Source organism: Streptomyces sp. NPDC037203, assembly GCF_055605065.1.
The window spans coordinates 1-115343 of sequence record NZ_JBVJUC010000007.1; the positions used below are offsets into that span (position 1 = coordinate 1).

Genomic DNA, 115343 nt, shown 5'->3' on the forward strand with positions numbered 1-115343 from the left:
GGTGGCCTTCCCCCGTGTGCTACCCCTGGTCCGGCGGGTGGCGTTCTCCTCCCCCCCCCCCCCCCCCCCCCCCCCCCCCCCCCCCCCGCCCCCTGTGCCGGACGGCTCAGTCGAGCCCCGCGGACTTCAGCCACGCCTTCGCGACGTCCAGCGGGTCCTTGTGCTGGAGCTGCACCTGGGCGTCCAGGCCCAGCAGGGTCGCGGTGTCGAGCTTGGCGGAGACCGCGTTCAGGGCGGCGACGCCCTTCTTGGGCACGGCGGTCTTCGAGACGAGGGGCTGGACGTTCTGGAAGCCGAAGAGGTTCTCGGGGTCCCGGAGGACGACGAACTTCTCCTTGGTGATGGTGGGATCGGTGCTGAAGAGATCGGCGACCTGCACGTCGTTCTTCTTCAGCGCCGTCTGGGTGAGCGTGCCGCCCGCGTCCAGGGCCTTGAAGGACTTGAAGTCGAGCCCGTAGACGGACTTCAGGCCCGCCAGACCCTGCTGCCGGGTCTGGAACTCCGGCGAGCCCCCGATCACCAGGTCCTTGGCGACCGCCTTCAGGTCGGCGGCGCTGGAGCGGGTGGTGAGGTGGTACTTCCGCGCGGTCGCGGCGTTGACCACCAGGGTGTCCTTGTCCTGCGCCGCCGAGGCGTCCAGCAGGGTCAGCTTGGAGTCGAGCTTGGCCTTGATGGCCGCCGTGGTCGCCTCGGCGGTCTTCGGCGTCGCCTTGGGGTCGAGGTAGGCGAGCAGCGCGCCGTTGTACTCGGGCAGCACGGCGACGGAGCCGTTCTTCAGCAGACCGTACGTGGTCTCCCGGCTGCCGATGTTCGGCTTGTACGTGACATCGACCCCCTTGGCCTTGAGCGCCTCGCCGTAGATGTCGGCGAGCAGGTTGCTCTCGGGGAAGTTGTTGGAGCCGACGACGACGCCGCCGGACTTGGCGGAGCAGCCCGCGAGCAGGGCCGTGGCCGTCGCGAGCACGACCACCGCCGCCGCGCCCCGGTTCCTCCGTATGGACCTGCTGATCTGGGTTGTTGAAGTCACCACCTGATCCAATCCACGGGCTTGACACGGAGTCAACCGCGCGTCCCGCTCTTGTAACGCATTCTTGATGAAGTCGGCGGTCGATCGCTCAGACGCTTCTGCGTACGCCCCGTGACACCGTGATCCGGGCCACCGCCCAGAACAGCGCGAGGGTCAGCAGGGCGAGCCCGGCCACGAGCGCGGCGCCGCCGACGACCTTCTCGTAGTCGCGCTGGGCGAGGCCGCCGATGATGTACGGGCCGAGGCCGCCGAGGCCGACATACGCGGCGATGGTGGCCGTGGAGATGATCTGCACGGCCGCCGTGCGCAGCCCGGACAGGATCAGCGGCAGCGCGACCGGCACCTCGACCCGGAACAGCACGCGGGCCTCGGACATCCCCATGCCGCGGGCGGCGTCCACCGGGGCCGGATCGACGGCCCGCACCGCCTCGTAGGTGGTGACCAGGATCGGCGGTACGGCGAGCACCACCAGCGGGATCATCACCGGCACCAGGCCCAGCCCGAGCCACAGGACCATGAGCACCAGCAGCCCGAAGCTGGGCAGCGCCCGCCCCGCGGTGGCGATCAGCGCCAGCGCGTTGCCGCCCCGGCCGTAGTGCCCGGTGAGCAGGCCGACGGGCAGCCCGATCACGGCGGCGGCCAGCAGCGCCTCCAGCGAGTAGGTGACGTGTTCGGCGAGCCGGGCCGGTATGCCGTCGTAGCCGTGCCAGTGGGCGCCGTCGCCGAAGAAGGCGTGGACCAGGTTCAGTACGTTCACCGGGTGGCGCCCTTCCTCGGCGTCCAGGGGGTCAGCAGCCGGCGCACGAGCACCAGCAGGGCATCGGCGCAGATCGCCAGCACCGCCGTGGTCAGGACCGAGTTGGCGGCCAGGGCGGGCCGGTGGTAGGCGTTGGCGTCGTAGAGCATGTTGCCCAGGGCGCCCTGGTTGCCGATGAGCATGCCGACGCTGACCAGGGACAGGCTGGAGACGACCGCCACCCTGAGGCCGGCGATGATCGCCGGTGCGGCGATGGGGAGTTGGACCTGGAGATAGCGGCGCAGCGGGCCGAAGCCCATCGCCTCGGCGGCGGCCAGCGTCTCCTGCGGCACCGAGCGGACGCCGTCCACGATGCCGGGGACCAGCACCACCAGGCTGTAGACCGCGAGCGGGATCATCACCGTGGTCTCGCTCTGCCCGAAGTAGTCGATGAGGACGACGAAGAAGGCGAGCGAGGGGATGGAGTAGAGCACGGTGGTCAGGCCGAGCACGGGCGGGTAGACCCAGCGGAACCTGGCGCACAGCTGGGCGATGGGCAGTGCGACGAGCAGCCCGGCCAGCACCGGGATCAGCGCCTCGCGCAGATGCAGTCCGACCAGTCCGAGGTAGCTGTACTGGAGGTCGCTCGGCAGATCGAAGAAGCCGTTCATGAGGCGGCGGCCTTCGCCTCGGCGCCCGCCCGGCCGTGGGCGGCGCGGATCGCCTCCCCGATGGCCGTCTGCGATACGACGCCCACCGCGCGCCCCTCGCCGTCCACCGCGACCGCCCACCCGGTGGGCGACAGCACGGCCCCGTCGAGGGCGGTGCGCAGCGAGTCGGTGCCGGGCCGGAACGGCCGCCCGTGGTCCAGGAGCCGATCCCGGTCGAGGGGGCCGCCGGGCGCGGCCCAGCCGAGCGGGCGCCCGTCGGCGTCGGTGACCAGGAGGTAGGGGGCGCCGCCCGCTGCGGCGAGCCGTTCGGCGTCCGCGTCCAGCGGGACCAGCGGCGCGGCCGTCAACTCCAGGCCGCCGGCGGGGAAGAAGGACAGCCGCCGGATGCCCCGGTCGGCGCCGAGGAAGTCCTCCACGAAGGCGTCGGCCGGTGCGCTGAGCAGTTCGGCCGGCGGCGCGAACTGCGCCAGCCGGCCGCCCTCGCGCAGCACCGCGACCATGGTGCCCAGTTTGATCGCCTCGTCGATGTCGTGCGTGACGAAGACGATCGTCTTGCCCAACTCCGCCTGGATCCTCAGCAGTTCGTCCTGAAGCCCCTTGCGGACCACGGGGTCGACGGCGGAGAACGGCTCGTCCATCAGCAGCACCGGCGGATCGGCGGCGAGCGCGCGGGCCACCCCGACGCGCTGCTGCTGGCCGCCGGAGAGCTGGTACGGATAGCGCCGGGCGAGCGAGGCGTCGAGCCCGACCCGCTCCATCAGCTCCGCCGCCCGCCCGCGCGCCTTCTGCCTGCTCCAGCCGAGCAGCCGGGGCACGGTGGCGATGTTGTCGAGGATGGTGCGGTGCTGGAAGAGACCGGCGTTCTGGATGACGTAACCCATCGAGCGGCGCAGGGAGTTGACCGGCTGCTGCCGGATGTCCGCGCCGTCCAGGAGGATGCTGCCCTCGGTGGGCTCCACCATCCGGTTGATCATCCGCAGGGTCGTCGTCTTGCCGCAGCCGGAGGGCCCGACGAGGACGGTGATCGCGCGGTCCGGTATCTCCAGCGACAGCCGGTCGACCGCGACCGTGCCGTCGTCGTACCGCTTCGTGACTGCATCTATCCGTATCAAATCGCCGAACACCCTTCGGGTCTGACAGCTCTCCGCCCGCCCGCGGCCACGGCACGGCCTACGACGCGCGGGCCGCTGCCGCGAGAGTCTAGACGGCAACGGCCCTGTTCATTCGGTGCGTCCGAGGTGTGTCAGCTCTCCTCGGGCGCCAGGCGCAGCGAGATCGAGTTGATGCAGTACCGCTGGTCGGTGGGGGTCGCATACCCCTCCCCCGCGAAGACATGCCCGAGGTGCGAGCCGCAGCGGGCGCAGCGCACCTCGGTGCGGACCATTCCGTGGGAGCGGTCCTCGACCAGCTCCACGGCGTCGCTGTCCTTCGGGTCGAAGAAGGACGGCCAGCCGCAGTGCGAGGCGAACTTGGTCTCGGAGGTGAACAGCTCGGCCCCGCAGGCACGGCAGGAATAGACGCCCTTGGTGGTGGTGTCCGTGTACTCACCGGTGAACGCGGGCTCGGTCGCGGCCTGGCGCAGCACCGCGTACTCGCTCGGGCTCAGCTCCGCGCGCCACTGCTCGTCCGGCTTCTCGATGTCGTACGACATGGGTCTCAGCCCCTTACTGCTGCGACAGGCGGTCCAGGATCAGCGGGCCCAGGTCGGTCACGTCGCCCGCGCCCATGGTGAGAACGAGATCGCCGGGGCCGGCCATTCCCGCGATCACGGCCGGGATCTCCGCCTTGTCGTGCACCGCGGTGACCCGGGCGTCCGCGACCCGCGCGGACTCGATGACCAGCTCGCTGGTGACCCCCGCGATCGGGTCCTCGCGGGCCGGGTAGATGTCCAGGACCACGGAGGCGTCGGCGAGCGCGAGGGCCTGGCCCATCTCCTTGCCCAGCTCCTGGGTGCGGGAGAACAGATGCGGCTGGAAGACGACGAGGATCCGGGCGTCGCCGGCGGCGGCCCGCATCGCCTCCAGGTCCGCGGTCATCTCGGTGGGGTGGTGGGCGTAGGAGTCGATCACCTGCACCCCGGCGGCCTCGCCCTTGAGCTGGAGGCGCCGCTTGACCCCGGTGTAGGCGGCGATGGCGGGCGCCAGCTCCGCGGCCGGGATGCCGAGCGCGGCACCCGCGGTGAGCGCGGCGACGGCGTTGAGGGCGTAGTGCCGGCCGGGCACGGAGACCGCGAAGGTCAGTTCCTCGCCGTCGAGCACCGCGGTGACCAGGCTTTTCAGGCCCTGCGGGACGATGGCGGTGACCCGCACATCGGCGTCCGCGGCCTCGCCGTACGTCACCGTGCGCACCGATCCGGCCAGCCGCCGGGTCAGCTCGCGGGCGCCCTCGTGGTCGGCGGAGATCACCAGGGTGCCGCCGGGCACGATCTTCCCGGCGAAGGTCTCGAAGGACTCGTAGATCTCGTCCATCGAGGCGTAGTTGGCGTGGTGGTCCAGCTCCACGTTGAGGACGATGGCGACCTCGGGCGCGTACTTGTGGAAGCTGCGGTCCGATTCGTCCGCCTCGGCGACGAAGATGTCGCCCTCGCCGTGCAGCGCGTTGGAGCCGGGCGCGTCCAGGTCGCCGCCGATGGCGTACGACGGCTTGCGGCCCAGTTCGCCGAGCGAGACGGCCAGCATCGAGGTGGTGGTCGTCTTGCCGTGCGTCCCGGCCACGGCGATCGGACGCAGCCCCTCCATCAGCGCGGCCAGCGCGTCCGAGCGGTGCACCACCGGGATGCCCAGCTCGGCGGCGCGGGCCAGCTCCGGGTTGTCCGCGCGGATGGCGGACGAGACGACGACACAGCTGGCGTCGTCGGCGAGGTGCCCGGCGGCGTGCCCGAGGTGCACGGTGACCCCGAGCTCGCGCAGCGCCCGCGCGGTCGCCGAGTCCTTGGCGTCGCTGCCGGCGACCTCGGCCCCGCGCTGGGCGAGGATCTTGGCGATCCCCGACATCCCGGCGCCGCCGATGCCGATGAAGTGCGGTCGGTCCATGGCGGCAGGAAGGCCGGGTGCCATGCGTTTCTCCCCAGAGACGGTACGAGCTTGAGCGGGGCCTAGCCTATGCGCTCGGCCCCTGACTTCGGCGAAGCCCCTACGCCTTGCTGTGGGAGAACAGCTTCAGCACCGGCACCCCCACCTTGTGCCGGGCCCGCGAGGCCCAGTCCCGGTGGAAGAACTCCTCCACGTAGTGCGGATCGGTGAGGACGATCACCTCGTCCGCGCCCACCTCCGCCACCATCGCCTTCAGCGCGTCCAGCGGATGGTCCTCGACCAGCCGGCCGTCCGCCGCGCTGCCGGAGGCCCGCAGGGCTGCGACGGAGACGTCCAGGGCCTGCCGGCCGACGCTGCGCGCGTCCTCCCCCTCCGGGGTCTCGTGCTCGCGCACCGCCTCGTCCAGCTCGCCGAGCGCGATGTCGTCGATGGCGCGCAGCAGGCGGTCCGCCTGGTCGCCGCGCGGCTGGAGGAGCACATGGAAAGCGACCGGCTCGTCGCCGTGCAAGGTGGTGACGAACTCGACGTCCGCGGACGTCAGCGCCTTCTCGATCATCAGTACGCTTGTGAACACCAAACGCCTCTTCTCCTCCGTGGGCCACGGCAGCCCCCTGCGGAAACCATTTTTCCCCGCGCCTGCACGGGTACTGCGGGACTAAGTGTGCCCGCCGAAGGTCAAACGGAACGACAGATTCCGCTGATTTCAGGGCCTGCGGTAGCAACCGAACAGAAATCCGTCCTCTTCCAGCAGGGACGCCAGTTCGAACCGGCGCGGCACGGCGACCGACGGTCCCCCGGCGATGCGCTGCGCGTCCCCCGCGGTGAGCGTCGGCGAGAGGGTCAGGCACAGCTCGTCGAGCACCTCGGCGGCGATCAGCTGGCCGAGCAGCCGGGGCCCGCCCTCGGTGAGCAGCCGCCGGTGGCCGAGCCCGGCGAGGGCCCGTACCGCGCGCTCGGGGTCGACGCCCATGCCCTCGCCGGCGACGACCACCCGCGCACCGGCCTTCTCGGCGGCGGCGGCCTTCTCGGGCGCGGCCGCGGCGCCGGTCAGGATGAGCGTGGGCACCACGGGCGAGGTGAACAGCGGGAGCGAGAAGTCCAGCTCCAGGCTCGCCGTGACGACCGCGATCGCCGGTGCGGGGCCCTGCCCGGCCGCCTCGCGCGCCGCGGCGAACTCCGCCCGTGCGCGGGCCGGCCGGTACCCCTCCTGCCGTACCGTTTCCGCGCCGACGACCACGACATCCGCCAGCGCCCGCAGCGTGCCGAAGACCCGCATGTCGGTGGCGCTGGAGATGGGCTGGGAGTGACCGTCGTGCTGGGCGGCGCCGTCGAGCGAGGACACCATGTTGGCGCGCAGCCAGGGCCGCTGCGCCGGGTAGGCGTAGGCCGCGGCCAGCTCGGCGAGGCTCCACTCGCGGTCGGCGCCCGCGGCGCCCCTTTCACCCCCGCCGGTTTCGCCCCCGCCGGAAGCCCGGGCTGGTGTTTCGTCGGTCACAGGGAACAGGCGTCGCATGTCGTGCAGTGTGACACGGCGCTTAGCATGGGTAATCGTGTCGTCCTCCACCACCGCCCCCGGATCCAGCGCGCCGGCCGAAGCGGGCCCCCTCTCCCTGTGCGAGCGCGAGCCGCACGTCCCCGCGGACCGGCTGGTCGCCGAGATGGTGCCGCCGCCGCGCTTCGACGCGGTCCGCTTCTCGACGTACATACCGGACCCGAACCAGCCCAGCCAGACCGAGGCCGTCGGGGTCCTGGAGGGCTTCGCGGCCGGGCTCGGCGGGGCGCACGCCTCCGGCGCGGGGCGGCGCGGCTTCCTCGGCTTCGGCCGGGCCAAGGCGCCGAAGACCCCGGCGGGTCCCCGCGGCGTCTACCTCGACGGCGGCTACGGCGTCGGCAAGACCCATCTGCTCGCCTCCCTGTGGCACGCCACCCCCGCCGAGCCCTCCCGCAAGGCGTTCGGCACCTTCGTGGAGCTGACGAACCTGGTCGGCGCCCTCGGCTTCCAGCAGACCGTGCAGACCCTGTCCGGGCACCGGCTGCTGTGCATCGACGAGTTCGAGCTGGACGATCCGGGCGACACGGTGCTCGTCTCGACACTGCTCGGCAAGCTGGTCGAGGCCGGTGTCGCGCTCGCCGCCACCTCGAACACGCTGCCCGGCAAGCTGGGCGAGGGCCGGTTCGCCGCCGCGGACTTCCTGCGCGAGATCCAGGGCCTGTCCGCCCACTTCCGCGCCCTGCGCATCGACGGCGAGGACTACCGCCACCGGGGCCTGCCCGAGGCACCGGCGCCGTTCAGCGACGAGCAGGTGACCAAGGCGGCGTACGCCACCGAGGGCGCCTCCCTGGACGACTTCCCGCATCTGCTGGACCACCTGGCCAGGGTGCACCCGAGCCGGTACGGCGCGCTGACCGACGGCCTGACGGCGGTCTGCCTCACCGGTGTGCGCCCGGTGCCGGACCAGTCGACGGCGCTGCGCCTGGTGGTGCTCGCGGACCGGCTCTACGACCGCGAGGTCCCGGTCCTGGCGTCCGGGCTGCCGTTCGACAAGCTGTTCAGCGAGGAGATGCTGAACGGCGGGTACCGCAAGAAGTACTTCCGGGCGATATCCCGCCTCACGGCGCTCGCCCGCGATGCCAAGGGGCTCGTCCCGATCGGGTGAAATGCCGCCCACGGGCGGCTTTGCCACGCTAATGTCTTTCTTGACCTGCCGTTGACCAATGGTTGGCTCGCACGAGAGGCGTGGACCCTATGCAGCCCCTCATCGAGAATGCCCGTCACTTCGGACACCGCCCTGAGGAGTTCGCCCGGCTCGCCGAGGGCCAGTCTCCACAGGTCCTGTTCATCACCTGCTCCGACTCCCGCGTCGTCCCGGCCCTGATCACCGGCGCCCGCCCCGGCCAGCTGTTCGAGCTGCGTACGGCGGGCAACATCGTCCCGCCGTACGCCTCCGCCCACCCCACCAGCGAGGCGGCCACCATCGAGTACGCGGTGGAGGTGCTCGGCGTCCGCGACATCGTGGTCTGCGGCCACTCGCACTGCGGCGCGGTGGGCGCGCTGGTGCGGGGCGACGACCTCACCGCCGTACCGGCCGTGCGCGACTGGCTGGCGCATGCCGCGCCGCGCCCGTCGGGCAGACCCGAGGACCCGGAGGTCGCCGAGGCCGTGCAGTGCCATGTGCTGACACAGCTGCTGCGGCTGCGCTCGTACCCGTGCGTGGAGCGGGGACTCACCGAGGGCCGGCTGGGACTGCACGGCTGGTACTACGAGGTGCATACCGGCGCGGTGCGGGCCCACCGGGCGGAGACCGACACCTTCGAAGCTCTCTGATCCCCCGGCGATCCCCCTGGCGATCCCTCTGGTTCAAAAAAGGCATATCGTTACATCGACAGCCGAATCTGACCTCTGCGTGAGGAGGTCGTCATGGTCCAGGAGCTGGTGGGGGCGATCGTCGCGCTGCTCTGCGTCGCCCTGGTGTACACGGGCATGTCGGCCCGTGTGATCAAGCAGTACGAGCGCGGGGTGCTGTTCCGGCTCGGCCGGGTGGCCGGGGAGGCGCGACCGCCGGGGTTCACGCTGATCATCCCCTTCGTGGACCGGCTGGCGAAGGTCAACATGCAGATCGTCACGCTGCCGATCCCCGCCCAGGAGGGCATCACCCGCGACAACGTGACCGTGCGGGTGGACGCGGTCGTCTACTTCCGGGTGGTCGACGCGACCAGCGCGCTCATCAAGGTCGAGGACTACAAGTTCGCCGTCTCGCAGATGGCGCAGACCTCGCTGCGGTCCATCATCGGCAAGAGCGACCTGGACGATCTGCTCTCCAACCGCGAGCAGCTCAACCAGGGACTGGAGCTGATGATCGACAGTCCGGCCGTGGGCTGGGGCATCCAGGTGGACCGGGTCGAGATCAAGGACGTCTCGCTGCCCGACACGATGAAGCGGTCCATGGCCCGCCAGGCCGAAGCGGACCGGGAGCGCCGGGCCCGGATCATCAACGCCGACGCCGAGTTGCAGGCGTCCAAGAAGCTCGCCGAGGCCGCCCAGCAGATGTCCGGCACCCCGGCGGCGCTCCAACTGCGGCTGCTCCAGACGGTGATGGCGGTGTCGGCCGAGAAGAACTCCACCCTGGTCCTGCCGATCCCGGTGGAGCTGCTGCACTTCCTGGAGCGCGGCAACCGGGGGGACGCGCCGGCCGCCGAGGGGGCGTCGCGCCCGGACCCGGAGCGGGGCCCCGCGGAGATCACCCCGCAAGGCACCGCCGCCCCCGAGATCACTCCTCCGGAAGGCGCCGCCCCTCGGGAGACCGCCTCGAACGGCGACCGGGCACAGGCACCGGACCTCGACGGCGCACCGGGCCCCGATCCCGAGATCGACCGCCGCCGTCTCGCACCGCACCCCGGCGGAGGGCTTCGCGCAGACTAGGGTCTTCCGTCCGGATCAGGCCGGCTGATCCAGAGGAGAGGTCCTGGCCTGCCGGTATGTGCGCGAGCCTGGCACGGTCTCGGCCGCCGACCGCCGCCGCCCCTCTCCCCCGCGGCCTCTCCCGGCGACCCTCCGGCGCGCCCTGTTCCGGGCATACCCTCGCCACCGGTACCCCGACCGGCCGCTACGGCTGCTGAGCGGGCCGCGGGCTGGCGTGCCGGGCGTCGGGCGACGCACCATCGAAGGGCGCCGAGCCGAAGACGCAGGGAGGGACGCCCGTGGCGAAACGAGATCTGCGGCACCTGCTGCGCCTGCCGCCGGGCGAGCGCGTCGACCTGGCCGCCCGCGACCCGGCGGCCACCCCCGGCGCCCCCGGCGGCAAACGCGCCTCGCTCGCCGACGCCGAGCGCATGGGCAAGGAGCTGGCGGAACTCCAGGAGCGGCTGTGGGCGGCGGGCACCGCGGGCGACCGGCGCCGGGTGCTGCTGGTGCTCCAGGGGATGGACACCAGCGGCAAGGGCGGTACGGTCAAGCATGTGATCGGCCACCTCAACCCCTCGGGCTGCCGGATCCACGCTTTCAAGGCGCCCACCGCCGAGGAACTGCGGCACGACTTCCTGTGGCGGGTGCGCAAGGAGCTCCCGCGGCCCGGCGAGATCGGCATCTTCGACCGCTCGCACTACGAGGACGTCCTGGTCCCCCGCGTGCGGCACCTCGTCCCGCCCGCCGTGACCGGCAGCCGCTACGGCCAGATCAACGACTTCGAACGCACCCTCGCCGAGGACGGCGTGACCTTGGTCAAGTGCTACCTCCACCTGTCCTACGAGGAGCAGCGCCGCCGGCTGCTGCGCCGCCTCGACCGGCCGGACAAGCGCTGGAAGTTCGCCCCCTCCGACATCGCTGATCGCGCCCTGTGGCCCGCCTACCAGGAGGCGTACGAGCTGGCCCTCGCCCACTGCGCCGCCCCGCCCTGGTACGTGATCCCCGCCGACCGCAAGTGGTACCGGAACTGGGCCGTCGGACGTCTGCTCCTGGAGCACCTGCGGGAGCTGGACCCCAAGTACCCGCAGCCCCGCCTCGATCCTGCCGAGTGGCGTAGGCGGCTGCTGACGGAGACGTGAGCCGATCCCGGCCGGGGGTACCCGGCGGGCATGCGCACCGTCACCGAGTCGTACTGGCTGGGCACCGCCCCCGGCCCCGCCCACCCCGCCCTCGCCGGGGACACCGAGGCCGACGCGGCCGTGATCGGCGCCGGCATGGCCGGCCTGAGCACCGCGTACGAGCTGGCGAGGGCCGGGCTGCGGGTCGTCGTCCTGGAGGCCGGGCGGGTGGCGGGCGGGGTCACCGGCTACACCACGGCCAAGCTGACCGCCCAGCACACCCTGATCTACGACCGGCTGCGGCACACCCGCGGGCCCGAGGGGGCCCGGCTGTACGCCCGTTCGCAGTCGGAGGCGATCGAGCACGCGGCCGGCCTGGTGGCCGAGTTGGGCATCGCATGCGAGTGGGAGACACGGGACGCGTACACCTTCGTCCGGGACCCGGAGCGGGTGGACGAGGTGCGGGCGGAGGCGCGGGCCGCGCGGGAGGCCGGCCTGGACGCGTCGTTCACCACGGAGACCGGGCTGCCGTTCCCGGTGGCGGGCGCGGTTCGGGTGACCGGGCAGGCGCAGTACCACCCGGTGAAATACCTGCGGGCGCTCACCGAGGACCTGATCGCGCGCGGCGGCCGGGTGTACGAGGGGACACGGGTCGTCGGCCTGGACGAGGGCGGCTCCTCCGGCCCCTGCAAGCTGACGACCGAGACGGGCCATACCGTCACCGCGCGGGACGTCGTCGTCGCCACGCACTACCCGATCTTCGACCGCGCGCTGCTGTTCGCCCGGCTGCACCCGCGCCGCGAACTGGTCGTCGCGGGGCCGCTGGGCGACGGCCCCGACCCGGAGGGCATGTACATCACGCCCGAGGAGAACACCCGTTCCGTGCGGACCGCGCCGTACGACGGCGGGCGGCTGCTCGTGGTCACCGGGGAGCACTTCACACCCGGCACCGGCGATCCGGGCGCCGGTTTCGAGGCGCTCGCCGGGTGGGCGGAGCGGCACTTCCCCGGCGTGCGCCTCGACCACGCCTGGGCCACCCAGGACAACGACGCCACCGACACCGTGCCGCTGGTCGGCCCGCTGCACCCGGCCGCCCGGCACACGTACGTGGCCACCGGCTTCGGCGGCTGGGGTCTGAGCGGCGGCATCATGGCCGGGCTGCTGCTGAGCGCGCTGATCACCGGCCGGGACTGCCCCTGGCGGGAGCTGTACGACCCCCGGCGCCTGAAGTCGGTGGTGCGCGAGGCGCCCGCGCTGCTGAAGACGCAGGCGGAGGTCGCCCGGCACTTCGTCGGCGACCGGCTGAAGCCCGCGGTCGATCTCGACGACCTGGAACCGGGCGACGGCGCGCTGGTGCGGGCCGGTGAGCAGCGGCTCGCCGTGCACCGCGACGACGCGGGCGCGCTGCACGCCGTCTCGGCCCGCTGCACCCACCTGGGCTGCCTGGTCGCCTTCAACCGCGCCGAACGCGCCTGGGAGTGCCCCTGCCACGGCTCCCGCTTCGACGTCGACGGGCGGGTGCTCCAGGGGCCGGCGGTACGGCCGCTGGAGCAGCGGGACATCGAGGACGCCCCGAGCGGGACACCGGAGGACGCCGAGCGCGACGTCGAGTGAGCGACGGGTCCGAGCCGGCCGCCGCAGCCGCGACCGCCGGGGTTCCCCCGATGCGGTCGCCGCGGCGCCCCCCTGGGCCGACCGCCGCGCGGGTGACCGTACCGCCGTGCCGCGGAACATATCGCCATACAAACGGCCAATCAGTCCTACGTTCGTATGGTGATCCCACTAGCACGCCGTCTTTCCGCCGCCACCGCCGTCTGCGCCCTGGGCGCCGCCCTCGCCGCCTGCGGTACCGCGGGCCCCGCGGCCGGCACCCGCCCGGCCGCGGTGAAGTCCCCCGTCTCCGCCTCCCCGTCCGCCACCCGCCCGCCCGTGCTCACTCCGGGCCCCGGCGGCCTCACCCCGGTGTTCGAACACGGCCCGCGCGACAAGGGCAAGATCGTGGCGTTCACCTTCGACGCCGACATGACCGCCGACGAGGGACCGCGGGCCGCCGCCGGCGAGCGCTTCGACAACCCCGGTCTGATCGGCGCCCTGCACACGCTGAAGGTGCCCGCGACCATCTTCATGACCGGCCGGTGGGCCGAGCAGTACCCGGACGAGGCCCGCAGCCTCGGGAGCGACCCGCAGTTCGAGGTCGCCAACCACACCTACAGCCACTACGCGTTCACCCCCAGCTGCTACGGCCTGCCGACCATCGACGCGGACCACGCGCGCGCGGACGTCGAGCGGGCGTACACCGCCTTCCGCAAGGCGGGCCTGCGCAACGCGCTGCCGTACTTCCGTTTCCCCGGCGGCTGTTACGACCAGCCGTCGCTGCGCGCCCTCAGCGGGCTCGGGGTGACCGCGATCCAGTGGGACGTGGTGAGCGGGGACGCGTTCGCGACGGATGCCGACGCGGTGGCCAAGCAGGTGCTGGACGGGGTGCGGCCCGGCTCGGTGGTCATCATGCACTGCACCCGCAGCGCCGCCCCGACCACCGAGCGGGTCGTCCGCGCCGTCGTACCGGAGTTGCGCAAGCGCGGCTACACCTTCGTGAAGGTCTCCCAGATGATCGCCGCGAGCCAGGGCCACCGCTGACGCTCAGGGCGTCCTGCGGGCGGTGCAGGCACAGGCCACGGCGAAGGCCGCGCCCGCCAGCAGGGCCGCCCCGGCCAGCGGGAGCAGCGGCACCGGCACCCGCCCGGACTGCGACCCGGTGACCAGGCCGCTGACCGCGGCCTGCGCCGGGGAGCCGGCGAGCACCGTCGCCAGCAGCGCGCCCAGCAGCATCGCGGGCACCGCGCGTCCGGCGGAGCGCAGCAGCGGCCAGTGGGTGAGCGCGCCGACGGCCGCGCCGAGCAGGGCGCAGGCGTACCCGGCCGCCAGCCCGGCGGCACCGGCGCTCAGCCGGTCCACCCTGATCTGGGCGCCGTTGCTCGCCGGGTTGCTGATCAGGGTGACGACGAGCGCCGCCGCCGTACCGAGGACGGCAGCCGCGAGCAGCGCCGTCAGCAGACAGGCGAGGTGGGCCCGCGCGGGTCCGTGCGGCGCCGCCACGACGGCGCGGGCGGCGGGCGGTTCGCCGGTGACGCAGATCCGCACGAGCCAGGCGGCCACCGGCAGCAGCCCGGCGGCCGTGTACCCGAGCGAGTCCAGCACCGGCTGGCCGCCTCGCACACCGACCCCGAGGAACGCGGCGTACAGGATCGCCGGAGGCAGCCACCGCTGCGAGCGCAGCAGCAGTTCGACGTGGTACCGCAGGAGGGCGCTCATGCCCGGCTCCCGGAATCGAGGGGTGGCGTGACGCTGACGACGTGCCAGGGCGGGCGGGCCGCGAGCAGGGTGCGCAGCAGGACGTCGGAGCGGGAGGCGGGGACGGTCAGCCGATGCCGGCCGGGGCCGGTCTCCTCCGCGGTGGCGACGAGCCGTGCCGCGTCGGACGGCAGTTCGCCCCCGCCCTGTACGACGATGACGGCGAGCGCCCCGACGGCCGGTCCGCCGCCGCCCGTCCGGGCCTGGACCCCGCCGCCGGCCACGGTGTACGTCGCGTCCGGCGCCCCCGCCAGCCGTCGCGGGTCGTGGTCCACGAAGACGACGGCGCCGCCCGCGGCGGTCCGTTCGGCCACCGCCCGCTCCAGCTCGTCGCGCGCGGCCGCGTCGAGCCCGGTCCACGCCTCGTCCAGGACCAGCAGTTCGGGGTCGGCGAGCAGCGCCTGCGCGACGGCGACCTTCTGGCTGCTCCCCTTGGACAGCCGCGCCATCGGCGTGCCGGCGTACCCGGCCGCGCCGAACCGCTCCAGCCAGGTCGCGGCGGCGCGGGCGGCGGACGCGCGGGACAGGCCCTGGACGGTGCCGAGCCGGGTCAGGTATCCGGCGGCCGTGAAGGGCAGCGCGGACGGGAACCGCTCCGGCACATAGGCCGTGCGGGGGCGGCCGGTGATCCGGCCCTCGGTGGGCGCGTCGAGCCGGGCGAGCAGGCGCAGCAGGGTCGACTTCCCGGTGCCGTTCGCCCCCTCTATCCGGGTCAGGGTGCCGGGAGCGATCGTGAGGTCGACGCCTCGTAACACCCAGGGGCCGCGGACGCCGTAGCGGCGGCCCACGGCGGTCAGTCGCAGGTCACGGTGCATGGGCTCATTCTTCTTCAGCCGCCGGGCCGCCGGGCCGGTCCCCCGCCGCCCTGGGACGCCCGATCCGGGACGCGCGTTGATCGGGGCCCGCCCGGCTTCGTAGGGTGGCCCCTCGTGAACGATGTCCCGGTCCCCGAAAGCCCCCGTGACGAGGCCCCGCAGTACGTGCTGCCCCTCGTCGTCCGCATCGAACGCGACGCGCCGCCCGCCCGTACCGACGCCCTGGAGACGTCCGCGCGGGCGGTCCTGACGCTGCTCGGCGACGAACGGGCCCGCGGCGACGGCGAGTGGGCGCAGGCCGTACGGAACTGGGAGGACGCCCGGATCCGCAAGGTGGTCCGGCGGGCCCGCGGCGCCGAGTGGCGGCGCGCCGGGACGCTGCCCGGCATCACGGTGACCGGCGGGTCCGCGGAGGTACGGGTCTTCCCGCCGATCCCGCTGGACGGCTGGCCCAAGGACCTGGCCAAGCTCCAGGTGTCCGGCACCGAACTGGACGACCCCGAGCCGCCCGCGGAAGCCGATCGCACCGCCCCCGTCCTCTGGCTCAACCCCCACCTCGCGATGTCCGCCGGCAAGACCATGGCGCAGACCGGGCACGGCGCCCAACTCGCCTGGTGGGCCCTGCCCGACAGCGCCCGCACCGCCTGGCGGGCCGCCGGCTACCCGCTCTCCGTCCGCACGGCCACCCCCGCCGACTGGACCCGCCTCACGCACAGCGACCTGCCGCTGGTCCGGGACGCCGGATTCACGGAGATCGCCCCGGATTCGTGCACGGTGGTGGCGGACCACCCGGCGCTGCGCTGACGTGGGGACCGTGTACGAGCCGCCGGAGCCGGTCGGTACGCCCCTGCGGATCCCCGCCTTCCGGCGGTTCGTGGCGGCGAACCTCATCTCGGCGAGCGGGTCCGCGATGGCGCCGCTCGCGCTGGCCTACTCGGTCATCGAGGGCGGCGGAGGGGCCGGGTCGCTCGGGCTCGTGCTCGCCGTGAACACCGTGCCCACCATCCTGTTCCTGCTCATGGGCGGCCTGTTCGCGGACCGTCTGTCGCGCAGCCGGATCCTGTTCTCGGGCAATCTCGTGGCGGCGGCCGCGCAGGGTGCGCTGGCCCTCGCCGTGGCCACGGGACAGGCGACCACGGTGACCATCGCGGTGTGCGGCTTCGTGTCGGGGACGGCGGCGTCGTTCATCGTTCCGGCGACGCAGGGTGCCGTGGCACAGATCGTGCCCGAGGAGCACGTGCAGCAGGCCAACGTGCTGCTCAGGCTTCCCGGCAACACGGTCAAGGTGCTCGCTCCGGTCGCCGGCGGCTTCGTCGTCGCCTTCAGCGGCGCGGCATGGGCCCTGGCCTGGGACTCGCTGACCTTCGCCGCCGCGGCCGTGCTGCTGCTCGGCCTGCGCCTGGCGGCCCCGCCCGCCACCGCGGGCAGCGTGCTGGCCGACCTGCGGGCGGGGTGGGCCGGCTTCTGGTCCCGTACCTGGCTGTGGACGTACACGGCCGCCGGCACACTCCTCGTCGCCGCGTGGCTGGCGGGCTTCGAACTGCTCGGCCCCCTGGTCGCCGCCCGCCGGTACGCCGGGGCACGCGACTGGGGTCTGGTCCAGGCGGCCCTGTCCTGCGGACTGCTGGCCGGGACCCTGGTGTGCCTGCGGTGGAAGCCGTACCGGCTGCTCGCGGTCGCGGTCGCCGGGGGAGGCGGGCTCGCGCTGCCGCCGGCGGCCATGGCCTGGAGCATGCCGCTGCCGCTCGTCGTGCTGGCCGCCTTCCTGGCGGGCGTCGCGCTCGATGTCGCGGTCGTCGCCTGGAACACCGCGTTCCAGCAGCACGTGCCGACGGCGGAACAGGGCCGGATGAGCGCGTTCAACGGCGTCGGGGAACGGCTCGCCATCCCGCTCGGCTACCTCGTCACCGCGCTCGCCACCCGTGTGTGGAGCAGCCAGGGTGTCCTCCTGGCCTGCGCCGCGCTGATCGCCGCCGCGACCCTGCTCAACCTCTGCGTCCCGGATCTGTACCGCGTCAACCGGATCGTCCGGGACCTGCGGTCGGCCTGAACCTCAAATGTTGCTCTGAAGGCGGCCCGCGGAGGGTTCGGGGCCGGGCGGCCGGGTCATGTACGACGCGTGCGCCGGGGGGCGGAGAGGGGGGACGGTCGTGGGGAGACTGGGGACGGGGATCGGCTGGCGACCGGAGATCGCGGAGGCCGTGGAGCGGATGGCCGGGATCGACTGGGTGGAGGTCGTCGCGGAGAACGTCTGTCCGGGCCATCTCCCCGAGTCGCTGGTGCGGTTGCGGCAGCGCGGGGTGACCGTGGTGCCGCACGGGGTCTCCCTCGGGCTCGGCGGCGCGCAGCGGCCCGACGCCGGCCGGCTCGCGGCGCTCGCCGAGCGTGTGACGGCGCTCGGGTCGCCGCTGGTCACCGAGCACATCGCGTTCGTCCGGGCGGGCGGCGCGCTCACCGCCTCGCCCGACCTGGAGGCCGGCCATCTGCTGCCCGTGCCGCGGACCCGCGACGCGCTCGACGTGCTCTGCGAGAACGTGCGCATCGCCCAGGACGCGCTGCCGGTGCCGCTCGCCGTGGAGAACATCGCCGCGCTGTTCTCCTGGCCGGGCGAGGAGCTGACCGAGGGGCAGTTCCTGTACGAGCTGGCGGAGCGCACCGGCGTACGGCTGCTCGTCGACGTGGCCAACCTGCACACCAACCGCGTCAACCGCGGCGAGGACCCGGCCGAGGCGCTGGCCGCTCTGCCGCTGGAGGCGATCGCGTACGTCCATGTCGCGGGCGGCGTCGAGCGCGACGGCGTATGGCACGACAGCCACGCGCACCCGGTGCCGGACGCGGTGCTCGGCATCCTGGCCGACCTCGCCTCCCGTGCCGCCCCGCCCGGCGTGCTGCTGGAGCGCGACGAGAACTTCCCCGAACCGGCCGAGCTGGAGCGGGAGTTGGCGGCGATCCGGAAGGTGGTGGAGGGCGGCCGGCAGCGTGCCGAGGGGGTCGAGCGGTCCGCTCCGGCCGCGCGGACGGACGCCGGAGACGACATGGACGCCTCGGGCTCCGCGGACGCCGGGGACGCCCGGCAGCGGCTCGGGGTCGCCCAGGCCGCCGTGCTGTCCTCGCTGGTGGCCGGGACGCCCGTGCCCGAGGGGTTCGACCGGGTACGCCTCGGCGTGCAGGCGCGGGCGCTCGCGGCGAAGCGGGCGGACGTGGTGGCGAAGGTGGCGCCCGAACTGCCGGTACTGCTGGGGGCGTCGTACCGCGAGGCGTTCCTGGAGTACGCGCGGGAGCGGCCGATGCGCGGGGGGTACCGGTGGGACGCGCTGGACTTCGCCGCGTCCCTGCTGGCCGGGCAGCGGCCGGGGCTCCCGCGGCGGGAGCTGCGCCGGTGGTGGCTGGACCGGTCGGGCCCGGCACCGAGGGGGCGGGTGGCACGCGCGGCGCGGAGGCTGTCGCGGGGGCGGTCCTGAGACGACTGGAAGCGGGCTGGGCGGGACCGACGCGCGGGCGCGATCAGCCGCGACGCTTCCGTGCCCGGCGGCGGACAGCCAACCGGCACGCCCCCTTCCGTATGTGAAAATCACCTCGCGCACGCCCCCGTCCCTCGCATACAAAGCACCTCATGCTCTGGCTCCTCCTCCTGCTCCCCGCCTGGGCGCTCGCCGCTGCGGCCTGTGCCCGCCTCTGCCTGGCGGCGGTGCGCGCCGCGGACTCGGACCCCGGAGCGGTGGGCACGGACCACGAACTGACTCTCTACGAGGCGGCGTTCCTGTCCGGCGGACCCCAGCGGGTCGCCGACGTCACCCTCCTGTCCATGGCCCGCCAGCGCCGCCTGCACCTCGCCCACACCGGCTGGGCCACCGTCGTCGACCCGCACGGCCGGGACGACCTCGAACGGTCCGTCATAGGGGCGATCGGCCCCGACGGCCAGTCGCGCATCGCGCCGGTGCGCACCCGCACCGCCCGCGCCGACGCCGTACGACGCCTCGCCGACCGCCTCGTGCGCAGCGGTCTCGCCGTGCCCGACACCGGGGGCCTCACCATCGGCGCGGCGGTGCGCCAGGTGCGGGCCGCCGCGCTCGCCGTCGCGGTCCTCGGCGGCGCCGCGCTGCTGCTGCCCCTCCAGGCCGGCACCTCCCGCCTGCTGGTCGGCCTGTGGTTCCTGCCGCCCCTCATGCTGTCGCTGAGCTGCCTGGTCCTGGCCCGCTTCGAGGTGCACCCGTACTCGCCCTGGGCCTCCCCCGCCGGGCAGCGGCTGCTCGGCGCACTGCTGCGGCGGCGCGGCGGCACCGAGCGGCCGTTCCTCGTCCGGGTCGCGCTGCGCGGCATCCGCGCGATCGGCGAACCGGAGCTGCGCGCGGCCTTCGCCCACCGCGACGCGCCACACCGGGAGACACACCGGGAGTAGGGGGCGCACAGGCGCGTTGGCGGCCGACACCGCCCGTGCGGTGCTTGCCTTCCCCCGCGCTGGAACGAAACATCCGTGGTGTCCGCCGCCACGCCGCGTCCGAAGGGATGCCGGATGAAAGCCTTCGCCCGCTGCTCGGCCGCCGCGTCCTTGCTGCTCACCACCCTGACCGCCGCCCCGGCGAGTGCCGTGCCGGGCCCGGTGGGCGCCGCCGAGCTGCGCGGCACCATCGTCGCCGCCCTGCGCGCCCGCGCCGCCGGAATCCACTACGGCGACTGCGACCCCGCCGAGGTGCCGGCCGTCCCGCATCCCCCGGCCGGCCTGCGCTGCGGCAGCGTCTCCGTCCCCCTGGACTACGCCCACCCGGACGGCAAGCGGATCGAGCTGACCGTCAGCCGCACCCCGGCCACCGGCAAGGACGGCGGGCGCCAGGTCCCCCGGCAGGGCGCCCTCGTCTACGACCCCGGCGGCCCCGGCGCCTCCGGTATGTACTTCGCGCTGGCCGGCACGCTCCCCGTGTGGAAACGGATCGCGGCCGCGTACGACCTCGTCGGCTACGCCCCGCGCGGAGTGGGCCGCTCCGCGCCGCTGTCCTGCGAGGACCCGAGCCGGTACGGCAAGGCGCCCACCCTGGCGCCGACGCGGCCCGCTCCGTCGTACAAGCGCCGGCGCGTCGCGGAGGCGAAGGCATACGCCCGCGGCTGCGCCCAGCGCTCGGGCTCCGGGCTGCGCTTCTTCAACTCGCTGAACAACGCGCGGGACCTGGACGTGCTGCGGGCCGCGCTGGGCGAGGACCGGCTGACGTTCATGGGCGCCTCGTACGGCACCTACTACGGCTCCCTGTACGCGGCGATGTTCCCCTCCCATGTGCGCCGGATGGTGCTGGACGCCCCGGTGGACCCGGATCCGGCGAAGATCTGGTACCGGGGCAACCTCGACCAGTCGGCCGCGTTCGAGCGGCGCTGGGCGGATGTGCGGGGCTGGATCGCCCGGCACCACGGCGTCTACCGGCTCGGCGACACGCCGCGGAAGGTGCAGGCGAGCTACGACACCGCCGCCGCACGGCTCGCCCGGAGACCGGCGGGCGGGAAGGTCGGGCCGGGCCAGTTGCAGAACGCGTTCCTGACGGCCGCGTACTACGACAGCTACTGGCCGGGCCGGGCCGCCGCCCTCTCCGCCTATCTGCACGGCGACCCGAAGCCGCTGGTCACGCTGGCCGCACCGGATCCCGGGGCAGCCGCGGCGGCGGAGAACGGCGGCGCCGTGTACACGGCCGTGGAGTGCAACGACGCGCCCTGGCCCACGAGTTGGGCGGTGTGGGACCGGGACAACACCCGGCTGGCGCGCCGCGCGCCCTTCGAGACCTGGGACAACGCGTGGATGAATCTGCCCTGCGCGTACTGGCCCGAGCCCCGGCAGCGGCCCCTGGACGTGCGCACCTGGCCCGGCGCGCTGCCCCCGGTGCTGCTCCTGGCGGCCGAACGGGACGCGGCCGCGCCGTACGCGGGGGCGCTGGACATGAACCGGCGGCTGGCCGGCTCCCGGCTGGTGACCGAGCGGGGCGCGGGCACCCACGGCATCGGCGGCGGCCCCAACACGTGCGTCGACGGCTATCTGGACGACTACCTGCTGACGGGCCGCCTCCCGGCGCGGAACGCGTCCTGCGCGCCCCGCGCCGAACCCGTCCCCGGCCGAAAGCGGGCGGCGGGCTGAGCGGGTCGGGCCTTACGCCAGCCCGGCCACCAGCTCCGCCACGTCCTTGCGGCGGCCCGTGAAGAACGGGATCTCCTCGCGGACGTGCATCCGCGCCTCGGAGGCACGCAGGTGGCGCATGAGGTCGACGATGCGGAACAGCTCGTTCGCCTCGAAGGCGAGGATCCACTCGTAGTCGCCCAGCGAGAACGAGGCGACCGTGTTGGCGCGCACGTCGGGGAAGCCGCGGGCCATCTTGCCGTGGTCGGCGAGCATGCGGCGGCGGTCCTCGTCGGGCAGCAGGTACCAGTCGTACGAGCGCACGAAGGGGTAGACGCTCACATAGTCGCGGGGCGTCTCGTCGGCGAGGAACGCCGGGATGTGCGAGCGGTTGAACTCGGCCGGGCGGTGCAGCGCCATGTTGGACCACACCGGCTCCAGCGCCCGCCCCAGCCTGGTGCGGCGGAAGAGGCTGTACGCCTCCTGGAGCTGGTCGCTGGTCTCCGCGTGCCACCAGATCATCAGGTCGGCGTCGGCCCGCATACCGGACAGGTCGTACGTGCCGCGGATCGTCACGTCCTTGGCGGCGAGCTGGTCGAACAGCTCCTGGACCTCGTCGGCGTAGCCCGCGCGGTCGGCCGGGAGCACGTCCTTCAGCTTGAAGACCGACCACAGGGTGTAGCGGATGACATCGTTCAGGTCCTTGGCCAGCTTGCCCTTGTTGGGGATCCTGCCGGACTCGGTGGTGGGGGCGTCGTCACTCATGGCTCCTATTCTCCCGCTCCGCCGTGCAGGCTCTGCACCGGGTTGGCGGTCAGCTCCTCGACGCCGCGCAGATCACCGGACAACTGGTCGACGGCCGCGTCGGCACTCGCGATGCACGCGGGGATGCCCACGCCGTCGTACTGCGCGCCGCAGACCGCGAGGCCCGGAAGCCTGGCGATGTGCTCGCGGATCCGGGCCACCCGCGCGTGGTGCCCTACCGGGTACTGGGGCAGCCCGTCGATCCAGCGGGTGACCCGGCTCTCGACCGGCGCGGCCCCGATGCCGGCGGCCTCGCGGAGGTCGTGCCGGGACACCTCGACCAGGTCGGTGTCGTCCCGGTCGAGGACCGCCGTCTCGCCGTACCGCCCGACCGAGGTGCGCAGCACGACCGTGTCCGGGTCCTCCTCGGCGATCCAGCCCCACTTCTGGGAGGCGAACGTGGCGGCCTTGATGGTGCGTCCGTCGACGGGCGGCACCAGGAAGCCGCTGCCTTCGGGCAGGGACAGGTCGGCACGCCGGTAGGCGAGGGTGATCAGGGCCATGGAGGCGTACTCGACGGCGGCCAGCTCGGCGGCGGCGGCCGGGGACTCGGGGCGCAGCAGCCGGGCGGCGGCCGGGGCGGGTACGGCGAGCACCACGGCGTCGGCGCGCAGCCGCTCCCCGGCCGCGGTGATCCGCCAGCCGCCCGCGGGGTCCCGGCGCAGTTCGGTGACGGGCGTCCCGGTGCGGATCTCGCCGCCGCGCGCCCGGACGGACTCGGCGACCGCGAGCGGCAGGGTGCCCACGCCGCCCTCGATGCCCATGAACACGGGACCGCTCTGCCCGGCCGCGGCGACCCTGGCCTGGATCTCGCGGACGCCCTCGGTCAGGGAGGCGTGCGCGCGGGCGGCCTGAAAGAGCTGGGGGACGGCGGAGCGCATGGAGATGCGGTACGCGTCGCCCGCGTACACCCCGCCGAGCAGGGGTTCGACCAGGCGGTCCACCACCTCGCGGCCGAGCCGGGCCGCCACGTACTCCCCCACCGCCACGTCGTCGCCGACTTCGGTGCGGGGCAGGACGGTGTCCTGTTCGATGCGGGCCAGACCGGCCTCGGACAGGACACCGGCGAGCGCGGCGGCGGTGCCGGGCACGCCCATCACATGGCCCTTGGGCATGGGACGCAGGGTGCCGCGGGTCCACAGGGCGGCGCTCGCCACGGCCGGGGGCCGGAGCCGGTCCGCGAGGCCGGTCTCGCGGGCGAGGGCGACGGCCTCGGGGCGGCGGGCGAGCATCGACTCGGCCCCGAGGTCGACCCGCACGCCCGCGATCTCGCCGGGCAGCAGCTTGCCGCCGACCCGCTCGGACGCCTCCAGGACCGTCACCCGCGCGCCGCGCGCCAGCAGCCGGTGGGCGGCGGCCAGACCGGCGACACCGGCTCCGATGACGACGGTGTGCCCCGAACTCGTACCCGTTGCGCTCATGGTCCCCACTCTCTCAGACCCCCCTTGGGGGTCCGGACGGGACCATGGGTCCGCTGTCCGGTGGCGTCCCGGACCCTCTAGCGTGTCCCCATGAGCACGCATCAGGGGCGGGAGCGGCTGGTCGTCGTCGGCGGGGACGCCGCGGGCATGTCCGCGGCGTCGCAGGCGCGGCGCCTGAAGGGGCCGGAGGACCTGGAGATCGTGGCGTTCGAGCGGGGGCACTTCACCTCCTTCTCGGCGTGCGGGATCCCCTACTGGGTGGGCGGCACCGTCTCCGGGCGGGACGAGCTGATCGCCCGCACCCCCGAGCAGCACCGCGCACGGGACATCGACCTGCGGCTGCGCACCGAGGTCACGGAGATCGACGTGGCGGGGCAGCGGGTGCGCGCGCGGGACGTGGATTCCGGCGCCGAGACCTGGACGTCGTACGACAAGCTGGTGATCGCCACCGGGGCCCGCCCGGTCCGCCCGGAGCTGCCGGGCGCGGACGCCACCGGGGTGCACGGCGTGCAGACCCTGGACGACGGGCAGGCGCTGATCGACACGCTGGCCGGCGCCGAGGGGCGGCGCGCGGTGGTCGTGGGCGCCGGGTACATCGGCGTGGAGATGGCCGAGGCGCTGATCGACCGGGGCTTCGAGGTGACGGTCGTCAACCGCGGCGCGGAGCCGATGTCCACCCTCGATCCGGACATGGGCCGCCTGGTGCACCGCGCCATGGAGGGGCTCGGCATCACCATGGTGAACGGCGCCGAGGTCACCAAGATCCTCACCGGCGAGGACGGCCGGGTCCGCGCGGTGGCCACCCAGCACGCCGAGTACCCGGCCGACGTGGTGGTCCTCGGCATCGGCGTACGCCCCGAGACCGGCCTCGCGCGCGCCGCCGGGCTGCCGCTCGGCGCGCACGGCGGGCTGCTCACCGACCTGGCCATGCGGGTGCGCGGCCAGGAGAACATCTGGGCGGGCGGCGACTGCGTGGAGGTGCTGAACCTGGTCTCCGGTCAGGAGCAGTACGTCCCGCTGGGCACTCACGCCAACAAGCACGGCCAGGTCATCGGCACCAACGCGGGCGGCGGCTACGCGACCTTCCCCGGCGTGGTCGGCACGGCGGTCAGCAAGGTCTGCGACCTGGAGATCGCCCGCACCGGCCTGCGCGAGAAGGACGCGCACCGGGTGGGCCTGGAGTTCGAGGCGGTCACCATCGAGTCGACCAGCCGGGCCGGCTACTACCCCGGAGCTTCTCCGATGACGGTCAAGATGCTCGCCGAGCGCCGCACCGGGCGGCTGCTCGGAGTGCAGATCGTGGGGCGCGAGGGCGCGGCCAAGCGGGTGGACATCGCGGCGGTGGCGCTGACCGCGCGGCTGACGGTGGAGCAGATGACCGCCCTGGACCTCGGCTACGCGCCGCCGTTCTCGCCGGTGTGGGATCCGGTCCTGGTGGCCGCGCGCAAGGCGGCGCAGCGGGTCCGCGGGGGCTGAGCGGCGCGGGGGCCTGCGGTCGCGGGCGTTCGGCGCGATCATTCGATTGGCCGCGGGCTCGCGGGGCACTACTCCTTCGTGGTCATCCCCGTCCATGACATCAACCCGGTGCGCCGCACCCCCTGGGTGACGTACGCCCTGATCCTCGCGAACGTCCTCGTGTTCCTGTCGACGCCCGGCATGCCCGGCTCGCTGACCGGTGCGGAGAATCTGGCGCAGCTGTGCCACCTGGAGGCCTTCATGGACCGCTTCGCGGCGGTCCCGAGGGAGCTGATCCACGGCCAGGTTCCCCAGCTCGTGCCGACGGGGCAGGTGGGCGTGGGCCCGCACGGCCCCGGCTGCGTGGTGGCCCCCCGCGGCTTCCACAAGTCGCCGCCGCTGTCGGTGTTCACGGCGATGTTCGTGCACGGCAGCTGGCTGCACCTGCTGGGCAACATGCTGTTCCTGCTGATCTTCGGCAACAACGTCGAGGACCGGATGGGCCACATCCGCTTCTTCGTCTTCTACGTCGTCTGCGGCTACGCGGCCGGATACGGCTTCGCGCTGCTCAACGCCGGTTCGGGCACCCCGCTGATCGGTGCGTCGGGCGCGATCGCCGGGGTGCTCGGCGCCTACCTCGTGCTGTGGCCCGGAGCGCGGGTATGGGTGCTGGTGCCGTTCCTGGTGTTCCTGCCGCTGCGGCTGCCCGCCTGGCTGGTGCTGGGCTTCTGGTTCGTGCTCCAGGCCGTGTACTCGTCCGGGCAGGGGGTGTCCGGCGCGGGCACGGTGGCGTACGTGGCGCACGTGATCGGCTTCCTGGTGGGCCTGCTCATCGCCCTGCCGCTCAGGCCGGGCACCCCGCCCCCGCCGGAGCCGCCCGGCCTGCTGTTCGGCAGGCGCGCGCGGCCCTCCTACCCGACCTGGTGAATCAGCGGGCGCTCGCGGAGTGCACGTACTCCACGAGCCGGGTCAGCGCGTCGGGGTCGGTGCTGGGCTGCACGCCGTGGCCGAGGTTGAAGACATGGCCCTCCAGGCCCGCGGCGGCGTCCAGCACCTCCTGCGCCTTGGCCTCGACGACGTCCTTGCCCGCGAACAGCACGGTCGGGTCCAGGTTGCCCTGGAGCGCCTTGCCGGGGCCGACCCGGCGGGCGGCCTCGTCCAGCGGGACGCGCCAGTCGACGCCGACGACGTCCGCGCCGGCCTCGCCCATCAGGCCCAGCAGCTCGCCGGTGCCCACGCCGAAGTGGAGGCGCGGGACGCCGTACCCGGCGACCGCGTCGAACACCTTCGCCGAGGCGGGCAGCACCGAGCGGCGGTAGTCGGCGGGGGCGAGCGCCCCGGCCCAGGAGTCGAACAGCTGCACGGCGGAGGCGCCGGCCTCGATCTGGACCTTGAGGAAGGCGGCCGTGATGTCGGCGAGCCGGTCGAGCAGGTCGGCCCAGAGTCCGGGGTCGCCGTACATCATCGCCTTGGCGTTCTCGTACGTGCGCGACGGGCCGCCCTCGACCAGGTAGCTGGCCAGCGTGAAGGGGGCGCCGGCGAAGCCGATCAGCGGGGTGGCGCCCAGCTCGCCGGTGAGCATCCCGACGGCCTCGGTGACGTACGAGACGTCCTCGGGGGTGAGGTCGCGCAGCCGGGCCAGGTCGGCACGGGTGCGGATGGGCTGCTCGACGACCGGGCCGACGCCGGGCTTGATGTCCAGGTCGAGGCCGATGGCCTTGAGGGGGACCACGATGTCGCTGTAGTAGATCGCCGCGTCCACGCCGTGCCGGCGCACCGGCTGGAGGGTGATCTCGGTGACCAGCTCGGGCCGCCTGCACGACTCCAGCATCGGAATGCCCTCGCGCACCTTGAGGTACTCGGGCAGGGAGCGGCCGGCCTGGCGCATGAACCACACGGGGGTGTGCGGGACGGGTTCGCGCCTGCACGCCTTGAGGAAGGCGCTGTCGTACGTCGCGGTCGGCTGCTTGCCCCGGAGGGCCTCGTTGGCGGTCACGGGGAAAGTCTCGCATGCCGGTGTGGAGGGGCCGTGCACAGGCGGCGAGCACGCGCACGTCGCGGGGTGTCTTGCCTGCGCAGGGGCACGGTTCCCCTTACTCTTCCCCGCATGGCTGCGGCTCACGGACACAGGTCGGAAGGCGCTGACGGATTGGGCGACGTGAAGGACACCGAGGAGGCGGACCGGCACTCGGGTGCCGCGGGTCCGCCGGCGTTCCGGGCCGCGGTCGAAGCCCTGCGCGGCTGCCGGCTGCGCCCGCAGATCGAGGTGGAGCCGACCCCCGCACCGCAGCGGCTCGCGCCGTACGCGTACGCGCTGGAGGCGGTGGTGGTCGACGGCGAGCAGGAGCTGGCCGACGGGCGCCTGGTGCTGCTGCACGACCCGGCCGGGCACGACGCCTGGCGGGGCACGTTCCGGCTGGTGACGCTGGTGCGGGCGGAGCTGGAGCCGGAGATGGCGGCCGATCCGCTGCTGCCGGAGGTGTGCTGGTCCTGGCTGACCGGCGCGCTGGGGGCGCGCGGCCTCGGCTACGGCGAGCCGAGCGGCACCGTCACGCGCGCCAGTTCGCACTACTTCGGCGGTCTCGCCGACCGGCCGGCCGCCTCGCAGATCGAGATCCGGGCGTCCTGGACGCCGCGCGAGGGCCTGGGCGGGGTGCCGGACACGGCCGCCCACCTGGCCTCCTGGTGCGATCTGCTGGCCCAGGTCGGCGGGTTGCCGCCGACCGGTCCGGGCGACGCCTCGGTGGTGACGCTGCCGCAGCGCAGGGGCCCGCAGTCCCGGTGACGTGACGGCGGGTGACGACCGCCGTCCCCCTCCAGGGGGCCTTATTGACCATCTCTTTGTCGATACGGCCACATTGCGAACTCGAATCGCATCCACTCGAACCGATTCGATCTTCGGGTGATCGACCACGTGTCCGAATTGCACGGATTGTTACTCACTAGATCGTGATCACTCTCTAAAGGCGGACACGTTTGCTGCCGAAGACGACTGTGACCTTGAAAGCACGGTTCGTCCCGGCTTCTTCCCCACAAGCCGGCCCCGTCCCCCCACCCAGGAGGCCTGGTGTCCGTTCTCCTTGAGCAACCCGCAAGCCTGGTCGCCTACCGCCCGAACAAGCCGACCGCCATGGTGGTCGTGGCCGACCCGCGTGTGCGTTCCACCGTCACCCGTCATCTGTGGGCGCTCGGTGTGCGCGATGTGATCGAGGCCTCGTCCATCGCGGAGGCTCGTCCCCGCATCGGCAACCCCCGCGACATCTGCGTCGCCGACGTCCACCTGCCCGACGGCTCCGGCCTGACCCTGCTCTCCGAGACCCGCGCCGCGGGCTGGCCCAACGGGCTCGCCCTCTCCGCCGCCGACGACATCGGCGCGGTCCGCAACGCCCTGGCGGGCGGGGTCAAGGGCTACGTCGTCACCGGCACCCGCACCAACATCGGGCTCCCCACCCGCCCCGGCGCCGCCCCCCTCGGCACCGCCGCCCGCATGCACCGCCGCCCTCCGGGTGCCCCGAGCCATCCGGGCGGCTACCGCGAACTGTCCGGACGCGAGGTCGAGGTGCTGCGGCTGGTCGCGGAGGGCCAGTCGAACAAGGCCATCGGCGTCTCCATGGGCCTGTCCGCCCTCACCGTGAAAAGCCACCTCGCACGCATCGCCCGCAAGCTGGGCACCGGCGACCGGGCCGGCATGGTCGCCGTGGCCCTGCGCACCGGGATCATCCACTGACCCCTCCCCCGCTCCCCACCCTTTGAGCCCTTTGACCTCCTGCCCCACACTCCTCCCCTCCCCACCGACCACCTCCGGAAAACGGCCGTTTCACTCCCATGAACCGGCGAATTCACCGGGCTGACTGGTTTACGACCCCCCGGCGCCCGTCGACGGAACGTTCCGGCGACGGGTGCTGTCCACGCATGGATACCCTTGACAGGTGACCGACGCCCAAGACACCGCAGCAGACAGCACCCGGCGCAGCAAGGGGCACACCCCTCCCGACGACGCCGGATCTTCTGTGACGGAGGCGCCGACACCCCTTCTCGAGCCCCGCGAGGGCGTTCCGCCCGTCGTCGCCGACGAGGCCGCGCTCGCCGAAGTGGTCGCCGCGTTCGCCGCCGGCTCCGGGCCGGTCGCCGTGGACGCCGAGCGCGCCTCCGGGTACCGCTACGGCCAGCGCGCGTACCTGGTGCAGCTGCGCCGCGAGGGCGCCGGCACCGCACTGATCGACCCCGTCGCCTGCCCCGACCTGTCCGCGCTCGGCGAAGCGCTGTCCGGCGTCGAATGGGTGCTCCACGCGGCCACCCAGGACCTGCCGTGCCTGCGCGAGATAGGCATGCTCCCCACCCGGCTGTTCGACACCGAGCTGGCCGGGCGGCTCGCCGGGTTCCCGCGCGTCGGCCTCGGCGCCATGGTGGAGAACGTCCTCGGCTTCGTCCTGGAGAAGGGCCACTCCGCCGTCGACTGGTCCACGCGCCCGCTGCCCGAGCCGTGGCTGCGCTATGCCGCGCTGGACGTCGAACTCCTCGTGGACCTGCGCGACGCCCTGGAGAAGGAGCTGGACCGCCAGGGCAAGCTGGAGTGGGCCCTCCAGGAGTTCGACGCGATCGCGAGCGCCCCGCCGGCCGAGCCCCGCAAGGAACCGTGGCGCCGTACGTCCGGGATGCACAAGGTACGGCGGCGCCGGCAGCTGGCGGTCGTGCGGGAGCTGTGGGAGACGCGGGACCGCATGGCCCAGCGGCGTGACGTCTCGCCGGGCAAGGTACTGCCGGACGCGGCGATCGTGGAGGCGGCGCTGGCCCTGCCGGGCCATGTGCACGCGCTGGCCGCGCTGAACGGGTTCGGGCACCGCACCGGGCGCCGGCAGCTGGAGCAGTGGCAGGCGGCGGTGGACCGGGCGAAGGCGCTGCCCGAGTCGGAGCTGCCGCAGCCGGGACAGCCGGTGACGGGTCCGCCCCCGCCGCGGGCGTGGGCCGACAAGGACCCCTCGGCGGCGGCGCGGCTGTCCGCGGCGCGGGCCGCGGTGACGGCGCTCGCCGAGCGGCTGTCCATGCCCCAGGAGAACCTGATCTCCCCGGACACGGTCCGCCGGCTGTGCTGGCAGCCGCCCGCCGTGATCGACGCCGGGTCCGTCTCGGCGGCGCTCGCCGGGTACGGCGCTCGGCCGTGGCAGGTGGAGCTGGTGACGCCGGTACTGGTGGCCGCGCTGCCGGGAAAGGGTGCCTGAGCGCGGACGGGGGCGCGGACGGGGCGTCGTATTCGCGCCAAGATGGCGGCCACCGGTGTGACCTTCACCGCTACCCGCCGGTGGACTGGGCAGCTACATTACTCACAAGTAGCATGGGCTTAAGCAAGCGCTCAGCGTCCCGCACCATGGAGGAGAGCCATCGTGCCTCGTACCGTCAGGGACGTCGTCTTCGTCGACGGCGTCCGCACCCCGTTCGGCAAAGCGGGCCCGAAGGGCATCTACCACGAGACTCGTGCCGACGACCTCGTCGTCAAGGCGATCCGGGAGCTGCTGCGCCGCAACCCCGGACTGGACCCGAAGCAGATCGACGAGGTCGCCATCGCCGCGACCACGCAGATCGGCGACCAGGGCCTGACCCTCGGCCGCACCGCTGGCATCCTCGCGGGGCTGCCGCAGTCCGTGCCCGGTTACTCCATCGACCGCATGTGCGCCGGCGCGCTGACCGCCGTGACGAGCACCGCCGGCTCGATCGCCTTCGGTGCCTATGACGCCGTCATCGCCGGCGGTGTCGAGCACATGGGCCGCCACCCGATGGGCGAGGGCGTGGACCCGAACCCGCGGTTCGTCAGCGAGAAGCTGGTGGACGAGTCGGCCCTGTTCATGGGCATGACCGCGGAGAACCTGCACGACCGCTACCCGAGCATCACCAAGCAGCGCGCCGACGAGTACGCGGTGCGCTCGCAGGAGAAGGCCGCCAAGGCGTACGCCGACGGCAAGATCCAGCAGGACCTGGTGCCGATCTCGGTGCGCCGCACCACCCCCGAGACCGGCGAGACCGGCTGGGGCCTGGTGACCGCCGACGAGCCGATGCGTCCGGGCACCACCCTGGAGAACCTCGCGGGCCTCAAGACGCCGTTCCGCGTGCACGGCCGGGTCACCGCGGGCAACGCGGCCGGTCTGAACGACGGTGCCACCGCGTCGATCATCGCGTCCGAGGACTTCGCCCGCGAGCACGGCCTCCCGGTCAAGATGCGTCTGGTCTCCTACGCGTTCGCCGGTGTGGAGCCCGAGGTCATGGGCTACGGCCCGATCCCGGCCACCGAGAAGGCGCTCGCCAAGGCGGGCCTGTCCATCTCCGACATCGGCCTGTTCGAGATCAACGAGGCCTTCGCCGTCCAGGTCCTGGCCTTCCTCGAGCACTACGGCATCGCCGACGACGACGCGCGCGTCAACCAGTACGGCGGCGCCATCGCCTTCGGTCACCCGCTCGCCTCCTCCGGCGTCCGCCTGATGACGCAGCTGGCCCGCCAGTTCGAGGAGCAGCCGCACGTCCGCTACGGCCTGACCACCATGTGCGTCGGCTTCGGCATGGGCGCGACGGTCATCTGGGAGAACCCGCACTTCGAGGGGGACAAGTGAGCACCACCGAGCTTCTTGAGCAGGCCGCGAGCCTGTTCCCCGACGAGGTCGTCACCAGTGCGCACGTCCGCCACTTCGACCTCCCCTGCGGCGCCGGCCGCTTCGCGCTGATCACGCTGGACAACGGCCTGGACCACACCAAGCCGACCACCTTCGGGCCCGCCTCGCTCGCCAACCTGAACGCGGCGATCGACCAGGTGGAGAAGGAGGCGGCCGAGGGCGCGATCGCCGGTATCGGCATCACCGGCAAGCCGTTCATCTTCGCGGTCGGCGCCGACCTCAAGGGCGTGGAGCTGCTGAAGGAGCACGAGCACGCGCTCGCCATCGGCAAGGGCGGCCACGAGGTCTTCAAGCGCCTCTCGGGCCTCGCCGTGCCGACCTTCGCCTACTACAACGGCGCGGCCATGGGCGGCGGCGTCGAGGTCGGTCTGCACTGCACCTACCGGACCGTCTCGCAGGCGATCCCGGCGTTCTCGCTGCCCGAGGTCTTCCTCGGCCTGGTCCCCGGCTGGGGCGGCTGCACCCTGCTGCCGAACCTGATCGGCGCCGACAAGGCCGTCTCGGTCATCATCGAGAACTCGCTGAACCAGAACAAGCAGCTCAAGGGCAAGCAGGTCTTCGAACTCGGCATCGCCGACGCCCTGTTCGAAGGTGCCGACTTCCTGGAGCAGTCGCTGCTGTGGACGGCGAAGGTCCTCAAGGGCGACATCACGGTCGAGCGCCCGGAGATCGACCGCGGCGAGGCCTGGGACCAGGCCGTCGCCAAGGGCCGCTTCATCGCCGACTCCAAGGTGCACGGCGCCGCCCCGGCCGCCTACCGCGCCCTGGACATCATCGAGGCCGCCAGGAACGGTGACCTCCAGCAGGGTTACGACGCCGAGGACCAGGCGCTCGCCGACCTGATCATGGGCGGCGAACTGCGCGCCGGCATCTACTCGTTCAACCTGGTGCAGAAGCGCGGCAAGCGTCCCGCGGGCGCCCCGGACAAGAGCCTGGCCCGCCCGGTCACCAAGGTCGGCGTGGTCGGCGCCGGTCTGATGGCCAGCCAGCTCGCGCTGCTGTTCCTGCGCCGCCTGGAGGTGCCGGTCGTCCTGACCGACATCGACCAGGAGCGCGTCGACAAGGGTGTGGGCTACGTCCACGCCGAGATCGACAAGCTGCTCGGCAAGGGCCGTATCAACCAGGACAAGGCCAACCGCCTCAAGGCGCTGGTCACCGGTGTCCTGGACAAGGCCGAGGGCTTCGCGGACGCGGACTTCGTCATCGAGGCCGTGTTCGAGGAGATGAGCGTCAAGCAGAAGGTGTTCGCGGAGGTCGAGGCGGTCGCCCCGGCGCACGCGATCCTCGCGACCAACACCTCCTCGCTGTCGGTGTCGGAGATGGCCGCCAAGCTCCAGCACCCCGAGCGGGTCGTGGGCTTCCACTTCTTCAACCCGGTCGCGATCCTGCCGCTGCTGGAGATCGTCCGCGGCGAACAGACCGACGACGCCTCCCTGGCCACCGCCTTCGCGGTCGCCAAGAAGCTGAAGAAGACCGCGGTGCTGGTCAAGGACGCCCCGGCGTTCGTCGTCAACCGCATCCTGACCCGCTTCATGGGCGAGATCCAGAACGTCATCGACGAGGGCACCCCGGTCGAGGTCGCCGAGAAGGCGGTCGAGCCGCTGGGCCTGCCGATGTCCCCGCTGGTCCTGCTCGAACTGGTCGGCCCGGCGATCGGCCTGCACGTCTCGGAGACCCTGAACCGGGCCTTCCCGGACCGTTTCACGGTGTCCCCGAACCTCAAGGCCGTGGTCGAGGCCGGCAAGCGCGGCTTCTACGTCTACGACAGCGGCAAGCCCGAGCTGGACCCCGAGGTCGCCGCGCTCCTCAAGCAGGGCGATGTCGCCCTGACCGAGGAGCAGGTGCGCGACCGTGTCCTGGACGCGGTGGCGCAGGAGATCGGGCTCATGCTGGACGAGGGTGTCGTGGCCGAGGCCCAGGACATCGACCTGTGCCTGATCACGGGCGCCGGCTGGCCCTTCCACCTGGGCGGCATCACGCCGTACCTGGACCGCGAGGGCGTCTCGCAGCGGGTGAACGGCAAGCCGTTCCTGGCTCCGGGCGTGGCGAGCGTCCCGGCGTAACACCGGCGGCACCGACGTGAAGGGCCCCCGCCCCGGCGGGGGCCCTTCCGTGCGTGCGTCCGGCGAGGTGCGACCCGGTCGCCGCGGCCGGGTCGGCACCCGTGGCGGCCGGGGCGCGCCGGTCCGGGCGCGGGCTCACACGGTCCGCCAGGCCTCCAGCGCGAGCCCCGGCTCGTCCTTGCGGCGGGTCAGCAGCAGCCGGCCGGTCGACGGGGAGAGCGTCGCGGCGACCACCCGGCCGTCCTCGTCCGTCGCGAGGGACACCCGCGCGTCCACGGTGAGCGGCGGGCCCGACTCGGTCCACCAGGCGCCCGCGGACTCCAGTTCCGTCGGGTAGGCGGCGAAGGCCACACGGCCGGTGGCCGAGCGCTGGGCCAGCAGGGTGCAGTCGTGGCCGTCGAGGTCGCAGCGGACGGCGCTGACCGGGCCGTGGCCCGCGGCGGGCAGCAGGGCGGCCGGCTTGCCGCCGGACCGCCAGGCGCACAGTCCGCCGTCGGTGCCGGTGTAGTAGAGCGTCGTGCTGTCGGCGGACGTGGCGAGGGCGTACAGGCTCCCCGGACGCACCGGCGCCTTCAGGGACTCCTGGAGGACCGGCTCGGCGCCGGGGGCCTCCTGACGCCAGTACAGGACGCCCTCGGGGCCCGCCGCGTACAACTCGACCCGCCCGGACTCCCCCGTCACGGCGGCGAGTCCGTCCTGGACGCCCTGGCCGCCGAGGTTCCGCCAGGGCTCCCAGCCGCCCTTCTCCTTCTGCGCGAGCATGCTGACGCCGCCGCCCTTGTTGCGCACGAAGACATGGGCGCGGCCCTCGGCGTCCACGGCGACGGCGGGCTGTCCGGTGCGGTCGCCCTTCTTGTCGGGGTGGCCGACCGGGCTCCAGTCCAGGGCGGCGAGGTGGACGCGGAAGTGGGTGGAGTGCACGAGGCCCGACTCGCCGTTGCCGGTGGGCCGCCAGGACACCAGGTGGGCATAGCCGTCCGCGCCCTGGCCGAGGGCCTGGACGGGATGCAGTTTCTGTTCGCCGCCGACCTTGCGCGGACCGGTCCAGGGGCCGCCGGGAGCGCTTTCCGCCCGGCACAGGAGGGCGTCGCCCGACGACTGGTAGACACTGAGCCGGCCGTCTCGGCCGCGAAGGAGCCAGTCTCCGTTCACCCGGTCACTTTAAGCCGGGGCCCTGAGTGCCCGGCGGACGGGGCACCATGGCGGGTATGACGAACACCCCGGACACCACCGCCGGACCGGACGCGGACCTGCCCCTGCTCGTCGTGGACGGCGCCAACGTCGTCGGCTCCGTGCCCGACGGCTGGTGGCGGGACCGGCGCGGCGCCGCCGAACGGCTGCGCGACCGCCTGGTGGCGTACGCCGGCTCGGGTACGGCGGAGCTGCCCGGCCCGCTCGAGTTGGTGCTGGTAGTCGAGGGCGCCGCGCGCGGGGTGGCGTCGGTGCCGGGGGTGCGGGTGGTGGAGGCGTCCGGGAGCGGGGACGACCGGATCGTGGAACTGGTGGGCGAGGCGGCGGGCCGGGTCTGTCTGGTGGTCACCGCGGACCGTGGACTGCGGCGGCGGGTGGCGGAGCTGGGCGCGCGGGTGACCGGGCCGCGCGCGGTGCTCGGCTGACGCCCGGCGGGGTACGACGACGGCGGCGCGGGTCACGACATCGGCGGCGCGGGCTCCGGTTCGGGCTGCTCGGGGTGGGCGAGGCGGCTGTGCGAGCGGCCGTAGAGGAAGTAGACGACGAAGCCGATCAGCATCCAGATGGCGAACCGCAGCCAGGTCTCGGCGGGCAGGTTGAGCATCAGCCAGAGCGTGGCGCACACGGACAGGACCGGGATGAACGGAACCCAGGGGGTGCGGAAGGCGCGGGGCAGGTCCGGTCGCGTCCTGCGCAGGATGATCACACTGATCGCGACGACCACGAAGGCGAACAAGGTGCCGATGTTGACCAGTTCGGCAAGCTCGCTGAGGCTGGTGAAACCGGCGACGATCGCGATGATCACACCGAGCAGGATGGTCGGCCGGTGCGGGGTCCGGAACCTGGGGTGGACCCGCGAGAAGAACCTCGGCAGCAGCCCGTCCCGGCTCATCGCGAAGAACACCCGCGTCTGGCCGAGCAGCAGGATCAGGCAGACGGTGGTCAGTCCGACCGCGGCGCCGAAGCTGATCACACCCGCGTACCAGGGGTGCCCGATGGCCTTGAAGGCGTCGGCGAGCGGGGCGTCCACGGACAGCCGGGTGTAGTTCTGCATGCCGGTGACGACGACCGAGACGGCCACGTAGAGCACGGTGCAGATGATCAGCGAGCCGAGGATGCCGCGCGGCACGTCCCGCTGCGGGTTGCGGGTCTCCTCGGCGGCGGTGGCCACGATGTCGAAGCCGATGAAGGCGAAGAACACCACCGAGGCGGCGGTGAAGATGCCCATCACGCCGAAGTTGGCGGGCGCCCAGCCGAACATCAGCTGCACCAGCGGCGCCTTGAGGCTCCCGCCGGCCGGGACCGGCTGGGCCGGCGGGATGAAGGGGTGGTAGTTGCCGGTGCGGACGAAGAAGGCACCGGCGATGATCACGATGAGCACGACGGCCACCTTGATCGCGACGACCAGCGAGGTGATCCGGGCCGACAGTTTCATGCCGAGGACGAGGATCGCGGTCAGCACGAGCACGAGGAGCGCGGCGAGGATGTCGAAGCCGAAGCCGTGGGCGCCGTCGCGGCCCGAGAGGTAGCCGGGGAGGCGCCAGCCCGCGTTGTCCAGCAGTGAGCGGACGTAGCCGGACCAGCCGACCGCGACCACCGCGGTGCCGAGCGCGAACTCCAGCACCAGGTCCCAGCCGATGATCCAGGCGGGCAGCTCGCCCAGGGAGGCGTAGCTGAAGGTGTAGGCCGAGCCGGCCACCGGGACCGTGGAGGCGAACTCGGCGTAGCACAGGGCGGCAAGGGCGCAGACCACACCGGCGGCGACGAAGGCCAGGGCGACCGCGGGACCGGCGTTGTTCTTGGCGACCTGTCCGGTCAGCACGAAGATACCGGTACCGATGATCACACCAACGCCGAAAACGGTCAGATCGAGCGCGGAGAGCGACTTCTTGAGCGCATGCTCCGGTTCCTCGGTGTCCCGGATCGACTGCTCGACGTTCTTCGTCCGGAAGAGCGAGCTGCTCACGTTGCTGCCTCCCACGCTTGTCGTCCTCGACCTGGCCGACTTGATCGAGAGGACCGGGACGAGTACCCCGTGACAGGCAGGCTTGCGCAAGCGGGCCGGTTCCGCCACCGCAAGGAGGGGCGGAACCGGCCCGGTTGGGAGCGCTGGTCCTAGTCGCGCGCGGATTCCACGGAGTCCACCGGGTCCGCCGTACGGTCGAACCGGCCGTCCAGCTTGGCGACCAGCCCGGTGACCTGGCGGGCGATGTCGGGTGCGGTGAGCCCGATCTCGGCCAGCACCTCGGCGCGCGAGGCGTGGTCGAGGAAGCGCGGCGGGATGCCGAAGTCGCGCAGCGGCACGTCGACGCCCGCGTCGCGCAGCGCCTGCGCGACGGCAGAGCCGACACCGCCGACCCGGCTGTTGTCCTCGACGGTGACGACGACCCGGTGCCGCTCGGCCAGCGGGGCCATCGCCTCGTCCACGGGCTTGACCCAGCGCGGGTCGACCACGGTGGTGGAGATGCCCTGCTTGTCGAGCAGGCCGGCGATCTCCAGGCACATCGGGGCGAGCGCGCCGACGGAGACGAGGAGCACGTCGGGGCGCTCGGTGCCCGCCTCGCGCAGTACGTCCATACCGCCGACCCGGCCGACGGCGGGGACCGCGGGGCCGACGGCGCCCTTCGAGAAGCGCACCACGGTCGGCGCGTCCTCGACGGCGACGGCCTCGCGCAGCTGGGCGCGCACCTGGTCGGCGTCGCGCGGCGCGGCCATCCTGAGGCCGGGGACGACCTGGAGGATCGACATGTCCCACATGCCGTTGTGGGAGGCGCCGTCGGTGCCGGTGACGCCGGCCCGGTCGAGCACGAAGGTGACGCCGCACCGGTGCAGGGCCACGTCCATCAGGACCTGGTCGAAGGCGCGGTTGAGGAAGGTGGCGTAGACGGCGAAGACCGGGTGGACGCCGGCGTGGGCGAGGCCCGCGGCGGAGACGGCGCCGTGCTGCTCCGCGATCCCGACGTCGTACACCCGTTCGGGAAAACGTTTGGCGAACTTGTCGAGGCCCACCGGCTGGAGCATGGCCGCGGTGATGGCGACGAGGTCCTCGCGCTCCTCGCCGAGCTTGACCATCTCCTCGCCGAACACGGAGGTCCAGTCGGCGCCGGACGCGGCGATCGGCAGGCCGGTGTCCGGGTGGATCTTGCCGACGGCGTGGAAGCGGTCGGCCTCGTCCTGGAGGGCCGGCTGGTAGCCGCGGCCCTTCTCGGTGAGGCAGTGCACGATGACCGGGCCGCCGAACCGCTTGGCGCGCGACAGCGCCGACTCCAGCGCCTCGATGTCGTGGCCGTCGATCGGGCCGACGTACTTCAGACCCAGGTCCTCGAACATGCCCTGCGGGGCGATGAAGTCCTTCAGGCCCTTCTTGGCGCCGTGCAGGGTCTCGTAGAGCTGCCGGCCGACGACCGGGGTCTTCTCCAGCACCTCGCGGGTGCGGGCGAGGAAGCGCTCGTAGCCGTCGGTGGTGCGCAGGGTGGCCAGGTGGTTGGCGAGGCCGCCGATGGTGGGGGCGTACGACCGCTCGTTGTCGTTGACGACGATGACGAGGGGGCGGTCCTTGGCGGCGGCGATGTTGTTGAGCGCCTCCCAGGCCATGCCGCCGGTCAGCGCGCCGTCGCCGATGACGGCGGCGACATGGCTGTCCCGCTTCATGAGCTGGTTGGCCTTGGCGATGCCGTCGGCCCAGCCGAGCACCGTGGAGGCGTGGCTGTTCTCGATGACGTCGTGCTCGGACTCGGCCCGCGCGGGGTAGCCGGAGAGGCCGCCCTTCATCTTCAGCCGGGAGAAGTCCTGCCGGCCGGTGAGGAGCTTGTGCACATAGGACTGGTGGCCGGTGTCGAACAGCACCTTGTCCTTGGGGGACTCGAACACCCGGTGCAGGGCGATCGTGAGCTCCACCACGCCGAGGTTGGGGCCGAGGTGTCCGCCGGTCTTGGAGACGGCCTCCACCAGGAAGGTCCGGATCTCCCCAGCCAGCTGGTCCAGCTCCTCCGGGCTGAGCCGGTCCAGATCGCGCGGTCCCGTGATGCGGGTCAGCAGCGGCACCCGTGCCTCCTTGCAGTAGAGCTGATCGAGCTTGCCGGGCTCGCCAGAGTCTAACTTTCCGGCGACGCCCGGCATGAACGTGCCCGGCACCTTTGCGGCGCCGGGCACGTGGAGTTCACCGAAGCGGGGTGTGTTATGCCCGTCCGGCCGTCTTCTGCGTCTTGCGGGTGACCGCGTCGATCACCACGGTCGCGAGCAGCACGCCACCGGTGATCATGTACTGCACGGGCGACGCGATGCCCTTGAGCGCGAGACCGTACTGGATCGAGACGATCACCAGCACACCGAGCAGCGCGTTCCAGGTGCGGCCGCGGCCGCCGAACAGCGAGGTGCCGCCGATGACCGCCGCCGCGATCGCGTTCATCAGCAGGTCACCGCCGCCCGCGCCCTGGTTGGCCGCGGCGATCTTGGAGGCCATCATCAGGCCGCCCATCGCGGCGAAGGTGCCGGAGATCGCGAAGACCGAGATGCGGACCAGGGCGACGTTGATGCCGGCGCGGCGGGCCGCCTCGACACTGCCGCCGAGCGCGAACACCTTGCGGCCGTACGCCGTGCGGCGCAGCACGAAGTCCGTGACGACGAGCATCACCAGGAAGATCACGACGGCCAGCGGCAGGCCCTTGTACTGGTTGTAGACGGCCGCGGCGGCGAACGAGACGACCGCGAGCAGCGCCGTACGGAGAATGGTCTCGCTCAGCGGCCGGGACGGCACTCCGGCGGCCTCGCGGCGCCGGTTGCCGAGGAAGGACGTGAGGAAGAACAGCACGGTGGCGGCGAGCGCGAGCCCGTAGGCGGCGGCCACGTCGGAGAAGTAGTAGCTGGTCAGCTTGGCGACCAGGCCCTGGTCGTCCAGGTTGATGGTGCCGCTGTCGCCGAGGATCTGGAGCATGAAGCCGTTCCAGAACAGCAGGCCGGCCAGGGTGACGGCGAACGCCGGGACGCCGATCTTCGCGAAGAAGAAGCCGTGCAGCGCGCCCGCGACGGTGCCCACCAGGATGGACAGCACCAGGGCGAGCCAGGCGGACATGCCGTGGGTGACGGTCAGCACCGCGTAGGAGGCGCCCGCGACGCCGGAGACCGAGCCGACCGACAGATCGATCTCGCCGAGCAGCAGCACGAAGACGATGCCGACGGCGATCAGGCCCGTGCCGACCATGGCGACGGAGATGTCGGAGAGGTTGCCCGCGGTGAGGAAGTTGGAGTTCAGGCTCTGGAAGATGATCCAGATGACGGCGAGACCGATGATGACCGGAACCGAGCCCAGGTCACCGGCCTTCATCTTCCGCTTGAACTCGGTGACGTAGCCCGCGAAGCCCTGCTCGCGCACGAGCAGGCGGGGGTCCACGGCGGTGACGGTGCCGGCCGCCGCCTCGGGGTTCTCCACGACGGCGTCCTGGGGAGTGTGGTCCTCGGGAGGCGTGGAGGTCTTGTCCAGACTCACTTCTGGACCTCCTTGGTGCTACGCGCCGCACGCCGGGTGACGGCGTTGTCGGTGGCGCCGGTGATGGCGGAGATGATCTCTTCCTGAGAGGTCGAGGCGACGTCGAACACGCCGTTGTTGCGGCCGAGCCGCAGCACCGCCACCTTGTCGGCGACAGCCTTGACGTCGGCCATGTTGTGGCTGATGAGGATGACGGCGTGGCCGCGCTCGCGCAGCCGCTCCACCAGGTCGAGCACCTGTGCGGTCTGCTCGACGCCGAGGGCCGCGGTGGGCTCGTCCAGGATGACCAGCTTGGGCTCGCCGAGCATGGAGCGGGCGATGGCCACCACCTGGCGCTGACCGCCGGAGAGGGAGGCGATCGGGATGCGGACGCTGGGGATGCGGATCGACAGCTGGTCGAGCAGGTCACGGGAGCGGCGCTCCATCTCGACCTCGTCCAGGATGCCGCGCTTGAGCAGCTCCCGGCCCAGGTAGAGGTTGCCGACCACGTCGATGTTGTCGCACAGCGCGAGGTCCTGGTAGACCGTCGCGATGCCCAGGGCCTGGGCGTCGTTGGGGCGGTTGACCTGGACGGGGCGGCCTTCCCATTCGATGGCGCCCTCGTCGATGGGATGCACGCCGGCGATCGTCTTGACCAGCGTGGACTTTCCGGCGCCGTTGTCGCCCACCAGGGCGACCACCTCACCGGCGTGGACCTCAAGCTCTACGTCGGTGAGCGCCTGGACGGCACCGAACCGCTTGGAGACCCCGCGCAACGCCAGCACGGGCGTAGCGGACACGTGAACCATCTCCTTCGCCGCCTGACCCGGCGGGAGGTTGTGCAGAAAGTTTGGGGGGTTCCGTCCGGCGCCCCGCGCCGAGCTTGCGGGGCTGTATGTGTCGCGGGACGCCGGAGGAGCAGGGGACGCCTTCACCCACGGAGGGGTCGCTCGGGGAGTCACGGGGGTGAACTCCCCGAGGATCGAGGCGTGTTGCGGAGACCTACTTCAGGCCGAGCTTGGCGCAGGCGGCCTTGTACTGCGCGGTGCAGATGTCGGCGACCGTGTAGACGCCGTCCTTGACGACGGTGTCCTTGATGTTGTCCTTGGTCAGCGCGGTGACCGGGAGGATGACGGTGGGGATCTGCTTGGTGGTCGGGCTGTCGACCTTGTCCTTGGCGATGGAGTCGAGCGACTTGCCCTGGGCGAGCGCGACGGCCATCTCGGCGGCCGCGTCGGCCTCCGGGGCGTACGGCTTGTAGACGCTCATGTACTGGTCGCCGGAGACGATGCGCTGCACACCCGCGAGCTCGGCGTCCTGGCCGGTGACCGGGACGGAGATGCCGGCCGCCTTGAGGGCGGTGACGATGCCGCCGGCCATGCCGTCGTTGGCGGAGTACACGCCGACGATGTTCTTCTTGCCCAGCGCCGAGATCGCGGCCTCCATGTTGGAGTTGGCGTTCTCCGGCTTCCAGTCCTTGGTGTCGTACTCCTTGCCGACGTTCACCTTGCCGTCGAGCACCTCGTGGGCGCCCTTCTTGAACTGCGCGGCGTTCGGGTCGGTGATGGAGCCGTTCATCATCACGATCTTGCCGGACTTGGCCTTGGAGCCCAGGGCCTTCAGCAGGGCCTCGCCCTGGGTCTTGCCGACGGTCTCGTTGTCGAACGAGGTGTAGGCGCTGATCGGGCCCTCGGCCAGCCGGTCGTACGCCACGACGGGGATGCCCTGGTCCTTGGCTTTCTGCACCGAGCCCTTGATCGCCGCGGTGTCCACGGCGTCCACGATGAGGACGTCCACCTTGTTGGTGATCATCGCGTCGACCTGCTGGTTCTGGGTGCTGGCGTCCTGCTTGGCATTGGCGTAGACGATCTGGCCCTTGCCGTTCGTCAGCTCCTTGACCTTCTTCTCGATCAAGGGGCGGTCGAACTTCTCGTAACGGGCCGTCTGGTTCTCCGGCAGGAGCAGACCGACCTTGATGGCATCGCCCTTCTTGGCGCTGCCGGAGGGCTTGCCTCCGTTGCCGGACTCCTTGGCACTGCCACAGGCGGCGAGCGAGACGGCCATGGCACCAGCGGCAACGGCGAAGGCCGCACGACGCATACGCGTGTTCACTTCTCAAACCTCCCTGACGAGGCCGCGTCGTTGCGGCCGAGGTGGCTGGAAGTCAACTCGGCCACACGTGCGACGTCAAGAAGTAAATCCTTAACGAGATGGCAACGGTGCCATTCCTTCTCTAAGTGAAGGCAGGGGCGGACACGGCCGGAGCGCTGGTGGCGGATCCGTCCAGAAGGGCCGAATCGCCCATCTCGCTCAGGGCGAGGGCGAGCGCGCCGAGCACCTCGGCACGGCCGCCAAGTGCCCCTGGGAGCACGGTGAGTTGGCGGGCGGCGCTGGGGATCGCGTAGCGGCTGACGGACTCCCTGATGGGTCCGAGGACCAGCTCGCCGGCCTCCGCGAGATCGCCGCCGAGGACCACCCGGCTGGGGTTGAGGAGGTTGCACAGGTTGGCCACGCCGCTGCCGATGTGGCGGCCGACGTCGGCGACCACCCGGCGGCATCCGGGGTCACCTTCCCTGGCGAGCCGTACGACGCCCTCCATGGTGAGGTCGGGGCCGTGGCTGGGCTGGAGCAGCGGCAGGACGTAGCGGGCGGCCGCGAAGGTCTCCAGGCAGCCCCGGTTGCCGCAGCGGCAGACCGGGCCCGACTCGTCCAGGGTGATGTGGCCGATCTCGCCCGCCGTACCGCCCGGACCGCGGTAGATGGTGCCGTCGATGACGAGGCCGGCGCCGACACCGCTGGCGACTTTGATGTAGGCGAGGTCGCGTACGCCCTTGCCGCTGCCCCAGACCAGTTCGCCGAGGGCGCCGAGGTTGGCGTCGTTGTCCACGTGCACCGGCACGCCGAGGCGTTCGCGCAGTTCCTCGGCGGGCTTGGTGCCGCCCCAGCCGGGCAGGATGGCGCTGTGTCCGAGGGTGCCGGACTCCAGGTCGATGGGGCCGGGCACGCCGAGACCGACGCCCGCGACCTTGGACCGGTCGACGCCGGTGGCCACGATCAGCCTGCTGACCAGTTCCTCGGCCCGGTCGAAGCCCTGGGCGGCGGAGGCGTCCACGTCCAGCGGTTCGGCCTCCTCGGCCAGCACCTGGTGGGCGAGGTTGCCGACCGCGACGCGCAGGTGCTGGTGCCCGAAGTCGACGCCGATCACGATGCCCGCGTCCCCGCTGAGGCTGACGCTGCGGGCCCGGCGCCCGCCCGCCGAGGTGGGCGTGACCTCGACCGTCCCGCCGTCCTTCAGTTCGCGCACGATGTTGGAGACCGTGGCGGCGGACAGGCCGGTCGTCCGCGCGATCTCCGCCTGCGTCAGCGAACCGGCCAGCCGGACGGCCCGTACCACCCGCTCCAGGTTGGCTCGGTGCAGTGACGACTGCGACCCTGGAGTCTCCACGACGACCTCCTGAGCGCGGGGCCGCTTCGGCGAGGCCCCGTGTATGTCCAACTAGTGAACTCTAAGCTGAGCCGTTCGGGGTGACTCACGTCAAGAGGTTGAGCCGGATAAGGGGCACGACACGGCGGTGCACGCCGCCCGGAGGCCCGGAACGGCGTGCACGCGGATGATCACGGAACGTATCCCCCAGCGGGGTGGGCGGTCTACTTGAGCGCCCCCGCGGTGAGCCCCTGCACCACCTGCCGCTGGAAGACGATGTACGCCCCGAGCACCGGCAGCATGGCCATCACCAGGCCGGCGAAGAGGCCCGACCAGTCGCCCTTGTAGCCCTGGCTGACCGCGAGCTGGACCAGGCCCTGGGTGAGCACCTTCTTGTCGGGGTCGGTGTTGAGGACCGTGGGCAGCATGTACTGGTTCCACTGGCCGAGGAAGTTGAAGATGCCCACGCTGATCAGGCCGGGCTTGGCCATGGGCAGCATGATCTGGAAGAACGTACGCGTGTGCGAAGCACCGTCCACGAACGCCGCCTCCGCCACCGAGGTCGGCAGGGTGCGGAAGAAGGCGGTGAGGAAGAAGACGGTGAACGGCAGCGAGTACGCGATGTAGACCAGGATCAGCCCGTGGATGGTGTTCAGCAGCCCCATGTTGTTCACGACGTAGAACAGCGGGACCAGCGCCAGCATGATCGGGAAGCTCATGCCGCCGATGAACAGGTAGTAGATGAAGCGGTTGCCCGGAAAGTCGAACCGGGCGAGCACGTAGGCGGCCATCGAGCCGAGCACCAGGGTCCCGATGAGCGAACCGCCCACCACCAGAACGGTGTTGAGGAAGTAGTCGCTCATGTTGGCGTCGGTCCAGGCCCGCGCCCAGTTCTCGAAGTGCAGCCGGTCGGGCAGCGCCCAGGGCGAGCCGAAGATGGAGCTGTCGTTCTTGAAGGACGTCATCACCGCCCACAGCAGCGGCATGACCACCATGATCGCCCAGATGATCAGCACGCCGTGCGAGAAGACGTTGAGGACGCCGCCCTCCCGCGCGCGGCGGCCCGGCTTCGGCACCGGCGCGTCCACCTTGGAGACGCTCGCACCGGGCTCGGCCGGCAGCGGGGCGGGGGTCTCGGTCGTCTTCATCGGTTCAGAACTCCAGCCGCTCGCGACGGCCCAGCCGCATCACGATCGCCGCGAACGCGAGCGTGACGACCAGCAGGGCGACGCCGATGGTGGTGGCGTAGGCGGCCTGACCGTCCCGGAACGCCTTCTGGTACACGTACAGGACCAGCACGGTGGTCGAGTAGTCGGGGCCGCCCGGACCGGTCGTCATGATCTGCACGACCGCGAACGACTCGGCGCCGAGCGCGAGGATGCCCATGTAGACCCAGCCGGACTGCACGGTGTCCCACAGCAGGGGCAGGGTGATGCGGAAGAAGGTGGTGGCGCGGCTCGCGCCGTCGATCAGCGCGGCCTCGTAGAGCTCGGCCGGGATCGAGGCCATGCCCGCGGAGAACAGGACCACGAAGAAGCCGGTCGTGGACCATACGAGGACGGCCATCACGCACCACAGGGCGAGGCCCGGATCGCCCAGCCACAGCGGCTGCACATGATCGAGCCCGATCCCGCGCAGGAGTGAGTTGATCGCTCCGCTGTCCGGGTTGTAGGCGAACTGGAAGAGGAGCGCGACGATCGCGATGGACAAGACCTGCGGAAAGAAATAAACGATCTTGTAGAAGGAGGAGCCCCGCACGCCCGTGATCGCGGGGCCGCCCCTTCTGCGCCGTCCACCCACATTGATCATGAAGGCGAAGAACAGCGCCAGACTGATCGTGACGACCGGCAGCACCAGAGCGAAGATCAGGCTGTGCTGCAACGACTTCCAGAACACGTCGTCGTGCAACATCCGCTTGTAATTGTCGAAGCCGACCATTTTGAATTCGGGGCTCAGGCCGGTCCAGTCCGTGAACGAGTAGTAGATGGACTGGATGAACGGCCACACCACGAACAGCGCGTACAGTCCCAGGGGTAGTACCAGGAACCCCACGATGAACCGGTACTTGCCGTGCTGCATCGTTACTCCGGTGCGCTCGGGGGTGCTGGTTACTGGTGCTTGTAGTGCTTGATGGTGGTGTCCTTGGCCGTCTCGTCGGCGAAGCCCTGGATCTTCTTTATGGCCTCGGCGGGGGTGAGCCGGCCCGCCATCATCTCGCCGAGGGCGCCGACGCCGATCTGCTCCTTCTGCAACTGGACGTACCAGTCCTGCAGACGCGGGTTCACCACGTTCGAGCCGGCCAGCTTCAGCGCCGCCACGCCCGACTTCAGGCCCGGCGTCAGCTCGATGCCCTCGGTGCCGCCGTTGTACGCGGTCAGCGACTTGACCTTGGCGGTGAAGTTCTTCGAGGAACCCTCGGAGAGCATGATGCGCAACTGCTCCATGCCGCCCTCGGGGTTCGCCGCTTTGGAGGGCACGATGAACGGCTCGCCGCCGGAGGCCCAGATGGTGCCGAAGGGCATCTTGTCGTGGCTGTCGATGCCGGAGGGCGCCGAGACCGCGAGGTCGAAGTCCTTGGGGATGACGTTCGCCGACTCGTTCTCCACCCAGGAGCCGTTCGGGATGAACAGGGCCTCGCCCTTGGCCCACGCGGTCTGCGACTGGATGTGGTCCAGGCCGGGCGTGCCCTTGAGGATGTAGCCCTTCTGGAACAGCTCGTAGTACGCCTCGAAACATGCCTTGACGGCCGGATGCTTCCAGGCGTTCGGCTCCAGGTTGTCGATGGCGTTCAGGACCTCGACACCGCCGACCTTGCCGATCATCGGGTAGAGCGAGAAGGGGATGTAGTACGGGTACTTGCCCGCGTACGTCCAGCCCGCCATGCCCTTCTTCTTGGCCTTCGCGCACACCTGGAGCATCTCGTCCCAGGTCTTCGGGTACTCGGCGTCCAGCGAGTCGAGGGCCTTCTGCGAGTACCAGACGCCGTAGACCGTGTAGGCGTAGTACATGATCCACACCGGGTCGCCGTCGAACTGGCCCATCTCCACGATGCCGGGGCGCAGCGTGTCGCGGACCTTCTTGCTCGGGTCGTCGTACGACGGCGCGTCGAGCAGCGGGGTGAGGTCGGCCAGCTGGTTCTTGCCGACCAGGACGCCCATGTCCATCTGCTCGGCGCCGGAGTTGTCGATCAGGTCCGGCGGGTCGCCCTGGTTGAAGCGGGGCTGGAGCGTGGACTGGATCTTCTGGGTGGCGGAGAACTTCACCTGGGCCTTGGGGAAGTCCTTCTGGTAGATCTTGACCGCGTCCTGCGCGTACTCCTTGCCGAAGCCGCCGTCGAAGATGACGAATTCCATCTTGGCGGTGTCGTTGACGCCGAGCGGGTTCTTGGCGGTCTTCTTGCCGGCTTTCGCCTTGCTCTGTCCGCCGCCGCCGCTGCTCGCGCAGGCGGACAGCAGGCCCATCCCCGGAACGGCGACCAGGCCGAGTGCGGCGGACCGCCTGATCAGCTCGCGGCGGCCGACACCCTCACGGTCGTGGTGCGCAGTGGATCCCATGCTCAAGTCCTCGCCTTCTCCAGGACTCAGGCGGTGAACCGGATCCTGCCCGGCACCGCGGTCGGGTCAAGCTGGTTGGTGCAGGAAGTTCTTCGTGCGTGCAGTGCGCGTACTGCCGGGATTGCTCTTGTACCGGGCGCCGACAGGTATAGTCCACTTCCCGCCAGCGGAGCAAGATCGAATACAGGGTTCGCGATGGGTCTTTTCCGAGTTGAGACCTCCCGGACATGGGAGTCCGCTGTGCGCAGCCCCCGGGAAATCGGCACGACATCGACGCCGGCTCCGGCCCTGGCGTGAACCCCCGAATGACACGCTCAACACCCTTGACATCGCCTGCCACTTCACCACCTACTTGGTTCCTGTGTTCCGCTTCTGACAACGTTGTCCACACGGCGCGGGAGGGAATTCCGTACATGCAGCGGAGAACTCGGCACAGATGGGGTCCGGCGGCCGTCCTGACGGCCGCCTTCGTCATGGCCGCGGGCGCGCAGGGCGCCGCGGTCGCACTGCCCGCCAAGGCCCCGGCGGCCGACCGGGAGTTCGCATCCTCGTTCGAGGCGGGGGATCCCGCCCCGGACTGGCTGAACACGGTCGACACCGGACCGGACGGCTCCCCGCGCGCCTCGGGCGTGGACGGCGGCTACAGCACCGGCATACCGGGCAATGTGAACGACCATGTCACCGAGGTCCGGGCGAGCGGAGAGAACGCCGGCGCGGGCGAGGTGAAGGAGAACCTGGCCGACGGCGAGTCCGGCACCAAGTGGCTGACCTTCCAGCCCACCGGCTGGGCGGAGTTCGACCTGGACAAGCCGGTCACGGTGAAGACGTACGCGCTGACCTCGGCCAACGACTACGCCGAACGCGATCCGCGGGACTGGACGCTGCTCGGCTCCACCGACGGCAAGGACTGGAAGTCCCTCGACACCCGCGCGGGCGAGACCTTCTCCGAGCGGTTCCAGACGAAGTCGTACGACCTTGGGCAGCCGGCCGAGTACCAGCACTTCCGACTGGAGGTGACCCGGAACAACGGCGCCCCGGACATACTCCAGCTCGCCGACGTGCAGTTCTCCACGGGCGGCAGCGGCGGCCCGGTGCCGCAGGACATGCTGACGCTGGTCGACAAGGGCCCGACCGCCTCTCCGACGGCGAAGGCGCGGGCCGGGTTCACCGGGACGCGGGCGCTGCGGTACGCCGGGCGGCACACGGCGAACGGGCGCGCGTACTCGTACAACAAGGTGTTCGACGTGAACGTGAAGGTCGGCGGCGACACGCAGTTGTCGTACCGGATCTTCCCCTCGATGGCCGACGGCGACCGGGACTACGACGCCACGAACGTCTCCCTGGACCTCGCCTTCACCGACGGCACCTACCTCAGCGACCTCGGCGCGCTGGACCAGCACGGGTTCCCGCTGTCCCCGCGCGGGCAGGGCGCCGCGAAGTCGCTGTACGTCAACCAGTGGAACAACGTCGTGGCGCGGATCGGCTCGGTGGCGGCGGGGAAGACGGTCGACCGGATCCTGGTCGGGTACGACTCCCCCGGCGGCCCGGCGAAGTTCCGCGGCTGGATCGACGACGTGTCGCTGAAGCCGGTCGCGCCCGAGAAGCCGAAGGCGCATCTGTCGGACTACGCGCTGACCACGCGCGGCACCAACTCCAGCGGCAGCTTCTCGCGCGGCAACGACTTCCCGGCGACGGCACTGCCGCACGGTTTCAACTTCTGGACGCCGGTGACCAACGCGTCCTCGCTGAGCTGGCTCTACGAGTACGCACACGCGAACAACGACGCCAATCTGCCGACGATCCAGGCGTTCAGCGCGAGCCATGAGCCGAGCCCGTGGATGGGCGACCGGCAGACCTTCCAGGTGATGCCGTCGGCCGCTTCCGGTACTCCGGACACCGGGCGGGAGGCGCGGGCGCTGGCGTTCCGGCACGAGAACGAGACGGCGCGGCCCTATTACTACGGCGTACGGTTCGAGAACGGGCTGAAGGCGGAGATGGCGCCGACCGACCACGCGGCGGTGATGCGCTTCACCTATCCCGGCTCCGACGCGAGCGTGGTCTTCGACAACGTCACCGAGCAGGCGGGGCTGACCCTGGACGCGGAGCACGGGACCGTCACCGGCTACTCGGACGTCAAGTCGGGCCTGTCCACGGGGGCGACGCGGCTGTTCGTGTACGGCGTGTTCGACAAGCCGGTGACGGACGGCTCCGCGAGCGGGGTGAAGGGCTATCTGCGGTTCGCGGCGGGCGCCGGCCACACGGTCACCCTGCGCCTGGCGACCTCGCTCATCAGCGTCGATCAGGCGAAGGACAACCTGCGGCAGGAGATCCCGGACGGCACCTCCTTCGACACGGTGAAGGCGCGGGCGCAGCGCACGTGGGACAGGCTGCTCGGCAAGGTGGAGGTGCAGGGCGCGACCCCGGACCAGCTGACCACGCTGTACTCCAGCATGTACCGGCTGTACCTGTACCCGAATTCGGGCTTCGAGCGGGTGGGCGGCAAGGACGAGTACGCCTCTCCGTTCTCGCCGATGCAGAGCCAGGACACGCCGACGCACACCGGCGCGAAGATCGTGGCGGGCAAGGTGTACGTCAACAACGGTTTCTGGGACACGTATCGGACGACATGGCCGGCGTACTCGTTCCTGACGCCCACTCAGGCGGGCGAGATGATCGACGGGTTCGTGCAGCAGTACAAGGACGGCGGCTGGACCTCGCGCTGGTCCTCGCCCGGTTACGCGGACCTGATGACCGGCACCTCCTCGGACGTGGCGTTCGCCGACGCCTATGTGAAGGGCGTGAAGTTCGACGCCGAGGCGGCGTACGAGGCGGCGCTGAAGAACGCGACGGTCGTGCCGCCGTCGTCCGGGGTGGGCCGCAAGGGCATGAGCACCTCGCCGTTCCTCGGCTACACCACTACCGACACCGCCGAGGGGCTGTCCTGGGCGATGGAGGGGTACGTCAACGACTACGGCATCGCGCGGATGGGCGCGGCGCTGTACAAGAAGACGGGCGAGAAGCACTACGCGGAGGAGTCGGAGTACTTCCTCAACCGTGCCCGCGACTACGTGCACCTCTTCGACCCGCGGGTCGGGTTCTTCCAGGGCAAGGACGCCAAGGGCGACTGGCGGATGAGCGCGTCGAGTTACGACCCGCGGGTGTGGGGTTACGACTACACGGAGACCAACGGGTGGGGTTACGCCTTCACCGTGCCGCAGGACACGCGGGGCCTTGCCGACCTGTACGGCGGGAGGCGCCAACTCGCGGACAAACTCGACCAGTTCTTCTCGACCCCGGAGACGGCTTCCCCCGAGTTCGTCGGCTCCTACGGCGGGGTCATCCACGAGATGACCGAGGCGCGGGACGTGCGGATGGGCATGCTCGGGCAGTCCAACCAGGTCGCGCACCATGTGTCGTACATGTACGACGCGGCAGGGCAGCCGTGGAAGACGCAGGCGGCGGTGCGGGAGATCCTGTCCCGGCTGTACCTCGGCAGTGAGATCGGGCAGGGCTATCACGGCGACGAGGACAACGGCGAGCAGTCGGGGTGGTTCCTGTTCTCCGCGCTCGGCTTCTACCCGCTGGTCATGGGCAGCGGCGACTACTCCATCGGTTCCCCGCTGTTCAAGAAGGTCACGGTGCACCTGGAGAACGGCCGCGATCTGGTGGTGAACGCGCCGGGGAACAGCGCGAAGAACGTGTACGTGCAGAGCGTCACCTTCAACGGCCGCCCCTGGACGTCCACTTCACTGCCGCAGTCGCTGCTCGCCAAGGGCGGGGAGCTGACGTTCTCGATGGGTCCCCGGCCCTCGGCGTGGGGCTCCGGGAAGGACGCCGGGCCGGTGTCGATCACTCAGGACGACAAGGTGCCCGCGCCCCGGACGGACATGCTGCGCGGTGACGGCGCCCTGTTCGACGACACCTCGGCGACGGAGGCGACGGTCGGCTCCGTCGAACTGCCGGTGAGCCGGTCGGCGAAGCCGGTGCAGTACACGCTCACCTCCCCGGCGGACCACACCAAGGCGCCGACGGGCTGGACCCTTCAGGGCTCCAGCGACGGCACGACCTGGCGGACGCTGGACCACCGCTCCGGGCAGACCTTCCCGTGGAACCGCCAGACCCGTGCCTTCACGATCGCGGCGCCGGGCGATTACGCCAAGTACCGCCTGGTACTGGACGGTTCGGCGACGCTGGCGGAGGTGGAGCTGCTGGGCTGAGGTGAGCGGCCGACAGGGCCACCCCACCTTGACCAGGTGATGTACACGCAGCTGTCAACCCAAGAACTGGTCAAGATTGAGTCATGTGTGCTTCTATTGCGCCGCTCAATCGATCATGTGCGGCTCACCGCGTCCGGGGCGTATGCCTCACCGGTACGCGGTGAGCCGCTGCTTTGGGAGTACACACGTGAAATCCACCTGGCATGCCGGCGGCATAGCCATGCTGACCGCGGGAGCGGTCCTGCTGTCCACGCCGAACGCCGCCGTGGCCGCGGACCGGCAGAGTTCCGCGGACGCCGACGCGGAACGGACCGTCTCCGGGCTGCTGGAGGCGGTGGACCAGCTCAAGGCGCATCCGATCGAGGAGGCCGAGACCGTCGAGGCGGCGCAGACGGCGGCGCGGATGCAGGACCGCCGGGTCGAGGTCCTCCAGATGCGCACGGAGACCGATACCGTCTTCGCCAACCCGGACGGCACCCTCACCCGCGAGAGCGCCGCGGCTCCCGTCAGGATGGTCAAGGACGGGCGCTGGGTGGACGTCGACGTCGACTTCGAGCACGCGGCCGACGGCGGTGTGGTCGCCAAGGCGCACCCGGAAGGGCTGCGGCTCGCCGGAGGGGGCGGCACGCCCGCCCGCGCGCTGAAGCGCGCGGCGGCCACGCCGCGGGACGAGGCACGCGATCTGATCACGCTGGGCAGCGGCGACGAGAAGATCGCCCTGCAGTGGAAGGGCGGCCTGCCCGCTCCCCGCCTCTCCTCGAACACCGCCACGTACGAGGACGCGGTTCCGGGCGGTGACCTGGTGGTCGAGGCCACCCGCACCGGCTTCGAGCAGTACCTCACGCTGCGCCGGGCCCCGCAGGACGGCGCTCCGCTGGTGCTCCCGATCGTGCTTCCCGAGGGCATGACCGCGAAGGCCGCTTCCGGTGGCGGTGTCGATTTCGTCGACGGCTCCGGCGAGACGGTGGCGGTGATGCCCGCCCCGATGATGTGGGACGACCAGGTCGACCAGCGGTCCAGGGAGCACGTCAACCGCAAGAAGGTCGCCATGGAGGTGACCCAGTCCGGCAACACCGCACAGCTCACCCTGCGCCCGGACGCCGAGTGGCTCGCCGATCCCCGGACCCGGTACCCGGTGACCGTCGACCCGGCCACGGACGCCCTCGACATCCTCTTCGACACCTTCGTCCAGGGCGGCGACACCACCGACCAGTCCGCGAACACCGATCTGAAGATCGGCTGGCCCGGAGACCAGGAGGGGAACACCAGGCGCGTCGCGCGTTCCTTCCTGACCTTCCGCACCGCGAACTTCGCCGACGCGCTGGTCTCCAAGGCCACCCTGAAGCTGTGGAACTACCACTCCTGGTCCTGCGAGAAGCGCGGGTGGGAGGTGTGGGCCGCGGGCGCCGCCGACAAGAACACCCGCTGGACCAAGCAGCCGCCGATGACGGAGAAGGCCGCGAGTTCCACCGAGACCAGGTCCGCCGGCTGCGGCAACGAGGGGTGGGTGACGGCCGACATCACGAAACTGGCGCAGACCTGGTCCTCCGCCAAGGCGGAGACCGGCTCCGTGGCGCTCAAGGCCGCCGACGAGTCGGACACCTACGGCTGGAAGCGCTTCCACTCCGCGAACGCCGCCGACGACAAGAAGATCCCCACCCTGGAGGTGACGTACAACTACCGTCCCTACAACGGGCTGAACCTCCAGGCCGGTGCGCCGTTCATCTCCTCGGGCGGCATCTTCAAGGTGAACACCACGACGCCGGTCCTGCGGTTCTCCACCGTGGACACCAACGGCGAGGACGAGGTCACCGGCACCTACGAGATCACCGACACCGCCACCGGCCAGGTCGTCACCACCGTCAACGCGGCGCCGGTCCCGGCCAACAGCACGTCGCAGGTGAAGGTGCCCGCGGGGAAACTCCTTCCGGGCAGGACCTACAGCTTCCGCACCACCGCCTTCGACGGCACCCATTACGCCAACGGCTGGTCCGACCCGGTCCGCTTCACCGTCGACACGGCCTGGAAGCCGACGGCGGCCGAGAACGCCCTCGGGCTGGCGAACACCTACTCCGACGCCGCCGACATCACCGCCGCCACGTCCTCGGACTCCTCCTACGCCTCGATCGCGGTCACCGAGGAGAACGTCGTCTCCGTCCCGTGGGACGGCAGGAACAACGCCATCGACGTGCGCAACGCGCTCATGCCCAACCGGCTCACGATCCCCGAGGCCGGCACCAAGGGCATCCAGGTCGGAGGAAACGTCGTCTACACGTCGTCCGGCCCGGTCGACACCGTCGTACAGCCCACCGTGGACGGCGGCTCGCGCACGCTGAACATCATCAAGGACGGCTCCGCGCCGCACGACTACACGACCGGCTTCGTCATCCCCGCCGGGATGAAGGCCGTGACCCACGACGACGGCTCGGTCTCGCTGTACGCGGAGGGCGACGAGAACGCGGAGAAGGCGCCCTCGTCGGACGCCGCCGCCTTCTTCGACGCCCCGTGGGCGAAGGACGCCCACGGCGACGACGTGCCCACCAGCTACAAGGTCGTGGGCAACACGCTCGTCCAGCACGTCGAATTCGGCGCGGACGGCAAGTTCCCCATCGTCATCGATCCTTCCTGGTGGTCCACCACCAAGAAGATCGTCATGTGCGCCGCGACGGTCGCGGGCTTCATCTTCACCTTCACCCCGGCGGGCAGCTCCGCGCGCGTCGCGACCGCCGTGAAGCTGGTCAAGCGGATCGGGGTCAAGAAGACCGCGAAGCTCATCCAGACCTACGCCAAGCGACGCAAGCTGACGTCGGCGCACCGCAAGGCGGTCACGGCGCTGCTGGGCATCGCCGCCATCAAGAAGTCCTGCACGTTCTGATCCGGAGCACCAGTTGATCGCCATAGCAGCAGCACTCGCAGAGATCGCGCTGATCCTCGTACAGCGTTGGCGCGCACCGTCCGGCGGCCCCGTGGCCACACCCTGGTCCCACGTGGCCGCAGCGCTGGGCGCGGGCGTGGTGGGGTGGCTGGTCATCGGCCGGCCCGATCCCGCATGGGACGAGGTGTCCCTGGCAGTGATCACCGGAGTGGTCCTCGGCTCCGAGGCCGCGCGGTCGGCGCGGGTCCTTGCCGGAAAGGAGTGGGCGGGCTGGGCGACGGCCTGCGGCAGCGGAGCGGCCTCGGCCACCTGGCTGCTGGCCACCCCGCTGCCCTTCATGTGACGGGCCGCCGCAGGCGTAGCACCGGCGGTCCCAGCTCCTAGAACATCTGTCCATTCCGTGGACGGAGCATGGCCACACAGCGGACTCCGGTGCTACAAATGCGGCATGTCGGACACCGTCGCTCGACTCAGACGCCTGCTGTGGCGTTCTGTGGTCGGCCGGAGGCAGTGGAGCGTCGCCAAGCAGGTCTTCCTGCTTCAGGTGGCCCTCGTCGTGCTGCTGGTGCTCAGCGGCGTCATCGCCCTCTACGTCCAGTCCGAGCGGGACACCCAGTCCGAGGCCAGGCGTCGTTCCATCGCCGTGGCGGAGACCTTCGCCCACTCCCCCGGCGTCCTCCAGGCGCTGGCCGCGCCCCAGCCCTCCAAGGTGCTCCAGCCGCTCACCGAGGCGGGGCGCAAGGCGGCGGGCGTCGACTTCATCGTCGTCATGGACACCCATGGCATCCGGTACACGCACCCGATACCGAGCAAGATCGGCAAGCGGTTCGTGGGCACCATAGGGCCCTCGCTCGCCGGGCGGACGTACACGGAGAGCGTGCACGGCCCGCTGGGGCGCGAGATGCAGGCCACCGTGCCCATCGAGGACTCGCACGGCAAGGTGACCGCGCTCGTCTCCGCGGGGCTCAAGGTCAAGAACGTCACCAACGAGGTGGACCGGCAGATCCCGATCATCCTGACCGCCGGGGCGGGCGCGCTGGTCGTGTCCACCGGTGGCACCGCGCTGGTCGGACGGCGGCTGCGGCGGCAGACCCACAGCCTCGCCCCCGACGAGATGACCCGGATGTACGAGCACCACGACACGGTGCTGCACTCGGTGCGCGAGGGCGTCCTCATCATCGGCACGGACGGCCGGCTGCTGCTCGCCAACGACGAGGGCCGGCGCCTGCTGCGGCTGCCGGCCGACGCCGAGGGCCGCCACCTGTCCGAGCTGCCCGGTCTCGACCCGGAGACGCTGGAACTGCTGGCCTCCGGGCGGGAGGCCACCGACGAGGTGCTGTTCGCCGGAGAGCGGCTGCTCGCGGTCAACCAGCGGCCCACGGACCACGGCGGAGGCCCCGGCAGCACCGTGGTGACCCTGCGGGACACCACCGAGCTCCAGGCGCTGTCCGGGCGCGCCGAGGTCGCCAGGGAGCGGCTGAAGCTCCTCTACGACGCGGGGCTCTGCGTCGGCACCAGCCTGGACGTGCGGCGCACGGCGCAGGAGCTGGCGCGGATCGCCGTACCGCGCTTCGCCGACTACGTGACCGTGGACCTGGACGACGGCATCCTGCACGGCGAGGAGCCCGCCCCCACCGCGGCCACCCTGCGCCGTCTCGCCGTGCACGGCATCCGGGGCGACCACCCGCTGTACGAGCGGGACCGGCTGATCGACTTCAAGCCGTTCACACCGCAGGCCCGCGGCTACGGCTCCGGCCACGCCGAGCTGGTGCCCGATCTGGTCGAAGCGGCGGACTGGCGGGCGCAGGACCCGCAGCGCACCGAGAACATCCTGGAGTACGGCATCCAGTCGCTGATCTCGGCCCCGATCCGGGCCCGCGGGGTGGTGCTGGGCATCGCCAACTTCTACCGGGCCAAGCGGGAGCCCTTCGACGAGGAGGACCTCTCGCTGGCGGAGGAGCTGGTGGCGCGGGCCGCGGTCAGCGTCGACAACGCCCGCCGCTACGCCCGCGAGCACACCCTTGCCGTCACCCTCCAGCGCAGCCTGCTGCCGCGCGCGCTGCCCGAGCAGAGCGCCCTCGATGTGGCGTACCGCTACCTGCCCGCCCAGTCGGGGGTGAGCGGGGACTGGTTCGACGTGATCCCGCTGCCGGGCAGCCGGGTGGCGCTGGTCGTCGGCGACGTCGTCGGGCACGGGCTGCACGCCGCGGCCACGATGGGCCGGCTGCGGACCGCCGTACACAACTTCTCGACCCTGGATCTGCCGCCGGACGAGCTGCTGAGCCATCTGGACGACCTGGTCGGGCGCATCGACCAGGACGAGGGGGGCACGGAGGACGCGGGCGAGATCGTCGGCGCGACATGTCTGTACGCGATCTACGATCCGGTGACGCGGCGGTGCGCCATGGCGCGTGCCGGGCATCTGGCGCCCGCGCTGGTGCATCCGGACGGCAGCGTCGACTATCCGGAGCTGCCCGCCGGGCCGCCGCTCGGCCTCGGGGGCATGCCGTTCCAGACGGCGGAGCTGGAGCTGGCCGAGGGGACGCAGCTGGTGCTGTACACCGACGGGCTGATCGAGGACCGTACGCGCGATCTGGACGAGGGCATGGAGCTGCTGCGGCAGGCGCTGGCCGGGCATCCGGACCGGTCCCCGGACGCGAGCTGCGGGGCGGTGCTGGAGGAGTTGCTGCCCGAGGGGCCGAAGGACGATGTCGCGCTGCTGGTGGCGCGCACGCGGGCGCTCACGTCCGAGCAGGTGGCGCAGTGGGACGTGCCCGCGGATCCGGCGGCCGTCGGGGAGCTGCGGCGGGCGGTGACGGAGCGGCTGGAGGAGTGGGGGCTGCAGGAGCAGGCGTTCGGCATGGAGCTGGTGCTCAGCGAGCTGGTGACGAACGCGATCCGGTACGGCTCCGAGCCCATCCGGCTGCGGCTGATCCGGGACCGGGCGCTGGTCTGCGAGGTGGCCGACGGGAGCAACACGTCGCCGCATCTGCGGTACGCGGCGACGACGGACGAGGGCGGCCGGGGATTGTTCCTGGTCCAGCAGATGACGGAGCGGTGGGGGACGCGGTATTCGCCGCAGGGGAAGGTGATCTGGGCGGAGATGGCGTTGCGGGGGGCGCCGCCGGGGCTGCCGGAGTTGTCGCTGGACGCGTTCGACGCGTTGTGAGGCGGGGGACGGCGCGCCGATCGGTGCGGACCGGGCGGGGGCGCGGTGCCGGTCACTGCGGGGCGCGGTGGCCGGCGGGGTGGGGCAAGGCAGAGGGCCGCACCCCCGTTGCCGGGGATGCGGCCCTGAACTACGCCGCTGTGCCGCTTACTTGCGGATCAGGCTGCGCAGGACGTACTGCATGATGCCGCCGTTGCGGTAGTAGTCGGCCTCGCCGGGGGTGTCGATGCGGACGACCGCGTCGAACTCGACGCCCGTGTCGGTGGTGACCTTGACCGTGCGCGGGGTGGTGCCGTTGTTCAGCTCGGTGACGCCGGTGAAGGAGAAGGTCTCCTCGCCGGTCAGGCCGAGGGACTCGGCCGAGGCGCCCTCGGGGAACTGGAGCGGCAGGACGCCCATGCCGATGAGGTTCGAGCGGTGGATGCGCTCGTACGACTCGGCGATGACGGCCTTGACGCCGAGGAGCGCGGTGCCCTTGGCCGCCCAGTCACGGGACGAACCGGAGCCGTACTCCTTGCCCGCCAGGACGACCAGCGGGGTACCGGCGGCCTGGTAGTTCTGCGAGGCGTCGTAGATGAAGGCGACCGGGCCGCCGTCCTGGGTGAAGTCGCGGGTGTAGCCGCCCTCGGTGCCCGGCGCGATCTGGTTGCGCAGGCGGATGTTGGCGAACGTACCGCGGATCATGACCTCGTGGTTGCCGCGGCGCGAGCCGTAGCTGTTGAAGTCGCGGCGCTCCACACCGTGCTCGGTGAGGTACTTGCCGGCCGGGGTGTCGGCCTTGATCGCACCGGCCGGGGAGATGTGGTCGGTGGTGACCGAGTCGCCCAGCTTGGCCAGCACACGGGCGCCGGTGATGTCCTCGACCGGGGCCGGCTCCATGCCCATGCCCTCGAAGTACGGGGGCTTGCGCACGTAGGTGGACTCGGCGTCCCACTCGAAGGTGTCGCCGGTCGGGACCGGGAGCGACTGCCACTGGGCGTCGCCCGCGAACACGTCCTGGTAGGACTTGTTGAACATGTCCTCGCCGATGGCGCTGGCGACGACCTCGTTCACCTCGGCCTCGGAGGGCCAGATGTCCTTCAGGTAGACCGGGTTGCCGTCCTGGTCGGTGCCCAGGGCGTCACGGGTGATGTCCACCTTCATGGAGCCCGCGATGGAGTACGCGACGACCAGCGGCGGGGACGCCAGGTAGTTCATCTTGACGTCGGGGTTGATCCGGCCCTCGAAGTTGCGGTTGCCGGACAGGACCGAGACGACGGCGAGGTCGTGCTCGTTGACCGCCTTGGAGACCTCCTCCGGCAGCGGGCCGGAGTTGCCGATGCAGGTGGTGCAGCCGTAACCGACCAGGTTGAAGCCCAGCTTGTCCAGGTACGGCGTGAGGCCGGCCTTCTCGAAGTAGTCGGTGACGACCTTCGAGCCCGGAGCGAGGGTGGACTTGACCCACGGCTTGCGGGACAGGCCCTTCTCGACCGCCTTCTTGGCGACCAGGGCGGCGCCGATCATGACGTACGGGTTGGACGTGTTGGTGCAGGAGGTGATCGCGGCGACGGTGACCGCGCCGTGGTCGATCGTGTAGGTCGTGCCGTCGGGGGCGGTGACCTGGACCGGGTTGGACGGGCCGCCGTTCGGGCGGACGGCCGGGGAGTCGGAGGCCGGGAAGGACTCCTGGCCCGCCTCGTCCACGACATCCACGTAGTTGAGGACGTCCTGCTTGAACTGCTCGGCGGCGTTGGCGAGGACGATGCGGTCCTGCGGGCGCTTCGGGCCGGCGATGGAGGGCACGACCGTGGAGAGGTCGAGCTCCAGCTTCTCGGAGAAGTCCGGCTCGGCCTTCGGGTCCAGCCACAGGCCCTGGGTCTTGGCGTACGCCTCGACCAGCGCGACCTGCTGCTCCGAACGGCCGGTCAGACGCAGGTAGTTGAGGGTCTCGTCGTCGATCGGGAAGATCGCGGCGGTGGAGCCGAACTCCGGCGACATGTTGCCGATGGTGGCGCGGTTGGCCAGGGAGGTCGCGGCCACGCCCTCGCCGTAGAACTCCACGAACTTGCCGACGACGCCGTGCTTGCGCAGCATCTCGGTGATCGTGAGCACGAGGTCGGTGGCGGTGGTGCCGGGCTGGAGCTCGCCGGTGAGCTTGAAGCCCACGACGCGCGGGATCAGCATGGAGACCGGCTGGCCGAGCATGGCGGCCTCGGCCTCGATGCCGCCGACGCCCCAGCCGAGGACGCCGAGGCCGTTGACCATGGTGGTGTGCGAGTCGGTGCCGACCAGGGTGTCCGGGTAGGCCTTGCCGTCGCGGACCATGACGACACGGGCCAGGTGCTCGATGTTCACCTGGTGCACGATGCCGGTGCCCGGCGGGACGACCTTGAACTCGTCGAACGCGGTCTGGCCCCAGCGCAGGAACTGGTAGCGCTCCTTGTTGCGGCCGTACTCCAGCTCCACGTTCTGCTTGAACGCGTCGTTGGTGCCGAACTTGTCGGCGATGACGGAGTGGTCGATGACCAGCTCGGCCGGCGCCAGCGGGTTGATCTTCGCCGGGTCGCCGCCCAGCTCCTTGACGGCCTCACGCATGGTGGCGAGGTCCACGACGCAGGGAACGCCGGTGAAGTCCTGCATGATCACGCGGGCCGGCGTGAACTGGATCTCCTGGCTGGGCTGGGCCTGCGAGTCCCAGCCGCCGAGGGCACGGATGTGGTCGGCGGTGATGTTCGCGCCGTCCTCCGTGCGGAGCAGGTTCTCCAGCAGGACCTTGAGGCTGTACGGCAGGCGGGCCGAGCCCTCCACCTTGTCCAGCCGGAAGATCTCGTACGACTCGTCGCCCACCTGCAGCTCGCTGCGGGCGTCGAAGCTGTTCGCCGACACGACAGTCTCCTTCATTGATGTGCGCGTACCACCGTCAATCCTGCCGCCACGCCGGTTCGACCGGTCCGGTAAGGTCAGGCTAAGTTAGGCTCGCCTTACCTGGTAAGCGGCTGCGGTGCGCCTCGGCAGATATCTCGATGTCGAGATAACTCTAGTACATGGGTGCCGGATGGTCATGCCGGGTCGGGCTTCGTTCTGCCCCGGCGCGGGTCACGGAGGCCCTCGGGGCCGGACGCGGGGGTCCTCGGGAGCGGATGCGGGGGTTCGCCGGGGGGCGGATGCGGAGGTTCGCCGGCGGAAGGGCTCCCGGCGGGGTGTCAGCAGCCGCAGGCGGCCGCGAGCGGGGCGGTGAGGGGGTCGGCGGTGCGGCGGGCGGGTCCCCGCGGGGTCTGGTGGGTGAAGCCCTCGCGCACCCAGTATTCGAATCCGCCGAGCATCTCCCGGACCCGGTAGCCGAGTTCGGCGAGGGCGAGGGCGGCGCGGGTGGCGCCGTTGCAGCCGGGACCCCAGCAGTAGGTGACGACGGGGGTGGACTTGTCGAGCAGGGCGGCGGCCCGTTCGGGGATGAGGGCGGTGGGGAGGTGGACGGCGCCGGGGATGTGGCCCTGGTGCCAGGACTCGGTGGAGCGGGTGTCGAGGAGGACGAAGCCGGGGCCGTCCGGAGTGGCGAGCGCGGCGGCCACGTCGGCGACGTCGGTGTGGAAGCGGAGGGAGGCGCGGAAGTGGGCGGCGGCCTCGGCGGGGGTGGCGGGGGCGGTCGTACGCATGGGGCGGGGCCTTCCTGATGCGGGGGCGGGCGGGGCGAGGCGGCCCGGCTGCTACCGTCCGGGCTTCGGGTTCCGGGATGGGAATCTACGGGCCGGAACCAGCGCCCTGAAGGGGCGATCCACGGCGACCTCACCCGTTCGGCCGGGGAATCCGTGCTATTTCTCGACGATGACCGCGATATCCCTGGACGCCATCGACTGGCGCATTCTCGACGTCCTCCAGCGGGACGGCCGGACCAGCTTCACCGACCTCGCACGGGCCGTCTCCATGTCGGCCAGCGCGGCCACCGAGCGCGTGCGCAGGCTGGAGGAGGCGGGGGTCATCAGCGGCTACGCGGCGGTCGTCGCCCCGGAGCGGGTCGGACTGGCGGTCATGGCGTTCATACGGCTGCGGTATCCGAACGGCAACTACAAGCCGTTCCACGACCTGGTCGAGGCGATGCCGGAGATCCTGGAGGCGCACCATGTGACGGGCGACGACTGCTTCGTCATCAAGGTGGCGGCACGCTCCATGCGCCACCTGGAGGAGATTTCGGGCCGGATCGGCGGTTTGGGGTCCGTGACGACCAGCGTCGTCTACTCGTCCCCGCTCCCCCGTCGCGCCGTGCGCGAGAGCCCGGCAAGCACCTGACAAACGGCTGGTCGACGCCCTGCGGGCGGCTCACAGGCGGCCCGCAGATGGCCGGTAAACGAGTAAATCCACAAGGGGCGGGCATACGGAATGAATCACCCGCCGATCGGACATCCCCTGGGAACCCGCAGGTCACTGACGCGCCATCACCCGAATGGACCCCCTGGCGAGCGCCATCTCATATCTGAGATAACCTCAACCTCATGGCAGACGACTACCTCGTACGCATCGGCAAGCTCATCCGTGACGCCCGGCAACACCGGGGCTGGACGCAGACGCAGCTCGCGGAGGCGCTCGGCACCAGCCAGAGCGCGGTCAACCGCATCGAGCGCGGCAACCAGAACATCAGCCTTGAGATGATCGCCCGAATCGGTGAGGCGCTGGACAGCGAGATCGTGTCGCTGGGCTACGCGGGCCCGATGCATCTGCGGGTCGTCGGCGGCCGCCGGCTGTCCGGCGCCATCGACGTCAAGACGAGCAAGAACGCCTGCGTCGCCCTCCTGTGCGCGTCCCTGCTGAACAAGGGCCGTACGGTGCTGCGCCGAGTCGCGCGCATCGAGGAGGTGTACCGCCTGCTGGAGGTGCTCAACTCCATCGGCGTACGCACCCGCTGGATCAACGACGGGGTCGACCTGGAGCTGGTCCCGCCGGCCGAGCTGGAGATGACGGCGATCGACGCCGAGGCGGCCGTACGCACCCGGTCCATCATCATGTTCCTCGGCCCGCTGCTGCACCGCATGGACCAGTTCAAGCTGCCGTACGCCGGCGGCTGCGACCTCGGCACCCGGACCATCGAGCCGCACATGATCGCGCTGCGCCGGTTCGGGCTCCAGATCGCGGCGACCGAGAACCAGTACCACGCGCAGGTGGACCGCACGGTCAGCCCCGACCGCCCGATCGTGCTGACCGAGCGGGGCGACACGGTGACCGAGAACGCGCTGCTGGCGGCGGCGCGGCACGACGGGGTGACCGTCATCCGCAACGCGTCCTCCAACTACATGGTCCAGGACCTGTGCTTCTTCCTGGAGGCGCTGGGCGTGAAGGTGGAGGGCATCGGCACCACCACCCTGACCGTGCACGGTGTGCCCAACATCGACGTCGACGTGGACTACTCGCCCTCCGAGGACCCGGTCGAGGCGATGAGCCTGGTGGCCGCCGCGGTGGTCACCGAGTCCGAACTCACCGTGCGCCGGGTGCCGATCGAGTTCCTGGAGATCGAGCTGGCGGTCCTGGAGGAGATGGGCCTGGACCACGACCGTTCGCCGGAGTACTTCGCGGACAACGGCCGTACCCGGCTGGTCGACCTCACGGTCCGGCCTTCCAAGCTGGAGGCGCCGATCGACAAGATCCACCCCATGCCGTTCCCTGGCCTGAACATCGACAACGTGCCCTTCTTCGCCGCGATCGCGGCGGTCGCCTCGGGGCAGACCCTGATCCACGACTGGGTCTACGACAACCGCGCGATCTACCTCACCGACCTCAACCGCCTCGGTGGCCGGCTCCAGCTCCTCGACCCGCACCGCGTCCTCGTCGAGGGCCCCACCCGCTGGCGCGCCGCCGAGATGATGTGCCCCCCTGCCCTGCGCCCCGCGGTCGTCGTCCTGCTGGCGATGATGGCGGCGGAGGGGACGTCGGTGCTGCGCAACGTGTACGTCATCAACCGGGGTTACGAGGACCTCGCGGAACGGCTGAACTCGATCGGCGCGCAGATCGAGATCTTCCGGGACATTTGATGGACGGATGCCGCCGTACCCCACCATGCCCTGCCGTTCAGCGGGTCAGGGAGTGGTACGGCGGCATCTCCGGGAGTTCTCCGGGACTTTGGGCCTGCGGCGGGCTACGAGCCGCGTTCCACAGGCTCTGACGAGGACCGCGGCTACGCGAAGATCGCGTCGATGGCGGCGCTGCCTCGTGCGCCGGCGAGGGCGCGCCGCTCACGGGCGGTATCGGTCGTGGGCCGAGCCGCGCGCATGGGCACGAGGGACGAATCCGCCTTCTGGCAGCGTGCCGTCAGAAGGCACGCATACGATGGGAACGGTGTGCGGCTGAGCGCGTTTCCCGGCGAGGCGGCGCGCGGCGTCATGAGGGGGGCTGTCCCGGCTACCACCCCGCAGGAGGTCCACCATGGCGACGCTGTTGTCCGTCAACGTAGGACTGCCCGAAGACGTGCCCTGGCAGGGAAGGACCGTGCACACCGGAGCCTGGAAGGCCCCTGTCCAGGGCTCCCGCATGGTCCGGCGGCTGAACGTCGACGGAGACGGTCAAGGAGACCTGGCCGGGCACGGCGGCGAGATGCGAGCCGTCCTCGTCTACCAGCTGCAGTCCTACCAGTACTGGCAGAAACAGCTCGGGCGCGACGACCTGACCTTCGGGATCTTCGGGGAGAACTTCACGGTCGACGGGCTGCCCGACGACGAAGTATGCATCGGTGACCGGTACCGCATCGGCGAAGCGGAATTCGAAGTCTCCCAGCCCCGCGTCACCTGCTACCGGGTCGGCATGCGCCTGGGCGAACCCACCATGGCCTCCCTGCTCGTCGCCCACCACCGGCCGGGCTTCTACCTCCGAGTGATCACCGAAGGCCGCGTCCAGGCCGGTGACGCCGTCACGCTCACCCGCAAGGGGCCGGAACAACTCAGCGTCGCCGACGCCGACGCACTGCTCTACCTCCCGGACCGCGACCCCGTAAAGCTGCGCAAAGCACTGAACATCCCCGCCCTGAGTCCCGGATGGCAGCAGTCCTTCCGCGAGCTCGCCGCGCCCGAGCAGCCCGCGCAGGAGCCGGGGCAGCCGGGCGAGAAGTCTGGCGAAGAACCCGGGTGGCCGGGCTTCAGGCCCCTGCGCGTCACCCGCATCGTCCCCGAGACCCCCACCATCTCGTCCCTCTACCTCGCCACCACCGACGGCACATCCCTGCCCGAGGCCCGCCCCGGCCAGTACCTCTCCATCCGCCTGGTCACCGACCATGCCGCCCCCGAAGTACGCAGCTACTCCCTGTCCTGCGCGTCCACAGCCGACACCTACCGCATCAGCGTCAAGCGCGAACCCCATGGGAAAGTCAGCGACTACATCCATGCGAGGCTCCGCCCCGGCGACCTCGTGGACATCGCCAGCCCCCGCGGAACGTTCGTACTGCAAGAACGCCCTGGCCCGACCGTACTGGTCTCCGCGGGGATCGGTGCCACACCCGTGCTCGCCATGCTCCACCGACTCGCCGCCACGCGAGACCCGCGCCCCCTCTGGTGGATCCACACCGCCCACGACCGCGCCCACCACGCCTTCGCGGACGAGACTCGTACCCTTCTGGCCCGACTTCCGGGCGCCGGCGAGTACATCTACTACACCGGCGAAGCCCCACGCCCCGACGAGCCCCACATCACTCACGGCCGTCCGACCGCTGCATCCCTCAGGGCCATGGGCATCCCCGCCGAGGCCGACGCCTACCTGTGCGGCCCAACCGCCTTCATGGACGACCTCGCCCGCTTCCTGCACGATCTGGGTCTGCGCCCACAGCAGATCCATACGGAACGGTTCACCGCTCTGCCCGCCATCACTCCGGGCGTGACCGCCACCGCCGCGATCCGGCCGCACCAGCCACCCGGTCCCACCGCGACCGGGCCCCTCGTCGCCTTCGCCCGCAGCGGCATCTCCACCCCGTGGTCACCCGCTCACGCGACCCTCCTCGATCTTGCCGAAGCCTGCGACATCCCCACCCGCTGGTCCTGCCGCACCGGCGTGTGCCACACCTGCGTCACCCACCTCGTCGCAGGCGACATCACCTACACCACGCCGCCCCTCGAACTCCCCGAGCCCGGAACCGTCCTGGTCTGCTGCAGCAAGCCGACCACCGAGGTCGTCCTCGATCTGTGAGCGAAGCAGTCCCACCATCACGACGGGCGTCGCCGATGTCGTTCCACGGGTCCTGATGCCCAGGCCGTGGTGTCCGCAGTGTGGCAGAACTCGGCCGCGGTGACGCCGGTGGGAACGCCGAGTTCCGCGGCGACCGCGGTGATCGCCTTGTCGCAGTCGGCGAGGTCGGCCTGGCCGCCGGTGGTGAAGTACGGGGCGATGAACGTCTCGTAGTGGGCTCGGACCTCTTCCGCGGTCTGTCCGCCGAGGAACGTCTGCATGTGTCGCACCGTGGTGTCGGGGTCGTCGTGGATCACCTGAAGGGCACGCCGGTGGGCTCGTACGACGGCCTGGACCGCGGGGTCGTCGGGCGCGACGTAGGTAGGGTCGACCGCCACGCCAACGGTGGGAATCCGGAAGTGGTCGCCGACCCAGGCCAGCACGTTCCAGCCGTGCTCGGCGGCCACCGCCTCCGGTGCCATGGTGCTGCCGACGTAGGCGGCGTCGATGCTGCCGTCGTTGAGCCGGCGCAGGTCCATGCCGTAGTCGCCGGGCGAGCGGACGATGGTCTGCACGTCGCGGTCCGGGTCGAGTCCGGCCTTCCGCAGCACGATCCGGGCGAATGCGCCGGGCGGGGTGTGCGGGGCGTGGACCGCCAGCCGCCGCCCGGCCAGGTCGGCCAGGGAGGTCAGGCCGGGGCGGCCGAGGAACCAGAACAGCGGGCGTTGGGTGTTGACACTGAGCGCGACCCACGGGGTGCCGTCGGTGAGTCGTGACAGCAGTGCCCGGCCGAGCCCGATGATGGCGCAGCGGCGCAGCCGTTCCACGTCCCAGGTGCAGCCGTCGCGCAGTGCGACGTGGACACCCTCCTCGGCGTAGTAGTCCTGCTGGTCGGCGACGTAGGCGGCGAGTTCTTCGTGCAGGCCCCGTCCGACGTAGGCCAGGTCGATCGTGTGCATGGACATCTCTCGTCGCTCGTTCAAGGGGGTGGTGTGGCCGCGTATGCGGGGGCCGGCGGGGTGTCAGTACATGACCATCCCGCCGTTGACCGCGGCCGTGGTACCGGTCATGAAGGAGTTGTCCTCGGCGGCGTAGAAGGCCACCGCCTGGGCGACATCGGCCGGGCGGGCCAGGCGGCCCAAGGGGGTGGCGGCCACCTGCCGCTGCCTCGTCGCGTCGTCGAGCACGGCATCGGCGGTACGGGACTCCACCGGGCCCGGCGAGACGATGTTGACCGTGATGCCCTGCGGGCCGAGTTCCTGGGCGAGATACCGGGCGAACTGTTCGAGGGCGGCCTTGGAAACGCCCAGCGCGATCATGCCCGCCCGAGGCCGGCGGCTGAGTCCGGTGCCGATGTAGACGAGGCGTCCCCACCCTCGTTCGGTCATCGTGGGCAGTACGGCTTTGGTGACCGCGAACGCCGCGTGCATCTCGGCGTCGATCTTGCCGCCCAGTTCTTCCCACGTCATGTCCTGGAACGGCTTGACCGCATACGGGATGAGCGCGTTGTGCACGAGGACGTCGACGCCGCCCCAAGCCGCCTGGACCTGTCCGACCATGCGTTCGACGGCTGCCTCCTCGCGCACATCGGCCTGCACGGCCATGGCCCGGCCGCCTGCGGCTTCGATGGCCGCCACGACCTCCTCGGCCGCCTTGGTGTTGCGGAGGTAGTTGACCACCACGCGCATGCCCCGTGCGGCCAGAAGCCGCGCCGTGGCCGCGCCGATTCCGCTGCTGGCCCCCGTCACCAACGCCACCCTGCCGGTCGTCCCGGTCATGGGCCCACCTCCTGCCCGTCGTCGCGGGCCGTCGGGATGACCGGCCGGGGTCGTCCGTCGCCGTTGCCCTGGACTGTCGGGCGGATCGCCCCGTACAGCACGGTGTCGACGGTCGCCCGCAGCAGATCGGCCGCGGTCCACGCCAGATCGCGCGGCAGCTCCGACACGAGCAGCCGCTCCAGCGCGCCGCGGGTGATCTCGCTCAGCAGCTCGGGCGGCGCCGGCAGCAAGCCCTGCCGGTGCCCCTCCTGGAACAGCTCGTCGAGCCGCCGGTAGACCACCGCGTCCACACGTTGTTCCACGTACTGGCGCAGCATCGTGTCGCCTCGCCCTGCCGCGAGCTGAGGCGCGCCGATCCGGTCGAGCTCACTGCCCGCCGCGATCAGGAACCGCTGCACCCGCACAGCGAACGGCTGCCCCGCCGCGTCCTCGGTCGCCGCCACCAGCGTGTGCTCCACCGAGGCGAACTGGCGGTCCAGCACCGCGGCCAGCAGGCTGCGCTTGTCCGGGAAATGACGGTAGATCGTCTTCTTGCTCATCCCGAGCTCGCGAGCGAGATCGTCCATGCTCACCCGCGCGAGACCCGACCCGAGGAACAGCCGGCCGGCCGCCTCCACGATCACGTCCGCACGCCGCTCGCCACCAAGGGAAACTGGAGAAACGGAATGAGTTTCCATGGTTTTCACCGTTGCTCTCGGTCCCTGCGCTGTCAAGGCATGCCGTGTGTCCGCTCGGGACCAGTCGTGCGGCCGAGACGTGCTGTCAGGCGGCCGGAGCCACGTAGGGGAAGGAGGACGTGGGCGGGGCGTCCACCGCCTCCTTGCCCAGTCCGACGCTCACGGCGCTGTCCGTGGCCAGGGAGAACATGACCTCCCCTGCATTGTCGGTGAGCGCCCGGCCGTTGAACTCCGCGAACCCGAAGACGGCGGGAGTGCCGACCGTGTACGGGAGGACGTCCGGGAGGAGCCGTTCGGCCACCTCTTGGCCGTAGACCAGGGGATCCGACGCGGTGCCGCGCGCGCCGACGACCGCGGCGACGCGGCCGGTGATCGCCTGGCTGAGGACGCGCGTGTCGTCGGCCGGTCGGGTCTGGTTCAGCAGTTCCGCGAGGTCGTCGTCGAACTGGGCGAAGATCGGCGACACCATGGGGAGTCCGCAGCGGTTGATGCGGTGCCATCCGCCGGCGTCGGTCGCCAGTGCCGTCACACCCCAAACGCCGATGTCCCTGCCGGCTGTGCAGGCGAGCAGTTCCGCGTCCGGCACCTCCAGCACGATGGAGCGCACCTTCATGCCGGAGAACAGGCTGGTGACCTCGGAGGAGCCCGGCTGGGGCAGTTCGACGTCGGTACCGTGCTGGAAGGCTTGTCCGACCGCCTCCACGACGGCCGGATTCATCCAGAACGGATCGCTGGCCCGACCGGTCCAGACCCGCAGACCCGTGTCGGTGCTCAGCTCCCGCCCCGTCCGGCCGGCGAGCAGTGGGGTGCCGGTCGCCGAATCATCGGCCGCCTCGGCTCCGGTGAGGCGGCTCAGCCCGACCGTCTGCGAGCCATCGGCATCGGGCTCGCCGAAGGCGAAGCGGAAGGCGAGGTCCTCGACAGCGTCGCCGGTGCTGTCGATCTTGAATTCGTATCGAGCCTCGGGGTGGAACCCTTTCGGCGCGTCGGGGCCCGCGGAGTCGGAGCAGACGTTCATCACCAGGACAGTTCCGCGTTCACCTCGGAACACGTACGTGTCGGAGATGTTGAGCCGGGCGTCGGCCCTGGCGGCGGGAGAATCGAGATGGTGGGACATGCCATGGCTCCAGACGCAATGCCGACGGCGCTCAACCGGCGTGACCGTGAGCCCTCCGCGATATGAGGCATCCGCGGTGTGGCCGACTGCGCCCGCCACGACTCGACTGCTCGCGAGCGGGCGGAGTGGACCGCGGTGAGTTCCCGAGGGGCGAAATGTCGCTTCGTCAAGATTACCGCTCCTGTCGGGGGGCGCATCGTGAAGTCGGCGGATGAGGCTCCATCCGAGTACCGGCGGACAGCCGGGGACCGGTCGGGGGTCGGTTGGGGTGCGTTCCGGAAACGGCAACAAAAATTGCCCGTGCCGAGCCTCCGCCGCACTCTTGCGGCGGAGGTGATCGCCATGACCGGCGCATTCAACGACACGACCAACCGGACCTCGTACGACGTCATCGTGATAGGCGGCGGGGCGGGTGGGCTGAACGCCGCGCTCGTGCTCGCGCGGGCCCGTCGCTCCGTCGCCGTCATCGACTCCGGGGAGCCCCGCAACGCTCCCTCGGCCCATATGCACAGCTTCCTCTCCCGTGACGGGGTCCCCCCGCTCAGCGTGCTGGAGACCGGCCGCGCCGAGATCGCGCGCTACGGAGCGGTCCTGCTGAAGGGTCAGGTGGACCAGGTGGAGGCCGGTGAGCCGGGCGGATACGTGGTCCGGCTGGCCGGCGGGGCGACGCTGGACGCCCGGCATGTCGTCCTGGCCTCGGGGCTGCGCGACGAACTGCCCGCCGTTCCGGGGCTGCGCGCGCTGTGGGGCAAGGACGTGATCTTCTGCCCTTACTGCCACGGCTACGAGGTCCGCGACCAGCCGCTGGTGGTGCTGGGCGTGCACCCGGCGTCCGCGGGGCAGGCGCTGCTCCTGCGCCAGTGGTCCCACGACGTCGTCTACGTCCCGCACAGCCAGCCGCTCACCGAGGAGGACCGGGAGCGGATGGACGCCCGCGGGGTGCGGGTGGCCGAGGGGCCGGTGTCCGGGCTGCTCACCGAGGACGGGCGGCTGCGTGCGGTGGAGCTCGCCGACGGGCGGACCCTGGAGTGCGCCGCGGTGTTCGTCTTCCCGAAGATGACCCCGAACGACGCGGCCTTCGACGGTCTCGGCTGTGCACGGGACGAGGCCGGCTGGCTGATCACCGACCGGGCCGGGCGGACCAGCCGACCGGGCCTGTGGGCGGTCGGCAATGTGGTGGACAGCCGCGCCCAGGCCGTCACCGCGGCCGGCATGGGGGCCGCCGCCGCCTTCGCGCTCAACCACGACCTGGTGGACGAGGAGATCGAGCAGGCCGTCGCCGCGCATCGCGCGGCGACGGCGGCCACGGCCACGGCCACGGCCCGCTGATCGGTGAGCGCCCGGCATCCCTTCAGCGCCGGGGGAACCCGCGGGTTCCCCCGGCGCCGCCCGGCCGTCGGCCGAAAGGGGTACGGCGCCGGGTCTCGGGCCGCGCGGTGTCCACCGTCAGGCCGTGCGGTGTGTCACGTTCCCGAGCCGTGGTTCGGGCGGGCCCGTACGTGCATCCGCTCGCCCTGGCGGCCGAAGAGGCTCAGCACCTCCACAGGGCCCTCGCCGGTGCTGCCGAACCAGTGCGGCAGCCGGGTCTCGAACTCGGCCACCTCGCCGGGGCCCAGCACCAGGTCGTGTTCGGCGAGGACGAGCCGCAGCCGGCCGGCGAGGACGTAGAGCCACTCGTATCCCTCGTGGGTGCACAGCTCGGGCTCGCGGCGGCCGGCCGGCAGGATCATCTTGTAGCTCTGGATCGAGCCGGGCTGGCGGGTCAGCGGCAGCACCGTGTTGCCGTTCACCCGGTGCGGCTTGAGCCGTACCCGCGGATCGCCCACCTCCGGGGCGCCGACCAGTTCGTCGAGCGGCACCTGGTGCGCCTGGGCGATGGGCAGCAGTATTTCCAGGCTGGGGCGGCGCTGGCCCGCCTCCAGCCGTGACAGCGTGCTCTTGGAGATGCCGGTGGCCTCGGCCAGCGCGGCGAGCGTCACACCGCGGAGGGTGCGCAGCCGCTTGAGCCGGGGGCCGACCTCGGCCAAGGCCTGGGCGATGGTCGGGGACTGGTCCACGGTGCCATTAGACCGACCGCGTCCCCGAACTCGCAACGCGCGCTGCCGTTTTCGGACTCCGGTCACGCGTTCGGGCCAGTCCGGCTCACAGCCCGAGGGACCGGCCGATCAGCTCCTTCATCACCTCCGTGGTGCCGCCGTAGATCGTCTGCACCCGCGCGTTGGCCCACTCCCTGGAGATCGGACTCTCCTTCAGATAGCCGTAGCCGCCGTGCAGTTGCAGACACCGGTTGGCGATGTCCATCTGCAGCTCGGTCGTCCACCACTTCGCCTTCGCGGCGTCCGTCACCGACAGCCGTCCCGCGTTGAGCTCGCCGATGCAGTGGTCCAAGTAGACCTGGGCCACGGTGAGTTCGGTGTCCATCGTGGCGAGCTGGAACCGGTTGTGCTGGAAGGTGCCGATGGCCTGGCCGAACGCCTCCCTGGTGCGCGCGTACTCCAGGGTGTCGGCGAGCATCCGCTCGGCCGCGCCCACCGCCACGGTGGCGATGCTCAGCCGCTCCCGCGGCAGCCCGGCCATCACATAGGCGAGCCCTGCGTTCTCCTTGCCGATCAGGTTCGCGGCCGGCACCCGGCAGTCGTCGAAGAACAGCTCGCAGGTGTCGCTGGCGTGCCAGCCGAGCTTCTCCATGCGCCGGCCACGGGTGAAGCCGGGGGCGCCGCGCTCCACGACCAGCAGGCTGATGCCCTGCGCGCCGCGCTCGGGCGCGGTCTTGGCGGCGACGAGGACGAGATCGGAGTTCTCCCCGTTGGTGATGAAGGTCTTCTGGCCGTTCAGGACATAGCCGTCCCCGTCGCGTACGGCGGTGGTGCGGATGTCGGCGACATTGGAGCCGGCGCCGGGCTCGCTCATCGCGATCGCCGCGATCAGTTCGCCGGAGCAGAGTCCGGGCAGCCAGCGGGCGCGCTGCTCCTCGGTGGTGCGCTCGGACAGGTATCCGGCGATGACGTCGTTGTGCGCGACGAACCCCGGTGCCGTGGCGCGGGCCCACATGATCTCCTGCGCGAAGACGGCCGGGTAGCGGAAGTCGCGCTCGCCGCCCCCGCCGTACTCGGGTGCCACGCCCATGCCGAGCAGGCCGGCCTTCCCCGCCTTGAGCCACACCTCCCGGTCGACGATGCCGTCCCGCTCCCAGCGGGCGTGGTGGGGCAGGACCTCCCGCGTCAGGAACTCCCGGCACGCGTCCCGGAACTGCTCGTGCTCCGTCTCGTACCGCCTGCGTGCCATGCGGTCACCTCTCCCCCGCGCCGGTGTGCTCGGCGATCGTCGTCAGGGTCTGCTTGGGGTTCTGTACGGCCGCGAAGTGGCCGCCGTCGATCTCCTCCCGGCGGACCGGGGCCGTGCTGTGCGCGGACCACGCCCAGACCTTCTCCGGCGGGGCGTACACGTCCTCGCGGGCGGCGATCAGGGTGAGCGGGAAGTCCACCCGCAGGCCGCCCGCCTCCCGCGCGAACTCGGCCCGTACGACGTCGTCCTCGCGCAGCATCCGCAGCAGGATGCGGCTCATCGTGGGGTCGGCCAGCACCGCGGGCGGGGTGCCTCCGTCGGCGGCGGTCCGGGCGAGGAGTTCCTCGTCGGTGACCCCGGCGAGGAGTTCTCCGGGCCGCTGGAGCGCGGGCGGTACCGCTCCTGACAGTACGGCGCGTTCCGGTGCGGCGCCCACCTGGCGGGCCACGGCGGCGGCGACCGCCAGGCTGGTCGTGGCGCCGAAGCTGTGCCCGAAGGTCGCCCAGCGCGTGCCGGGGGTGCGGGCCCGCTCGGCCAGCAGGTCGGCGACCACCTGCTCGGCCATGGCCCGGACCAGGGCGGCGAAGCCCTCGGCGCGGCGCTCGCGGCGGCGCGTCCCGCGGCCCGGAGCGTCCACGCCCCGGACGCACAGCCGCGAGCCGGCGTGCTGCCAGCCGCGGTAGACGAGCGAGGTCGCACCGGCGTGCGGAAAGCAGTAGAGCAGTAGCACGCTCACTCCTTCGTGCTCCGGGCCAGCTTCTCGGCCAGCATCAAGGTGGTCAGGTTGGTGGGCGCGCTGGGGATCACCGGGAAGAGGGAGGCGTCGGCGATGCGCAGGTGTTCGGTGCCGTGCACCCGGCCGTCCTGATCGGCGACGGCCCGGGGGTCGGTGGCGGGTCCCATCCGGCAGGAACCAGCCGCGTGCCAGCCGGGGTTCATGATGTGGCGCACGCCGCTGCGCACCACGCCGTCGGATGCGATCATCCGGTCGCTCCAGAACTGGGTCTGCACCAGCCGGCCGGACAGTCCGGGCGAGCGCAGGATGTCCCAGGCCCGGCGTACGCCGTGGCAGAGGCGGTCCACGTCCTCCGGGTCGCTGCCGAGGCCCAGTTCGATGACGGGCGCGGCCGCGGGGTCGGCGCTGTCGAGGAAGACCCGGCCGCGGGAACGCGGGCGCAGCAGCATCACCGAGGTGCCCACGACCAGCGGCCAGCCGAGGCGGTCCACGAAGCCGGGGATGGTGTGGCTCTCCACGTTGTTGAGCAGCCCCACCTGGATGTCGACATCGCCGTCGAAGCCGCTGCTCATCCGGGCCGCGACCTGCCGCCAGGGCAGGCCGGGCGTGCACACCCCGTCGGCCGGCCGGGACCAGATGACGACCGAGGGATGGTCCACGAGGCCGCGGCCCACGCCGGGCAGGTCGGCGACGGGGGTGATGCCGAGCGCGCGCAGCAGGGCCGCGGCGCCGACGCCGGAGCGCTGGAGGATGACCGGGGTGCCGATGGCGCCGGCGCTGAGCACGACGTGGCGGGCGCGGACGATGTCACGCCGCCCGCCGCTCTCCGTCTCGACGCCGACGGCCCGGTTCTTCTCGAACAGCACCCGGATGACCCGGACGCCGGTGCGCAGGCACAGGCCGGGCAGGTTGCGCGCGCCGGAGAGGAACGCGGTGGCGGCGTCCACGCGTTCGCCGTCGACGGTGTTGCCGGGGATCGCGCCGACCCCGGCCTCGGCGCCCGCGTTGAGGTCCGGCAGGGTGGCGACGCCCCGCCGGTTGCACTCCGCCCAGAACTCCGCGTCCAGTTCGTGCACCCGCTCGCGGGGGGTGCGGCGGACGGGCAGCGGGCCGCTGTCGCCGTGCAGCGGGCCGGGGAAGTCGGCGTCGTCCTCGATGTCCTTGTAGAACGGCAGCACCTGCTCCCAGGACCAGTCGGGGTTGCCGTGCGCGGCCCAGGCGGCGAAGTCGCGGGGCAGGCCGCGCAGGGCGATGGCGCCGTTGACGGCGGAGCCGCCGCCGACGACCTTGCCGAGCTGGTACGGGAAGCGTTCCCACAGGGCGCGGGCCCCGGACCGGCCGGCGCCGGGGGCGGCGGCCGGTCCGACCGCGCGGACCAGGTCCTCCAGACGGCTGCTGGTGCGCAGGTTGGCCCGGTAGTCCCAGTTGTAGCCGGCGAGCACGAGCCGGCCGGCGTCGGCCAGCGGATGGGCGCGGTCGCGGGGGCGCGGCTGATCGGGGCCCGCCTCCAGCAGCAGCACGCTCCCGGAGCCGCGGGCGGCGAGCCGGGCGGCGGTGACGGCGCCGGCCGAGCCCGCGCCGACGATCACGTACTCCCACACGCGGGGCCCCGCGGTATGCGCACGGGCGCCGTTCACGCGGTCACCTCCTCGTCGGAGGCGATCAGTTCGGCGAACGAGGCGATGGAGGCGTTCATGAACAATGCCTCGACCATCTCCTGCTCCGCCTCGGCGCCCATGCCGAACTCGGCGCGCAGCAGCGCGAGCAGACCGACGGCGTGCAGGGAGTCGCCGCCGATGTCGAAGAAGCCCTCTTCCACGCCGAAGTCGCCATGGCCGAGTTGCCGCGACCACAGGGCGAACAGCCGCTCCTCCCGCCGGCCGCGGGGCGCGGTGCGCCCGGCCCCGGTCTCGGCGTCGTCGTTCCACGGCATGGGCAGCGCCTTGTGGTCGATCTTGCCGTTGGCGGTCAGAGGCAGGGTGTCCAGGGTGAGGAAGCGGCTGGGCACCATGTAGCCGGGCAGCAGGGCGGTCAGCGCCTCGCGCAGCGCGGCCGGGTCCGGGTCGGCGCCGGTCTCGGGCACCACGTACGCGGCGATCTGCCGCTGGCCGGTGCGGGCGTGGGCGGGCGCGGTGACCAGCGCGGTGCGCACGCCCGGCTGGCGCAGGAGGGCGGCCTCGATCTCGCCCAGCTCGACCCGGTAGCCGTTGATCTTCACCTGGAAGTCCTCGCGGCCCAGGATCTCGATGTCGCCGCCGGGCAGGTAGCGGCCGAGGTCGCCGGTGCGGTAGAGGCGTTCCCCGGTGAGGGGGTGGACGCCGAAGCGTTCGGCGGTGCGCTCGGGGTCGCCCAGGTACCCCTGGGCGACCCCGGTGCCCCCGATGTAGATCTCGCCGGTGACGCCGACGGGCGAGGGCTCCAGCCACTGGTTGAGGACATGCATGGTCTGGTTGGCGAGCGGCTTGCCGTAGGGGATGCTCGACCACTCTGCCCGTACCGTCTCGACGGGGTGGTGGATCGACCAGATCGACCCCTCGGTCGCGCCGCCCAGGCTGATCACCCGCATCGCGGGGATCTTCTCCCGGATGCGGTCCGGCAGGTCGACGGGTATCCAGTCGCCGCTGAGCAGGGCGAGGCGCAGGCGGCAGCCGCGCGGGGCGCCGCCGTCGCCGAGCGAGTCGATCCACATGCGCATCGGGGCGGGCACGCTGTTCCAGATGGTCACGCCGTAGCGGCCGAGCAACTGGGTCCAGTGCGCGATGTCGTTCGCGCGGGCCGGGTCGGGGACGACGACGGTGCCGCCGGCGCCGAGGACGCCGAAGAGGTCGTACACCGACAGGTCGAAGCCGGTGGGGGCGAGGGCCAGCACCCGGTCGTCGGGGCCGACGCCGAAGCGGCGGTTGATGTCCTGCACGGTGTTGGCGGCGCTGCGGTGGCTGATCATCACGCCCTTGGGTTCGCCGGTGGAGCCCGAGGTGAAGATCACGTACGCCAGGTCGTCAGGGCTCCGGCGCCGCGCGGGCGGCTCCGTGGGGCACTCCTGGGTGGCCGCGTCCTGCGGGGTCAGCACCGTCACGCCCGCGGGCCAGCACAGCGCCTCGCGCAGGTCCGGCTCGGTGATCACGGCGCGCACCGAACATCGCTCCAGCAGCCGCAGCCGCCGTTCCTCGGGCAGTTCCGGGTCGATGGCCACGTAGGCGGCGCCGGCGTGCAGCACGCCGAGCAGCGCGGAGTACTGGGCGGCGCCCGGTCGCATGGAGACGGCGACGATCTCGCCGGGTGCGGTGGCGGGGCCGCTGAGCAGCCGGTGGGCGAGGCGGTGGGCGTCGTCGGTGAGCCGGCGGTACGTGGTCTCGGTGCCGGGGGTGAGGACCGCGATGGCGTCGGGGCTGCGCCGGGCCGCGTCGGCGACCAGTTCGTGCAGCAGGGCCGGCGGGATGTCCGCGGCGGTGGCGTTGGCCAGCCTGCGCTCCTCGGCCTGCGCGGCCGGCAGCGGTACGAGTCCCCGCGTGGTGTTCCAGGCGGACGGGTCGTCCGTGAGCCGGCGCAGCAGCGTCAGGTACGCCTCGAACATGTCCTCCAGGGTGCCGTCCGGGAACAGGCCCTCGACGGCGTTGAAGTTGACGCCGAGGCGGCCGTCGAGTTCCAGGATCTGGTTCTCCAGCCATACCTGCGGGGTGCGGCTGTGGTCGTGGACCAGTTCACCGAAGGACTCCAGGGCCCCGGCTCCGGGGGCCTTCCCGTCGCCGAGGGTGCTGGAGAAGACCACCGGCATGGAGGCGCGGCCGTCGTCCCGGCGCCGGGCCAGTTCGCGCAGCACCCGGATGCCGCCGTGCGTGGCGTGTGCGAGGTCGTCGAGGAGCCGCTCCTGGAGGTCGGCGGCCCGGCGCGCGAACGTCTCCTCGGGGCGTCCGCCGACGGCGAGCAGGCCCGGCGACAGGAAGTCGCCCAGGATCTCGTCGACCCGCGGGTGCACGGGCAGCCGGTGGAACTGGGTCACGGTCAGGGTGAATTCCTGCCGCCGCGACCAGGTGCGCAGCACCTCCGCGTACGCGGCGAGCAGTACGGCCGAGGGGGTGAGCCCGTGCTCGCCGGCCGCCGCCCGCAGCGCCGCCCAGCGCTCCGGGGCGAGCGTGGCGCGGTGCCGTACGAACCGGGGGGTGCCCAGTTGTTCGGGGGCGGTGGCCAGCGGCAGTTCGGGGGCCGGGGGGAGGGTGGCCAGGCGCTCGCTCCAGTACGCGGCGGCTGCCTGGCCGGTGCCCGACTCGCGCAGCTCCTCCTGGGCCAGCACGTAGTCGCGGAACGAGAGTTCCAGCGGCCGCGGGCACAGGCCGGGGTCGTCGTAGTGGCGGCGCCACTCCGCCATCAGCCGGAAGAGGCTGGGCATGTCGAGGAACAGCAGGTCGACGGCGAGGTGCAGCCGCACCCGGCCGCCGTCCAGGAGCGTGGCCCGGACGTCGAGCTGCGGCGCGCGGTCGGCGGGCACGACCTGGCCGGTCAACTCGGCCCGGACGCGCTCCAGTCCGGCGCGCTGTTCGCCTTCGGGGCGGCCGCGCAGGTCCGTGGTGCGCACGAGGTGCGGCGCCGGTTCGGATGCGGGGAGGATCCGCTGGGTCCGGTCGGGGCCGGCGACCGTGCGCAGCGCGTCGTGCCGGGCGACGACCTTGTGCAGGGCCTCGGCCAGCCGGTCCACGTCGAGACGGGGGCAGTCGAACTCCAGGTAGTACTGGCTGGAGATGCCGCCGAGTTCCAGGCCGCCCAGCCTGCCGATCAGATAAGCCTGCTGGATGTCGGTGAGCGGGAAGGGTTCGTGGCGCTGTTCCGGCCGCGGCTTGAGTTCCGGCGTGTCCGGGTCCGGGCCGCGGTGGCCGGTCCGGGTACGCAGTTCCGCGAAGAGATCCTCCATCGGTGTCCGCCCCTTTTCGTCGTTGCCTGATCGGCTTTCGAATGCGTGGCGAAGGGGACGTTAGGGAACGGCCGCATTCGGTCTCAATACGGTGCGACCGTAGGGACGGCCGAAGGATTTGGCCGGTGCTGGACCGCCGCTGGACCCCGGCCGGATTCTCCCCGGTATTTCCGCACACGCCGTTGACCGGGGACCGGACGGCGGCGACATCATCGGGGCATGGAAATCCAATACTCCCCGCCGGCCACCGGGAAACGCATACTCGTCGGGGCCACCGGCTCGATTGCGGTGACCGGGCTTCCCGCGTATATCCAGGCGATGCGCCGGCACATCGAGGGCAGTACGTTCACGGTGCTGCTGACCCACACCGCGGCCTCCTTCGTGTCCCCCGAGAGTCTCGCCCTGTTCGCCGAGCGGGTGGTGAGCGGGGAGTCCCCGGCGGACTGGCCGACGGACAAGCCGTCACGGCTCGCCGCGGAGCACGATGTGCTGGCCGTGCTGCCGGCCACCGCCCACACCCTGGCCTCGGCGGCGGCCGGCGCGGCACCGAACCGGCTGCTGACCGTGGCGCTCTCGGTGGACTGTCCGGTCGTCTACTTCCCGGTGATGGGCGCGAAGATGTGGCGCAAGCCGGCGGTGCGGCGCAACGTCGCGCAGCTGCGGGAGGACGGCGCGCTCGTCAACGAGCCGGAGTGGCACGACGGTTACGACCCGGCCACGGGAACCGCGAGCCACCATCCGGGGCTGCCGTCGCCGGAGTCGGTGGCGAAGGTGATCGGGGATCTTCTGCTGCCCGGCCAGCCCTGCTGATACGCGTGGTGCCCCGCCCCCCGTTTCCGGGGCGCGGGGCACCACGCATTTGGCAGGGCGGCCGGGCGGGACGGCCGGGTGGCCCCGGTGTCCCGCCCGGCGCCGGTCAGGAGGCTATGGCCGTGGCCTCGATCTCGATGAGGAAGTCGGGTTCGGCGAGGGTGGCGACGCCGACCAGGGTGGTGGGCCGGACGACGTCGACGCCCAGCCTGGCGGCGGCCCGCTCGGCGCCCGCGCTGACCTGCTCCCACTTGGGCAGCGACCAGTCCACGACGTACATGGTCAGGCGGAGCACGTCGTCGAAGGTGGCGCCGGCCGAGGCCAGCCCGGTGGCGATGTTGAGGTAGACCTGCTCGGTCTGGGCCGCGAGGTCGCCCATACCGACCGGCTTGCCGTCGGCGGTGCGCGGGGTCTGGCCGCTGAGGAACACCATCCGGCTGCCGGTGCCCACGGCCAGCTGCCGCCAGCCGTAGGGCTCGGGGAGGCCGGGCGGGTCGATCGCCTCGACTGCCATGGCGTTGTCCTTTCTCGACGGCCGTGCGGGCGGGCGGGTGGACCGGTCCGCCCGCACGGCGGTTCAGGGTTCGGGGTCAGGGGCACGGGTCTCGAAACTCAGGTTCGGGGGGCGCGGGATCAGGCGGCCAGGCCGCCGCCCGTGGTGGGTCAGCTGTACTCGCGGCAGGTGGCGTAGTACTTGCGCAGGACGCTGACCAGCTCCGGGTCGAAGCGGGAGGCGAAAAGCAGCTCGGCGGGCGGGGTGAACTCGGGGTCGAGCCCGTTCGCCCAGGCGAGGGTGCCGGGCCGCAGGTCCATCTCGATCCACTGGTGCCACTCGACGGGGATCGTCCAGTCCTGCTCGTAGCCGATGCCCATCTGGTGGTCGATGAGGACGTCCACGATCTCCTCGCGGGTCCCGGTCCGCAGCGGCTGCCGTACGGGGGCGAACCGCGCCACATCGGGCCGCGTCTCCTCGCCGAGGACGCGCGCCGCGAAGTCCTGGGCCAGCAGCGGGGACAGGTGCAGGCCGTCCCGGTAGGTGCCGGTCATGACCGACAGGCCGCGCATGCCGCCGTCGCCGAGCAGGGGGAAGCCGTCCATGGACACCGGGCGGTTGCCGACCTGCACCTTGGTGACATCGCTGTTCCACAGGTTGCGGCGGACCTGGCGGTGGGCGCACTGGAGGAGGAAGACCAGGTCGCGCATCTCGGGGGTGTCACGGGGGTCGGCCGAGATGACGTTGGTGGCGCCGACGTAGACATGCCCGTCGCCGCGCGGGACGACGTGCAGGCCGCAGGCGAAGGAGCGGTTCGGCGTGCGGACGACGCTGTCGGGAGTGCTGCCGTCCACGGTCCTGATCAGGGCGGACACCCCGTAGCCGCTGACCAGGCGGGGGATGCGGGGGCCGACGGGCAGGCTGTCCAGGAGTTCCTGGGTGCGGGCTCCGGCGGCCAGCGTGACATGGCCGGCCGCGATCCGCCGGCCGTCGGCCAGTACGACCCCGGTGACGCGGTCGCCCCGGTACTCGACGCGGGCGGCGAACTCGGGCACGAGGGTGCCGCCGGCCTGGACGACGGCCGCCTCCAGACGCTCCAGGAGGGCGGCGGAGTCGACCGCGTGCTCACCGGGTATGTGGAAGGCCTTCAGCGGGCGGGAGATCGGTTCGGCGTCCACCCAGTCGAGGTCGGCGGGCTCGACGTCCTCGAACGGCTCGGAGTAGCGGGTGAGTTCGTCCCGGATGGCGCGGTAGTTGGCGTCGTCGATCTCGGCGGTGCCGATGGTGTTGAGGACGACGGTGGTGCCCTGCGCGGTTTTGACGGGGGCGCCCTCGGTCCGCTCCTCCAGCTCCGCCAGCCACTGCGGCCACAGGGCGCGGGCCTCGATGCCGAGTTCCAGCTTGGCCCGGCCGTGCTCGCTGGCCAACAGGGAGGTGGTGACCTCGCCGAAACAGCCGAGCATGGCGCCGGCCGCGGTGGAGCCGGCCCAGGGGCGGCCCGGCCGGCCGAGCACGGCGACCCGCTGTCCGCGGCGGGCGAGGACCCAGGCGAGCGACAGGCCGAGGACCCCGTTGCCGGCGATGACCACGTCGAAACTGCCGCCGTCTGCCTTTCCGTTGGCGTTCATCACATTCCAATCTTCCAGGGCGCTGTCGTATCGCCCGGATCGAGACGAAGCGAATCGATTACGTCGGAACTGAGCTGATGGTGCGGTCGGTTTCGCGCCGGGATTTCCTCCCGGCTGGGCGGTGCGCGGTCAGCGGCGCAGGAATTCGTACATCGTGAAGTCCATGTCCACGTTTCCGCGTTCGTCGGTATGGGCCTTCACCGCCGGGGAATCAGGGAGATCCGCGGCCCGGAGTCCGACGGTCTCGCTGCGGTAGCGGTGGCCTTCGAAACCGGCGTCGGCGGCGGCCCGCAGCATTTTCCGGGGGTTGCCCATTGCCTCGCTGGTGCCGAGATAGACGCGCCCACCGGCGGAGAGATGGGGGACCACGTCCCGGAAGAACCGGCGCACCAGCTCGTAGCCGGGGTCGAAGACCGCCCGCTCGATCCGGCCGCCGTGGGCCCGGTCGCCGGGCGCCTCGATGAACGGGGTGTTCCAGAAGACGAGGTCCAGCACCTCGGCCGGGTCCAGGGCGTCGAACAGGTCGCTGTGCAGGGCTGTCACCCGGTCGGACACTCCGTGCCGCGCGGCGTTGCGGCGGGTGTTCTCCACCGCCGCCGGGTTGACGTCCAGCGCCAGTACCCGCTCGGCGCCCTGCTGCGCGGCGAGCACCGCGGCGACCCCGGCGCCGCAGCCCATCTCCAGGAAGCGGCCGCCCTTCTCGTACGGCACCCAGGAGGCGAACAGTCCGGGGCCCGGATCCGTGAAGGGCGGGAACACCTCGGGCAGCAGTTCCCAGTCCCGGTCCAGCAGCGAGAACTCCGTCCGCGCCGGGCGGTCCGGGTCCTGGATCTGCGACACGACCCAGGTGCCGAGTTCGTATCCGAGTTCGTTGTCCATGCGGACCTCCTTGGGAAAAGCAGTGGCGCAGCTCGTCGCGGACGTGCTGCGCCACTGCTCTCGACGGTGGGATGTACGGGACGGACGGGGGGCCGCCGGGCGGCGGGTCGGCTGCCGGGGTGGATCAGCCGTCGGCCGGCGGGGAGTCGCCGGTGCGGCCGCGCGCCATCGTCCGGTCGGCCAGGACGACCGGGACGGTGAGGACGGCCAGCCCGGCGCCGAGCCAGGGAATGGCCGTCAGGCCGGCGCCGGCGCCCAGGGCCACTCCGGCGAGGAGCGGCACCAGGCTGATGCCGAGCTGGAACATGGAGACGGCGGTGGCGCCGGCGAGGGTGGGCGCCCCGGCCGCGACCGTGAACACCCGCCCGTAGATGGCCGGGTTGAGCACGAACCCCGCGACGCCGAGGATCAGCACCAGCGGGACGACGGCCACCGTGTGGTGGGCGAACAGCGCGAGCAGCACGGAGGCGACCAGGATGCCCGCCGCGCCGATCAGCAGCGCGTGATGGGGGCGCCCGTCGGAGATCCGGCCGCCGATGGACAGCCCGACGAAGGCACCGACACCGAACAGGACGAGGACCGCGGGCACCCACACCGAGTGGATCCCGGTGATGTCGGTGAGGAAGGCCGCGAGGTAGTTGTACGAGATCATGTAGGCGGCGGTGCTCAGCAGGGTCGCGGCGTACACCACCCACAGCTGCGGCTGCTTCATGGTGCGCAGCTCCCGCGACACGCTGGGCTCCTGCGCGGCGCGGGTGGCGGGCACGGCGGCGACCGTGGAGAGCGCGCCGACCGCGGTGAGGGCGACGACCGCCCAGAAGCCGCCCTGCCAGGAGGTGAAGTGGCTCAGCAGCGCGCCGGCCGGGCCGCCGGCCACCATCGCCACGCTGAGCCCGCTGACCACCACGCCCGAGGCGCGGGCGGTGCGGTCGGGGGTGACGAGACTGATGGCGGTGACCGCGGCGACCGCCCAGAACCCCGCGTAGGCGAGACCGCACAGGAAGCGGGTGACCAGCAGCACCGTGAAGTTGTCGCTGACCAGGCCGATCGCCACCAGGACGGCGAAGAGTGCCTGCGAGACCACCAGGGTGGTGCGACGCGGCCAGCGCAGGGTCAGGACGGCCAGCGGCGGACCGCCGAGCACCACGCCGATGGCGAACGCCGAGATCAGCGCGCCCGCCTCGGACAGGGAGATGCCGAGGTCGTCGGCGATGTCCGGCAGCACTCCGGCGAGCAGGAACTCGGCGCTGCCCATGGCGAACAGGCTGAACGCGAGAAGGTAGACCCCGAGCGGAAGCCGGGCGGCGGCCTTGCCGTCGGCCGCCCGGAGCTGTTCGGTCTGGGCGCTCATCGGCGGCCACCCCCGGTCTGCTCGGGACCGGTCGGCGCGGTGTCGCGGCGCGCCGGCCCAGTGGTCATACGCATGGGCGAACTCCTTGTTCGGATTGTCCGGACAGGCGGACCGGGGCGCATGGCGCGGTGCCACGGGCGAGGGGGCCACGGCCGCGTGCTGAGCCGTGCCCCGGCGATCCGCGTGTTCGTGGTGATCACCACTGGTGCCCATGCTGGGACGGGGCGTGGCAGGCGGACAACATTTGTTGCCGATACCGGGACGCCGCCGGGCGGCCGGTCAGTCGTCGCCGGGTACGGCCTCGCCCCAGCCCCACGTCTTGATGGTCGTACGGCGGCCGGGGCCGGCATCCGGCTGGGAGTTGGCCATGGCGCGACGCGAGCCGAACTCGATGTAGCCGATGAACGCCGAGCGGAACTCCGCGTCCTGCGGCAGTCCCACCACGTCCATGGCCTGCCTCATCAGTTCCACCCAGCGCTCCCGCTGGGCGGGCTGGATGGCCCGGTTGCGGTGCCGGGACACCATGTGCCGGTAGCCGCCGTGGTGGCGGGTGTAGTCCGCCGGGCCGCCGAGCACCTCGCCGAGGAAGGTGGCGACGTGCTGGGGATGGTCGTCCGACATCCCGGCGAAGATCGGGGCGAGCAGTTCGTCCTTGCGGACGCGGGAGTAGAACTCCTCGGTGAGCCGGCTCAGCGCCTCGGCGCCGCCGATCCACTCGTAGAGGGTGGGGACCTGGTCGGTCACGATGCCGCCTTCCGCTGGTCGAGGTCTTCGGTGGGGTGGGTGGCGCGCTGGTCAGGCCGCGTACAGGTCGAAGGTCGGCGTCGGCCTGCCGCCCTGGGCGAGGACGTCCAGCCGGGGATCGACCGCGAGGATCGCCTCGTGCAACCGCTGGAGCTGCGGTGAGGGTTCCAGGCCCAGTTCGTCCACCAGCCGGCGGCGCAGAGCGCGGTAGAGCTCCAGCGCCGAGGACTGCCGTCCCGAGCGGTAGAACGCGACCATGGCCTGTGCGTGCAGTCGTTCGTTCTTTGGGTGACGGATCGTCAGTTCCACAAGTTCGGGGATGAGTTCGCTGTGCCGGCCGAGTCGGAGTCCGGCGTCGATGCAGCGTTCGGTCGCGAGCAGCCGGGCCTCTTCGAGGCGGGCCGCCTGCACGCGCAGCGCCCCACCGGTGGGCACGTCGACCAGGGCCGGTCCCCGCCAGAGTGCCAGCGCCTCGCGCAGTACCCGTGCGGTCCGCTCCCCCTCGCCGTCCGCGAAGGCGGCATGGCCCGCCCGCGCCGCCCGCTGGAAGGCGAAGGCGTCGACGTCCTCCTCCGCGATCCGCAGCAGGTAGCTCCCGTGCCCGGTGGCCAGCAGTTGCCGGGCGCGCTGCGGACCGTCCGGCCGGCCCGGTCCGCCGAGCGCGGCCGCCAGGGCGCGGCGCAGCCGCAGGATGTAGGTCTGGACGGTGCTGTGCGCGGTGCGCGGCGGCCGGGAGCCCCACAGCTCCTCGACGAGGCCGCTCACCGGCACGGGCCGCCCCGGATGGAGGGCGAGGAGCGCCAGGATCTGCCGCTCCTTTCCCGCCGCCGGAGTGACCGCGGTTCCGTCGGCCACTGCGTGCAGGGGGCCCAAAACCTGAATCTTCACGAGTCCTCCGTAACGTCACCGTGAAGTGCCCGGTTTCGGCAATTCCGTGTGGCGGTGGCCACGGAAGGAACCTAGGAGTGCGGGACCGGGGGCCTCAATACGGTGGAACCGTAGGGATGACCGAAGAATCTGGGCCGTACCGCAGGCGGGCATGCCGATGTCCCCTCGGGAGGCCGGGTGGGCCGCGCGGGCGTTTTCCGGAAAAGGGCGAGGGGCGCGCCGGGGAAGGTGTTACCGGAATCCGGGCATGCCGAAGGGCGCGTTCTCCTTCCGCGCGCAAGGGGGAAAGAGAACGCGCTCCGCGCCGAATATGGCACCTGGTGAATGACACCGGCTCATCCGGCGGTGGCGGGCGCGGCCGGGGCGGCGCCCGGTGGATCGTTCAGGTGCGGCGGCCCGTGCACAGGCGGGCGGTGTGCACGGTGACCGCCGCGAGGTAGAAGGCGTCGGGCCGCCACAGGACGCCGGTGCAGGCGTCGCCGTCCACGAGTTGTTCCACGGTCAGCCGGTCGGCGAGGTCCAGCCGGTCGCCGATCTCGGCGAGCAGCCGGGTCAGCCGGGCGCGCAGGTAGCTGCGTGCGGCCGGCCCCAGCGGGGCGGGGAAGTCGATCAGGAAGGTGCGGGTGCCGGCGGGCACCAGCCCGGCCGCGGCCAGCAGGCGCGGCCAGTCCTCGACCACGGACGTCGCGCCGGGCAGCCGGGCCCGCCGCTCGGCGAAACGGTCCTCCAGCGCCGCGTCCAGCCGCGCCTGCACACCGGGCCGGCCGATGCCTATGTCGCGGGGCAGGAAGCGGGGCGCGAGGCCGCTTTCGCAGATGGCGAGCAGCCCGCCGGGGCGCAGGGCGGACGCCAGGCTCGTCACCGCCGCCTGCTGGTCGCCCAGGTGGCGGCAGACGTTGCCGGTCCAGATCAGGTCGGCCGGGCCCAGTGCGCCGAACTCCTCGGCGCGTTCGGCCCGCCGGGTGGTCAGCCGGCCGGTCAGTCCGCGTTCCGCGGCCCTGGCCCTGGCCCGGACCAGCTGCGCCGGCGACCGGTCCACGGCGACGACCTGCGCCCGCGGGAAGACGCGGGCCAGTTCGCAGGAGGCGGCTCCGGGCCCGCTGCCCACGTCCAGCACCCGGCGGACCGCCGACACCCGGTCCGCGGGCACGAGCAGGTCCCGCAGCCAGCCGGCCGCCTCCGCCAGGAAGCCGGAGCGCAGTTCCGCCTCCAGCTCCGCCTCCGTCTCCGGTTCCGGCCTGGCGACGAGGGCATCGCCGCCGACATCCTCGGTGTGGTGCGTCGTCATACGGTCACCTCCGGCGGCCAGCATGAGCATGCCGGGCGCGCCGGACAAATGTTGTTGCCGTTTCCGGAATCGCGGGGGCGCCGGCCGGTCAGCGCAGTGCCGCGAGCCGGGCCCGGCGCACCGCCTGCGGCCGGAGCAGGTCGCGGGGGAAGGTGTCCAGCAGTTCCCAGCCGGCCGTGAGCGGGAAGTAGTGCCCGCCGGGGAAGGTGTGCGTGCGCAGCGAACCGCGGGTGCACCGGTGCCACCCGGCCGGGCCGGCGGCGACGCTGCGGTCGTCCCGCCCGGACATGACGGTGACGGGGCAGTGCACGACATGGCGCGGATCGCGCCGGTACGACTCCAGGACGGCACGGTCCGCGCGCAGCGCGGCGAGCACCCGGCCCGCCCGCCGGGGGTCGAGGGCGCCCGGCGGTATCCGGCCGCACTCGCCGAGCCGGCGCAGCATCTGCGCGTCCGGCAGGGCGCCGACCGGCCGCTCGGGCGCCCCGCGGTGCGGCAGCCCGGCGCCCGAGACGTAGAGCCGTTCGGCCACGGCGTCGTGGTCCCATTCCAGGCGGGCGGCGATCTCGTACGCGAGGAGCGCGCCGACGCCGTGCCCGTACAGCGCGAACGGCCGGTCCCGCATGCGGACCACGTACGGCAGGACCTCGGCCAGCAGCTGTTCCATCCGGGAGCAGGGGCGGGTGCGCGGATGGCGCCCGCGGCCGGGCAGTTCCACGGGTGTGACGACCACCGAGGGGCCGAGCGCCGCACGCCAGGGCAGGTAGACGCCCGCCGACCCGCCCTCGAAGGGCAGGCAGAACAGGCGCACCGAGCAGTCGCTCATCCGTCACTCACCGGCCCGCAGGTGCGCCGCGGGGGCCCGCGTCCCGAGCCGCGGCACGGAACGCGGGGTGCCGCCGCGCAGCAGTACGCCGTACTCGTCGGCGGCCTCGGCCAGCAGGCGCAGCGCGGTCCCGCGGTCCAGCAGCCCGCGGGCGTACCGCCAGGCGAAGGTCCAGGAAGCGTCGGAGCGCCGGATGAGGGTGGCGCGCATCGACGGCCCCGCGTCACGGGCGAGTCCGGTGGCGGCCTCCTCGGACAACTGCTCGGCGAGCCGTGCCTCCTGCACGGCGGGGCGGGTGGCCCGCCAGTCCACGACCCGGAGCGGGAACCGGGAGCCGGGCAGGGCCCCCCGCAGCACCGGCGAGGCCGCCAGCACGGACTGCCAGGCCTGCTCGTAGACGTACGGCAGGATGCCGGTCAGGGACAGGACGAACTGCTCGGTACGACCGCCGCCGAGCTGCTGACTGATCGCGGACACGTGGGCACCGCTCCTTCCACCGGGTTTCCGCCAACAGGACGGAGGAATGGGACGGGACGCGCGGTGGCCGCTTTCCGTCGGTGGATCACCGGTCACCGGCTCTGAGCCGTGCCGACCGTACTCGTGCGGTACCCGCGGACATCAATACGGTGAGACCGAAGCACTGGCCGAAGAAACACGCTCCGGAATCTGCCGGGCAACTGGCTGTACAAATGCGACGGGTACTCGTGCTAGCGTCGGAGGCATCAGCGGTGTACGCCGTTTCACCGGTGTCCAGGGGGAGCCGTGGGGGGATTATCGGACGCACTTCCCGTGCCCTTTGGCGAAATCCTTCCTACGATGGCCGGGACCGCTCCGTCGTGACCGGAAAAGGTGCCTGAAGGCGCCGATTCCGGCCCGCTTCACGAACTTCGGCTTTTTGAGCCCCCATTCCGTTTCCTCGTCACCCAGGTCATGCACTGTTCAGGCAGGAGGTGTGGGCCCGGTGCCCCGGGAACTGTTCGGCAGGAGCGAAGAAGCGAAGATCATCGTCGAGTTGCTCGACTCCGCCAGGACCGGCACGGGAGCGGCCGCGCTGGTGGAAGGGATCATAGGGACCGGCAAGACCACACTCCTGCGCTGGGCCGAGACGTGCGCCCGTGAGCAGGGCATGGCCATGCTGTCCGCCACCGCGTCCCCGGCCGAGCAGCGGTTTCCCCTGGGCGTCGTGCACCAGCTTCTCGGGGCGCTGCCCGAGACCTCGGGCATGTGGGAGCGGGCCTTCGCGCGGTGCGGCGCGTCCGACAGCGCCGCGGACCCGGCCGGCCCCGGCTACCCGCTGCTCGCGGAGCTGTGCGCGTGCCTGGGCCGGGCCGCCCGGCGCACCCCGATCCTGCTGACGGTCGACTGCGTCCAGCACGCCGACCTCCAGTCCCTGCTGTGGCTGGGGTTCCTGACCCGCCGTCTGGAGAACCTGCCGGTGGCCCTGCTCGCCACCAAGCGCTGCGGGGAACCGGCGTGCGACCAGCATCTCCTGGTCGAGTTCATGGAGGGGGTCCGTCCCGACCGCCATATCCATCTGCACGACCTCGGCCCCAGCGCCGCCTTCGATCTGGCCGCCGCGCTCTGCGGCCACGGCGAGGAATCCGTGGACGCCCTGATCGCGGAGAGCGGCGGCAACCCGTACCTGCTGACCGAGCAGATACGCACCGTTCCCGCGGTCGCCGCCGCCCCGCGCCGCTCCACCGCGGACCGGCACCCGGCCGGCCACCCGCCGGCCGACCCGCCGGAGCAGCGGACGCGGCTGGAGGCGGTGAAGGAGCGCATCCTGTGCCTGCTGCGGCGGGTCGACCCGCACGGCGTGCAGGTCGCCCGCGCGGCCAGCATCCTGGACGCCCCGCCGGACGCGGCCCTGCTCGGCGCCCTGTGCGGCATACCCACGGAACACGCCTGCCGATGTCTGGGCAGACTCACCGAGTCGGGGCTGCTGCACCCGCACGACCTGAGGTTCCGCCACCCCCTGCTCGCCCAACTGCTCTACCAGGACATCCCGTGTGCCGAGCGCGGCGAGCTGCACCGGCTCGCCGCGCATTGTCTTCGGCTGCGCGGCGCCCCCGGCGAGGACATCGCCACCCACCTGCTGCGCTCGCACCGCCTGGACGAGCCCTGGATGACCCGGCTGCTGCTGGACAGCGCCCGCGGCATGGCCGGGGCCGATCCGGCGGGGGCCCGGCGGCTGATCGAGAAGGCCGTCCTGCACGGCCTGCCGCCGGAACTGGCCGGCTCCGCGGAGGACTTGCGCGTCCGGGTGCTCACCCGGCTCGATCTGCCCGCGGCCGCGTGCGCGCTGGCAGCGCGCACTGTCGCCGGCCGACCCGCCGAGCGCGGCCGGCAGGCGCTGGAACTCGCCCACACCCTGCTGCGCCTCGACGAACTCCCGCGCGCCCGGCATGTGTTGGAGGACGCCGAACGGGAGATCGGCGGCGATCCGGCGGCCGGCGCGCGGCTGCGCCGGGGGCTCACCCATGTCCGGCTGCTCGACGGGAGCTACCGGCCCGGCGAGGGGGGCGAGAGCCGGCTGGAGCGGGTGCTGCTGCTCCGTACCGCGCGCGGCGACTCGGCGCCCGCGGTACGGCGGATCGCCCAGCGCGTCCTGTCCGTGCCGCGCGCCCCGTACGGCTCCCCCACCTGGTACCACGCGCTGCTCGCCCTGCTGTGGGCGGGCGAGGTGGACGACGTGCGGCAGGGCCTGGACACCGAGGTGCGGCTCGCGCGTGCCGAGGGCGATGTGCCCCGCGGCGCCGAGGCGCTGGCCGTGCGGGGGCTGGTCCAGCTGCACCGGGGGCATCTGGCCGAGGCGGGGGACGACTCCCGCGAGGCACTGGAGCTGCTGTCCCGGATCGGCGCCGACGCGTATCACACGGGGGCGCTCGCCCGCAGCGTGCTCATCGAGGTGGCCCTGGAGAAGGACGACATCGCCGGAGCCGGCGCCCTGCTCGACGGGGCTCCGCCGCTGCCCGAGGACCGGCCGGTGACCTGGTGGCGGCTGCACCTGCTGCACAGCTCCGGGCGGGCGCTGGGGCGGCTCGGCGAGGCCCGGCGCGGGCTCGATCTGATCGCCCGGTGCGCGGCGGAGCTGGAACGCCGGGGGGTGGTCAACCCGGCGGTCCTGCCGTGGCGTTCGTCCCGGTCGGCGCTTCTGCTGGCCCTCGGGGACGCGGCGGGGGCCCGCCGTACCGCCCGCGAGGAGGCGGAGCTGGCCGGTCGCTGGGGGGCGCCCTTCGCCCTGGGCCGGGCGCTGGTCGCCCAGGCCGCGGCGGGCTCGGGGCGCGAGGCGCTCCAGCTCGCCGGCCGGGCCGTGGAACTCCTCGAACCCGCCCCGGCACCCCTGTTGTTCGCGCACGCCCTGTCCGCGGCAGGCACCGCCCACCGGCGCGCCGGCAACACCGGACGGGCCCGAGAGCTGCTGCACCGCGCCAACGAGGTCGGCATCTCGCTCGGCGCGGAGGGCCTGGTGGCGGCGGTGCAGCGGGAGTTGCGGTGCGCGGGCGGCCGGCCGGACCCGCGCAAGGACTCCACGGAGTCGCTGCTGACGCCCACCGAACGGCAGGTCGCCGAGCTGGCCTCACGGGGGCTGAGCAATCGCGGCATCGCACAGCTGCTGAAGGTGAGCCTGCGCAATGTCGAGTCCCATCTCACCCATTGCTACCGCAAGTTGCGGATCAGCGGGCGGCACGAGCTGACCAAGTTCTTCCCGCCCGACGAGGAGCCCGCCCCTGCCCCGGTCCCCCTGCGCCCGCACCGGGCCACGCTCACCCCGCTACCGCGCTTGCGGACGGGCTGACACGGGGCGCGTGGGGGCCGCCCGATCGCGGGGCGGCACGTGACCGGCAGGCCGGCCGCGCGCTGGGCGTTCGCGCCGGCCTCGCCGGTTTTGTCGATTGGAAACCCGGATCGCACAGGGCCGGCCGGCGCTACGCGGCGCTCTCCTTCCGGTTGTCGTCGAGCACCGAGGGCAAGGTACTCACCTGCGGCTTTGGTGATGAGCGCATGGGCCACGGGATCCAGATCGCGGTCATGGTGACCGCGAGTGCCGAGGCGGCGACCACCGCCATGCCCAGGGTGAGGCCGCCCGCCGTCGCCACGAAGCCGATCAGCGCGGGACCGGCCAGCAGGCCCACGGTTCCCATGGCCGCGACCAGCGACAGCGCGTCGGAACCCCGTTCGGCGGCGGCGACGTACACGCACGGGGTGATGGCGGCCGCGCCGAGCCCGACACAGGCGAAGCCGAGGAGCGTCGCGGGCACCCCGCCGGTCAGCAGCGCGAGCCCGAGTCCGACGGCGGCCAGCGCGCTGCCCGCCCGCACCACCGGGCCGTCGCCCCAGCGGTCGCGCCAGCGGTCGGCGCGGGCGCGGGCCAGCAGCATCGTCGCCGAGACCACCGCGATGCCCAGCGGGGCGACGGCCGAGGACGCCTTGACGGTGTCCTTCAGGTAGAGGGTCGACCAGTCGTTCATCGCCCCCTCGGTGATGGTGCCGAAGGTCATGGCGCAGCCCATGAGGAGGGTGAGGCCGGAGGGGAGGGACCAGCGCCGGGTGCGCTGCTTCTCCTCCGTCGCGGCCGGCGCGGGTGCGTCGCGGAGCAGGCCGCGGCGGGCGCCCACCAGCAACAGCAGCAGCACCGCGCCGGCGGCGGTGAAATGGGCCGGGACGGACTGGGTCAGGCTGGTGACCCCCGAGGTCAGCAGGGCCGCCGCGAGCAGCCCCGCGCTGAAGGTGGCGTGCAGCTGGGACATGGCCGTACGGTCGTACGACGACTCCAGTGCCGCGCCCTGCGCGTTCATGGCCACGTTCAGGCAGCCGACGGCGACTCCGTCGGCGCAGACCGCGAGGAGCGCCAGGGGATAGTTCGGCACGACCGACAGCGCGGCCAGTACGACGATCAGGGCCAGCGCCGAGGCGAGCGACAGGGTGCGTGCGCCCAGGCGCCGCATCAGCACCGCGACCAGCGGGAACGCGGCCGCCGCGCCCGCGCCGCAGGCCATCAGGAGGAGGCCCACTTCCCCGGCTCCCAGATCGAGGCGGGTCTTCAGCGCGGGGAGGCGGGAGACCCAGGTGCCGTACTGGAAGCCGAGGAAGCAGAACAGGGCCGCGATCGACCACTTGGCGCGGGTGAAGGAGGGAGTGGGCATCAGGGCGTCCTCAGCGCTTCGCGGAGCAGGCGGGCCGACATGTAGAGGGCGTCGGCACCGTAGGCCGACGGGACGGGGGTCTCGGGGTGGGGTGCGTAGCCTTGCGCCCGCCAGAAGGTCTCCTTGCCGGCCACGGCGACGAGGGAGACGGTCTCGAAGCCGCGGGCCCGTGCCGTCTCGGTCACATGGCGCACCAGGCGGGTGCCCAGCCCCCGGCGGCGCAGCGGGGCACTGATCACCAGGTCGTGCAGGTGGAGGTTGGTGGTGTCGTGGCGGGTGTGCTCGGGGCGGCTCGGGTCGGGGCAGTGCGCGCGGGGGTAGGGCAAGGTGAGGGCGTATCCCGCGAGTTGTCCGTGCACGGTGAGGGCGAAGCAGGTGGCGGGCGAGGCGGCGGCGCGGGAGCGCAGCAGATCCTCGCCCTCGGCGAGGGAGAGATGCGCGTACGTCTCGTGTTCCAGGGCGGCCAGGGCGGGCCAGTCGGGGGCCGCGATCTCCCGGATGTGCAGCGGGTCGTTCATGTCAAGGCCGTTCGTGTGCTGGGGAGTCGGGTGCGCGGACGCAGACGCAGGGCAGCGGGGCGAAGCCGTTGAAGCCGCCGGTGGTGTAACTCGTGGCGTAGGCGCCGGCGGAGAGGACCCACACCGGGTCGCCGGAGGTGACGGAGCGGGGGACGCGGACCGGGTACAGGCCCGCCCCGTAGGCGTCGTCGCTGTCGCAGGTGGGTCCGGCGACGATCGCCGGCACCGTCTCCCCCGCGTCCGCCCGGCCGGGGAAGACCAGGTGGTGGGTCAACTGATCCATCTCGTAGAGGCCGTTGAACTTGCCGCAGCTGAGGTAGAGCCAGTGCGCGTCCTCGCCGTCCGGACCGCGGCGGTGGGTGAGGCGGGTGACATGGGCGCGGACGGCGCCGTGGTCGGCGACCAGGTGGCGGCCCGGTTCCATGACGAAGGTGACGGGGGCGAGGGCCCGGAGTCGGTCCATGCCCTCGCGGAGCACGGCGAAGATCTTGTCGAGGGGCGGCGCGAGGGGGTTGCCGTGGCGGTCCCGGTAGCCGAGCGCGGGCAGTCCGCCGCCCAGGTTGATGTGATCGGGTACGATCCCCCGCCCGACCAGCGCCGTCAGGGTGTCGGCGAGCAGGTCGAGGGCCGCCTGCCAGCCCTCGGCGGTCATCTGCTGGGAGCCGACGTGGACGGACAGACCGGCGGGGGTGAGCCCGGCGGCGCGGGCGGTGTCCAGGATGCGCAGGGCGTCCTCGGGGGCGCAGCCGAACTTGCGGTTCAGCCCCCACAGGGCGCCCTCGCCGCTGGTGGCGAGGCGGCAGAACACGCGGGCGCCGGGGGCGTGCCGGGCGATGGCGGTGACGTCCTCGACGCTGTCGGTGGCGAACGTGCGGATGCCCTGGCGGTAAGCCTCGGCGATGTCGTGGTCGGACTTGATGGTGTTGCCGTAGTGGACGCGGCCCGGATCGACGCCGGTGCGCAGGGCTTGGGCTATCTCGGCGGGGCTCGCGGCGTCGAAGCCGGCGCCGCGGGCGGCGAGACAGTGCAGGACGTCGTCGACCGGGCATGCCTTGAGGGCGAACCGGACGTCGGTGCCGGGGAGTTCGGAGAGGAGGGAGTCGTATTGGGCGGCGATGCCGGTGAGGTCGTAGATGATGCGGTCGGTGTCGGCGGAGGAGAGGGCGGTGGCGAGTGCGTCTGTCCGGGTGCCGGGAGCCGCCTTCTGGGGCTGGGCGTGCGGTTGCCCGCGCCGGTCGGGGGCGGCGTTCACGGGCGGGTCGCTTCGATCAGTGCGGGCCAGGCGTCGATCAGGTCCGCGTAGGCCGTCATGTCCGCGGCGGCCTCGGTCAGCAACTGGTCGCGTTCGTCGCGTATTCGGTCGGCGAACTCCGCGTACCTTCCGCCGAGTTTCCGGTACGACGTGTCCAGGCGGTCCAGGCGCCAGAGGTTCTCGGCGGGGTCCAGGGTGGTGCTCTCGCGGAGGAACGCGGTGATCAGGTCGGGGCGTATCCGGTCCCGCGCGTCCAGGAGGGCGGCGCCGGTCGCGGTCATGCGGTCGTAGACGGGATGGAAGTAGCGCATCGACAGCAGGAACTTCACGAAGCGGCGCTGGTAGGCGGGGAAGCCCGCCGGGGTGCGGCGTTCGGGGGTGTGGAAGTTCTCGATGTGCCGGTTGTGGAGGATGCCGGGCAGGGTGGCGTCGTGGACCAGGTGGAGGAGGAAGTAGTCGCTGCCGATGGTGTCGGTGGCGGGTGGCAGCGGGACGCGTTCGTAGACCGATCGGTCGAAGGCGACGTTGCACATGTCGACACGCATGGGGTCGACCAGGGTGAGGGTCGAGCGGTCGCCGGTGAACGGCGTGGTGCCCGCGCCCGTGAAGGACTCGGCGACCAGGTCCCGTCTGCGCTCCTCCGGCCAGTCGACCGGCGCCCACAGGCCGACCACCTCGTGGTAGACGGCCGGGTCGAGTCGGCGTATCTCGCCTATGTCCACGGAGAGTTCGCCGATGAAGGACGCGCCGGCCAGGGAGACCGGTCGGTGGGCATGGGCCGGGTCGAGGTCGGTGGGCAGGCCGGCGGCGGTTGCCTCGGCGGCGGGTCGGCCCAGCCAGGGCAGCTCGTGGTGGATGGGGAACACCGTGTGACCGGCGTGGTGCTGGTAGGTGCTGTCCGAGTCCCTGCGGTGCACGGAACGGCAGCCGAGCGCGGCGGCGAACAGGAAGGCGCGGTTGGTGCAGGCGCCGTAGGAGACGGCGGACGGGAGGAGGAGGTCGAGGAGGCCGGAGGACAGGTTCGCGGACTCGATCAACTCCATGAGCCGGCCGCGCTGTTGCTGCTCGTCCATGTGGTGGACGCGCACGCCGGGGACCTCGGGGAGGGCGGCGATGACCCGGAGGTGGTCGGCGCGGGTGCGGTCGTCGGCGGAGTCGAGGATCAGGAGGTGGACGTCCGTGCCGAAGTGCCGGACGGCGTAGGCGGCCTCTTCGTGCAGTGCGGTGATCGTCGCGGGGCAGGCGCGGTTGGTGGGCAGGCAGAGGCAGATCGGGGTCACTCGGCGTCACCGCCACGGGCCCAGGAGTCCAGGCCGAGCAACTTGCGGCCCAGGGCGTCCAGTTCGGGCGAGCCGTAGCGCTCCGCCTCGGGGCGGCGGGCATCGCCGAGCAGGGTGCCGTTCCAGTCGGGGGTGGAAAGCGTGCGCCAGGAGTGCACGCGGGAGTCGCGCAGGGCGGTGTGCTCCTCCAGGGCGGGCATCATCGACAGGTACTGGACGGCCCGGACCCCGCGCTCGGAGTGGTTGGGGGCGACGCCGTGGGCGAGCAGCCCGTTGAAGATGAGCAGGTCACCGGCCTGGAGGTCGGGGCGGACCACGGGGAACTCGGTGCGGTCGGCGTTCGGGCGGATCGGGTCGCGGCCGGGTGGCTGGGCGAGGCGCCATTCCTCGAAGCGGCGGAAGAGTTCGGGGGCGCACTGGAAGCCGCCGAGTTCGGGGCGGGTGTCGTTCAGCGCGATGATGCCCTGCACACGCTGGGGCAGCACGGCGAGGGTGGTGTCCACGTCCCAGTGCAGATCGATGTCGAAGCCCTCGGTGGTGGGTTCGATCAGCGATCGGGAACGGGTGCCGGTGTTGGGCGGGTTGAGGTTGAGGCGGTCGAGGGTGACCCACAGCTCCTCGCAGTCCCAGACGTCCACGAAGGCGTCGTAGACGCGCTGGTTCTGGCGGCTGTTCCACAGGAGCTGGTGGTGGTACGCCTCCACGAAGCCGTAGATGAACAGGTGCTGGTCGAGCTCGGAGCGGAACTCGGGCTGCACGTACCAGGTTTCCGGGCGGTCGGGATCCAGGCCCTGGAACTCCCAAGTGAAGTCGAGGAGTTGCTTGGCCTCGCCGGGGGTGATGGCCTCGCGGACGACCACATAGCCGTACGTCTGCCAGAACGCGAAGTCCTCGGCCGAAAGCACCCTGAGCGGGCGGGACTTCTCGATGTCGCGCAGGGGGGTCGGGGCGAGGTAGGTCTCGCCGTCGGCACTGAAGTAGGGGCGGTCGGAAGCCGCGCGGTGGAGGTAGGGGGCGGGTGTCTGCATGCGAGCACTCCGGGAGGTACGGATGTGGGTGGCGGTGAGACATTTGCCGGTGGCATAAGCCGGACGCGGATGTTTTCGGGCGGGCGGGGTGGCCCCCGCGCGCAGGGCGGGTGAGGAGGAGGTCGGTGCGGAAGGGAGGCGGGTGCGGCCGGGTGATCGGGTGCGGGTGCCATGCGGCCGGTCGCACCCACGCGGCGGAGCCGCCTGCCGGGCAGGCCCCGCGCGCTTCGGGGCGCGGATACGGGCGGGTTCCGAGGCTCCGCCCCGGCTCGCGTGGCGAGGCCCTGCGGCGATCGGCGCAGGCCCACGCCCTCGCGGGCCCGCCCCCGCCGGGGTACGACGGGCCCCCCGACCCGTCGTACTCCCTGCTCAGCCCCTTACGACGGCTTCCGCCGCGGCGAGTCCGCACACCCGTGCGGCGCCGTACGTCGCGATGTGCAGCGCGCCGCGCGGGGGTGCCTGGGGCAGGCCCATTTCCACGACAACGGTGTCAGGACGGGCGGCGAGGAGGGTGTCGAGCGCGGAGCGCATCCAGTCGTGGCGGTGTTCGTCGCGGACGACGGCGACGATCCGGCGGTCGCCGGCGGCGGCGAGGGCGCGGGCGCCGGCGTCCGGGCCGGTGAAGGAACCGTCCGTGCTGCCGGGCACCAGCCGTCTCAGCTCGGCGGCGACACCCCAGGGTGTCTGGTCGCCCACGGCGATGTTGGGCTCGGGGTTGAACTGGGCGGCGAAGACGGCAGAGTCGACGGGTGCCGGGGCGCCGGAGCGGGTGATGCGCAGCGCTCGGCGGGCCGCCGTCAGACCGACCTCCGGGGCCGGCTCGGTGCGGGTCGCGTCGTCCCGTGCGGCGGCGGTCCAGCGGGCCAGTTCCCGTACCCGTGCGGCCGCGTCGGCGAGGCGTTCCTCGGGGAGTTCGCCGGAGCGTACGGCGGCCACGAGCGCGTCCCGCAGGCCGAGCACCGTGTCCTCGTCGCACAGCCCGCCGCCCACGCAGATCGCGTCGGCGCCGGCCGCGATGGCGAGGACCACGCCGTGTTCCAGGCCGTAGGTGCCGGAGATGGCGCGCATCTCCATACCGTCGGTGACGATCAGGCCCTGGTAGCCGAGTTCGGCGCGCAGCAGCTCGGTGAGGATGCGGCGGGAGAGGGTGCCGGGGCGGTCGGGGTCCAGGGCCGGGACGAGGATGTGCGCGCTCATGATGGCGCGGGTGCCGGCGGCGATCGCCGCGCGGAACGGCGGCAGTTCGCGGGCGAAGAGGGTCTCGGCGTCGACGTCGATGCGGGGTACGGCGTGGTGGGAGTCGATGTTGGTGTCGCCGTGGCCCGGAAAGTGCTTGGTGCAGGCGGCGACGCCGGTGGACTGGAGACCCTCGACCCAGGCGGCGGTGTGCCGGGCGACGAGATCGGTGGCGGCGCCGAAGGAGCGGACGCCGATGACCGGGTTGTCCGCGTTGGCGTTGACGTCGGCGGACGGCGCCCAGTCGAAGTTGACGCCGCAGGCGGCCAGCCGGCGGCCCAGTTCGCGGGCGACGGCGCGGGTGAGGCCGGGGTCGTCGACGGCGCCGAGGGCGTGGTTGCCGGGGAACGAGGAGCCGGTGCGCACGTCGAGGCGGGTGACGTCGCCGCTCTCCTCGTCGATGGCGATCAGGAGGTCGTCCCGCTCGGCCCGCAACTGGGAGGTGAGTGAGGTGACTTGCTCCTCGGTGACGACGTTGCGGCCGAACAGGGCGACGGAGGCGAGGCCCTCGCCGAGGCGGCGGCGCACCCAGTCGGGCGCGGTGGTGCCGTCGAAGCCCGGCTGGAGCACGGCGAGGGCGTCGCGGGTGAGGGTGTCAGGGCCGGTGGCGAGTGTGGTCATCGGGCGTCATCCCTTCACGGCGCCGTCGGTCAGACCGCTGACAGCCTTGCGTTGCAGGAAGATGAAGAGGATCAGGATGGGCAGCGCGAACAGGGACGAGGCGGCCATGGTGGCGCCCCAGTCGTCGCCGAAGGCGGTCTGGAACTGGGACAGCCACAGCGGCAGGGTCTGCTTCCCGATGTCCTTGTTGAGGATCAGGACCAGCGGGAACTCGTTCCAGGCGGTGATGAACCCGAACAGCGAGGTGGCCATGAGGCCCGGCGCGAGCAGCGGGAAGATCACCTTGCGGAAGGCCTGGAAGCGGGTGCAGCCGTCGACCATCGCCGACTCCTCCAGCTCCTTCGGCACGGCGGCGATGTAGCCGCGCAGCGTCAGGACGGTGAGGGGCAGCACCATCATCGCGTAGAAGACGGTGAGCGGGACGAGGCTGTTGAGCATGTCGCCGTCGCGCACGATCATGTAGATGGCGATGATCATGACCTCCCAGGGGGCCATCTGCGCCAGCATGAAGGTGACGATGAACCCGCGCCGCCCCTTGAACCGCATCCGGGTGAGCGCGAAGGCGGCGAACAGGGCGATGACCAGCGACAGCAGGACCGAACAGACCGTGACGGTCACGGAGTTGGCGACCAGTGTCCAGAAGTGGTCGGCGTGCACGGCCTTGTCGAAGTGCCCGAAGGTGAAGTGCGTCGGGAACCAGACCGGGTTGTCGGTGATGATGTCGCCGGTCGGCTTGAAGGCCGTGGCGAACATCCAGTACACGGGGAACACGAAGCCGACGAAGAGGACGACGGCGGTCGCGTTGGGCCAGATGCGGCCGAAGACCGAGCGCTTCACAGCTCGTCCTCCTCTTGCTTGAGCACCATGCGCAGGTAGTACGAGGTGATGACGAGCAGGACCAGGATGGTGAGGAAGGAGATCGCCGCGCCGACCCCGAAGTGCTGGTTTCCGACGCCCTCGACGTAGGCGTAGATCGGCAGGGTCTCGGTGAGCCGGTCGGGGCCGCCCTCGTTCATGGCGAAGACCTGCGGGAACGCCTTGAAGACCCAGATGACTTCGAGGAAGGTCGTGGAGTAGAGGAAGGGCCGCAGGAAGGGCAGGGTCACCGAGGTGAAGCTCTGCCAGGCGCCGGCGCCGTCCAGGGCGGCGGCCTCGTACAGCTCCTTGGGGATGGTGGTCGTCGCGGCGTACAGGTTGATCGCGACGAACGGGATCGACTGCCACACGATGAGCAGCACGATCACCGAGAAGGTGGAGAACTGGCTGCCCATCCAGTTGTAGTCGGCCATCGAGTGCCAGCCCAGCTTGTCCAGGACCCAGTTGACGACGCCGAAGCGCTGGGCGAACAGCCACTGGTAGACGGTGGTGGCGGCGATGACGGGCATGGCCCAGGCGAGGACGAGGCCCACCAGCAGGGTGAGGCGCATCTTCTTGCCGAGGCGGGCCAGCAGCAGTCCGATCAGGGTGCCGATCACCATGATCAGGACGACGTTGACGGCGGTGAACAGGACCGAGCGTTCGACGACCTTCCAGAAGTCCGAACCGGTCAGGACCTGCTGGTAGTTGTGGAAGCCGTTCCACTCGGTGAGGTGCTGGATGAGCTGCCGCGGGTTGAGGTTCTGGAACGACAGCATGCCGTTCTTGACCAGCGGCCAGCCCAGCAGGACCAGTGTGGCCGCCAGCGCGGGCAGCAGGAGGAGATAGGGGGCGGCGGCAAGGCGGCCCGCCGGGGGCCGAGGGGCCCCGTCCGCGCCGCGGGGCGGGCTTGGCGCCCGGCCCTTGCGGACAGCGGGCCCCCCGGCCGTGTCCGTGCCTTCGGTCTGCACTGACATGAGTCGTCGTCTCTTCCGTGGCCGTACGAAATCCATGCGCTCCGCGGGCCCCGGAGGTCGCGGGCGGACGCGGGTGAGCCGGGGGCGTCGCTGGGACGCCCCCGGCGCGGGGTCAGTTCTGCTGGGCCAGACGCTGGTCGATCTGGCTCTCGACGTCCTTGGCGGCGGCGGCCGGCGCCTTGCCGTTCAGCACGGCGGTCATGTACGACTTGATCGGGTTCGGGGTGTTCTCCACCGCGGCCCACTCGGGGATCAGCGGGGTGGTACCGCCGACCTCGGCGGCCGGGGCCGCGGCCTCGGCGGCGGCGTTGCCCTTGAGGTTGGACTCCAGGGACTGCTTGTTCGGGATGACGCCCCCCAGCTTGGCCAGTTCGCCCTCGTACTGGTCGGACAGGGCGATCTTCAGGAACTCCTTGGCCAGGGACTGCTTCTTGCTGTTCTGGGCGACCGCGAGGTTGGAGCCGCCGAGGAAGACCCCCTCGGGCTTGCCGGCGGTGGCACCGGGGATGGTGAAGTAGCCGAGGTCCTTCTCGATGGACTTGTTGGCCTGGACCGCGGTGGCCGCCTCCCAGCCCATGCCGATGAAGGCGCCGGTCTTGCCCTTGGCGAAGACGGTGGCCTGCTGCGGGTTGGCCTCGTCCTTGTCCTTGGGGGCCTTGGAGTAGGCGGCGTACTTCTTGTAGATCTCCATGGCCGCGGCGACCTTGGGGTCGGCGAGGTTGGAGACGTACTTGTCGCCCTGCTTCTTCACCAGGTCGCCGCCCTGGCCGACGATCAGGCCGTCCAGGAAGTACCAGTTCTGACCGGGCAGGTAGATCGGCTCGGCATCCGTCTTCTTGCCGATGGTGTCGAGGTCCTTGAGGAACTCGTCACGGGTCTTCGGCGTGGACTTGATGCCGGCCTGGGCCCAGATCTTCTTGTTGTAGATGACGACGCGGTTGGCGAAGTACCAGGGGGCCGCGTACTGCTTGCCGTCGTAGACGGACGACTTGGAGACCGAGGGGGTCCAGTCGGCGCCGATGGACTGCTTGAGGTCGCCGAGGTCGGCGAGGCCGCCGGTGGAGGCGTAGGCCGGGGTCTGCGTGTTGCCGACCTCCAGGACGTCCGGCGGGGTGTCCTCCGAGAGCGCGGTGGTGATCTTCTGCTGGATCCCGTCCCACTGCTGGATCTCGAACTTCACCTTGGCGCCCGTCTTCTTCTCGAAGGCGGCCTGGACGTCCTTGGTCCACTGCGCCGGCGCGGAGCCGGTCATGGTCCACACCGTCAGGGTCTGGCCCTTCCAGCTCGCCGGACCGGCGTCCTTGCTGTCGTTGCCGCTGTTTCCGCCACACGCCGCAACGGAGACCATCATGCCCGCGATCACGATCGCGGAAGCGAGCTTGCGCTTCACGCCACCCTCCTCAGGGATGCCACTCAACCCCCCACGCCCTCGGCGGTGACCTGCGTACGACGCTGTTGCACGTAGGGCTCGGGACCTGGCCACTAATGGTGTAGACCAGTACGGTGGAGCTTGGCCTAGACCTTTCGGGGTGTCAAGGGTGGTCCGGGCGGCGGATGGAGGCCGTTACGAGAAAGTCACCGGAGGGGTTTCGTCCGGTTCTCCGCGGTCCCCCGGCCCGGTCCGCCCCTTTCGCCCGGTCCGTTCAGTTGGACTAGACCATAAGGCACTTGCTCGCTATAACGGGAGCCCATCGACACGGCCGGAAGGCAGGCATGACCACCGACGTCAGCGGCGCGCGCGTGCCGAAGTACTACCGGATCAAGCAGCGGCTGCTGGCCATGACCGACGCGCTCCAGCCCGGCGCGGCGGTACCGGCGGAACGGGTGCTCGCGGAGCGGTTCGACACGTCCCGGACGACGGTGCGGCAGGCGCTCCAGGAGCTGGTCGGGGAGGGGCGGCTGGACCGGATCCAGGGCAAGGGCACGTTCGTGGCGCAGCCGAAGCTGTACCGGACGCTGCAGCTGACCTCGCACACCGAGGACATGCGGGCGCAGGGGCTGTCGCCCGCCTCGCAGATGCTCGATGTCGGGGAGGTGCCGGCGGACGAGCGGCTCGCGGGGCTGCTGGGGGTCGCCGTGGGGGAACGGGTGCTGCGGATCGAGCGGTTGCGGCTGGCCGGCGGGGAGCCGATGGCGATCGAGACGACGCATCTGTCGGCGCGGCGGTTTCCGGGGCTGCGCGGGGTGCTCGCCTCGTGTCCGTCGCTGTACACCGCCTTGGCGGAGGTGTACGGGGTGCGGTTGTCGTCGGCCGACGAGACGATCGAGACGTCGCTGTCCACACCTCGGGAGGCGGCGTTGCTGGCGACGGACGTGGGGTTGCCGATGCTGCTGATGTCCCGGCACTCGAGGGACGCGCAGGGGGTGCCGGTGGAGTGGGTCCGGTCGGTCTACCGGGGGTCGCGGTACAAGTTCGTGGCGACGCTGCGGCGGCCGGTGGGGCGGGGCGCGCCGTGAGCGGCGTCAGTCCAGGAACGCCGTCTCTATCCAGCGCCGGACCGCCGAAGGGCGCATGCGGTGAAGGCGGTCCACCGTGTCGGCGACCTCCGGGGGACCGCCCACCGAGAGGAACTTCTCGCGGACCAGGTCGGTGTGGGAGGCGCGGGTTTCCGGGCCCGCGGCGCCGATGGGGATCAGGCGGGTGCGGGAGATCGTACGGCCGTCGGTCAGGCGGACGGTGACGCGGGCGCCGGTCGCCTTGGTGGAGCGGGAGAAGTCGCGGTTGTCGGCGTGGACCGCGCCGACCAGGTCCACGAGTTCGTCCCCGCCGAAGCCGCGCAGCCACGGCACCGCCCGCTCCCCCGCCTCCCGTACCGCCTCTCCGAACGGGGCGTCGGACAAGAAGAGTTCGCGGGTCATCTCGGTGTCGTGCTCCAGCCGGATCCGCTTGGCCAGCGCCCAGCGGTCGAGGTCGTCCACGGCGGGCGAGGAGAAGTCGTCCACGGAGAACTCGCCGGTGAGCAGGGTGGTCGCCACGGGGTACGGCACGTCCAGGACCAGCGCGCCGAGCGGGGAGCCCGGCCCGGTGACGTAGCTGGCGGCCCGCTCCCCCGCGAACAGGGTGTAGAGGGACGCCTCCACGACGACGTCGGCCACGTCCTGCGGGCGCAGCGGGCCCAGTTCGCGGTGGATCTCGGCGGCGCAGTCCACGGCCGCGTCGATGCCGGGGCCACCGGGGTGCATCTTGAAGGAGAGGGTGTCGGTGTGCCAGCGCCGGCCGAGGCCCTTGGCGACCGCCTGCGGCAGCGGAACCGTGGCGAAGCGGGCGAGGAAGCCGTCGCTGTGCTCCATGATGTCGGGCGCGCCGCGCAGCCCGGCGTACGCCGCGTCGCAGGCGTCCATCGCGGTGCGCACCGGGGTGAAGGTGTTGAACAGCCGGGCGTCGCTGGCCAGAAAGGCCCGCATCAGGGGCCAGTTGGGCATGGCGAAGGCCAGCCCGAAGGCGTTCTCGTACAGGCTCGCGGAGGCCCGGTCGGCGTGCAGCCGCCCGGCGACCGCGCCGGCCAGATGGGTGTGCACGGCGCTCTGGCCGCGCAGCGGTCCCAGGGTCGCGGAGGCGGTGATGCGGGCCGCGCACTCGTTGGCCACGACCACCGAGGTCAGCAGGGAGAGGCCGTCCAGGCGGCGGGCGTAGGCGAAGGCGAGGGGCACGGCGACCGTGGAGTTTGACAGGTGCCCCGCGTACGCGGTGTCGTCCAGGTTGAGCCAGGAGCCCAGCGCGGCGAAGACCCCGGCGGCCTGGCGGGGGTCGCGCTGCATGGGGTGGCCGAAGGCGGCCACCAGCTTGCGGCCCAGGGGGTGCTGGAGTCCGGCCCGGATGGAGGCGATCTGCGAGAGCACCTGGCTCGCGGCCAGCTTGAGCACCCGGCACGGCACCGCCTGCGGGCGCAAGGTGGCGGCCCAGTGCGACAGTTCGCGCAGCGGGGTGTCCGTGCCGGCGGGGTGGCGGGCGGCCAGGGACGACGCCTCGGCCTGCTCGGCCCAGTCGGCGCACAGCGCCCGGGCGACGCTCTCCGCGAGGACGGCGGTCATGGCGGGTACCTTCCGTGCGTGCGGCGAGGGGGAGGACAGCGGTCCCCGACACGTAGAGGTGGGCGGACGACGGCCCCCGGACACCTAGCGGTGGCGGACGTCGGTCCTCGACACGGGTGCGGGAGCACCGGATCGACCGGTGCTCCCGCGACGCGTGCCGGGTTACGCGGCCGGGACCTTGTCCAGGAAGCCGTAGACGGCCTTGATCTTGCCGGCCTCGTCGGCGACGAGGACGTCGAAGCCGATGGCGATGGGCTCGGCGCCCGGCTCGGTCACCAGGCCCCACTGGAAGCGGGCCTGGTCGTGGTGGGCGTCGACGGTGCCGTGCAGCTCGAAGGAGAGGCCCTTGAACTGGTCGCGGGCACCGGCCACCACGGCCGCGAAGCCCTCGTGACCCTCGACCGCGGCCAGCGGGTCGATGTACGGGGCGTCGGCGGTGAACAGCTCGGCGATGGCCGCGGCGCGCTTGTCGGCGTCCGCCTCGTTCCAGATGGCGAGGTAGCGGGTGACGGTGGTGGTCAGGTCGCTCATGCGGGCGATCTCCTTTTTGGGTGGTGCTTCTTCGGTTCTTCGGACGGTTGGTTCAGGGGGTGGTCGGCGCCCACACGGGGAGGGCTCCGGGGAGCACCTCGAAGGTGGCCGCGGCGCCGATGCCGGGTTGGTACTCACCGTCGTGCTCCAGCGGGAGGCGGCGGCCGTCGGTGCGTTCCACGGTGATCCGGCGGCCCCGCGCGTACACGGTCGCCGGATGCGCCATATGAGCGGCGTTCAGGGTCAGTTCGGGGACCTCGGCCGCCGTGACGTCGCCGCCGATGACGCAGACGTCGAGCAGTCCGTCGTCGAGCAGCGAGTCGGGCAGCACATGGAAGCGGCCGCCGCGGTAGGGCCCGCCGCCGACGTTGGCGAGGACGGTGGGGCCCTCGTGCACGATCCGGCCGTCGACCGTGACCCGGCCGGGGTACGGCTCGTACCCGTCGGCGGTGTCGGCGAAGGCGCGGACGTAGCGTTCCCGGCCCTTCAGCGGCACCTGCTTCGCGGTGATCAGCGCGTCCGCGATGACTCCCGAACAGGCGCCGAGGTACACGTAGTTGCGGGTCTCCACCAGGCGTGCCAGGTCGAGCCTGCGCAGCCGGGCGGTGCCGCCGACGCCGTGGTCGCCGAGGATCGCCTTGAGCGCCTCGCTCCAGGGCCGCTCGCCCCACAGCATCTTGTAGCCGGAGTTGCCGGTGCCGCCGGGCACCACCGCGAGGCTGGCCCCGTGGTCGGCCGGCACGAGTCCCTGGACGGCCTCGCGGACCGTGCCGTCGCCGCCGATGGCGACGATCAGGTCGGGGGCGTCGTCGGTGCGCTCCAGGGAGCGGCGTACGGCGACGGTCGCGTCCCCCGGTCCGCTGGTCTCGTGGACCTCGGCCCGCTCCAGGTAGGAAGCGCACAACTCCTTTACTTGGCCCACGAGTTCTGGGCTGTGACTGCCGGAGGCCGGGTTGGCCAGGATCAGGGCCCTGGTGGGTCCGGGGGCTGCGGTGTCTGCCATGACGGGCGCTCTCCTCACGTCGGACGCACCGGCGGTGGACGGAACACGGATGACTCTGCCAAGCGGTCCTGACCTGGCACTGACGCGCTACTGACGCGTCGTCACGCACTCACCGGGACGCCCGCGGGTGCGGGACCCGGAGCGGGCGACCGCCCCGATGCGGGTACCCGCATCGGGTTCCGCCATCGGGGCGACCGGGCGTCACCAGGTGACCGGCAGCTCCTGGAGCCCGTACACGATCGTGTTCTCGCGGAAGCGGACGTCCTGCGGCTGTACCGCCAGGCGCAGCGACGGGAAGCGGGTGAACAGGGCCTTGAGGCAGACCTCCAGCTCCATGCGGGCCAGGGAGGCGCCCGGACACAGATGGGGGCCGAAGCCGAAGGCGAGATGGCCGGAGGCGTTGCGGTGGATGTCGACCGTGCCGGCGCCGGGGTAGACCGACTCGTCGTGGTTGGCCGCGGGGATGGCGACGATCACACCGTCCCCCTTGCGGATGGTCGCGCCGCCCAGTTCGACCTCGGCCACGGCCGCCCGCACCTGGTTGTCCTGGGAGATGGACCAGTAGCGCAGCAGCTCCTCCACGGCCGGCTTGAACAGGCTCTCGTCCGCCCGGAGTTCGGCGAGCTGGGCGGGGTCGCGCAGCAGGCTGAGGACGCTGAGGCTGATCTGGTGGGCGGTGGTCTCGTGCCCGGCGACCAGGAAGAACCTGGCCATGGCCACCAGTTCCTGGTGGGACAGCTCGCCGGTGCCGACGTACTTGACGGCGAGCCGGCTGATCAGGTCGTCCCGCGGCTGGGCGGTGCGCCGGGCGACGAGCCCGTCGAGGAACTCGGTCATCGCGGTGAACGCCGCGTACGTCTCCTCGGGGCCGGCCTCCTGGGAGAGGATGACCTGGCTCTGCTCGGTGAAGTCCGCCTCGTCCTGCTCGGGCACTCCGAGCATGCGGGCGATGACCAGTGAGGGCAGCCGGAGGGCGAAGTTCGCCACCAGGTCGGCCGGCTTCGGTCCGCGTGCCAGTTCGTCCAGCAGGCCCTCGACGAGAAGTTCCACCTCGGGGCGCAGGGCGCGGGTGCGGCGGGCGGTGAACTCGGTCATGGCCATCCGGCGCAGCCGGCCGTGCTCCGGATTGTCCATGCGGCTGAAGGACATCACGCCCGGCTCGGGCGGCAGCTGGATGCGGATCGGGAAGCCGGGCTGCTGGTCGTCGGCGCTGAACCGGTTGTCGTTGAGTACCTGGCGCACGTCCGCGTGCCGGGTGACCAGCCAGGCCTCGCCGCCTCTTATGCGCACTCTCGACGGCGCTTGCCCGCGCAGTTCCGCGTAGGCGTCCGGCGGCCCGTACGGGCACGACCGGGGCATGGGCCAATCCGGCAGATTTCGCTGCTCACATGCGGACATTTGGGGTTCCCTCCGTTGGCTGAAACTCAGCGTTGGAGCACATCCTGGTGAGCGGCGCTGACGGAAATCTGACGGGTTACTGACTCGTTATCAGCTGGTAAACGTCTGCTTTTCCCAGGGCAAAACGGGTGGCGGACGAGCGGTCCGCATGGTGGTGCGGAACAACGCAACGGGGGCCGGCGCGCTCGGCGCCGGCCCCCGTCGGGGCGGAGTGCGGGGCGGGTCAGGCAGCCGCAGCAGCAGCTCCCGCGTCCGCCGCCTTCGGCCGCGGCAGCAGCTGCACCAGGCAGGCGACCGCGACGCAGATCCCCGCCTGGACCAGTAGTCCGACGCTGAAGGCGTGGGCATAGGAGTGCGCGGTGACGTGCTGTCCGGCGACGCCGAAGAAGACCACGCCGAGCACCGCGATGCCGATCGCGTTGCCCATCTCCTGGGCCGTGGAGAACACACCGGACGCGGCGGCCGCGTGGTGCGGGGCGACGCCGGCCAGGACCAGCGAGGCGAGCGGGGCGATCACGAAGCCCATGCCGATACCGGCCACGACCATGGCCGGAATACACCAGGCCACGTTCCCGGTGCTGTCCAGGTGCCATGCGGTTTCGGCCAGGCCCAGATTGCCGACCGCCTGGAGCACCGCGCCGAGCGCGAGCACCTGCTTGCCGAGCTTGGCCGCGACCTTGGGCGACTGCGCGGAGCCGAGGAAGAAACCGAGGCCGAGCGGCATGAACAGCAGGCCGGACTTGAACGCGGACAGGCCGCGGCCCTCCTGCAGGTACAGTGCGAGGACCAGGAAGAAGGAGGCCATCGCGGCGAAGAACACCAGCAGCGAGACGACCCCGATGCCGAACGCGCGGTCCTCGAACAGGCTCGGGTGGACCAGCGGCGACCCGTCACGGGCGGCCTTGCGGCGCTGGGTCCACCAGAACGCGGCCAGCAGCGGCACGGCCGCGATCAGGCACTCCCACGTCCACGTCGGCCAGCCCTGCTCGCGGCCCTGGACCAGCGGCAGCACGATGGCGGTGAGACCGGCGGTCACCAGGACGACACCGGTCCAGTCGAGACCGGTGCGGCCCTCCGCGCGGGACTCGGGGACCAGCTTCGGGGTGAGCAGCAGGACGACGGCGCCGATGGGGGCGTTGATCAGGAAGATGGTCCGCCAGTCCCAGCCGAAGAGGTCGGCCTTGATCAGCAGACCGCCGATCAGCTGGCCGAACACCGCGGAGGCGCCCATCGTGATGCCGTACGCGTTGAACGCGGCGACCCTGGCCTTGCCGGTGTAGGCGGTGGTCAGGATGCCGAGGACCTGCGGGATGACCAGCGCGGCGGCGGCGCCCTGGACGGCGCGGGCGGCGATCAGCTCGGCCATGTTCGGGGCGATGCCGCAGGCCAGCGAGGCCAGTGCGAACAGGGCCAGGCCGACGGCGAACACCTTGCGGCGGCCGTACAGGTCACCGAGCCGGCCGCCGGTGATGAGCATCGCGGACAGGCCGATGTTGAAGGTCGCCGCCACCAGCTGGATCTCGGCGCTGGTGGCGTGCATGTCCCGCTGGAGCGAGGGGATGGCCACATTGACGATGAAGAAGTCGATGTTGGCGATGAACAGGCCGAGCAACACCACGAGGAGAGCACCCCAGGCGGGCTTGCCGCCGGTTTCCCCCTGGTCCGTTGCCGGCCCGGACTCGGCAGTTCTGCCGGTCGGTTCCGCTTCGGTGGTCATGGTCGAACTCCTCTGTGGTGCGCTGACGGCGCGTCCGTCGGCGGACGCGCGGAACGGGGCCGGCGGCGGATCCGCGAACGGGCCTGCCGTAACGGCTCAGGGTGTGGGTGCCTTCTCGGGCGGGCGCGGGATCGGCTGGACCGGGGCGGCCGCACCGAGCGCGAACGGCACCAGCAGGTGTACCGGCGGGCCGACCAGGACGCGGCGGACCGGCCGCCGGTGGTGACCGCCGCCTCGGTGGCGGGGCCGGCGGTGACGTGTCCGGCGGCCGGGCCCGAGGCGCCGACGGTGGCGGCCCGGCGCCGATGGAGGTCGAGGCCGCGGCCGGCGGTCTCGTGCGCGCCGTAGGCCGCGGCGGGCCACATGCCGTGGCTCTGGTGGCTGCCGGAGGAGTGCGGGACGAGACCGGTGTCCGCGGGTGCGGTGCCGGAGCGTTCGACGGCGAGACGGCCCGCGCGTACGGCCGTCTCGGGACCGGAGAGTCCGCCGGATACGGGTTCCGGTACCCGTGACCCGGCCGACGCGATGAAGAGGTCTTCGTCGAATCTCATGCTGCCGCTTCTCTCTCGGATCGGTGGCCTCGGCGGTACGTCGGGGAGAGACCGACGAGCGCCGTGTCGGCGGGCCGTCTGTCACCTTCTCGCACCCCGCTGACACGGCGCTGACGCGCGCCCTTTCCCCGGTCAGCTCACGGCGGTGGCAACGGTCCGCTGGAGCCGGTGTGCGAAGTGGGCGGTGACGGCCTGCGCGTGCGTGTCGATGTAGAAGTGGCCGCCCTCGTACTCGTTGTGTCCCAGGTACGTCGGGGTGCGCGCGGCCCAGTGGGTCATGGCGTCCGGGGTCTCCTGGAGCGGGTCGCTGCGACCGCCGTAGGAGGCGAGCGGGCAGCTGACGCCGGCACCGTCGTCGTCGTAGTCCCCGGCGACCCTGAGGTCGGAGCGCAGGGCGGGCACGACCAGGGCGAGCATCTCGGGGTTGTCGTAGACCTCGGCCGGGAAGGAGCCCAACTTCTTGATCCACTCGATGAGTTCGGGCTCCGGCATCCGGCTCTGCTCCTCGGTCGGCTTGAAGAAGCCGACCGGCGACCAGCCGGACATGCCGATCATCGCGGGGGCCGGGCCGCCCTCCTCCTCCATGCGGATGGCGAGCCGGAAGGCGAGCTGCGCCCCGAGGCAGTGCCCGAAGAAGGCGAACGGACGGTCGTCCAGGTCGTCGAGGACCGCCTCGTGCAGGGCTTCGAGCAGCGGCCAGAAGTTCTCGTACGTCTCCTCCTCGCGGCGGTTGTGCCGGCCGGGGAGGGTGACGGCCTGCGGGGAGATGTCCGGCGGCAGCAGGCGTTCCCAGTCGCGGTAGATGATGGCGCCGCTGCCCGCGTGGGGCAGCAGGAACAGCCGGATGGAGGCGTCGGGCGAGGGCTCCACGGGGTGGAACCAGTGTCCCGCGCTGGACATCTGGCTGCCGGCGGTGCCGATGGCAGTGGTCACGACTGCGTACTCCCTACGGTGGGTGCGGGGCCGAGGGCGCGTACCGCGGGCAGCAGCACCTCGGCGATCTCCTTCAACTGGGGCTCCGGGTCGAGGGATCCGATGCGGATCACCAGGTGCCGGGCGCCGGCCCGGACGTATCCGGCCAGCCACTGCGCGCACTTCTCGGCGCTGCCCCAGGCGTACGCCTGGATGGTGCGCATCTGCTCCAGGGAGCGGCCGTAGTAGTGGCTGATGTAGTGCTCCAACTCGGCCTCGGCGGCGGCCTCGTCGCTGTTCACGGTGACCGTGGCGTACAGGCCGGGGACCACCGTGCGCCCGGCCTCGGCGGCGAGTTCGCCGAGGCGGGCGGCGGCGCGGCCGTAGGCGTCGACGTCCGGGAGGAAGGGGAGCCAGCCGTCGTAGCGGGTGGCGGCGCGGGCGAGCACCTTGGGGGTGTCGCTGCCGGCCAGCCATAGCGGCGGGCCGCCGGGCACGGCGGGCGAGGGCAGCCGGTCCAGGTTCTCGGCCTGCCAGAACCTGCCCTCGAACTCGGTGGGTTCGCCGTCCTCGCCGGAGCGCCAGGCGGCCCGCCAGAGCGCGGCGATCTCGTCCAGGCGGCCGACGCGGCCCTGGAAGGAGGCGCCGACGGACTCGAACTCGGCCTCGGTCTCGGCCATCGGGAAGCCCGAACCCAGGCCCAGGATCAGCCGGTCGGCGGCCACGTGGCTGAGGCTCGCGATCATGTTGGCGCCGATGAGCGGGTGGCGCAGGGCGGGGGTGAGGGCGGCGGTGCCGACGGTGATGCGGCGCGTCGCGGCGGCGGCGGCCGACAGGACGACCAGGGGGTCGAGGCGGGGCCGGGCGGTGAGGGAGTCGCCGGCCCACAGGGAGTCGAAGCCGAGGGCTTCCGCGTTCCGGGCGAAGTCCAGCAGCGGAGCGGCGGCGTAGGTGCCGTTGATGGCCTGCTCGCGGGTGGGCAGGAGGATGCCGATCCGCAGCGGTTCGGTACTCATGAACGTGTCACTCTCCGCGGGGAGGTCGGGGAACGTGGTCATACGGCACTCCCGGCAGCGGTCCTGGTCTCCGCCGTCAGCCGCTCGCGCACCGCGCGGCGCAGGATCTTGCCCGAGGGGTTGCGGGGCAGGGAGTCGGCGAAGTGGTAGGTGCCGGGGATCTTGTAGTCGGCGATCCGGCCGCGCAGCGAGAGCAGGAGTTCGCGGGGGGTCGCCCCGGCGCCGGGGCGCAGGACGACCACCGCGTGCACGCTCTCGCCCCAGCGGTCGTCGGGCAGCCCCACCACGGCCGCGTCCTCGACCGCCGGGTGCGCGGCGAGGGCCTTCTCGACCTCGGCCGGGTAGATGTTCTGCCCGGCGACGATGATCGTGTCGTTGATGCGGTCGCACAGGTGGAGGTAGCCGTCCTCGTCGAGGAAGCCCGCGTCGCCCATGTGCAGCCACTCCCCCACCAGGGTGCTGGCGGTGGCCTCGGGCAGGTTCCAGTAGCCGAGCATCCGGGCGGGGGTGCGCACACAGACCTGGCCGATCTCGCCGGGCGGCAGGCTCTCGCCGCCGGGGCCGACCACCTTGATCTCGTTGCCGGGGCAGGGCAGGCCCACCGAGGCCAGCCGGGTGCTGCCGGTGTGGTGCTCGCCGGGCGGCAGGCAGACCGCGACGCTGCCGGTCTCGGTGCTGGCGTAGATCTGCGCGAACTCGCAGCGGTAGGTCTCCAGGCACTGCTTGAGCAGCGTCTCGGACATGGGGGCCGCGCCGTAGGCGATCTTGCGCAGGGAGGTGAACGCCTCGGGTCCGGCACCGCGTTCGGCGGCCATCGCCTGGAGCATCGCGGGTGCGGCGAAGGTGGTGGTGACGCCGTGCTCGCGGATGAGGCGGACGGCCTCCTGGGGGTCGAACTGCGGCATGATCACATTGGTGCCGCCGGCGTTGAAGGTGTGCAGGAACCAGCCGATCCCGGCGACGCCGAAGCCCGGCAGGGAGATCAGGGCGACGTCCTCGGGCAGCCAGTCGATCCAGTCCACGCCCTGCGCGCGGCTGGCATGCGGCAGGGTGAAGAAGCTGCGGTGGGCGAGGATCGCGCCCTTGGGCAGCCCGGTGGTGCCGCTGGTGTAGATCTGGATGACGGCGTCGTCGGGTCCGGTGCCGGGCGCCGGGTCGGTCTCGGGCTGGTCGGCGGCCCAGGCGAGCAGCCCGGCGCCGCGGGCGGGTTCGCCGTCGGCGTCGGTGCCGTCGACCCGGATCACCCGGCGCAGTCCGCGCAGTTGGGGCCGTACGGCGGCCACGGTGTCCCAGAACTCGTCGTCCACGAAGATCAGCGTGGCGCCGGAGTCGCGCAGGATGTGGTCGACCTCGTTCGGGGTGAGCCGCCAGTTGACCGGCACCAGGACGGCGCCCGCCTTGGCGCAGGCGATCATCACGAGGTAGTAGGTGGCGGACTCGCGGCCGAGGTAGGCGACCCGGTCGCCGCGCCTGACCCCGCTGGTGGCGAGGGCGTGGGCGGCGCGGTTGCTGTCGCGGTGCAGCTTGTCGTAGGTGGTGACGTGCCCCTCGCAGACGATCGCCGGGTGGTCGGGGCGGGTGCCGGCGTGGGCGCGGGCGGAGTGGTGGAGCGTCCAGCGCTCCCTCGGTATGTCGCTCATGGTGGTGTGCCGTCTCTGTCGAACTGTCCGACCGTCACGCCGCCGGCGCCGGGACGAGCTGCCCGTCGATGAACCGGGCGAGCGCGCGGACCGTGGGATGGTCGTGGGTGAGGGAGGCCGGCAGGGGCAGCCGGAACGACTGCTCCAGTGCGGCCTTGACCTGCTGGGCCATCAGGGAATCCAGGCCCAGCGACACGAACTCGCTGTTCAGGTCCAGCTCATCGCCCTCCTCCAGGTGCAGGACGGCGCCGACCTTCTCGCTCACCACGCCGGTGACGGCGGTGAGCCGTTCGGCGTCGGGGAGTGCGGTGAGGGCGGTCAGGTCGAGACCGGTGCCTTCCTCGCGGCCCCGGCGGGCGAGCCGGTCGTAGAAGAGGTCGCCGTTGACGCTGCCGGAGACGTAGCGGTCCCAGTCGAACTCGCCGACGATCCGCTGGGTGCGGGGCCGGCCCCAGAGCCGGGCCAGGGTGTCCAGGGCGCGGGTCGGGGAGAAGAAGCGGACGCCGCTGCGTTCGATCTCCTGGCTGAGGTGCTCCTCCAGGCGGGCGGACATGCCGACCCGTGCCCAGGCGCCCCAGTTGACCGACAGGCCCGGCACTCCGCGCCGGCCGCGCCATTCGGCGAGCGCGTCGAGCCCGGCGCTGGCGGCGGCGTAGTGCCCCTGGGTGGCGCCGCCGAGGACGGAGGCGATGGAGGAGTAGGTGACGAAGAACTCCAGCTCGGGGAAGGAGCTTTCGGCGGCCTCGTGCAGCAGCCAGCCGCCGTACGCCTTCGCGGCGAGCTGGGCGTCGATGGACTCCCAGGTCAGCTCGGAGATCAGCTTCTTGTCGTAGGAACCGGCGGCGTGCACGATCCCGCCGAGCGGGCGGGAGCCCGCCTGGAGGTGCCGGACCAGCCGCTCGATGTCCCCCGGCCGGGAGATGTCGGCGCGTACGACGTCGATCTCGGCGTCGGCCGCGAGGTCGGCGAGGACCGGTGCGGCCTCCTCGGTGGCCTTGCCGCTGCGGCTGACCAGGGTGAGGTGGCGGGCGCCGAGCGCGGCCAGTTTGCGGGCGGTGACCAGACCGAGGCCGCCGAGGCCGCCGGTGACCAGGTAGGTGCGGTCGGGGCGGAGTCCGGCGGGCCCCTCGGCGGCCGGCTCGGGCCGTTCCCCGAGGTCCGCGGGCAGGGTCACCCAGGCCGCTCCCGCCGGGTCGGACAGGGCGGTGCGCAGGGCCTCGCCGGTCTCGTCGAGGCGGAAGTGCGGGGCCGGGTCCTCGTCGCGGCCGGCCGGTACGACGGCGACCGCGGGCACGGTGAGCGTGGCGCGGAAGGTCCCGTCGTGCCGTACGAGGACCTCGTCGCCCGGCGCGAACCCGGTGCCGGCACCGGCGGCGAGCACGCTGCCTCGGGCCAGCTGGCCGAGCAGCGGCGCGGGTTCCGGCTCGCCGTTCTCCTCGGCGCGTTCGGCACGCCCGGTGTCCAGGGCGGTGCGGGCGTCCTCCGCGGTCAGGCCGACGGCGCCCACCCGGACCTGGACCTCGTCCGCCGCCGGGGCCCGGTCGGTGACCGGCACGAGCACCAGGTCGGACAGGTCGCCGGAGTCGGGGGCGCGCAGCTCGAAGCCGCCGGACCAGGTGAGGCTGGCGTCACCGGCGAGCAGCCGGCGCACATAGCGGCGGCCCGGCCGGTGGGCGACCTGGTACTCGCCCGCCGGTTCGGCCCGCCACTCCTCGGCGAGCGGGGCGAGGCCGCTGCCGGGAGCGAGGTCGACCAGGGTGGCCCGGTACTGGGCGTACTCGGTGAGCAGCACCCGGCCGAAGCCCCACAGGGTCGCGGCTCCCAGGTGGCCGCCGTCACCGGCCGGGTCGCCGGGCAGCCACTGGGCGCCCTCGGTGACCAGCCACAGCCTCGGCGGCCGCTGCGCGCTCTCCAAAGCGCCGATGAGGGTGAGGAGTTCGCGGTAGTTGTCCTCGCACTCGGCACGCAGCCGCTCGGCGGACATCTGGCCGGGGCGCCGGCGCCACAGCCGGCAGATGTCGGTGACGGTGGGGTCCTCCAGGGCGGCCTTGAGGTCGGTGAGGTCGGGCAGCCAGGTGACCTTGAGACCGGGTTCGCCGGCCAGTTCGGCGGCGCGCGCGGCGGACGGGTCGAGGAGGACGACGTGCCGGGCGGCGGGGGCGCCGCCGCGGGCGGGCAGGGCGCGGCGCACCCATTCGGGGCGGTGCAGGAACTGGCGGCGGCCGGCGCGGCCCTCGGGGCGGGCCATGCGCACCCCGAGGAGTTCGGCGACCGGGTCGCCGTTCTCCAGGAGCAGCACGTCGGCGAGGCGCCGGTCCTGTTCGCCGCGGACCCGCGCGAGGACCCGCAGCTGCTCGCCGCGCGGCTTGCGGAAGTGGCGTACGGAGGCGATCTCGCGGGGCACGAACACCGGACCCTCGGGGTCGAGGACGACCAGCGCCTGCACGGCGGCCTCCAGCAGCTCGGCCGGGACGTGCTCGACGGCACTGGCGTCGCGGCCGGTGAGTTCGCCGGTGACCAGGCCGTCGCCGTGCCGGGCGGCCTTGACCAGCAGTCGCATGCGGGGGCCCTG

The 115343-nt window shown here is 72.0% G+C and carries 92 protein-coding genes (1 of these 92 running past the window's edge); 30 read left to right on the forward strand and 62 right to left on the reverse strand.

Features of this window, described 5'->3' with window-relative positions:
• Positions 1–106: 106 nt before the first annotated feature.
• The 8 genes from ACZ7EC_RS20160 to ACZ7EC_RS20195 all read right to left on the reverse strand — a co-directional run bounded on the left by ACZ7EC_RS20160 (position 107) and on the right by ACZ7EC_RS20195 (position 6979).
• A complete protein-coding gene (locus ACZ7EC_RS20160; protein ID WP_471064288.1) occupies positions 107–1027 on the reverse strand; it encodes an ABC transporter substrate-binding protein in 921 nt (306 codons plus the stop codon).
• Between the two features lie 88 nt (positions 1028–1115).
• On the reverse strand, positions 1116–1784 hold the full coding sequence (locus ACZ7EC_RS20165) for an ABC transporter permease (RefSeq protein ID WP_397983405.1): 669 nt from the start codon (positions 1782–1784) through the stop codon (positions 1116–1118).
• Positions 1781–2434 (reverse strand): ABC transporter permease, encoded by a 654-nt coding sequence (locus tag ACZ7EC_RS20170; protein ID WP_471064291.1) that lies wholly within the window; start codon positions 2432–2434, stop codon positions 1781–1783. The genes ACZ7EC_RS20165 and ACZ7EC_RS20170 overlap by 4 nt, the downstream gene beginning before the upstream one ends.
• Positions 2431–3546 (reverse strand): ABC transporter ATP-binding protein, encoded by a 1116-nt coding sequence (locus ACZ7EC_RS20175; RefSeq protein ID WP_471064293.1) that lies wholly within the window; start codon positions 3544–3546, stop codon positions 2431–2433. The genes ACZ7EC_RS20170 and ACZ7EC_RS20175 overlap by 4 nt, the downstream gene beginning before the upstream one ends.
• Before the next feature lie 131 nt (positions 3547–3677).
• Positions 3678–4085: a peptide-methionine (R)-S-oxide reductase MsrB gene (gene msrB, locus ACZ7EC_RS20180; protein WP_471064294.1), complete on the reverse strand. Its 408-nt coding sequence runs from the start codon at positions 4083–4085 to the stop codon at positions 3678–3680.
• A gap of 13 nt (positions 4086–4098) precedes the next feature.
• The gene (gene murC, locus ACZ7EC_RS20185; RefSeq protein WP_471064297.1) at positions 4099–5490 is read right to left on the reverse strand and encodes a UDP-N-acetylmuramate--L-alanine ligase; all 1392 of its coding nucleotides are present in this window, start codon (positions 5488–5490) and stop codon (positions 4099–4101) included.
• Positions 5491–5566: 76 nt separating this feature from the next.
• Entirely contained in the window at positions 5567–6040 is a 474-nt protein-coding gene (locus ACZ7EC_RS20190) for an indole-3-glycerol phosphate synthase (protein ID WP_397983410.1), read from the reverse strand.
• Positions 6041–6169: 129 nt separating this feature from the next.
• The gene (locus ACZ7EC_RS20195) at positions 6170–6979 is read right to left on the reverse strand and encodes a pyrimidine reductase family protein (RefSeq protein WP_471064299.1); all 810 of its coding nucleotides are present in this window, start codon (positions 6977–6979) and stop codon (positions 6170–6172) included.
• 37 nt (positions 6980–7016) lie between these two features.
• Here ACZ7EC_RS20195 and zapE point away from each other — a divergent pair, with 37 nt between their 5' ends.
• The 6 genes from zapE (at position 7017) to ACZ7EC_RS20225 (ending at position 13623) form a co-directional block, all read left to right on the forward strand.
• Positions 7017–8123: a cell division protein ZapE gene (gene zapE, locus ACZ7EC_RS20200; RefSeq protein ID WP_471064300.1), complete on the forward strand. Its 1107-nt coding sequence runs from the start codon at positions 7017–7019 to the stop codon at positions 8121–8123.
• 89 nt (positions 8124–8212) lie between these two features.
• A complete protein-coding gene (locus tag ACZ7EC_RS20205; RefSeq protein WP_471064302.1) occupies positions 8213–8791 on the forward strand; it encodes a carbonic anhydrase in 579 nt (192 codons plus the stop codon).
• Positions 8792–8884: 93 nt separating this feature from the next.
• The gene (locus ACZ7EC_RS20210; RefSeq protein ID WP_471064304.1) at positions 8885–9886 is read left to right on the forward strand and encodes a slipin family protein; all 1002 of its coding nucleotides are present in this window, start codon (positions 8885–8887) and stop codon (positions 9884–9886) included.
• A gap of 278 nt (positions 9887–10164) precedes the next feature.
• Positions 10165–11007: a PPK2 family polyphosphate kinase gene (locus ACZ7EC_RS20215; protein ID WP_471064306.1), complete on the forward strand. Its 843-nt coding sequence runs from the start codon at positions 10165–10167 to the stop codon at positions 11005–11007.
• Between the two features lie 30 nt (positions 11008–11037).
• Positions 11038–12600, forward strand: a complete 1563-nt coding sequence (locus ACZ7EC_RS20220) for an FAD-dependent oxidoreductase (RefSeq protein ID WP_471064308.1) — start codon at positions 11038–11040, stop codon at positions 12598–12600.
• A 159-nt stretch (positions 12601–12759) separates the two neighbouring features.
• Positions 12760–13623 carry a polysaccharide deacetylase family protein gene (locus tag ACZ7EC_RS20225; RefSeq protein ID WP_471064310.1) on the forward strand — a complete coding sequence of 288 codons (864 nt, stop codon included), beginning with the start codon at positions 12760–12762 and terminating at the stop codon, positions 13621–13623.
• Positions 13624–13626: 3 nt separating this feature from the next.
• On the opposite strand, the gene ACZ7EC_RS20230 is transcribed toward ACZ7EC_RS20225, so the two are convergent.
• Together ACZ7EC_RS20230 and ACZ7EC_RS20235 are read right to left on the reverse strand one after the other, a co-directional pair.
• The gene (locus ACZ7EC_RS20230; protein ID WP_471064312.1) at positions 13627–14298 is read right to left on the reverse strand and encodes an ABC transporter; all 672 of its coding nucleotides are present in this window, start codon (positions 14296–14298) and stop codon (positions 13627–13629) included.
• Positions 14295–15152, reverse strand: a complete 858-nt coding sequence (locus ACZ7EC_RS20235) for an ABC transporter ATP-binding protein (RefSeq protein ID WP_471064314.1) — start codon at positions 15150–15152, stop codon at positions 14295–14297. Before ACZ7EC_RS20235 ends, ACZ7EC_RS20230 begins: the two co-directional genes overlap by 4 nt.
• 114 nt (positions 15153–15266) lie before the next feature.
• Between ACZ7EC_RS20235 and ACZ7EC_RS20240 the strand changes: the two genes are divergently transcribed.
• From ACZ7EC_RS20240 to ACZ7EC_RS20260, 5 genes are all read left to right on the forward strand, one after another.
• Complete coding sequence (locus ACZ7EC_RS20240) at positions 15267–15956, forward strand: peptidyl-tRNA hydrolase (protein ID WP_471064316.1); 690 nt, start codon at positions 15267–15269, stop codon at positions 15954–15956.
• A gap of 1 nt (position 15957) precedes the next feature.
• Positions 15958–17202: an MFS transporter gene (locus tag ACZ7EC_RS20245; RefSeq protein WP_471064318.1), complete on the forward strand. Its 1245-nt coding sequence runs from the start codon at positions 15958–15960 to the stop codon at positions 17200–17202.
• A 100-nt stretch (positions 17203–17302) separates the two neighbouring features.
• Entirely contained in the window at positions 17303–18613 is a 1311-nt protein-coding gene (locus tag ACZ7EC_RS20250) for an MbnB/TglH/ChrH family RiPP precursor modification enzyme (protein WP_471064320.1), read from the forward strand.
• Positions 18614–18765: 152 nt separating this feature from the next.
• On the forward strand, positions 18766–19551 hold the full coding sequence (locus ACZ7EC_RS20255; protein WP_471064322.1) for a TIGR04222 domain-containing membrane protein: 786 nt from the start codon (positions 18766–18768) through the stop codon (positions 19549–19551).
• A gap of 114 nt (positions 19552–19665) precedes the next feature.
• On the forward strand, positions 19666–21264 hold the full coding sequence (locus ACZ7EC_RS20260; RefSeq protein WP_471064324.1) for an alpha/beta hydrolase: 1599 nt from the start codon (positions 19666–19668) through the stop codon (positions 21262–21264).
• 12 nt (positions 21265–21276) lie between these two features.
• Here ACZ7EC_RS20260 and hemQ read toward each other — a convergent pair whose 3' ends face one another.
• Together hemQ and hemG are read right to left on the reverse strand one after the other, a co-directional pair.
• Complete coding sequence (gene hemQ, locus ACZ7EC_RS20265; protein ID WP_471064326.1) at positions 21277–22008, reverse strand: hydrogen peroxide-dependent heme synthase; 732 nt, start codon at positions 22006–22008, stop codon at positions 21277–21279.
• 5 nt (positions 22009–22013) lie between these two features.
• On the reverse strand, positions 22014–23468 hold the full coding sequence (gene hemG / locus ACZ7EC_RS20270) for a protoporphyrinogen oxidase (RefSeq protein WP_471064328.1): 1455 nt from the start codon (positions 23466–23468) through the stop codon (positions 22014–22016).
• A gap of 90 nt (positions 23469–23558) precedes the next feature.
• Here hemG and ACZ7EC_RS20275 point away from each other — a divergent pair, with 90 nt between their 5' ends.
• Together ACZ7EC_RS20275 and ACZ7EC_RS20280 are read left to right on the forward strand one after the other, a co-directional pair.
• Positions 23559–24944 (forward strand): FAD-dependent oxidoreductase, encoded by a 1386-nt coding sequence (locus tag ACZ7EC_RS20275; RefSeq protein ID WP_471064329.1) that lies wholly within the window; start codon positions 23559–23561, stop codon positions 24942–24944.
• 78 nt (positions 24945–25022) lie between these two features.
• Positions 25023–25850: a rhomboid family intramembrane serine protease gene (locus ACZ7EC_RS20280; RefSeq protein ID WP_471064330.1), complete on the forward strand. Its 828-nt coding sequence runs from the start codon at positions 25023–25025 to the stop codon at positions 25848–25850.
• A 1-nt stretch (position 25851) separates the two neighbouring features.
• On the opposite strand, the gene hemE is transcribed toward ACZ7EC_RS20280, so the two are convergent.
• A complete protein-coding gene (gene hemE, locus ACZ7EC_RS20285) occupies positions 25852–26919 on the reverse strand; it encodes a uroporphyrinogen decarboxylase (RefSeq protein ID WP_471064332.1) in 1068 nt (355 codons plus the stop codon).
• A gap of 111 nt (positions 26920–27030) precedes the next feature.
• Between hemE and ACZ7EC_RS20290 the strand changes: the two genes are divergently transcribed.
• The 5 genes from ACZ7EC_RS20290 (at position 27031) to ACZ7EC_RS20310 (ending at position 33645) form a co-directional block, all read left to right on the forward strand.
• Positions 27031–27708 carry a DUF3000 domain-containing protein gene (locus ACZ7EC_RS20290; RefSeq protein WP_471064334.1) on the forward strand — a complete coding sequence of 226 codons (678 nt, stop codon included), beginning with the start codon at positions 27031–27033 and terminating at the stop codon, positions 27706–27708.
• A 282-nt stretch (positions 27709–27990) separates the two neighbouring features.
• Positions 27991–28650 carry a helix-turn-helix transcriptional regulator gene (locus ACZ7EC_RS20295; RefSeq protein ID WP_468502127.1) on the forward strand — a complete coding sequence of 220 codons (660 nt, stop codon included), beginning with the start codon at positions 27991–27993 and terminating at the stop codon, positions 28648–28650.
• Between the two features lie 202 nt (positions 28651–28852).
• The gene (locus ACZ7EC_RS20300; RefSeq protein WP_471064336.1) at positions 28853–30142 is read left to right on the forward strand and encodes a ribonuclease D; all 1290 of its coding nucleotides are present in this window, start codon (positions 28853–28855) and stop codon (positions 30140–30142) included.
• Between the two features lie 162 nt (positions 30143–30304).
• Positions 30305–31522, forward strand: a complete 1218-nt coding sequence (locus tag ACZ7EC_RS20305) for a thiolase family protein (protein ID WP_471064338.1) — start codon at positions 30305–30307, stop codon at positions 31520–31522.
• Positions 31519–33645 carry a 3-hydroxyacyl-CoA dehydrogenase NAD-binding domain-containing protein gene (locus ACZ7EC_RS20310; protein WP_471064340.1) on the forward strand — a complete coding sequence of 709 codons (2127 nt, stop codon included), beginning with the start codon at positions 31519–31521 and terminating at the stop codon, positions 33643–33645. The genes ACZ7EC_RS20305 and ACZ7EC_RS20310 overlap by 4 nt, the downstream gene beginning before the upstream one ends.
• Before the next feature lie 135 nt (positions 33646–33780).
• Here the strand turns inward: ACZ7EC_RS20310 and ACZ7EC_RS20315 are convergent, their stop codons facing one another.
• Positions 33781–34797: a DUF8189 domain-containing protein gene (locus ACZ7EC_RS20315; RefSeq protein WP_471064342.1), complete on the reverse strand. Its 1017-nt coding sequence runs from the start codon at positions 34795–34797 to the stop codon at positions 33781–33783.
• Positions 34798–34853: 56 nt separating this feature from the next.
• On the opposite strand from ACZ7EC_RS20315, the gene ACZ7EC_RS20320 reads away from it, so the two are divergent.
• Positions 34854–35261 carry a PIN domain-containing protein gene (locus tag ACZ7EC_RS20320; protein ID WP_471064344.1) on the forward strand — a complete coding sequence of 136 codons (408 nt, stop codon included), beginning with the start codon at positions 34854–34856 and terminating at the stop codon, positions 35259–35261.
• Between the two features lie 32 nt (positions 35262–35293).
• On the opposite strand, the gene ACZ7EC_RS20325 is transcribed toward ACZ7EC_RS20320, so the two are convergent.
• The 9 genes from ACZ7EC_RS20325 to ngcE form a co-directional block, all read right to left on the reverse strand.
• On the reverse strand, positions 35294–36802 hold the full coding sequence (locus ACZ7EC_RS20325) for an amino acid permease (RefSeq protein WP_471064346.1): 1509 nt from the start codon (positions 36800–36802) through the stop codon (positions 35294–35296).
• Positions 36803–36951: 149 nt separating this feature from the next.
• Positions 36952–38880, reverse strand: coding sequence for a 1-deoxy-D-xylulose-5-phosphate synthase (gene dxs / locus ACZ7EC_RS20330; protein WP_471064795.1), 1929 nt, complete (start codon positions 38878–38880; stop codon positions 36952–36954).
• A 133-nt stretch (positions 38881–39013) separates the two neighbouring features.
• Positions 39014–40321 carry a sugar ABC transporter permease gene (locus ACZ7EC_RS20335; protein ID WP_471064347.1) on the reverse strand — a complete coding sequence of 436 codons (1308 nt, stop codon included), beginning with the start codon at positions 40319–40321 and terminating at the stop codon, positions 39014–39016.
• Positions 40318–41109, reverse strand: a complete 792-nt coding sequence (locus ACZ7EC_RS20340; RefSeq protein WP_397983451.1) for an ATP-binding cassette domain-containing protein — start codon at positions 41107–41109, stop codon at positions 40318–40320. The genes ACZ7EC_RS20335 and ACZ7EC_RS20340 overlap by 4 nt, the downstream gene beginning before the upstream one ends.
• Positions 41110–41302: 193 nt before the next feature.
• Positions 41303–42400 (reverse strand): substrate-binding domain-containing protein, encoded by a 1098-nt coding sequence (locus tag ACZ7EC_RS20345; RefSeq protein WP_471064796.1) that lies wholly within the window; start codon positions 42398–42400, stop codon positions 41303–41305.
• 133 nt (positions 42401–42533) lie between these two features.
• Entirely contained in the window at positions 42534–43745 is a 1212-nt protein-coding gene (locus tag ACZ7EC_RS20350; protein WP_471064349.1) for an ROK family transcriptional regulator, read from the reverse strand.
• Between the two features lie 203 nt (positions 43746–43948).
• Positions 43949–44872: a carbohydrate ABC transporter permease gene (locus ACZ7EC_RS20355; protein WP_397983453.1), complete on the reverse strand. Its 924-nt coding sequence runs from the start codon at positions 44870–44872 to the stop codon at positions 43949–43951.
• A 4-nt stretch (positions 44873–44876) separates the two neighbouring features.
• Entirely contained in the window at positions 44877–45803 is a 927-nt protein-coding gene (locus ACZ7EC_RS20360; protein WP_471064351.1) for a carbohydrate ABC transporter permease, read from the reverse strand.
• Between the two features lie 29 nt (positions 45804–45832).
• Positions 45833–47278, reverse strand: coding sequence for an N-acetylglucosamine/diacetylchitobiose ABC transporter substrate-binding protein (ngcE, locus tag ACZ7EC_RS20365; protein WP_471064353.1), 1446 nt, complete (start codon positions 47276–47278; stop codon positions 45833–45835).
• 413 nt (positions 47279–47691) lie between these two features.
• On the opposite strand from ngcE, the gene ACZ7EC_RS20370 reads away from it, so the two are divergent.
• From ACZ7EC_RS20370 to ACZ7EC_RS20385, 4 genes are all read left to right on the forward strand, one after another.
• Positions 47692–51495: a GH92 family glycosyl hydrolase gene (locus ACZ7EC_RS20370; protein WP_471064355.1), complete on the forward strand. Its 3804-nt coding sequence runs from the start codon at positions 47692–47694 to the stop codon at positions 51493–51495.
• A 187-nt stretch (positions 51496–51682) separates the two neighbouring features.
• Positions 51683–54370 carry a DNRLRE domain-containing protein gene (locus ACZ7EC_RS20375; protein WP_471064357.1) on the forward strand — a complete coding sequence of 896 codons (2688 nt, stop codon included), beginning with the start codon at positions 51683–51685 and terminating at the stop codon, positions 54368–54370.
• Between the two features lie 112 nt (positions 54371–54482).
• The gene (locus ACZ7EC_RS20380) at positions 54483–54713 is read left to right on the forward strand and encodes a hypothetical protein (protein ID WP_471064359.1); all 231 of its coding nucleotides are present in this window, start codon (positions 54483–54485) and stop codon (positions 54711–54713) included.
• Between the two features lie 105 nt (positions 54714–54818).
• The gene (locus tag ACZ7EC_RS20385; protein ID WP_471064361.1) at positions 54819–57539 is read left to right on the forward strand and encodes a SpoIIE family protein phosphatase; all 2721 of its coding nucleotides are present in this window, start codon (positions 54819–54821) and stop codon (positions 57537–57539) included.
• 147 nt (positions 57540–57686) lie between these two features.
• On the opposite strand, the gene acnA is transcribed toward ACZ7EC_RS20385, so the two are convergent.
• A complete protein-coding gene (gene acnA / locus ACZ7EC_RS20390) occupies positions 57687–60404 on the reverse strand; it encodes an aconitate hydratase AcnA (protein WP_471064363.1) in 2718 nt (905 codons plus the stop codon).
• 317 nt (positions 60405–60721) lie between these two features.
• Positions 60722–61171 carry a rhodanese-like domain-containing protein gene (locus tag ACZ7EC_RS20395; protein WP_471064365.1) on the reverse strand — a complete coding sequence of 150 codons (450 nt, stop codon included), beginning with the start codon at positions 61169–61171 and terminating at the stop codon, positions 60722–60724.
• Positions 61172–61340: 169 nt separating this feature from the next.
• On the opposite strand from ACZ7EC_RS20395, the gene ACZ7EC_RS20400 reads away from it, so the two are divergent.
• The 3 genes from ACZ7EC_RS20400 to ACZ7EC_RS20410 all read left to right on the forward strand — a co-directional run bounded on the left by ACZ7EC_RS20400 (position 61341) and on the right by ACZ7EC_RS20410 (position 65672).
• Positions 61341–61802, forward strand: a complete 462-nt coding sequence (locus ACZ7EC_RS20400) for an Lrp/AsnC family transcriptional regulator (RefSeq protein ID WP_471064367.1) — start codon at positions 61341–61343, stop codon at positions 61800–61802.
• Positions 61803–62005: 203 nt separating this feature from the next.
• Positions 62006–63535: a helix-turn-helix domain-containing protein gene (locus ACZ7EC_RS20405; protein ID WP_037655348.1), complete on the forward strand. Its 1530-nt coding sequence runs from the start codon at positions 62006–62008 to the stop codon at positions 63533–63535.
• Between the two features lie 391 nt (positions 63536–63926).
• Entirely contained in the window at positions 63927–65672 is a 1746-nt protein-coding gene (locus ACZ7EC_RS20410; protein ID WP_471064370.1) for an MOSC domain-containing protein, read from the forward strand.
• A gap of 17 nt (positions 65673–65689) precedes the next feature.
• Here ACZ7EC_RS20410 and ACZ7EC_RS20415 read toward each other — a convergent pair whose 3' ends face one another.
• The 4 genes from ACZ7EC_RS20415 to ACZ7EC_RS20430 all read right to left on the reverse strand — a co-directional run bounded on the left by ACZ7EC_RS20415 (position 65690) and on the right by ACZ7EC_RS20430 (position 69322).
• Positions 65690–66634 carry an ABC transporter substrate-binding protein gene (locus tag ACZ7EC_RS20415; protein WP_471064372.1) on the reverse strand — a complete coding sequence of 315 codons (945 nt, stop codon included), beginning with the start codon at positions 66632–66634 and terminating at the stop codon, positions 65690–65692.
• Positions 66635–66673: 39 nt separating this feature from the next.
• Complete coding sequence (locus tag ACZ7EC_RS20420) at positions 66674–67429, reverse strand: SDR family NAD(P)-dependent oxidoreductase (RefSeq protein ID WP_471064374.1); 756 nt, start codon at positions 67427–67429, stop codon at positions 66674–66676.
• Positions 67426–68106 (reverse strand): TetR/AcrR family transcriptional regulator, encoded by a 681-nt coding sequence (locus tag ACZ7EC_RS20425; RefSeq protein WP_471064798.1) that lies wholly within the window; start codon positions 68104–68106, stop codon positions 67426–67428. Before ACZ7EC_RS20425 ends, ACZ7EC_RS20420 begins: the two co-directional genes overlap by 4 nt.
• Positions 68107–68191: 85 nt before the next feature.
• Positions 68192–69322, reverse strand: coding sequence for a DUF4331 family protein (locus ACZ7EC_RS20430; protein WP_471064376.1), 1131 nt, complete (start codon positions 69320–69322; stop codon positions 68192–68194).
• Positions 69323–69565: 243 nt separating this feature from the next.
• Between ACZ7EC_RS20430 and ACZ7EC_RS20435 the strand changes: the two genes are divergently transcribed.
• Positions 69566–70552, forward strand: a complete 987-nt coding sequence (locus ACZ7EC_RS20435) for an NAD(P)/FAD-dependent oxidoreductase (protein ID WP_471064378.1) — start codon at positions 69566–69568, stop codon at positions 70550–70552.
• A gap of 134 nt (positions 70553–70686) precedes the next feature.
• Here ACZ7EC_RS20435 and ACZ7EC_RS20440 read toward each other — a convergent pair whose 3' ends face one another.
• The 5 genes from ACZ7EC_RS20440 to ACZ7EC_RS20460 form a co-directional block, all read right to left on the reverse strand.
• The gene (locus ACZ7EC_RS20440; protein ID WP_471064380.1) at positions 70687–71280 is read right to left on the reverse strand and encodes a helix-turn-helix domain-containing protein; all 594 of its coding nucleotides are present in this window, start codon (positions 71278–71280) and stop codon (positions 70687–70689) included.
• Between the two features lie 85 nt (positions 71281–71365).
• Entirely contained in the window at positions 71366–72508 is a 1143-nt protein-coding gene (locus tag ACZ7EC_RS20445) for an acyl-CoA dehydrogenase family protein (RefSeq protein WP_471064382.1), read from the reverse strand.
• A gap of 4 nt (positions 72509–72512) precedes the next feature.
• A complete protein-coding gene (locus ACZ7EC_RS20450) occupies positions 72513–73238 on the reverse strand; it encodes a thioesterase II family protein (protein ID WP_471064384.1) in 726 nt (241 codons plus the stop codon).
• Between the two features lie 2 nt (positions 73239–73240).
• The gene (locus ACZ7EC_RS20455) at positions 73241–74881 is read right to left on the reverse strand and encodes a GMC family oxidoreductase (RefSeq protein WP_471064386.1); all 1641 of its coding nucleotides are present in this window, start codon (positions 74879–74881) and stop codon (positions 73241–73243) included.
• Entirely contained in the window at positions 74878–78150 is a 3273-nt protein-coding gene (locus ACZ7EC_RS20460; RefSeq protein WP_471064388.1) for a non-ribosomal peptide synthetase, read from the reverse strand. The genes ACZ7EC_RS20455 and ACZ7EC_RS20460 overlap by 4 nt, the downstream gene beginning before the upstream one ends.
• Before the next feature lie 219 nt (positions 78151–78369).
• Between ACZ7EC_RS20460 and ACZ7EC_RS20465 the strand changes: the two genes are divergently transcribed.
• A complete protein-coding gene (locus ACZ7EC_RS20465; RefSeq protein WP_471064390.1) occupies positions 78370–78960 on the forward strand; it encodes a flavoprotein in 591 nt (196 codons plus the stop codon).
• A gap of 106 nt (positions 78961–79066) precedes the next feature.
• Here the strand turns inward: ACZ7EC_RS20465 and ACZ7EC_RS20470 are convergent, their stop codons facing one another.
• From ACZ7EC_RS20470 to ACZ7EC_RS20510, 9 genes are all read right to left on the reverse strand, one after another.
• Positions 79067–79474 carry a RidA family protein gene (locus tag ACZ7EC_RS20470; RefSeq protein ID WP_471064392.1) on the reverse strand — a complete coding sequence of 136 codons (408 nt, stop codon included), beginning with the start codon at positions 79472–79474 and terminating at the stop codon, positions 79067–79069.
• Positions 79475–79623: 149 nt separating this feature from the next.
• The gene (locus tag ACZ7EC_RS20475; RefSeq protein ID WP_471064394.1) at positions 79624–81081 is read right to left on the reverse strand and encodes an NAD(P)/FAD-dependent oxidoreductase; all 1458 of its coding nucleotides are present in this window, start codon (positions 81079–81081) and stop codon (positions 79624–79626) included.
• Positions 81082–81210: 129 nt separating this feature from the next.
• Positions 81211–81960 (reverse strand): methyltransferase, encoded by a 750-nt coding sequence (locus ACZ7EC_RS20480; RefSeq protein WP_471064396.1) that lies wholly within the window; start codon positions 81958–81960, stop codon positions 81211–81213.
• 124 nt (positions 81961–82084) lie between these two features.
• The gene (locus ACZ7EC_RS20485) at positions 82085–83311 is read right to left on the reverse strand and encodes a Cmx/CmrA family chloramphenicol efflux MFS transporter (RefSeq protein WP_471064398.1); all 1227 of its coding nucleotides are present in this window, start codon (positions 83309–83311) and stop codon (positions 82085–82087) included.
• 279 nt (positions 83312–83590) lie between these two features.
• Entirely contained in the window at positions 83591–84055 is a 465-nt protein-coding gene (locus ACZ7EC_RS20490) for a group II truncated hemoglobin (protein WP_471064400.1), read from the reverse strand.
• Positions 84056–84106: 51 nt separating this feature from the next.
• Positions 84107–84943, reverse strand: coding sequence for an AfsR/SARP family transcriptional regulator (locus ACZ7EC_RS20495; protein WP_471064402.1), 837 nt, complete (start codon positions 84941–84943; stop codon positions 84107–84109).
• 382 nt (positions 84944–85325) lie between these two features.
• Entirely contained in the window at positions 85326–86231 is a 906-nt protein-coding gene (locus ACZ7EC_RS20500) for a class I SAM-dependent methyltransferase (RefSeq protein WP_471064404.1), read from the reverse strand.
• 88 nt (positions 86232–86319) lie between these two features.
• Complete coding sequence (locus ACZ7EC_RS20505; protein WP_471064406.1) at positions 86320–87057, reverse strand: thioesterase II family protein; 738 nt, start codon at positions 87055–87057, stop codon at positions 86320–86322.
• A 3-nt stretch (positions 87058–87060) separates the two neighbouring features.
• Complete coding sequence (locus ACZ7EC_RS20510) at positions 87061–87534, reverse strand: hypothetical protein (protein WP_471064408.1); 474 nt, start codon at positions 87532–87534, stop codon at positions 87061–87063.
• A 484-nt stretch (positions 87535–88018) separates the two neighbouring features.
• Between ACZ7EC_RS20510 and ACZ7EC_RS20515 the strand changes: the two genes are divergently transcribed.
• Positions 88019–90856 carry a BREX system ATP-binding domain-containing protein gene (locus ACZ7EC_RS20515; protein WP_471064410.1) on the forward strand — a complete coding sequence of 946 codons (2838 nt, stop codon included), beginning with the start codon at positions 88019–88021 and terminating at the stop codon, positions 90854–90856.
• 130 nt (positions 90857–90986) lie between these two features.
• Here ACZ7EC_RS20515 and ACZ7EC_RS20520 read toward each other — a convergent pair whose 3' ends face one another.
• From ACZ7EC_RS20520 to ACZ7EC_RS20560, 9 genes are all read right to left on the reverse strand, one after another.
• Positions 90987–92204, reverse strand: a complete 1218-nt coding sequence (locus ACZ7EC_RS20520) for an MFS transporter (RefSeq protein WP_471064412.1) — start codon at positions 92202–92204, stop codon at positions 90987–90989.
• Positions 92204–92722, reverse strand: coding sequence for a GNAT family N-acetyltransferase (locus ACZ7EC_RS20525; protein ID WP_471064414.1), 519 nt, complete (start codon positions 92720–92722; stop codon positions 92204–92206). The genes ACZ7EC_RS20520 and ACZ7EC_RS20525 overlap by 1 nt, the downstream gene beginning before the upstream one ends.
• Position 92723: 1 nt before the next feature.
• Complete coding sequence (locus ACZ7EC_RS20530; RefSeq protein ID WP_471064416.1) at positions 92724–93974, reverse strand: type III PLP-dependent enzyme; 1251 nt, start codon at positions 93972–93974, stop codon at positions 92724–92726.
• Positions 93971–95254 (reverse strand): DUF6271 family protein, encoded by a 1284-nt coding sequence (locus ACZ7EC_RS20535; protein WP_471064418.1) that lies wholly within the window; start codon positions 95252–95254, stop codon positions 93971–93973. Before ACZ7EC_RS20535 ends, ACZ7EC_RS20530 begins: the two co-directional genes overlap by 4 nt.
• Positions 95251–96282: a phytanoyl-CoA dioxygenase family protein gene (locus tag ACZ7EC_RS20540; RefSeq protein WP_471064420.1), complete on the reverse strand. Its 1032-nt coding sequence runs from the start codon at positions 96280–96282 to the stop codon at positions 95251–95253. Before ACZ7EC_RS20540 ends, ACZ7EC_RS20535 begins: the two co-directional genes overlap by 4 nt.
• Positions 96283–96651: 369 nt before the next feature.
• A complete protein-coding gene (locus ACZ7EC_RS20545) occupies positions 96652–98139 on the reverse strand; it encodes a glycoside hydrolase family 3 protein (protein ID WP_471064422.1) in 1488 nt (495 codons plus the stop codon).
• Positions 98140–98145: 6 nt separating this feature from the next.
• A complete protein-coding gene (locus ACZ7EC_RS20550) occupies positions 98146–98976 on the reverse strand; it encodes a carbohydrate ABC transporter permease (protein ID WP_471064424.1) in 831 nt (276 codons plus the stop codon).
• The gene (locus tag ACZ7EC_RS20555; protein ID WP_471064426.1) at positions 98973–99971 is read right to left on the reverse strand and encodes a carbohydrate ABC transporter permease; all 999 of its coding nucleotides are present in this window, start codon (positions 99969–99971) and stop codon (positions 98973–98975) included. The genes ACZ7EC_RS20550 and ACZ7EC_RS20555 overlap by 4 nt, the downstream gene beginning before the upstream one ends.
• Before the next feature lie 112 nt (positions 99972–100083).
• Positions 100084–101361: an extracellular solute-binding protein gene (locus tag ACZ7EC_RS20560; protein WP_471064428.1), complete on the reverse strand. Its 1278-nt coding sequence runs from the start codon at positions 101359–101361 to the stop codon at positions 100084–100086.
• A 323-nt stretch (positions 101362–101684) separates the two neighbouring features.
• Here ACZ7EC_RS20560 and ACZ7EC_RS20565 point away from each other — a divergent pair, with 323 nt between their 5' ends.
• On the forward strand, positions 101685–102428 hold the full coding sequence (locus tag ACZ7EC_RS20565; RefSeq protein WP_471064430.1) for a GntR family transcriptional regulator: 744 nt from the start codon (positions 101685–101687) through the stop codon (positions 102426–102428).
• Between the two features lie 6 nt (positions 102429–102434).
• On the opposite strand, the gene ACZ7EC_RS20570 is transcribed toward ACZ7EC_RS20565, so the two are convergent.
• From ACZ7EC_RS20570 to ACZ7EC_RS20615, 10 genes are all read right to left on the reverse strand, one after another.
• Positions 102435–104003 carry an MmgE/PrpD family protein gene (locus ACZ7EC_RS20570; protein ID WP_471064432.1) on the reverse strand — a complete coding sequence of 523 codons (1569 nt, stop codon included), beginning with the start codon at positions 104001–104003 and terminating at the stop codon, positions 102435–102437.
• Between the two features lie 162 nt (positions 104004–104165).
• Positions 104166–104534 carry a nuclear transport factor 2 family protein gene (locus tag ACZ7EC_RS20575; protein ID WP_471064434.1) on the reverse strand — a complete coding sequence of 123 codons (369 nt, stop codon included), beginning with the start codon at positions 104532–104534 and terminating at the stop codon, positions 104166–104168.
• Positions 104535–104586: 52 nt separating this feature from the next.
• Complete coding sequence (locus ACZ7EC_RS20580; RefSeq protein WP_471064436.1) at positions 104587–105537, reverse strand: diacylglycerol/lipid kinase family protein; 951 nt, start codon at positions 105535–105537, stop codon at positions 104587–104589.
• A gap of 201 nt (positions 105538–105738) precedes the next feature.
• Positions 105739–106896: a cytochrome P450 gene (locus tag ACZ7EC_RS20585; RefSeq protein WP_471064438.1), complete on the reverse strand. Its 1158-nt coding sequence runs from the start codon at positions 106894–106896 to the stop codon at positions 105739–105741.
• 262 nt (positions 106897–107158) lie between these two features.
• Positions 107159–108652, reverse strand: a complete 1494-nt coding sequence (locus tag ACZ7EC_RS20590) for an MFS transporter (RefSeq protein ID WP_471064440.1) — start codon at positions 108650–108652, stop codon at positions 107159–107161.
• The gene (locus ACZ7EC_RS20595) at positions 108649–109203 is read right to left on the reverse strand and encodes a hypothetical protein (protein WP_471064442.1); all 555 of its coding nucleotides are present in this window, start codon (positions 109201–109203) and stop codon (positions 108649–108651) included. The genes ACZ7EC_RS20590 and ACZ7EC_RS20595 overlap by 4 nt, the downstream gene beginning before the upstream one ends.
• A 132-nt stretch (positions 109204–109335) precedes the next feature.
• A complete protein-coding gene (locus ACZ7EC_RS20600; RefSeq protein ID WP_471064800.1) occupies positions 109336–110103 on the reverse strand; it encodes a thioesterase II family protein in 768 nt (255 codons plus the stop codon).
• A gap of 29 nt (positions 110104–110132) precedes the next feature.
• On the reverse strand, positions 110133–111131 hold the full coding sequence (locus tag ACZ7EC_RS20605; protein WP_471064444.1) for an LLM class flavin-dependent oxidoreductase: 999 nt from the start codon (positions 111129–111131) through the stop codon (positions 110133–110135).
• Between the two features lie 38 nt (positions 111132–111169).
• Positions 111170–112771: a fatty acid--CoA ligase gene (locus ACZ7EC_RS20610; protein ID WP_471064446.1), complete on the reverse strand. Its 1602-nt coding sequence runs from the start codon at positions 112769–112771 to the stop codon at positions 111170–111172.
• Between the two features lie 34 nt (positions 112772–112805).
• A protein-coding gene (locus tag ACZ7EC_RS20615) for a type I polyketide synthase (RefSeq protein ID WP_471064448.1) crosses the window boundary here: on the reverse strand, positions 112806–115343 show its final stretch. It continues 3150 nt past the right edge of the window; the window shows 2538 of its 5688 coding nt (coding positions 3151–5688); its start codon lies beyond the right edge, outside the window; its stop codon occupies positions 112806–112808.

Bases quoted from the DNA above. Each gene is read 5' to 3' on its own strand.
- ACZ7EC_RS20170 (WP_471064291.1), bottom strand. From the start codon at position 2,434: ATGAACGGCTTCTTCGATCTGCCGAGCGACCTCCAGTACAGCTACCTC.
- msrB (WP_471064294.1), bottom strand. From the start codon at position 4,085: ATGTCGTACGACATCGAGAAGCCGGACGAGCAGTGGCGCGCGGAGCTG.
- murC (WP_471064297.1), bottom strand. From the start codon at position 5,490: ATGGCACCCGGCCTTCCTGCCGCCATGGACCGACCGCACTTCATCGGC.
- ACZ7EC_RS20195 (WP_471064299.1), bottom strand. From the start codon at position 6,979: ATGCGACGCCTGTTCCCTGTGACCGACGAAACACCAGCCCGGGCTTCC.
- ACZ7EC_RS20205 (WP_471064302.1), top strand. From the start codon at position 8,213: ATGCAGCCCCTCATCGAGAATGCCCGTCACTTCGGACACCGCCCTGAG.
- ACZ7EC_RS20210 (WP_471064304.1), top strand. From the start codon at position 8,885: ATGGTCCAGGAGCTGGTGGGGGCGATCGTCGCGCTGCTCTGCGTCGCC.
- ACZ7EC_RS20220 (WP_471064308.1), top strand. From the start codon at position 11,038: ATGCGCACCGTCACCGAGTCGTACTGGCTGGGCACCGCCCCCGGCCCC.
- ACZ7EC_RS20230 (WP_471064312.1), bottom strand. From the start codon at position 14,298: ATGAGCGCCCTCCTGCGGTACCACGTCGAACTGCTGCTGCGCTCGCAG.
- ACZ7EC_RS20235 (WP_471064314.1), bottom strand. From the start codon at position 15,152: ATGCACCGTGACCTGCGACTGACCGCCGTGGGCCGCCGCTACGGCGTC.
- ACZ7EC_RS20255 (WP_471064322.1), top strand. From the start codon at position 18,766: ATGCTCTGGCTCCTCCTCCTGCTCCCCGCCTGGGCGCTCGCCGCTGCG.
- ACZ7EC_RS20260 (WP_471064324.1), top strand. From the start codon at position 19,666: ATGAAAGCCTTCGCCCGCTGCTCGGCCGCCGCGTCCTTGCTGCTCACC.
- hemQ (WP_471064326.1), bottom strand. From the start codon at position 22,008: ATGAGTGACGACGCCCCCACCACCGAGTCCGGCAGGATCCCCAACAAG.
- hemG (WP_471064328.1), bottom strand. From the start codon at position 23,468: ATGAGCGCAACGGGTACGAGTTCGGGGCACACCGTCGTCATCGGAGCC.
- ACZ7EC_RS20275 (WP_471064329.1), top strand. From the start codon at position 23,559: ATGAGCACGCATCAGGGGCGGGAGCGGCTGGTCGTCGTCGGCGGGGAC.
- ACZ7EC_RS20290 (WP_471064334.1), top strand. From the start codon at position 27,031: ATGGCTGCGGCTCACGGACACAGGTCGGAAGGCGCTGACGGATTGGGC.
- ACZ7EC_RS20320 (WP_471064344.1), top strand. From the start codon at position 34,854: ATGACGAACACCCCGGACACCACCGCCGGACCGGACGCGGACCTGCCC.
- ACZ7EC_RS20340 (WP_397983451.1), bottom strand. From the start codon at position 41,109: ATGGTTCACGTGTCCGCTACGCCCGTGCTGGCGTTGCGCGGGGTCTCC.
- ACZ7EC_RS20345 (WP_471064796.1), bottom strand. From the start codon at position 42,400: ATGCGTCGTGCGGCCTTCGCCGTTGCCGCTGGTGCCATGGCCGTCTCG.
- ACZ7EC_RS20355 (WP_397983453.1), bottom strand. From the start codon at position 44,872: ATGAAGACGACCGAGACCCCCGCCCCGCTGCCGGCCGAGCCCGGTGCG.
- ACZ7EC_RS20360 (WP_471064351.1), bottom strand. From the start codon at position 45,803: ATGCAGCACGGCAAGTACCGGTTCATCGTGGGGTTCCTGGTACTACCC.
- ngcE (WP_471064353.1), bottom strand. From the start codon at position 47,278: ATGGGATCCACTGCGCACCACGACCGTGAGGGTGTCGGCCGCCGCGAG.
- ACZ7EC_RS20370 (WP_471064355.1), top strand. From the start codon at position 47,692: ATGCAGCGGAGAACTCGGCACAGATGGGGTCCGGCGGCCGTCCTGACG.
- ACZ7EC_RS20385 (WP_471064361.1), top strand. From the start codon at position 54,819: ATGTCGGACACCGTCGCTCGACTCAGACGCCTGCTGTGGCGTTCTGTG.
- ACZ7EC_RS20395 (WP_471064365.1), bottom strand. From the start codon at position 61,171: ATGCGTACGACCGCCCCCGCCACCCCCGCCGAGGCCGCCGCCCACTTC.
- ACZ7EC_RS20400 (WP_471064367.1), top strand. From the start codon at position 61,341: ATGACCGCGATATCCCTGGACGCCATCGACTGGCGCATTCTCGACGTC.
- ACZ7EC_RS20405 (WP_037655348.1), top strand. From the start codon at position 62,006: ATGGCAGACGACTACCTCGTACGCATCGGCAAGCTCATCCGTGACGCC.
- ACZ7EC_RS20410 (WP_471064370.1), top strand. From the start codon at position 63,927: ATGGCGACGCTGTTGTCCGTCAACGTAGGACTGCCCGAAGACGTGCCC.
- ACZ7EC_RS20420 (WP_471064374.1), bottom strand. From the start codon at position 67,429: ATGACCGGGACGACCGGCAGGGTGGCGTTGGTGACGGGGGCCAGCAGC.
- ACZ7EC_RS20425 (WP_471064798.1), bottom strand. From the start codon at position 68,106: ATGGAAACTCATTCCGTTTCTCCAGTTTCCCTTGGTGGCGAGCGGCGT.
- ACZ7EC_RS20435 (WP_471064378.1), top strand. From the start codon at position 69,566: ATGACCGGCGCATTCAACGACACGACCAACCGGACCTCGTACGACGTC.
- ACZ7EC_RS20445 (WP_471064382.1), bottom strand. From the start codon at position 72,508: ATGGCACGCAGGCGGTACGAGACGGAGCACGAGCAGTTCCGGGACGCG.
- ACZ7EC_RS20460 (WP_471064388.1), bottom strand. From the start codon at position 78,150: ATGGAGGATCTCTTCGCGGAACTGCGTACCCGGACCGGCCACCGCGGC.
- ACZ7EC_RS20465 (WP_471064390.1), top strand. From the start codon at position 78,370: ATGGAAATCCAATACTCCCCGCCGGCCACCGGGAAACGCATACTCGTC.
- ACZ7EC_RS20470 (WP_471064392.1), bottom strand. From the start codon at position 79,474: ATGGCAGTCGAGGCGATCGACCCGCCCGGCCTCCCCGAGCCCTACGGC.
- ACZ7EC_RS20475 (WP_471064394.1), bottom strand. From the start codon at position 81,081: ATGAACGCCAACGGAAAGGCAGACGGCGGCAGTTTCGACGTGGTCATC.
- ACZ7EC_RS20480 (WP_471064396.1), bottom strand. From the start codon at position 81,960: ATGGACAACGAACTCGGATACGAACTCGGCACCTGGGTCGTGTCGCAG.
- ACZ7EC_RS20485 (WP_471064398.1), bottom strand. From the start codon at position 83,311: ATGAGCGCCCAGACCGAACAGCTCCGGGCGGCCGACGGCAAGGCCGCC.
- ACZ7EC_RS20500 (WP_471064404.1), bottom strand. From the start codon at position 86,231: ATGACGACGCACCACACCGAGGATGTCGGCGGCGATGCCCTCGTCGCC.
- ACZ7EC_RS20505 (WP_471064406.1), bottom strand. From the start codon at position 87,057: ATGAGCGACTGCTCGGTGCGCCTGTTCTGCCTGCCCTTCGAGGGCGGG.
- ACZ7EC_RS20520 (WP_471064412.1), bottom strand. From the start codon at position 92,204: ATGCCCACTCCCTCCTTCACCCGCGCCAAGTGGTCGATCGCGGCCCTG.
- ACZ7EC_RS20525 (WP_471064414.1), bottom strand. From the start codon at position 92,722: ATGAACGACCCGCTGCACATCCGGGAGATCGCGGCCCCCGACTGGCCC.
- ACZ7EC_RS20540 (WP_471064420.1), bottom strand. From the start codon at position 96,282: ATGCAGACACCCGCCCCCTACCTCCACCGCGCGGCTTCCGACCGCCCC.
- ACZ7EC_RS20545 (WP_471064422.1), bottom strand. From the start codon at position 98,139: ATGACCACACTCGCCACCGGCCCTGACACCCTCACCCGCGACGCCCTC.
- ACZ7EC_RS20555 (WP_471064426.1), bottom strand. From the start codon at position 99,971: ATGTCAGTGCAGACCGAAGGCACGGACACGGCCGGGGGGCCCGCTGTC.
- ACZ7EC_RS20565 (WP_471064430.1), top strand. From the start codon at position 101,685: ATGACCACCGACGTCAGCGGCGCGCGCGTGCCGAAGTACTACCGGATC.
- ACZ7EC_RS20570 (WP_471064432.1), bottom strand. From the start codon at position 104,003: ATGACCGCCGTCCTCGCGGAGAGCGTCGCCCGGGCGCTGTGCGCCGAC.
- ACZ7EC_RS20575 (WP_471064434.1), bottom strand. From the start codon at position 104,534: ATGAGCGACCTGACCACCACCGTCACCCGCTACCTCGCCATCTGGAAC.
- ACZ7EC_RS20580 (WP_471064436.1), bottom strand. From the start codon at position 105,537: ATGGCAGACACCGCAGCCCCCGGACCCACCAGGGCCCTGATCCTGGCC.
- ACZ7EC_RS20585 (WP_471064438.1), bottom strand. From the start codon at position 106,896: ATGCCCCGGTCGTGCCCGTACGGGCCGCCGGACGCCTACGCGGAACTG.
- ACZ7EC_RS20590 (WP_471064440.1), bottom strand. From the start codon at position 108,652: ATGACCACCGAAGCGGAACCGACCGGCAGAACTGCCGAGTCCGGGCCG.
- ACZ7EC_RS20595 (WP_471064442.1), bottom strand. From the start codon at position 109,203: ATGAGATTCGACGAAGACCTCTTCATCGCGTCGGCCGGGTCACGGGTA.
- ACZ7EC_RS20600 (WP_471064800.1), bottom strand. From the start codon at position 110,103: ATGTCCAGCGCGGGACACTGGTTCCACCCCGTGGAGCCCTCGCCCGAC.
- ACZ7EC_RS20605 (WP_471064444.1), bottom strand. From the start codon at position 111,131: ATGAGTACCGAACCGCTGCGGATCGGCATCCTCCTGCCCACCCGCGAG.
- ACZ7EC_RS20610 (WP_471064446.1), bottom strand. From the start codon at position 112,771: ATGAGCGACATACCGAGGGAGCGCTGGACGCTCCACCACTCCGCCCGC.